This window comes from Streptomyces fumanus (assembly GCF_014655295.1).
In the GTDB taxonomy this organism is placed as follows: domain Bacteria; phylum Actinomycetota; class Actinomycetes; order Streptomycetales; family Streptomycetaceae; genus Streptomyces; species Streptomyces fumanus.
Genome location: NZ_BNBI01000002.1, coordinates 341,030 through 456,372 on the forward strand (window position 1 = coordinate 341,030; position 115,343 = coordinate 456,372).

General features: G+C 72.0%; 97 protein-coding genes, 3 tRNA genes and 2 pseudogenes (2 of these 102 running past the window's edge). 40 read left to right on the forward strand and 62 right to left on the reverse strand.

Annotated features, from left to right (window positions below; all coding sequences use genetic code 11):
- Positions 1-1,291, reverse strand: the 5' portion of a protein-coding gene (gene aspS / locus IE316_RS05765; protein ID WP_190203025.1) for an aspartate--tRNA ligase. It extends 473 nt beyond the left edge of the window; the window shows 1,291 of its 1,764 coding nt (coding positions 1-1,291); its start codon is at positions 1,289-1,291; the stop codon falls past the left edge of the window.
- A 204-nt stretch (positions 1,292-1,495) separates the two neighbouring features.
- Between aspS and IE316_RS05770 the strand changes: the two genes are divergently transcribed.
- Entirely contained in the window at positions 1,496-3,643 is a 2,148-nt protein-coding gene (locus IE316_RS05770) for a SpoIIE family protein phosphatase (protein ID WP_190203026.1), read from the forward strand.
- Here the strand turns inward: IE316_RS05770 and IE316_RS05775 are convergent.
- The 3 genes from IE316_RS05775 to IE316_RS05785 all read right to left on the reverse strand — a co-directional run bounded on the left by IE316_RS05775 (position 3,601) and on the right by IE316_RS05785 (position 6,025).
- The gene (locus IE316_RS05775; protein ID WP_190203027.1) at positions 3,601-4,659 is read right to left on the reverse strand and encodes an AI-2E family transporter; all 1,059 of its coding nucleotides are present in this window, start codon (positions 4,657-4,659) and stop codon (positions 3,601-3,603) included. The two genes, IE316_RS05770 and IE316_RS05775, sit on opposite strands and share 43 nt — an antisense overlap.
- 65 nt (positions 4,660-4,724) lie before the next feature.
- Complete coding sequence (locus tag IE316_RS05780; RefSeq protein ID WP_229910231.1) at positions 4,725-5,486, reverse strand: pirin family protein; 762 nt, start codon at positions 5,484-5,486, stop codon at positions 4,725-4,727.
- 74 nt (positions 5,487-5,560) lie between these two features.
- Positions 5,561-6,025, reverse strand: a complete 465-nt coding sequence (locus IE316_RS05785; RefSeq protein WP_190203028.1) for an SseB family protein — start codon at positions 6,023-6,025, stop codon at positions 5,561-5,563.
- Between the two features lie 150 nt (positions 6,026-6,175).
- Here IE316_RS05785 and IE316_RS05790 point away from each other — a divergent pair, with 150 nt between their 5' ends.
- From IE316_RS05790 to IE316_RS05800, 3 genes are all read left to right on the forward strand, one after another.
- Positions 6,176-8,002, forward strand: coding sequence for an acyl-CoA dehydrogenase (locus tag IE316_RS05790; RefSeq protein WP_190203029.1), 1,827 nt, complete (start codon positions 6,176-6,178; stop codon positions 8,000-8,002).
- Positions 8,003-8,413: 411 nt separating this feature from the next.
- Complete coding sequence (locus IE316_RS05795) at positions 8,414-9,715, forward strand: M18 family aminopeptidase (protein ID WP_190203030.1); 1,302 nt, start codon at positions 8,414-8,416, stop codon at positions 9,713-9,715.
- A 125-nt stretch (positions 9,716-9,840) separates the two neighbouring features.
- Positions 9,841-10,089, forward strand: coding sequence for a DUF6458 family protein (locus IE316_RS05800; RefSeq protein ID WP_190203031.1), 249 nt, complete (start codon positions 9,841-9,843; stop codon positions 10,087-10,089).
- Between the two features lie 12 nt (positions 10,090-10,101).
- Here IE316_RS05800 and IE316_RS05805 read toward each other — a convergent pair whose 3' ends face one another.
- The gene (locus tag IE316_RS05805; RefSeq protein WP_190203032.1) at positions 10,102-11,931 is read right to left on the reverse strand and encodes an NHL domain-containing thioredoxin family protein; all 1,830 of its coding nucleotides are present in this window, start codon (positions 11,929-11,931) and stop codon (positions 10,102-10,104) included.
- Positions 11,932-12,154: 223 nt separating this feature from the next.
- Between IE316_RS05805 and IE316_RS05810 the strand changes: the two genes are divergently transcribed.
- Both IE316_RS05810 and IE316_RS05815 read left to right on the forward strand, forming a co-directional pair.
- The gene (locus IE316_RS05810) at positions 12,155-12,979 is read left to right on the forward strand and encodes a helix-turn-helix domain-containing protein (RefSeq protein ID WP_373311081.1); all 825 of its coding nucleotides are present in this window, start codon (positions 12,155-12,157) and stop codon (positions 12,977-12,979) included.
- Positions 12,976-13,476 (forward strand): LURP-one-related/scramblase family protein, encoded by a 501-nt coding sequence (locus IE316_RS05815; protein ID WP_190203034.1) that lies wholly within the window; start codon positions 12,976-12,978, stop codon positions 13,474-13,476. Before IE316_RS05810 ends, IE316_RS05815 begins: the two co-directional genes overlap by 4 nt.
- 75 nt (positions 13,477-13,551) lie before the next feature.
- On the opposite strand, the gene IE316_RS05820 is transcribed toward IE316_RS05815, so the two are convergent.
- Positions 13,552-14,355: a carbon-nitrogen family hydrolase gene (locus IE316_RS05820; RefSeq protein WP_190203035.1), complete on the reverse strand. Its 804-nt coding sequence runs from the start codon at positions 14,353-14,355 to the stop codon at positions 13,552-13,554.
- 229 nt (positions 14,356-14,584) lie between these two features.
- Here IE316_RS05820 and IE316_RS05825 point away from each other — a divergent pair, with 229 nt between their 5' ends.
- Positions 14,585-15,409: a maleylpyruvate isomerase family mycothiol-dependent enzyme gene (locus IE316_RS05825; RefSeq protein ID WP_190203036.1), complete on the forward strand. Its 825-nt coding sequence runs from the start codon at positions 14,585-14,587 to the stop codon at positions 15,407-15,409.
- A 128-nt stretch (positions 15,410-15,537) separates the two neighbouring features.
- On the opposite strand, the gene IE316_RS05830 is transcribed toward IE316_RS05825, so the two are convergent.
- Both IE316_RS05830 and IE316_RS05835 read right to left on the reverse strand, forming a co-directional pair.
- The gene (locus IE316_RS05830) at positions 15,538-16,836 is read right to left on the reverse strand and encodes an MFS transporter (RefSeq protein ID WP_190203037.1); all 1,299 of its coding nucleotides are present in this window, start codon (positions 16,834-16,836) and stop codon (positions 15,538-15,540) included.
- Positions 16,833-17,483 (reverse strand): GntR family transcriptional regulator, encoded by a 651-nt coding sequence (locus IE316_RS05835; protein ID WP_190203038.1) that lies wholly within the window; start codon positions 17,481-17,483, stop codon positions 16,833-16,835. Before IE316_RS05835 ends, IE316_RS05830 begins: the two co-directional genes overlap by 4 nt.
- A 188-nt stretch (positions 17,484-17,671) precedes the next feature.
- Here IE316_RS05835 and IE316_RS05840 point away from each other — a divergent pair, with 188 nt between their 5' ends.
- Positions 17,672-18,571, forward strand: a complete 900-nt coding sequence (locus tag IE316_RS05840) for a D-alanyl-D-alanine carboxypeptidase family protein (protein ID WP_373311095.1) — start codon at positions 17,672-17,674, stop codon at positions 18,569-18,571.
- 180 nt (positions 18,572-18,751) lie between these two features.
- On the opposite strand, the gene IE316_RS05845 is transcribed toward IE316_RS05840, so the two are convergent.
- From IE316_RS05845 to pdhA (IE316_RS05855), 3 genes are read right to left on the reverse strand one after another with little or no spacing between them, the layout of a single operon-like run.
- Positions 18,752-20,212, reverse strand: coding sequence for a dihydrolipoamide acetyltransferase family protein (locus IE316_RS05845; protein ID WP_190203040.1), 1,461 nt, complete (start codon positions 20,210-20,212; stop codon positions 18,752-18,754).
- A gap of 10 nt (positions 20,213-20,222) precedes the next feature.
- Positions 20,223-21,200 carry an alpha-ketoacid dehydrogenase subunit beta gene (locus IE316_RS05850; protein WP_190203041.1) on the reverse strand — a complete coding sequence of 326 codons (978 nt, stop codon included), beginning with the start codon at positions 21,198-21,200 and terminating at the stop codon, positions 20,223-20,225.
- A gap of 1 nt (position 21,201) precedes the next feature.
- Positions 21,202-22,413 (reverse strand): pyruvate dehydrogenase (acetyl-transferring) E1 component subunit alpha, encoded by a 1,212-nt coding sequence (gene pdhA, locus IE316_RS05855; RefSeq protein ID WP_190203042.1) that lies wholly within the window; start codon positions 22,411-22,413, stop codon positions 21,202-21,204.
- Positions 22,414-22,737: 324 nt separating this feature from the next.
- Between pdhA (IE316_RS05855) and IE316_RS05860 the strand changes: the two genes are divergently transcribed.
- The 3 genes from IE316_RS05860 to IE316_RS05870 all read left to right on the forward strand — a co-directional run bounded on the left by IE316_RS05860 (position 22,738) and on the right by IE316_RS05870 (position 25,159).
- Complete coding sequence (locus tag IE316_RS05860; protein ID WP_190203043.1) at positions 22,738-23,400, forward strand: response regulator; 663 nt, start codon at positions 22,738-22,740, stop codon at positions 23,398-23,400.
- An 82-nt stretch (positions 23,401-23,482) separates the two neighbouring features.
- Positions 23,483-23,884 (forward strand): pyridoxamine 5'-phosphate oxidase family protein, encoded by a 402-nt coding sequence (locus tag IE316_RS05865; RefSeq protein ID WP_190203044.1) that lies wholly within the window; start codon positions 23,483-23,485, stop codon positions 23,882-23,884.
- 243 nt (positions 23,885-24,127) lie between these two features.
- Entirely contained in the window at positions 24,128-25,159 is a 1,032-nt protein-coding gene (locus IE316_RS05870) for a phosphotransferase (RefSeq protein WP_190203045.1), read from the forward strand.
- Positions 25,160-25,289: 130 nt separating this feature from the next.
- Here IE316_RS05870 and IE316_RS05875 read toward each other — a convergent pair whose 3' ends face one another.
- Positions 25,290-26,906 (reverse strand): protein kinase domain-containing protein, encoded by a 1,617-nt coding sequence (locus tag IE316_RS05875; protein ID WP_190203046.1) that lies wholly within the window; start codon positions 26,904-26,906, stop codon positions 25,290-25,292.
- Positions 26,907-27,267: 361 nt separating this feature from the next.
- Here IE316_RS05875 and IE316_RS05880 point away from each other — a divergent pair, with 361 nt between their 5' ends.
- A complete protein-coding gene (locus tag IE316_RS05880; protein WP_190203047.1) occupies positions 27,268-28,890 on the forward strand; it encodes a protein kinase domain-containing protein in 1,623 nt (540 codons plus the stop codon).
- Positions 28,891-29,013: 123 nt separating this feature from the next.
- Here the strand turns inward: IE316_RS05880 and IE316_RS05885 are convergent, their stop codons facing one another.
- Entirely contained in the window at positions 29,014-29,559 is a 546-nt protein-coding gene (locus IE316_RS05885; RefSeq protein ID WP_190203048.1) for a bacterial proteasome activator family protein, read from the reverse strand.
- Positions 29,560-29,679: 120 nt separating this feature from the next.
- Here IE316_RS05885 and IE316_RS05890 point away from each other — a divergent pair, with 120 nt between their 5' ends.
- The gene (locus IE316_RS05890) at positions 29,680-30,324 is read left to right on the forward strand and encodes a hypothetical protein (protein ID WP_229910212.1); all 645 of its coding nucleotides are present in this window, start codon (positions 29,680-29,682) and stop codon (positions 30,322-30,324) included.
- A 23-nt stretch (positions 30,325-30,347) separates the two neighbouring features.
- On the opposite strand, the gene IE316_RS05895 is transcribed toward IE316_RS05890, so the two are convergent.
- The 7 genes from IE316_RS05895 to pdhA (IE316_RS05925) form a co-directional block, all read right to left on the reverse strand.
- On the reverse strand, positions 30,348-31,328 hold the full coding sequence (locus IE316_RS05895) for an NAD(P)H-quinone oxidoreductase (RefSeq protein WP_190203049.1): 981 nt from the start codon (positions 31,326-31,328) through the stop codon (positions 30,348-30,350).
- 70 nt (positions 31,329-31,398) lie between these two features.
- Entirely contained in the window at positions 31,399-32,496 is a 1,098-nt protein-coding gene (locus tag IE316_RS05900) for a potassium channel family protein (RefSeq protein ID WP_190203050.1), read from the reverse strand.
- Complete coding sequence (locus IE316_RS05905; RefSeq protein WP_190203051.1) at positions 32,493-33,839, reverse strand: molybdopterin molybdotransferase MoeA; 1,347 nt, start codon at positions 33,837-33,839, stop codon at positions 32,493-32,495. Before IE316_RS05905 ends, IE316_RS05900 begins: the two co-directional genes overlap by 4 nt.
- Entirely contained in the window at positions 33,836-34,822 is a 987-nt protein-coding gene (locus tag IE316_RS05910; protein ID WP_190203052.1) for an NTP transferase domain-containing protein, read from the reverse strand. The genes IE316_RS05905 and IE316_RS05910 overlap by 4 nt, the downstream gene beginning before the upstream one ends.
- Positions 34,823-34,985: 163 nt before the next feature.
- The gene (locus IE316_RS05915) at positions 34,986-36,533 is read right to left on the reverse strand and encodes a dihydrolipoamide acetyltransferase family protein (protein ID WP_190203053.1); all 1,548 of its coding nucleotides are present in this window, start codon (positions 36,531-36,533) and stop codon (positions 34,986-34,988) included.
- Positions 36,533-37,537 (reverse strand): alpha-ketoacid dehydrogenase subunit beta, encoded by a 1,005-nt coding sequence (locus tag IE316_RS05920; RefSeq protein ID WP_190203054.1) that lies wholly within the window; start codon positions 37,535-37,537, stop codon positions 36,533-36,535. Before IE316_RS05920 ends, IE316_RS05915 begins: the two co-directional genes overlap by 1 nt.
- Positions 37,534-38,670, reverse strand: a complete 1,137-nt coding sequence (gene pdhA, locus IE316_RS05925) for a pyruvate dehydrogenase (acetyl-transferring) E1 component subunit alpha (RefSeq protein ID WP_190203055.1) — start codon at positions 38,668-38,670, stop codon at positions 37,534-37,536. Before pdhA (IE316_RS05925) ends, IE316_RS05920 begins: the two co-directional genes overlap by 4 nt.
- A gap of 174 nt (positions 38,671-38,844) precedes the next feature.
- Here pdhA (IE316_RS05925) and IE316_RS05930 point away from each other — a divergent pair, with 174 nt between their 5' ends.
- Positions 38,845-39,417, forward strand: a complete 573-nt coding sequence (locus IE316_RS05930) for an Lrp/AsnC family transcriptional regulator (RefSeq protein ID WP_229910213.1) — start codon at positions 38,845-38,847, stop codon at positions 39,415-39,417.
- Positions 39,418-39,508: 91 nt separating this feature from the next.
- On the opposite strand, the gene IE316_RS05935 is transcribed toward IE316_RS05930, so the two are convergent.
- Positions 39,509-40,099 carry a TetR/AcrR family transcriptional regulator gene (locus IE316_RS05935; RefSeq protein ID WP_190203056.1) on the reverse strand — a complete coding sequence of 197 codons (591 nt, stop codon included), beginning with the start codon at positions 40,097-40,099 and terminating at the stop codon, positions 39,509-39,511.
- On the reverse strand, positions 40,096-41,613 hold the full coding sequence (locus IE316_RS05940; RefSeq protein ID WP_190203057.1) for a 3-hydroxyacyl-CoA dehydrogenase: 1,518 nt from the start codon (positions 41,611-41,613) through the stop codon (positions 40,096-40,098). Before IE316_RS05940 ends, IE316_RS05935 begins: the two co-directional genes overlap by 4 nt.
- Before the next feature lie 160 nt (positions 41,614-41,773).
- On the opposite strand from IE316_RS05940, the gene paaN reads away from it, so the two are divergent.
- Positions 41,774-43,468 (forward strand): phenylacetic acid degradation protein PaaN, encoded by a 1,695-nt coding sequence (paaN, locus tag IE316_RS05945; RefSeq protein ID WP_190203058.1) that lies wholly within the window; start codon positions 41,774-41,776, stop codon positions 43,466-43,468.
- A 29-nt stretch (positions 43,469-43,497) separates the two neighbouring features.
- Here paaN and IE316_RS05950 read toward each other — a convergent pair whose 3' ends face one another.
- The 7 genes from IE316_RS05950 to IE316_RS05980 all read right to left on the reverse strand — a co-directional run bounded on the left by IE316_RS05950 (position 43,498) and on the right by IE316_RS05980 (position 49,454).
- Positions 43,498-44,247: a TrmH family RNA methyltransferase gene (locus IE316_RS05950; protein WP_190203059.1), complete on the reverse strand. Its 750-nt coding sequence runs from the start codon at positions 44,245-44,247 to the stop codon at positions 43,498-43,500.
- The gene (locus tag IE316_RS05955; RefSeq protein ID WP_190203060.1) at positions 44,244-45,557 is read right to left on the reverse strand and encodes an HTTM domain-containing protein; all 1,314 of its coding nucleotides are present in this window, start codon (positions 45,555-45,557) and stop codon (positions 44,244-44,246) included. The genes IE316_RS05950 and IE316_RS05955 overlap by 4 nt, the downstream gene beginning before the upstream one ends.
- On the reverse strand, positions 45,554-46,267 hold the full coding sequence (locus tag IE316_RS05960) for a DUF5819 family protein (protein WP_190203061.1): 714 nt from the start codon (positions 46,265-46,267) through the stop codon (positions 45,554-45,556). The genes IE316_RS05955 and IE316_RS05960 overlap by 4 nt, the downstream gene beginning before the upstream one ends.
- A gap of 143 nt (positions 46,268-46,410) precedes the next feature.
- Positions 46,411-46,740: a rhodanese-like domain-containing protein gene (locus tag IE316_RS05965; protein ID WP_190203293.1), complete on the reverse strand. Its 330-nt coding sequence runs from the start codon at positions 46,738-46,740 to the stop codon at positions 46,411-46,413.
- A 107-nt stretch (positions 46,741-46,847) separates the two neighbouring features.
- Positions 46,848-47,651, reverse strand: a complete 804-nt coding sequence (locus IE316_RS05970; protein ID WP_190203062.1) for a hypothetical protein — start codon at positions 47,649-47,651, stop codon at positions 46,848-46,850.
- A 126-nt stretch (positions 47,652-47,777) separates the two neighbouring features.
- Complete coding sequence (locus tag IE316_RS05975; protein ID WP_190203063.1) at positions 47,778-49,196, reverse strand: DUF2252 domain-containing protein; 1,419 nt, start codon at positions 49,194-49,196, stop codon at positions 47,778-47,780.
- A gap of 174 nt (positions 49,197-49,370) precedes the next feature.
- Positions 49,371-49,454: transfer RNA gene (locus IE316_RS05980), tRNA-Leu, on the reverse strand.
- A 397-nt stretch (positions 49,455-49,851) separates the two neighbouring features.
- On the opposite strand from IE316_RS05980, the gene IE316_RS05985 reads away from it, so the two are divergent.
- From IE316_RS05985 to pknB, 6 genes are all read left to right on the forward strand, one after another.
- Complete coding sequence (locus IE316_RS05985) at positions 49,852-50,724, forward strand: FHA domain-containing protein (RefSeq protein ID WP_190203064.1); 873 nt, start codon at positions 49,852-49,854, stop codon at positions 50,722-50,724.
- Positions 50,725-50,734: 10 nt separating this feature from the next.
- The gene (locus IE316_RS05990; protein ID WP_190203065.1) at positions 50,735-51,250 is read left to right on the forward strand and encodes an FHA domain-containing protein FhaB/FipA; all 516 of its coding nucleotides are present in this window, start codon (positions 50,735-50,737) and stop codon (positions 51,248-51,250) included.
- Positions 51,251-51,393: 143 nt separating this feature from the next.
- Positions 51,394-52,935, forward strand: a complete 1,542-nt coding sequence (locus IE316_RS05995; protein WP_190203294.1) for a Stp1/IreP family PP2C-type Ser/Thr phosphatase — start codon at positions 51,394-51,396, stop codon at positions 52,933-52,935.
- A 27-nt stretch (positions 52,936-52,962) separates the two neighbouring features.
- A complete protein-coding gene (locus tag IE316_RS06000; RefSeq protein WP_190203066.1) occupies positions 52,963-54,396 on the forward strand; it encodes an FtsW/RodA/SpoVE family cell cycle protein in 1,434 nt (477 codons plus the stop codon).
- Positions 54,393-55,865, forward strand: a complete 1,473-nt coding sequence (locus tag IE316_RS06005; RefSeq protein WP_190203067.1) for a peptidoglycan D,D-transpeptidase FtsI family protein — start codon at positions 54,393-54,395, stop codon at positions 55,863-55,865. Before IE316_RS06000 ends, IE316_RS06005 begins: the two co-directional genes overlap by 4 nt.
- Positions 55,866-56,055: 190 nt before the next feature.
- A complete protein-coding gene (pknB, locus tag IE316_RS06010; RefSeq protein WP_190203068.1) occupies positions 56,056-58,077 on the forward strand; it encodes a Stk1 family PASTA domain-containing Ser/Thr kinase in 2,022 nt (673 codons plus the stop codon).
- A gap of 95 nt (positions 58,078-58,172) precedes the next feature.
- Here pknB and IE316_RS06015 read toward each other — a convergent pair whose 3' ends face one another.
- The 5 genes from IE316_RS06015 to IE316_RS06035 all read right to left on the reverse strand — a co-directional run bounded on the left by IE316_RS06015 (position 58,173) and on the right by IE316_RS06035 (position 61,860).
- Positions 58,173-58,934 carry a class E sortase gene (locus IE316_RS06015; protein ID WP_190203069.1) on the reverse strand — a complete coding sequence of 254 codons (762 nt, stop codon included), beginning with the start codon at positions 58,932-58,934 and terminating at the stop codon, positions 58,173-58,175.
- A 13-nt stretch (positions 58,935-58,947) separates the two neighbouring features.
- Positions 58,948-60,018, reverse strand: a complete 1,071-nt coding sequence (locus IE316_RS06020) for a class E sortase (protein ID WP_190203070.1) — start codon at positions 60,016-60,018, stop codon at positions 58,948-58,950.
- Complete coding sequence (locus tag IE316_RS06025; RefSeq protein ID WP_190203071.1) at positions 60,015-60,653, reverse strand: aminodeoxychorismate/anthranilate synthase component II; 639 nt, start codon at positions 60,651-60,653, stop codon at positions 60,015-60,017. The genes IE316_RS06020 and IE316_RS06025 overlap by 4 nt, the downstream gene beginning before the upstream one ends.
- Positions 60,650-60,811 carry a hypothetical protein gene (locus IE316_RS06030; protein WP_190203072.1) on the reverse strand — a complete coding sequence of 54 codons (162 nt, stop codon included), beginning with the start codon at positions 60,809-60,811 and terminating at the stop codon, positions 60,650-60,652. Before IE316_RS06030 ends, IE316_RS06025 begins: the two co-directional genes overlap by 4 nt.
- Before the next feature lie 269 nt (positions 60,812-61,080).
- Positions 61,081-61,860: a DUF881 domain-containing protein gene (locus tag IE316_RS06035; protein WP_190203073.1), complete on the reverse strand. Its 780-nt coding sequence runs from the start codon at positions 61,858-61,860 to the stop codon at positions 61,081-61,083.
- Between the two features lie 141 nt (positions 61,861-62,001).
- Here IE316_RS06035 and crgA point away from each other — a divergent pair, with 141 nt between their 5' ends.
- Entirely contained in the window at positions 62,002-62,256 is a 255-nt protein-coding gene (gene crgA, locus IE316_RS06040; protein ID WP_190203074.1) for a cell division protein CrgA, read from the forward strand.
- A gap of 259 nt (positions 62,257-62,515) precedes the next feature.
- Here crgA and IE316_RS06045 read toward each other — a convergent pair whose 3' ends face one another.
- A complete protein-coding gene (locus IE316_RS06045) occupies positions 62,516-63,406 on the reverse strand; it encodes a rhomboid family intramembrane serine protease (protein WP_190203075.1) in 891 nt (296 codons plus the stop codon).
- A gap of 118 nt (positions 63,407-63,524) precedes the next feature.
- A complete protein-coding gene (locus tag IE316_RS06050) occupies positions 63,525-64,058 on the reverse strand; it encodes a peptidylprolyl isomerase (RefSeq protein ID WP_190203076.1) in 534 nt (177 codons plus the stop codon).
- 338 nt (positions 64,059-64,396) lie between these two features.
- Between IE316_RS06050 and IE316_RS06055 the strand changes: the two genes are divergently transcribed.
- Entirely contained in the window at positions 64,397-65,098 is a 702-nt protein-coding gene (locus IE316_RS06055) for a DUF5324 family protein (RefSeq protein ID WP_190203077.1), read from the forward strand.
- A 98-nt stretch (positions 65,099-65,196) separates the two neighbouring features.
- Here IE316_RS06055 and IE316_RS06060 read toward each other — a convergent pair whose 3' ends face one another.
- Both IE316_RS06060 and IE316_RS06065 read right to left on the reverse strand, forming a co-directional pair.
- Positions 65,197-65,973 (reverse strand): isoprenyl transferase, encoded by a 777-nt coding sequence (locus tag IE316_RS06060; RefSeq protein WP_190203078.1) that lies wholly within the window; start codon positions 65,971-65,973, stop codon positions 65,197-65,199.
- Positions 65,974-66,210: 237 nt separating this feature from the next.
- Positions 66,211-66,283 (reverse strand) — tRNA-Ala (locus IE316_RS06065).
- Positions 66,284-66,465: 182 nt separating this feature from the next.
- Here IE316_RS06065 and IE316_RS06070 point away from each other — a divergent pair.
- Positions 66,466-67,014, forward strand: coding sequence for a helix-turn-helix domain-containing protein (locus IE316_RS06070; RefSeq protein ID WP_190203079.1), 549 nt, complete (start codon positions 66,466-66,468; stop codon positions 67,012-67,014).
- Positions 67,015-67,132: 118 nt separating this feature from the next.
- Positions 67,133-68,689 carry a serine/threonine-protein kinase gene (locus tag IE316_RS06075; RefSeq protein WP_190203080.1) on the forward strand — a complete coding sequence of 519 codons (1,557 nt, stop codon included), beginning with the start codon at positions 67,133-67,135 and terminating at the stop codon, positions 68,687-68,689.
- A 7-nt stretch (positions 68,690-68,696) separates the two neighbouring features.
- Here the strand turns inward: IE316_RS06075 and IE316_RS06080 are convergent, their stop codons facing one another.
- Both IE316_RS06080 and IE316_RS35340 read right to left on the reverse strand, forming a co-directional pair.
- Positions 68,697-70,112 (reverse strand): hypothetical protein, encoded by a 1,416-nt coding sequence (locus tag IE316_RS06080; RefSeq protein ID WP_229910214.1) that lies wholly within the window; start codon positions 70,110-70,112, stop codon positions 68,697-68,699.
- 289 nt (positions 70,113-70,401) lie between these two features.
- Positions 70,402-70,530 carry a DLW-39 family protein gene (locus IE316_RS35340; RefSeq protein WP_003999697.1) on the reverse strand — a complete coding sequence of 43 codons (129 nt, stop codon included), beginning with the start codon at positions 70,528-70,530 and terminating at the stop codon, positions 70,402-70,404.
- 339 nt (positions 70,531-70,869) lie between these two features.
- Between IE316_RS35340 and IE316_RS06090 the strand changes: the two genes are divergently transcribed.
- Both IE316_RS06090 and IE316_RS06095 read left to right on the forward strand, forming a co-directional pair.
- Positions 70,870-71,256: a DUF6344 domain-containing protein gene (locus IE316_RS06090; RefSeq protein ID WP_190203081.1), complete on the forward strand. Its 387-nt coding sequence runs from the start codon at positions 70,870-70,872 to the stop codon at positions 71,254-71,256.
- 310 nt (positions 71,257-71,566) lie between these two features.
- Positions 71,567-72,370: a glycosyltransferase family 2 protein gene (locus IE316_RS06095; RefSeq protein WP_229910215.1), complete on the forward strand. Its 804-nt coding sequence runs from the start codon at positions 71,567-71,569 to the stop codon at positions 72,368-72,370.
- On the opposite strand, the gene IE316_RS06100 is transcribed toward IE316_RS06095, so the two are convergent.
- Positions 72,360-72,548 (reverse strand): ferredoxin, encoded by a 189-nt coding sequence (locus tag IE316_RS06100; protein WP_190203082.1) that lies wholly within the window; start codon positions 72,546-72,548, stop codon positions 72,360-72,362. The two genes, IE316_RS06095 and IE316_RS06100, sit on opposite strands and share 11 nt — an antisense overlap.
- Positions 72,549-72,700: 152 nt before the next feature.
- On the opposite strand from IE316_RS06100, the gene IE316_RS06105 reads away from it, so the two are divergent.
- Complete coding sequence (locus IE316_RS06105) at positions 72,701-73,264, forward strand: hypothetical protein (RefSeq protein ID WP_229910216.1); 564 nt, start codon at positions 72,701-72,703, stop codon at positions 73,262-73,264.
- 302 nt (positions 73,265-73,566) lie between these two features.
- Positions 73,567-77,517 carry an nSTAND1 domain-containing NTPase gene (locus IE316_RS06110; protein WP_190203083.1) on the forward strand — a complete coding sequence of 1,317 codons (3,951 nt, stop codon included), beginning with the start codon at positions 73,567-73,569 and terminating at the stop codon, positions 77,515-77,517.
- A gap of 181 nt (positions 77,518-77,698) precedes the next feature.
- Here IE316_RS06110 and IE316_RS06115 read toward each other — a convergent pair.
- The 10 genes and pseudogenes from IE316_RS06115 to dnaA (IE316_RS36430) all read right to left on the reverse strand — a co-directional run.
- Positions 77,699-77,775: transfer RNA gene (locus tag IE316_RS06115), tRNA-Ile, on the reverse strand.
- An 88-nt stretch (positions 77,776-77,863) separates the two neighbouring features.
- Positions 77,864-78,640 carry a DUF3566 domain-containing protein gene (locus tag IE316_RS06120; RefSeq protein WP_190203084.1) on the reverse strand — a complete coding sequence of 259 codons (777 nt, stop codon included), beginning with the start codon at positions 78,638-78,640 and terminating at the stop codon, positions 77,864-77,866.
- Positions 78,641-78,658: 18 nt separating this feature from the next.
- Entirely contained in the window at positions 78,659-81,253 is a 2,595-nt protein-coding gene (gene gyrA / locus IE316_RS06125) for a DNA gyrase subunit A (protein WP_190203085.1), read from the reverse strand.
- 42 nt (positions 81,254-81,295) lie between these two features.
- Positions 81,296-83,356: a DNA topoisomerase (ATP-hydrolyzing) subunit B gene (gene gyrB / locus IE316_RS06130; RefSeq protein ID WP_190203086.1), complete on the reverse strand. Its 2,061-nt coding sequence runs from the start codon at positions 83,354-83,356 to the stop codon at positions 81,296-81,298.
- Between the two features lie 435 nt (positions 83,357-83,791).
- Positions 83,792-84,394, reverse strand: a complete 603-nt coding sequence (locus IE316_RS06135) for a DciA family protein (RefSeq protein ID WP_190203087.1) — start codon at positions 84,392-84,394, stop codon at positions 83,792-83,794.
- The gene (gene recF / locus IE316_RS06140; protein ID WP_190203088.1) at positions 84,391-85,512 is read right to left on the reverse strand and encodes a DNA replication/repair protein RecF; all 1,122 of its coding nucleotides are present in this window, start codon (positions 85,510-85,512) and stop codon (positions 84,391-84,393) included. The genes IE316_RS06135 and recF overlap by 4 nt, the downstream gene beginning before the upstream one ends.
- Before the next feature lie 32 nt (positions 85,513-85,544).
- Positions 85,545-86,420, reverse strand: coding sequence for a phosphogluconate dehydrogenase (NAD(+)-dependent, decarboxylating) (gene gnd, locus IE316_RS06145; protein ID WP_190203089.1), 876 nt, complete (start codon positions 86,418-86,420; stop codon positions 85,545-85,547).
- Between the two features lie 161 nt (positions 86,421-86,581).
- Positions 86,582-87,712, reverse strand: a complete 1,131-nt coding sequence (gene dnaN, locus IE316_RS06150) for a DNA polymerase III subunit beta (RefSeq protein WP_190203090.1) — start codon at positions 87,710-87,712, stop codon at positions 86,582-86,584.
- Between the two features lie 918 nt (positions 87,713-88,630).
- Positions 88,631-90,274, reverse strand: a pseudogene (gene dnaA, locus IE316_RS06155) (chromosomal replication initiator protein DnaA); the annotation flags it as partial.
- Positions 90,275-90,289: 15 nt separating this feature from the next.
- Positions 90,290-90,640 (reverse strand): annotated as a pseudogene (gene dnaA, locus IE316_RS36430) (chromosomal replication initiator protein DnaA); the annotation flags it as partial.
- Between the two features lie 375 nt (positions 90,641-91,015).
- Between dnaA (IE316_RS36430) and rpmH the strand changes: the two are divergent.
- The 9 genes from rpmH to IE316_RS06200 all read left to right on the forward strand — a co-directional run bounded on the left by rpmH (position 91,016) and on the right by IE316_RS06200 (position 98,030).
- The gene (gene rpmH / locus IE316_RS06160; RefSeq protein ID WP_003956500.1) at positions 91,016-91,153 is read left to right on the forward strand and encodes a 50S ribosomal protein L34; all 138 of its coding nucleotides are present in this window, start codon (positions 91,016-91,018) and stop codon (positions 91,151-91,153) included.
- Positions 91,154-91,174: 21 nt separating this feature from the next.
- A complete protein-coding gene (gene rnpA / locus IE316_RS06165; protein ID WP_190203092.1) occupies positions 91,175-91,546 on the forward strand; it encodes a ribonuclease P protein component in 372 nt (123 codons plus the stop codon).
- A complete protein-coding gene (yidD, locus tag IE316_RS06170) occupies positions 91,543-91,917 on the forward strand; it encodes a membrane protein insertion efficiency factor YidD (RefSeq protein WP_190203093.1) in 375 nt (124 codons plus the stop codon). The genes rnpA and yidD overlap by 4 nt, the downstream gene beginning before the upstream one ends.
- Before the next feature lie 3 nt (positions 91,918-91,920).
- Positions 91,921-93,222: a membrane protein insertase YidC gene (gene yidC, locus IE316_RS06175; protein ID WP_190203094.1), complete on the forward strand. Its 1,302-nt coding sequence runs from the start codon at positions 91,921-91,923 to the stop codon at positions 93,220-93,222.
- 15 nt (positions 93,223-93,237) lie between these two features.
- On the forward strand, positions 93,238-93,750 hold the full coding sequence (locus IE316_RS06180) for a Jag family protein (protein WP_190203095.1): 513 nt from the start codon (positions 93,238-93,240) through the stop codon (positions 93,748-93,750).
- A gap of 123 nt (positions 93,751-93,873) precedes the next feature.
- Positions 93,874-94,593, forward strand: coding sequence for a 16S rRNA (guanine(527)-N(7))-methyltransferase RsmG (rsmG, locus tag IE316_RS06185; RefSeq protein WP_190203096.1), 720 nt, complete (start codon positions 93,874-93,876; stop codon positions 94,591-94,593).
- Positions 94,594-94,911: 318 nt separating this feature from the next.
- Complete coding sequence (locus tag IE316_RS06190) at positions 94,912-95,985, forward strand: ParA family protein (protein ID WP_190203097.1); 1,074 nt, start codon at positions 94,912-94,914, stop codon at positions 95,983-95,985.
- Positions 95,982-97,079: a ParB/RepB/Spo0J family partition protein gene (locus IE316_RS06195; protein WP_190203098.1), complete on the forward strand. Its 1,098-nt coding sequence runs from the start codon at positions 95,982-95,984 to the stop codon at positions 97,077-97,079. Before IE316_RS06190 ends, IE316_RS06195 begins: the two co-directional genes overlap by 4 nt.
- Before the next feature lie 333 nt (positions 97,080-97,412).
- The gene (locus IE316_RS06200) at positions 97,413-98,030 is read left to right on the forward strand and encodes a GNAT family N-acetyltransferase (protein ID WP_190203099.1); all 618 of its coding nucleotides are present in this window, start codon (positions 97,413-97,415) and stop codon (positions 98,028-98,030) included.
- Between the two features lie 78 nt (positions 98,031-98,108).
- Here the strand turns inward: IE316_RS06200 and trxA are convergent, their stop codons facing one another.
- The 7 genes from trxA to IE316_RS06235 all read right to left on the reverse strand — a co-directional run bounded on the left by trxA (position 98,109) and on the right by IE316_RS06235 (position 108,030).
- Complete coding sequence (gene trxA, locus IE316_RS06205) at positions 98,109-98,441, reverse strand: thioredoxin (protein ID WP_190203100.1); 333 nt, start codon at positions 98,439-98,441, stop codon at positions 98,109-98,111.
- A 42-nt stretch (positions 98,442-98,483) separates the two neighbouring features.
- On the reverse strand, positions 98,484-99,452 hold the full coding sequence (gene trxB / locus IE316_RS06210; protein ID WP_190203101.1) for a thioredoxin-disulfide reductase: 969 nt from the start codon (positions 99,450-99,452) through the stop codon (positions 98,484-98,486).
- A gap of 140 nt (positions 99,453-99,592) precedes the next feature.
- A complete protein-coding gene (locus IE316_RS06215; RefSeq protein WP_190203299.1) occupies positions 99,593-100,471 on the reverse strand; it encodes an anti-sigma factor family protein in 879 nt (292 codons plus the stop codon).
- Positions 100,472-100,488: 17 nt separating this feature from the next.
- Positions 100,489-101,316, reverse strand: coding sequence for an RNA polymerase sigma factor SigM (gene sigM / locus IE316_RS06220; RefSeq protein ID WP_190203102.1), 828 nt, complete (start codon positions 101,314-101,316; stop codon positions 100,489-100,491).
- A 29-nt stretch (positions 101,317-101,345) separates the two neighbouring features.
- Complete coding sequence (locus IE316_RS06225; protein WP_190203103.1) at positions 101,346-103,040, reverse strand: protein kinase family protein; 1,695 nt, start codon at positions 103,038-103,040, stop codon at positions 101,346-101,348.
- Positions 103,041-103,180: 140 nt separating this feature from the next.
- Positions 103,181-105,592: a murein biosynthesis integral membrane protein MurJ gene (murJ, locus tag IE316_RS06230; RefSeq protein ID WP_190203104.1), complete on the reverse strand. Its 2,412-nt coding sequence runs from the start codon at positions 105,590-105,592 to the stop codon at positions 103,181-103,183.
- A gap of 44 nt (positions 105,593-105,636) precedes the next feature.
- Entirely contained in the window at positions 105,637-108,030 is a 2,394-nt protein-coding gene (locus IE316_RS06235; RefSeq protein ID WP_190203105.1) for a DUF6049 family protein, read from the reverse strand.
- Positions 108,031-108,233: 203 nt separating this feature from the next.
- Between IE316_RS06235 and IE316_RS06240 the strand changes: the two genes are divergently transcribed.
- Positions 108,234-109,679: a CCA tRNA nucleotidyltransferase gene (locus IE316_RS06240; RefSeq protein ID WP_190203106.1), complete on the forward strand. Its 1,446-nt coding sequence runs from the start codon at positions 108,234-108,236 to the stop codon at positions 109,677-109,679.
- 91 nt (positions 109,680-109,770) lie between these two features.
- Here the strand turns inward: IE316_RS06240 and IE316_RS06245 are convergent, their stop codons facing one another.
- The 4 genes from IE316_RS06245 to IE316_RS06260 all read right to left on the reverse strand — a co-directional run bounded on the left by IE316_RS06245 (position 109,771) and on the right by IE316_RS06260 (position 113,611).
- Complete coding sequence (locus tag IE316_RS06245; RefSeq protein WP_190203107.1) at positions 109,771-110,313, reverse strand: LppU/SCO3897 family protein; 543 nt, start codon at positions 110,311-110,313, stop codon at positions 109,771-109,773.
- Positions 110,314-110,421: 108 nt separating this feature from the next.
- The gene (locus tag IE316_RS06250; protein ID WP_190203108.1) at positions 110,422-111,699 is read right to left on the reverse strand and encodes an MFS transporter; all 1,278 of its coding nucleotides are present in this window, start codon (positions 111,697-111,699) and stop codon (positions 110,422-110,424) included.
- A 107-nt stretch (positions 111,700-111,806) separates the two neighbouring features.
- On the reverse strand, positions 111,807-112,889 hold the full coding sequence (locus tag IE316_RS06255) for an inositol-3-phosphate synthase (protein ID WP_190203109.1): 1,083 nt from the start codon (positions 112,887-112,889) through the stop codon (positions 111,807-111,809).
- 44 nt (positions 112,890-112,933) lie between these two features.
- Positions 112,934-113,611, reverse strand: a complete 678-nt coding sequence (locus IE316_RS06260; RefSeq protein ID WP_190203110.1) for a PadR family transcriptional regulator — start codon at positions 113,609-113,611, stop codon at positions 112,934-112,936.
- A gap of 362 nt (positions 113,612-113,973) precedes the next feature.
- Between IE316_RS06260 and IE316_RS06265 the strand changes: the two genes are divergently transcribed.
- On the forward strand, positions 113,974-115,343 hold the 5' portion of the coding sequence (locus tag IE316_RS06265) for a transglycosylase domain-containing protein (protein ID WP_190203111.1). It continues 1,309 nt past the right edge of the window; the window shows 1,370 of its 2,679 coding nt (coding positions 1-1,370); it begins with the start codon at positions 113,974-113,976; the stop codon falls past the right edge of the window.

The following is a 115,343-nucleotide window of genomic DNA, read 5'->3' on the forward strand; positions in this document are numbered from 1 at the left end:
GGAAGTCGACGATCCAGCAGAACCGGAAGACGTTCTCCTCGAAGTGCCGGGCGCGCTTGGCGGCCTCGACCCGCACCGCGCCCATGATCTTGGAGACCTCGTCGAACTCGCCCGCGCCGAAGAACACCGCGTGGCCGGCGGCCAGACCGAGCCGCTTGGTCAGCTCGGCGACGTTCTCCTCGGTGAGGAACTTGGCGATCGGGCCGGTCAGCGAGCCGTCCTCGCCGACCCGGACCCAGGCCAGGCCCTTGGCGCCCTGGGAGACGGCGTAGTCGCCGAGCTGGTCGAAGAACTTGCGGGGCTGGCCGGAGACGTCCGGCACCGGCAGCGCGCGCACGTGCCGGCCGGCGAACGCCTTGAACTCCGAGCCCGCGAAGACATCGGTGATGTCCACCAGCTCCAGCTTGGCGCGCAGGTCCGGCTTGTCGGAGCCGTACTTCAGCATCGCCTCGCGGAACGGGATCCGCGGGAACGGGGAGGTGACCTCGCGGCCGCCGCCGAACTCGGTGAACAGCTCGGTCATCAGCTTCTCGATCGGCTGGAAGACGTCCTCCTGCTCGACGAAGCTCATCTCGACGTCGAGCTGGTAGAACTCGCCCGGCGAGCGGTCGGCGCGGGCGTCCTCGTCCCGGAAGCAGGGCGCGATCTGGAAGTACCGGTCGAAGCCGGAGATCATCAGGAGCTGCTTGAACTGCTGCGGGGCCTGCGGCAGCGCGTAGAACCGGCCCGCGTGCAGCCGGGAGGGGACGACGAAGTCACGCGCGCCCTCGGGGGAGGTCGCGGTGAGGATCGGCGTCGCCATCTCGTTGAAGCCGAGCGCGACCATCTTGCTGCGGATCGCCGAGATGACCTGGGTGCGCAGCATGATGTTGCGGTGCATCCGCTCGCGGCGCAGGTCCAGGAAGCGGTACTCCAGGCGCCGCTCCTCGTTCACCCCGTCCTCGGCGTTGATGGTGAACGGCAGCGGCTGGGCGGCGCCCAGCAGCTCCACCTCGCTCACCTCGACCTCGACCTCGCCGGTGGGCAGGTCGGGGTTGACGTTCTCGGCGCCACGGGAGACGACCTTGCCGTCGACCCGGACCGTCGACTCCTTGGACAGCTTGTCCAGCGCCTCGTACGCCTCCGTACCCGGACGGGCGACGAGCTGGGTGATGCCGTAGTGATCGCGCAGATCGATGAAGAGGATGCCGCCCAGGTCGCGCCGATTGTGCAGCCAGCCACTCAGCCGGACGTCGGTGCCGACGTCAGAGGCGCGGAGCTCGCCGCAGGTGTGGGACCTGTACCGATGCATCGTCGTTCATCCAGTCTTCGCGGATCGGGGGCGGTGTCTCACGGTGGGTGTTTCACGTGAAACAACCCCAGCGTACCGGGCACCCGCGTCCGGCTTCCTCCCCATTGGCTCCCCGTCGGCTCACCGTCGGTCCACCGTTGACTCCCCGCCGGCGCCGCCGGTGACCGGTGGCAGTCCCCGATCACCTCTTCTTACAGTGGGGCAATGCGCACTGGTGAGCCCCTGCCCGCCGTGGGGGACGTCCTGGCCGCCCTCGCGACCGGTCTGTGGCACTGGAACACGGCCACCGGACTGGTCACGGTCGACGCCGAGGCGGCACGGCTGCTCGGGCTGCCCGCCCGGCGGGCGAGCCTCACCGAGGCCCAGGTCCGGGCCCGGCTGCACCCGGTCGACTGGAACGAGATCACCGGCGTGATCCGCCTCGCCTCCGCCGAGGGCACCCTCGCCGAGGTACGCGTCCGGATCATGGACCCCGAGACCGAGGGCCGGGTGATCCGCGTGGTGCGCAGCCGCTCCAAGCCCTCCTTCGACGCGGCCCGCAAGAGCTACGAGCTGATCGGCACCCTCCAGGAGGTCACCGAACCGGCCCCGGGCACCCCGGCCGGGCGCAGCGCGGTCACCGGCGACTGGCGTCGCTCGCGGGAGGCGTTCCTGCTGGACGCGGGCCGGGCGCTGGCCGAGGCCCGGTCGACGGAGGAGGTGCTCCGGGTCGCGGCCGGACTGTCGATGCCGGGGTTCTCCCCGGACGGCCTGGCGGTGTTCGGGGTGAGCGGCGACCGGTTGACGATCATCGGTCACCACGGGCAGCAGCAGGGCACCGAGCACCCGTTCATGGACATGTCCCTGGACACCGACTACCCGGCCGCCGAGGTGATCCGCACCGGCCGCGCCGTCTACCTCTCCTCCCCGGAGGAGTACCGCTCCCGCTACCCGCTCGCCTGGCCGCTGGCCGAGCGCTTCCACCGGCACTCCTGGGCCTATCTCCCGCTGACCGTGGCGGGCCGCACGATGGGTGCCTGGCTGGCCGCCTTCGCCTACCCGGTCGCGTTCACCCCGGACGAGCGCTCGGTGCTGACCACGGTGGCCCGGATGCTGGCGCAGGCCCTGTCCCGGGCGGGCGCCGCCGAGACCCAGCGGGAGCTGACCGACGGGCTCCAGCGCTCGATGCTGCCCATGCTGGGCCCCGAGATCCCCGGCGTCAGCCTCGCCGCCCGCTATGTCCCCACCGGCGGCGGGCTCCAGGTCGGCGGCGACTGGTACGACATGATCCCGCTGCCCCGGGGCCGCTTCGCGCTGGTCATCGGCGACGTCCAGGGGCACGACGTACGGGCGGCCGGGCTGATGGGCCAGTTGCGCATCGCCCTGCGCGCCTACGCCTCCGAGGGCCACCGCCCCGACGCGGTGCTCTCCCGCGCCTCCCGCTTCCTCTCCGGGCTCGCCCACTCCGACCAGGACCCGGGCGACCTGCGCTTCGCGACCTGCCTGTACGTGGAGGTCGACCCCGCCACCGGGACGGCGGAATGCGCGCGGGCCGGGCATCTGGACCCGGCGGTGCGCTTGGCGGACGGGACGGTGCTGTTCCGGGACACGGCGGGCGGGTTGCCGCTGGGTATCGACCCGGACTGCGACTACCCGATCACCCGGCTCACCCTGGAGCCCGGCGAGACGCTGCTGATGTGCACGGACGGCCTGGTGGAGACCGGCGGGCACGACCTGGACTCGGGCTGGCGGCGGCTGCGCCGGGTGCTGGAGGAGCACGACGGCGGCATGGAGGAGCTGGCCGACGCGCTGGTCCGGGCGGTGCACGGGCCCTCCTCGCACCACGACACGGGGCCGCTCGCCGACCGGCGGGAGGACGACATCGCCCTGGTGCTGCTCTGCCGGGAGGGGCCCGGCAGTACGTGCGGCGAGGGCGGCGCCGCCCCGCTGCCGCCGGTGCGCCGCACCGCGCTGTCGGTGGCGCAGGCCGAGCCCGAGCGGATCGCCATCGCCCGCCGGCATCTGCGGGAGCTGCTGCACGACTGGGCCAGCGAGGACCAGAAGGAGTCGGCGGTCCTGCTGCTCTCCGAGATGCTGACCAACGTGCTGGTGCACACCGACGCCGACGCCCTGCTGGTCGCCGAGGTCACCGGTGCCCCGGGCGAGCGGCGGATCCGGGTCGAGGTCAGCGACACCGGCGACGACCTGCCGCACCGGCGCCGGCCGGGCGAGATGGCGTCCTCCGGGCGCGGTCTGATGCTGATCGAGCTGCTCGCGGACGAGTGGGGGGTCGCCCCGCGCGGCGAGGGCAAGAGCATCTGGTTCGACCTCTACGAGTCCCCGGCGGAAGCACCGGCGCCCGTGTCGGCGTAGCGCCCCTGGAGTTCGTGGACGATCCCGAACGCGGCGGCGGTGAGCGGCACGGCGAGCAGCATGCCGAGGATGCCGGCGACCGAGGCGCCCGCGGTGAGCGCCAGCAGCACCACCGCCGGGTGCATCTGCACGGTCCGGCTCTGGATCATCGGCTGGAGCACATGGCCCTCCAGCAGTTGGACGGCGACCACCACGCCGAGCGCCCACAGCGCGATGACGAACCCCCGGTCGGCGAGCGCCACCAGCACGGCCACCGCCCCGGAGATGAAGGCGCCGAGGTAGGGGATGTAGGCGCCGACGAAGACCAGCGCGCCCAGCCCGAGGGCGCCGGGCACCCGCAGGATCAGCAGTCCGACGGTGATGCACACGGCGTCGATGAGGGCGATGATCGTGGTGCCCCGCATGAAGCCCTCGACGGCCCCGAAGGCCCGCCGGGCCATCGCCTCGGCCATGTCGCCGCCGCTGTGCGGGACGAGCGCGCGGACGGTGGCGACGGCGCGGTCGGAGTCGCGCAGGAAGAAGAAGACCAGCAGCAGGGCGAGTACGGCCATGGCGGCGGTCTCGCCGACCACGCTGACCCCGCTGATCACCCCGGAGGCGGCGGTCCCGCCGAACTTGCCGAGCAGTTCGCGGGCGTTGGAGGCCATGTCGTCCAGGGAGGTGCCGGCCGCGCCGAAGTGGTCGGCGAGGTCCTGCGCGGAGGTGCGCAGGGAGGCGACGATCTGGTCGCCGCTGTCGACGAGCGCGGCGACCACGATGTAGACCGCGCCGCCGACCACCGCGACCACGGCGACGCAGGTCAGCCCGGCCGCCAGCGACCGCTGCACATGGGCCGCGAGCAGCCGCCGGTACAGCGGGCGCAGCAGGGCGGTGCCGAGCAGCGCCAGCAGTGCGGGGATCACCGCGGTGCGCAGTTCCCCGCAGAGCCGGATGCCGACGTAGACCACGCCGGCGGCGAGCAGGACGACGGCGCACCAGGCGGCGAACCGCAGGACCGGGACGGGAAGGAGTCGCACCCCGCCAGCCGATCACGTGCCGGGCGGGCCGTCCCGTCGAGGCGGCCCGCCCGGGTGACGCGCTGTCAGTCCTGCGGTCCGGCGGCCGACATGCCGTGCACCGCCGGGACCGAGCCGAGCCGGCCCTTCTGGAAGTCCTCGAACGCCTGCTGGAGTTCGTCACGGGTGTTCATGACGAACGGCCCGTAGTGGACCATGGGCTCCCGGATCGGCCGGCCGCCGAGCAGGACGACCTCCAGGTCGGGGGTGTGGGAGTCCTGCTTCTCGTCCGCGCGGACGGTCAGCGAGGAACCGGCGCCGAAGACGGCGGTCTGCCCCAGCCGGATCGGGCGCCGCTCGGCACCGACGCTGCCGCGCCCGGCCATCACGTACGCCAGGCCGTTGAACTCCTCCCGCCAGGGCAGGGTGATCTCGGCGCCGGGCGCGAGGGTGGCGTGGACCATGGTGATCGGCGTGTGGGTGATGCCCGGTCCCTCGTGGCCGTCCAGCTCACCGGCGATGACCCGCAGCAGCGCGCCGCCGTCGGGGGAGGTGAGCAGTTGCACGCTGCCGCTGCGGATGTCCTGGTAGCGGGGGGCCATCATCTTGTCCTTGGCCGGCAGGTTCACCCAGAGCTGGAGCCCGTGGAACAGGCCGCCGGACATGACCAGGGACTCCGGCGGCGCCTCGATGTGCAGCAGGCCGGAGCCGGCCGTCATCCACTGGGTGTCGCCGTTGGTGATGGTGCCGCCGCCGCCGTGGCTGTCCTGGTGGTCGAAGACGCCGTCGATCCTCCTAGGGCGGCGTACGACCCACTTTAGTTGAGCGTTGAACTTCTTGCTACCCAGAACCACGTGAGCCCGGAGGGCATTCCCCCCGGGCTCGGCTCCGCTCCACGACCGCTCGGCCGCCTCGGCACGTCTCAGCCGTACATGCGGCGCATCGCGAAATCGACCATTTGTTCGACGGCGGTGGCGTCGAAGACCATCCGGTGCTCACCCTCCATGTCGAGGACGAAGCCGTACCCCGTCGGCAGCAGATCGAGCACCTCGGCGCCGGTGATCACGAAGTACTTGGACTCCTTGCCCGCGTACCGGCGCAGCTCCTTGAGCGTGGTGAACATAGGGATCACCGGCTGCTGGGTGTTGTGCAGGGCGAGGAACCCGGGGTTGTCGCCGCGCGGGCAGTAGACCTTGGAGGTCGCGAAGATCTGCTGGAAGTCCTCGGCGGCCATCTGCCCGGTGGTGAACGCGCGCACCGCGTCCGCGAGCGAGGGCGGTGACGGCTCCGGGTACAGCGGCGGCTGCTGCCCGTATCCGCCGGACATCGGCTGCTGGGGCGGGGCGTACTGCTGCTGCGGTCCCGCGGTCTGGTCGTAGCCGTACATGCCGCAAAGACTAGCGAGTGAAGAGTCACAGATGGAGCGGTCGGGGTTGCGGCTTATTACCGACGGGTAGCATCATCGTAGCTACTTGCTGGTACGTGACACAGGTGCGAGGAGTCAGTGCCTCGCCGATCTCTCAACGGAGCCGTCGCCATGGGGCACTACAAGCCGAATCTCCGGGACATCGAGTTCAACCTCTTCGAGGTGCTCGGCCGCGACAAGCTGTACGGCACCGGCCCGTTCGCGGAGATGGACGTCGACACCGCCCGGAGCATCCTCGAGGAGATGACCCGCCTGGCCGAGAACGACCTGGCGGAGTCCTTCGCGGACGCCGACCGCAACCCGCCGGTCTTCGACCCCGAGACGAACACCGCGCCGGTCCCGGCCTCCTTCAAGAAGAGCTACCAGGCGTTCATGGACTCCGAGTACTGGCGGCTCGGCCTGCCCGAGGAGATCGGCGGCACCACCTCGCCCCGCTCCCTGATCTGGGCCTACGCGGAGCTGATCCTGGGCGCCAACCCGGCCGTGTGGATGTACTCCTCCGGCCCGGCCTTCGCGGGCATCCTCTTCGACGAGGGCAACGACGTACAGAAGCACATCGCGAAGATCGCCGTGGAGAAGCAGTGGGGCTCCACCATGGTCCTCACCGAGCCGGACGCCGGCTCGGACGTGGGCGCCGGCCGCACCAAGGCCGTGCAGCAGGAGGACGGCTCCTGGCACATCGAGGGCGTGAAGCGCTTCATCACCTCCGGTGAGCACGACATGTCGGAGAACATCCTCCACTACGTGCTGGCCCGCCCGGAGGGCGCCGGCCCCGGCACCAAGGGGCTCTCCCTCTTCCTCGTCCCCAAGTACCTCTTCGACTTCGAGACCGGCGAGCTGGGCGAGCGCAACGGCGTCTACGCCACCAACGTCGAGCACAAGATGGGCCTGAAGGTCTCCAACACCTGCGAGATGACCTTCGGCGACCGCCACCCCGCCAAGGGCTGGCTGATCGGCGACAAGCACGACGGCATCCGCCAGATGTTCCGCATCATCGAGTTCGCCCGCATGATGGTCGGCACGAAGGCGATCTCCACCCTGTCGACGGGTTACCTCAACGCGCTGGAGTACGCCAAGGAGCGCGTCCAGGGCCCCGACCTGGCCAACTTCATGGACAAGACCGCGCCCAAGGTCACCATCACCCACCACCCCGACGTGCGCCGCTCGCTGATGACGCAGAAGGCGTACGCCGAGGGCATGCGCGCCCTGGTGATGTACACCGCCGCCGTCCAGGACGACATCCAGGTCAAGGAGGCCAACGGCGAGGACGCCTCCGCCGAGCACGCCCTCAACGACCTGCTGCTGCCCATCGTCAAGGGCTACGGCTCGGAGAAGGCGTACGAGCAGCTCGCCCAGTCCCTTCAGACCTTCGGCGGTTCCGGCTTCCTCCAGGAGTACCCGGTCGAGCAGTACATCCGGGACTCCAAGATCGACACCCTGTACGAGGGCACCACGGCCATCCAGGGCCAGGACTTCTTCTTCCGCAAGATCGTCCGCAACCAGGGCGCCGCGCTGAACTCGCTCGCCGAGGACATCAAGAAGTTCCTCGCCCTGGGCACCGGCGGCCAGGACCTGGCCCCCGCCCGCGAGCACCTGGCCAAGGCCGCCGTCGAGCTGGAGGCCATCGTCGGCCACATGCTCACCGACCTGGCCGCCACCGAGCAGGACGTCAAGAACATCTACAAGGTCGGGCTCAACACCACCCGCCTGCTGCTCGCCTCCGGTGACGTGATCGTCGGCTACCTGCTGCTCAAGGGCGCCGCGGTGGCCGCCGAGAAGCTGCCGACGGCCTCCGCGAAGGACCAGGCGTTCTACACCGGCAAGATCGCCGCGGCGAAGTTCTTCGCCGCCAACGTCCTGCCCGGCGTCACCCTGGCCCGCAAGGTCGCCCAGGGCGTCGAGCTGGACCTGATGGAGCTGGACGAGGCGGCGTTCTAGGTCTGCGGTCGACGGACGCCTGGGACAGCGGGCCGCGGGCCTTCTGTCGTAGGCGTCCGCGTCTTGGGCCGTCCGTCCTGGGCGTCCGCGTCCTGGGCCGTCCGTCACGGGCGTCGGCGTCTTGGGCCGTCCGCCCTGGGCGTCCGCGTCCTGGGCCGTCCGTCACGGGCGTCCGTGTCCTGGGCCGTCCGTCCTGGACGTCCGCGTCTTGGGCCGTCCGCCCTGGGCGCCCGTGTCCTGGGCCGTCCGCCCTGGGCGTCCGCGTCCTGGGCCGTCCGTCCTGGGCGTCCGCAGGGCGGACCGGCCGGTGCGGGCGCCGCGCCGGCCGTCCGCCCTGCCCGGGTGGCGGTGCCGCGGACCTTCACCGAACCCCGACCCGCCACCGAGGCGGGGCGCCTTATGGTGGCTGGCATGAGCAGCAGCCCCTCCCGCTTCGACCGCGGGCACACCGACGACCTGATGTCCTTCCTGGCGGCGAGCCCCACGCCGTACCACGCCGTGGCGAACGCCGCCGCCCGCCTGGAGAAGGCCGGATTCCGGCAGGTCGCGGAGACGGACGCCTGGGACGGCGGCACCGGCGGCAAGTACGTGCTGCGCGGCGGCGCGATCATCGCCTGGTACGTCCCCGAGGGCGCCGCGCCGCACACCCCGTACCGGATCGTCGGGGCGCACACCGACTCCCCCAACCTGCGGGTCAAGCCCCGCCCGGACAGCGGGGCGCACGGCTGGCGCCAGGTCGCCGTGGAGCTGTACGGCGGCCCGCTGCTCAACTCCTGGCTCGACCGCGACCTCGGCCTGGCCGGCCGGCTCACCCTGCGCGACGGCTCCACCCGGCTGGTCGACGTGGACCGCCCCCTGCTGCGCGTCCCCCAGCTCGCCATCCACCTGGACCGGAACGTCACCGGGGACGGCCTCAAGCTCGACAAGCAGCGCCACCTCCAGCCCGTCTGGGGCCTCGCCGAGACCGTCCGCGACGGCGACCTGATCGCCTTCCTGGAGGAGGAGGCCGGCCTGGACGCCGGTTCGGTGGCCGGCTGGGACCTGATGACCCACTCCGTGGAACCGCCGGCCTACCTCGGCCGGGACCGGGAGCTGGTCGCCGGTCCCCGGATGGACAACCTGCTCTCCGTGCACGCCGGGGTGGCCGCGCTGGCCGCCGTCGCCACCGCCGGGGACCCGCTGCCGTACGTCCCCGTGCTCGCCGCCTTCGACCACGAGGAGACCGGCTCCCAGTCGGACACCGGCGCGGACGGCCCGCTGCTCGGCACCGTGCTGGAACGCTCGGTGTTCGCCCGCGGCGGCGGCTACGAGGACCGGGCCCGCTCCTTCGCCGACACCGTCTGCCTCTCCTCCGACACCGGCCACGCGGTGCACCCCAACTACGCCGAGCGGCACGACCCGACGCACCACCCGCGCCTGAACGGCGGCCCGTTGCTGAAGGTCAACGTCAACAACCGGTACGCCACGGACGGTTCGGGCCGCGCGGTGTTCGCCGCCGCCTGCGAGAAGGCGGGCGTGCCCTTCCAGTCGTTCGTCTCCAACAACTCCATGCCGTGCGGTACGACGATCGGCCCGATCACCGCCGCCCGGCACGGCATCGCCACGGTGGACATCGGCGCGGCCATCCTGTCGATGCACAGCGCCCGCGAACTGTGCGGCGCCGACGACCCGTACCTGCTGGCCAACGCGCTGGTGGCGTTCCTCCAGGGCTGAGCCGAGGGCGGTCGGCGCGGCCGGAAGTGCCCGGCGCCGCATGGGTGTTGGCACCCGGGGTACCCGAACGGAGCCGGATCGACCGGAACGACCGGACAGACCGGACCGACAGGGAGGCGACACTCATGGGCCTCGGCGGATGCATCATCCTCATCGCCGTGGGAGCCATCCTCACGTTCGCGACCGACTGGGACATGCAGGGGGTCAACCTCGACCTGGTCGGCGTCATCTTCATGATCGTCGGCCTGATCGGCGTCGCGACCTTCAGCAGCATCGCCCGCCGCCGGCGCGTGATGGTGCCGCCGACGACCCCGGTCGTCGACGAGACGGCTCCCCACCACCGCGACGGCTACGGCAACGGCTACGGCGTCTGACCCCGGCGCGGGTCAGGCGTCCAGCCCGGCCAGCACCAGCGGCAGCCGGTCCGGCGCGCCCTCGGCCAGCCGGACGGGCACGCCCCAGTCCTGCTGGTGCACATGGCACGCCGGATACTCGTTGGCCGGGTCGTCGTCGCAGGACGCGGCCATCGCGGAGACGTGCAGGACGCCCTCCGGCACGGCGGGGTCGAGTTCGAGGGCGCGGGACAGCTCGGTCCCCGCGCCCTCGCCGCGCAGCAGCAGCTCGGGCGGCGTGGCCGACACCAGCAGCCGGGTCGACGGGCCGTACCGCGTGTCCAGCTTCTGACCGGCGGGCGGCTGGAAGACCACCTCCAGCCTCAGCGTGCCGGGGGCCACGTCGGTCGCCGCGCGCTGGGTGCGGTGGGCGACGCCCGCCACCCGGACCGCCTCCTCGGGCAGCCGCAGCCGGGTCAGCCGGTGCCGGGCCGACTCCACCACCACGATGTCCTCGCCGACCAGCACGGCGTCGCTGGGCTCGCGCAGGTCCGTGGCGAGCGTGGTCACCTCGCCGCTCGCCGGGTCGTAGCGGCGCAGCGCGTGGTTGTACGTGTCGCTGACCGCGACCGAGCCGTCCGGCAGCGCGGTGACGCCCAGCGGGTGCTGGAGCAGCGCCTGCCCCGCGTCGCCGTCCCGGTGCCCGAAGTCGAACAGCCCGGTGCCCACGGCCGTGTGCACGCTTCCGTCCGGCTCGACCCAGCGCAGCGCGGAGGTCTCGGAGTCGGCGAGCCAGAGCCGCTCGGGCGTCGCCGCGAGCCCCGACGGCTGCGCGAACCACGCCTCGCCGCCCGGCCCGTCCACCAGCCCCTCGTTGGTCGTCCCGGCGGTGACGGCGACCGTGCCGTCGGCCGGGTCGTACGCCCACAACTGGTGGACGCCGGCCATGGCGATCCACACCCGGCCCTCCCACCAGGCCACGTCCCACGGCGAGGAGAGGCTGACCTCACGGGCCGGGCCCGCCGTGGCGTCGCCCTGCATCCACTGCCGGCCGGTGCCGGCCAGGGTCGTCACCTCGCCGGTGCCGGGGTCGAGCCGGCGCAGCGCGTGATTGACGGTGTCGGCGACCACCACCGAGCCGTCCGGCAGCAGGGCCAGCCCTTGCGGCTCGTTGAACGCCGCCGCCTCGGCGGAGCCGTCCGCGAACCCGCGCGCCCCCGACCCGATGCGCCGCAGCACGCTCTCCCCGTCCGCGGCCAGCTCCACCACCTGGTGCCGGGTGGTGTCACTGACCAGGAAGCTCCCGGAGGGCAGCAGCAGCGCCTTGCCGGGGAAGCGCAGCACGGTCGGCTCCGGCTCCGGCGGCACGTACGGCCCGTCGCCGCGGCGCAGTGTGCCCTTCGCCTCGTGCTCCGCCTCCAGCTCCGTCACCAGCCGCTCGATCGCGTGCGCGTGCCCCTCGCCCGCGTGCTGGGCGACCACGTAACCCTCCGGGTCGATGACGACCAGCGTCGGCCACGCCCGCACCGCGTACTGCTTCCAGGTGGCCAGCTCCGGGTCGTCCAGCACCGGGTGCTCCACCCCGTACCGCTCGACCGCGTCGACCACCGCCGCGTGCTCCGCCTCATGCACGAACTTCGGCGAGTGCACCCCGACGATCACCACCGTGTCCCGGTGCTTCTCCTCCAGCTCCCGCAGCTCGTCGAGGACGTGCAGGCAGTTGATGCAGCAGAAGGTCCAGAAGTCGAGCACGACGATGCGTCCGCGCAGGTCGGCGAGGCTGTACTGGGTGCCGCCCGTGTTCAGCCAGCCGCCCTTGCCGATCAGCTCGGGGGCACGGACGCGGGCACGGCGGGCGGTCGGCGCCGGGGAGGAATCGCTCATGGCACAAGGGTGCCACCCGCCACCGACAGTCAGCCGAGCGCGTGTCCCGAGGTGGCGTCCACGTGGTCCGGCACCTCGTCGTGGCGGTCGCCGACTGGACGAGGGCATCAACCCGTTCGAGGTCGGCTGCGCCACCGAGCTGTTCGGGCTGCCCCGGCCGGAGCTGGGACGGGCGGTGCCCTGGTACGAGGTGACGGTGTGCGGGCCGCGGCCCGGGATCCGGATGAACCACGGCTTCCTCACCCTCGCCGGCCTGCCCGGTCTGGACGCCGTGGACACCGCGGACACCCTCGTCGTTCCCGGCCGGCCGGACAACGTCGTCCCGCGCGGGCCGGACGTCCTGGACGCCATCCGGCGCGCACACGCGCGTGGCGCCCGGATCGTCAGCCTGTGCACCGGCAGCTTCGCGCTCGCCGAGGCCGGGCTGCTGGACAGGCGGCGGGCCGCGACCCACTGGATGTGGGCCGACGCCTTCCGGCAACTGCACCCGCGTGTGCTGCTGGAACCGGACGTCCTGTTCGTGGACGAGGGCGACGTGCTCACCGCGGCGGGCAGCGCGGCGGCGCTGGACCTCGGGCTGCACATCTGGCGCCGGGACCACGGCGCCGAGGTCGCCAACGCCGTCTCCCGGCGGCTGGTCTTCGCCGCCCACCGGGACGGCGGCCAGCGGCAGTTCGTGGAGCGGCCGGTACCGGACGTGCCGGACGAGTCGCTGGCCCCGCTGCTGGCGTGGGCGCGGGAGCACCTCGGCGAGCCCATGACGGTGACGGACCTGGCGGCCCGCGCGGCGGTGTCCCCGGCCACCCTGCACCGGCGGTTCCGGGCGCAACTGGGGACGACGCCGCTCGCCTGGCTGACGGCCGAGCGCGTCACCCTCGCGCGGCGTCTGATCGAACGCGGTGAGCAGCGGCTCGACGTGGTGGCCACCCGCAGCGGCCTGGGCACCGCGGCCAATCTGCGGGCGCGGCTGCGGCGTGAGACGGGGCTCAGCCCCTCGGCCTACCGCCGGCGTTTCGGCCGGGGTGCCGGGGAAGCGATCACCGCATGAGATTCCTCGTGTACGACCGGCTCCTCGGGTTCGGCGACGACTACTGGATCGAGGACGACCAGGGCGCCAAGGTGTTCCTCGTCGACGGCAAGGCGCTGCGGCTGCGGGACACCTGGGAGCTGAAGGACACCCAGGGGCGGGTCCTGATCGGCATCCACCAGAAGATGTTCGCGCTGCGCGACACCATGGTGATCGAGCGGGCCGGCGAGCCCCTGGCCACCGTCCGGCGCAAGCGGCTCTCCCTGCTGCGCAACCACTACCGGGTCGACCTCGCCGACGGCAACGAGCTGGACATCAGCGGCAAGATCCTCGACCGGGAGTTCGCCATCGAGTTCGACGGCGAGCTGCTGGCCGTGGTCTCCCGGCGGTGGCTGACCGTCCGGGACACCTACGGCCTGGACGTCGTACGGGACGACGCGGACCCGGCGCTGCTGCTGGCGCTGACGGTGTGCGTGATCCACCTGGCGGAGAAGGAGCGGGAGGGGGAGGAGGAGTAGGAGGGGTAGGGGTAGGGGCCGCACGGCCTACGCCTTGCGGGGCCCGCGGAGGCCGTACGGACGCCCTACGGCCGCCTACGGCCGCGGGGTCCGCGGCGCCGGCAGGCCCAGGACCCGGTCCTTCAGGGCCGGGAAGCGGTCCCGGGTGGCCGCGACCGTCGCCGGGTCGAACTCGACCGTCAGGACCTCCTCGTCCGCGCCGGCCTCCGCGAGCACCTCGCCCCAGGGATCGACCACGATCGAGTGACCGGCCTGCGGAACTCCCGCGTGCGTCCCGGCCGTTCCACACGCGAGGACGAACGCCTGGTTCTCCACCGCCCGTGCCTGTGCCAGGAGCGTCCAGTGGGACCGGCGGCGCTCCGGCCAGCCCGCCGGGATCACGAGGGTCTCGGCGCCGGCGTCGACGAGACCGCGGAAGAGTTCGGGGAAACGGAGGTCGTAGCAGGTCGCCACACCGAGGGTGGTGCCGGGCAGCGGCACGGTCACCAGGTCGGTCCCGGCGCCCATCAGCACGGCCTCGCCCTGGTCGAAGCCGAACCGGTGGATCTTGCGGTAGGCGGCGGCCAGGTCGCCGGAGGGGGAGAGGACGAGGGAGGTGTTGAAGAGGGTGCCGTCCTCGGCGCGCTCGGGGATCGAGCCCGCGTGCAGCCACACGCCCGCGTCGCTCGCCGCCTTCGCCATGGCCTCGTACGTCGGCCCGTGCAGCGGCTCCGCCCCGGCGTCGAACGCCCCGAAGGCGAACGCGCCGGTGGTCCACAGCTCCGGCAGCACCACCAGGTCGGCGCCCGCCTGCGCGATCACCAGGGACGCCGCCCTGCGACGGCGTTCTTCGGCTGTTTCGTCCTCGTTCACGGCGATTTGGATCAAAGCGGCGCGCACACTACCACCGTCCTGGCATTCGAGTCGTCAACACGGGCCTACGATCGTCACACGAAAGCACTGCCGGGGTGCCGCACAGCAGCGTAACTTTGTGGGCCACCCCGTTTCGAGCGCAGCCGAGGGATGGGGGAGTTCGAGACGCCCGCCGAACCGCCGCCGATCGCAGCCACCTCCCACTGGCAACGCCGCCACAACCGCCCGTGTACCGACCGCCGAGGGGTCCCGTTCCGTGAGTCTGCATCCCACCCTCCAGCCCTACGCCGACGCCTGGACTCACTCCATCGAGGCGATATCCGAGCTGGTCCAGCCGCTTGTGGAGGCAGAGTGGAACCGCCGGACGCCGTGCCCGGGATGGTCGGTGCGGGACATCGTCTCGCACGTCATCGGCCTCGACTCGGAGATGCTCGGCGACCCCCGGCCCATCCACACCCTCCCGCGCGACCTGTTCCACGTCACCAACGACCACCAGCGCTACATGGAGATGCAGGTCGACGTCCGCCGCCACCACACGGCGCCCGAGATGACCGCCGAGCTGGAGTACATGATCATCCGGCGCAACCGGCAACTGCGCAACGACTCCCGTGACCCCGGCACCAAGGTCCGCGGCCCGCTCGGCACCGAGCTGACCCTGGAGGAGTCCATGCGCCGGCACGCCTTCGACGTGTGGGTGCACGAGCAGGACCTGCGCACCGCCCTCGGCCACCCCGGCAACCTGGACTCCCCCGGCGCCTACGTCGCCCGTGACGTGCTGCTCGCCGAGCTGCCGCGCATCGTCGCCGACAAGGCGGACGCGCCCCGCAGCTCGGCCATCGTCTTCGACGTGCACGGCCCGGTCGAGTTCCTGCGCACCATCCGCGTCGACATCCAGGGCCGCGGCACCCTGGAGACGGCCCCGGCGCTCGGCCCGGCCGCCACCCTCACCCTGGACTGGGAGACGTACGTCCGGCTGGCCTGCGGCCGGGTGACGCCGGAGGCGGTCTCCGACCGGGTCAAGGCGGAGGGCGACCCGGACCTGGCGGCGGCGATCCTGCGGCACTTCACGGTGACGCCCTAGCCGCGGGCGGGGCGGTGCCTCCCGTGCCTCCCGTGCCTCCCCCAGTGCCGTGAGAGCGGCCTGGGGGCGCGCCCGTGCCCGGCCGCGCCGGACCGCCCGGCCTCCGCGCCGACCCGGGGCCGGGCCGTCTACACCGGCACGTGCACCGTCTCCACCCGGCTCGCGACCAGCCGCTCGCGCTCCCGGCGGGCCGCCCGCCGCCGCAGCCTCAGGATCTGGCTGATCCCCACCGCCTGGAGCACGAACACGGAGGAGAACGCCACGGCGTAGTCGTCCCCGGTCGCGTCCAGCAGCACCCCGACCGCCAGCAGCGTGGTCATGGACGCCACGAACCCGCCCATGTTGGTGATCCCGGACGCCGTGCCCTGCCGCTCCGGCGGATTGGCCGGCCGCGAGAAGTCGAACCCGATCATCGACGCCGGCCCGCACGCCCCCAGCACCGCGCAGAGCACGATCAGCAGCCACATCGGCGCGTGCTCGCCGGGGTACGCCAGCGTCGCCGCCCACAGCAGCGCCGACGCCGCCACCGTCCCGAGCGCCAGCGGCAGCCGCGCCCCGTGGTGCCGGGCGACCACCTGGCCGTACACCAGGCCGACCAGCATGTTGGAGAGCACCACCAGGGTGAGCAGGTCACCGGCGGTGGCGCGGGACAGCCCCTGCGCCTCGACCAGGAACGGCAGGCCCCACAGCAGCAGGAAGACCATCGCCGGGAACTGGGTGGTGAAGTGCACCCACATCCCCAGCCGCGTCCCCGGCTCCCGCCAGGACGCGGCGATCTGCCGCCGTACGTAGGCCGCGCCCTGGTGCCGCGGCGCCGGCGGCGCGTGCCCCTCGGGGTGGTCCTTCAGGAAGAGCAGCAGCAGGACGAGGACGACCACCCCGGCGAGCGCGCTGCCCGCGAACGCCGCCGTCCAGCCGATGCCGTGCAGCAGCCGGGCGATGACCAGGGTGGAGACCAGGTTGCCGGCCATGCCGGCCAGCCCGGCCAACTGCGCGACCAGCGGCCCGCGCCGGGCCGGGAACCAGCGGGTGCCCAGCCGCAGCACGCTGATGAAGGTCATCGCGTCGCCGCAGCCCAGCAGCGCCCGGGAGAGGAGCGCCGTGCCGTACGAGGGGGAGAACGCGAAGCCGAGCTGGCCCAGGGTGAACAGCACCACGCCGATGCCCAGCACCTTCTTGGTGCCGAGCCGGTCGACGAGCAGGCCGACGGGTATCTGCATCCCCGCGTAGACCAGCAACTGCAGGATGGAGAAGGTCGACAGCGCGGAGGCGCCCACGTGGAAGCGGTCGGCGGCGTCCAGGCCGGCGACGCCGAGGGAGGTACGGAAGATGACGGCGACGAAGTAGACGGCGACGCCGATGCCCCAGACGGCGACGGCGCGCCGGCCGCCCGGGGGATCGCCGGGCAGGCCGACGGGGGCGCTCATCGGACCTCCCCCCGGGCCAGGTGCGAGAACCAGCCGACGTGCCGGCGGACGACGGCGACGGCGGCCTCCGCGTCCCCGGCGCGCAGCGCGTCGAGGATCTCCCCGTGCTCGGCGAGGGTCTTGGCGATCCGGTCGGGGTGGGAGTGCATCACGGCGACGCCCATGCGCAACTGCCGGTCGCGGAGCTGGTCGTAGAGCCGGGAGAGGATCTCGTTGCCGCCGCTGCGGACGATCTCGGCGTGGAAGCAGCGGTCGGTGACGGCGGCGGCCGCGAAGTCGCCGGCGGCGGCCTGCTCCCGCTGCCGGGCCAGCAGCCCCGTCAGCCGTTCGATCAGTCCGGGCGGGGCGGGTACGGCCTTGCGGGCGGCGTGCTCCTCGACCAGCAGCCGGGTCTCCACCACGTCCGCGATCTCCTGCGCGGAGACCGGCAGCACCAGGGCGCCCTTCTTCGGGTAGAGCCGGATCAGGCCCTCCACCTCCAGCCTCAGCAGCGCCTCGCGCACCGGTGTGCGGGAGACGCCCACGGCCTCGGCGAGTTCGCCCTCCGTGAGCAGGGTGCCGCCTTCGTAGCGGCGCTCCAGGACGCCTTGTTTGACGTGGGTGTAGACGCGGTCGGCGGCGGGTGGTTGCTTCACGGCCAGGCTCATGACCACAGGATAGATACAACAGGGACGCATGAGGTGCCCCGTCCACGATGCGGACCGCCACGTAAAGCTTCGTCCGCCTCAGTACAACCATCCGTCCCCTTGACGAGTCGCACTGACGCGGCCCCATGCTGTCCAGAGCTCAACTGGGCCGTACCGCAGGGGCATTCGACACAATCGGGGTAATGAACTTGAACATCGGCATTCAGGGCGTCCGCGTCCGCAGGGCCACCGCCGTCGCCATGACCACCGGTGCCGTGCTGGCGACCGGTGCCCTCTCGACGGCGCCCGCGCAGGCCGCCAGCGCGCCCAGCATCGTGGCCAAGGGCGGCTACGTGATGAACAACGCGAACGGCAAGTCGCTCTTCACCAAGGCGGCGGACACCCGGCGTTCCACCGGCTCCACCACCAAGATCATGACGGCGAAGGTGGTGCTCTCGCAGTCGAATCTGAACCTGAACAGCAAGGTGACGATCCAGAAGGCGTACAGCGACTACATCGTCTCCAAGAACGCCTCGTCCGCCCGGCTGATCGTGGGCGACAAGGTCACCGTCAAGCAGTTGCTGTACGCGCTGATGCTGCCGTCCGGCTGCGACGCCGCGTACGCGCTCGCCGACAAGTTCGGCAAGGGCTCGACGCGGTCGGCGCGGGTGAAGTCGTTCATCGGCAAGATGAACGCCGCCGCCAAGAGCCTGAAGCTGAAGAACACCCACTTCGACTCGTTCGACGGGATCGGCAACGGCAGCAACTACTCCACGCCGCGCGACCTGACGAAGATCGCCAGCAGCGCGATGAAGAACTCCACGTTCCGCTCGATCGTCAAGACCAAGAAGTACACGGCCAAGACGGTCACCAAGAGCGGCGGCACCCGCACCATGGCGCCCTGGACCAACACCAACACGCTGCTCGGCAGCTACAGCGGCACCATCGGCGTGAAGACGGGCTCCGGCCCGGAGGCCAAGTACTGCCTGGTCTTCGCCGCCACCCGGAACGGCAAGACGGTCATCGGCACCGTGCTCGCCTCCTCGTCGTCCACGCAGCGCAGCACGGACGCGAAGAAGCTGATGAACTACGGCTTCGGCAAGATCTGACGCACGGTACGACGCACGGCACGACGACGGTACGCGGCGCGACGCGACGCTCGGTTCGATACGCGGGTCGCAACGTGATCCGGTACGCGGTACCGCGCGCGGCACGGCGCGCGCGGTCCGGCGGCTCGCGCTCGTGCGCTGAGGCGGTCCACCCCGGCCGGGGTGGACCGCCTCCGTCGTTCACGCCCAGGTGATGAGCCGCTTGGGCTGCTCCAGGATCGCCGCGACATCGGCGAGCACCTTCGAGCCCAGCTCCCCGTCGACCAGCCGGTGGTCGAAGCTCAGCGCCAGGGTGGTGACCTGACGGGGCTTCACCTTGCCCTTGTGCACCCACGGCTGGGGCTTGATCGCGCCGACCGCGAGGATCGCGGACTCGCCGGGGTTGAGGATCGGCGTGCCGGTGTCGACGCCGAAGACGCCTACGTTGGTGATGGTCACCGTGCCGCCCTGCATCGCCGCCGGGGAGGTACGGCCCTCCCGCGCGGTGGACACCAGCTCGCCGAGCGCCTCGGCCAGCTCCGGCAGCGTCTTGGCGTGCGCGTCCTTGATGTTGGGCACCAGCAGGCCCCGGGGGGTGGCGGCGGCGATGCCCAGGTTGACGTAGTGCTTGACCACGATCTCCTGGGCGGCCTCGTCCCAGGAGGCGTTGATCTCCGGGTGCCGGCGGATCGCCACCAGCAGGGCCTTGGCGATCAGCAGCAGCGGGTTGACCCGCAGGCCCGCGAACTCCTTGTCCTGCCGCAGCTCCTCGACCAGCTTCATGGTGCGGGTCACGTCGACCGTCACGAACTCTGTGACGTGCGGCGCGGTGAACGCCGAGGAGACCATCGCCGCGGCCGTCGCCTTGCGGACGCCCTTGACCGGGATCCGGGTCTCCCGGGCGGTGTCGTACGACACCGGCGCGGGCGCGGACACCGGGCGGGCCGGGGCCCCGGCCGCCGGCTCGGCCGCGGGCCCGGTCACCGGCTCGGTCACCGGCTCCGCGGTCCGCTGCCGGGGCGCGGCGGCGGCGTGCACGTCCTCGCGGGTGACGATCCCGTCCGGGCCGGTCGGGGTGACCGTGGCCAGGTCGACGCCCAGGTCCTTGGCGAGCTTGCGCACCGGCGGCTTGGCCAGCGGGCGCTCCCGGGTGGCCGGGGCGGGCCCGTGCCCGTTCAGCTCGGACTGGACCGCGGCGGCGGCCTGCTGCGCGGCGGCGGCCTCGGGGGTCTTGCGGGGGCGGCGGCGGGTGGAGGAGGTCGCCACCCCGTAACCGACCAGCACCGGCTGGCGGCCCGCCGGCTTGGCCTCCTCGTCGGCCCCGGAACCGGATCCGGCCCCGTCCTGGGGCGCGGCCTCGGCGGGAGCCTCCGGTGCGGCGGGGGCCTCGGGGGCGGTGCCGCCCCCCACGTCCACCGTGATGATGGGCGTGCCCACGTCGACCGTGGTGCCCTCGGGGAAGCGCAGCTCGCGGACCACGCCGTCGTAGGGGATGGGCAGTTCGACGGCGGCCTTCGCCGTCTCGACCTCGCACACCACCTGGCCGTCGGCGACCCGGTCACCGACCTGCACGTACCACTTGAGGATCTCCGCCTCGGTGAGTCCCTCGCCCACGTCGGGCATCTTGAACTCGCGTACGGACCCTTCCGTCATCGTCGTCACGGCCCTCTCCTCAGTACGCCAGCGAGCGGTCGACGGCATCCAGCACCCGGTCCAGGTCGGGCAGGTACTCCTCCTCCAGGCGGGCCGGCGGGTACGGGGCGTGGTAGCCGCCGACCCGGAGCACCGGGGCCTCCAGGTGGTAGAAGCTGCGCTCGGTGATCCGCGCGGCGATCTCCGCGCCCGAGCCGAAGAAGACCGGCGCCTCGTGCACCACGACCAGGCGGCGGGTCTTCTCCACCGACGCCTGAAGGGTGTCGAAGTCGATCGGCGAGATCGACCGCAGGTCCACGATCTCCAGGGACCGGCCCTCCTCGGCGGCCGCGTCCGCGACCTCCCGGCAGAGCTTCACCATCGGGCCGTACGCGGCCAGGGTGAGGTCGGTGCCCTCGCGCACCACGCGCGCGGCGTGCAGCGGGCCGGGAATCGCCTCGGGGTCGACCTCGCCCTTGTCCCAGTACCGCCGCTTGGGCTCGAAGAAGATCACCGGGTCGTCGCTCTGGATGGCCTGCTGCATCATCCAGTACGCGTCGGAGGCGTCCGAGGGGCTGACCACCTTCAGGCCGGCCACGTGCGCGAACAAAGCCTCGGGGGACTCGGAGTGGTGCTCCACCGCGCCGATGCCGCCGCCGTAGGGGATGCGCACGACGACGGGCATCTTGACCTTGCCGAGCGCGCGGGCGTGCATCTTCGCCAACTGCGTGACGATCTGGTCGTAGGCCGGGAAGACGAAGCCGTCGAACTGGATCTCCACCACCGGGCGGTAGCCGCGCAGGGCGAGGCCGATCGCCGTGCCGACGATGCCGGACTCGGCGAGCGGGGTGTCGATGACGCGGTTCTCCCCGAAGTCCTTCTGGAGGCCGTCGGTGACGCGGAAGACGCCGCCGAGCTTGCCGACGTCCTCGCCCATGACCAGGACCTTGGGGTCGGTCTCCAGGGCGTGCCGCAGCGACTCGTTGATCGCCTTGGCCAGAGCCATCTTCTCCGCCATCTCACTGACCCCCTTCAGCGTCCGCGAACGACGCCTGGTAGGCGGCGAACCGGGCCCGCTCCTCGTCGACGAGCGCGTGCCCGTCCGCGTACGCGTGCTCGAAGAGAGCGAACCGGTCGGGGTCCGGCATGGCCCGGACCGCTTCGCGCACTCGTCTGCCCAACGCCTCGCTCTCGGCCTCCAGTTCCCCGAAGAATCCCTCGTCCGCGTGGTTTGCGGCCTCCAGGTGGCGGCGCAGCCGCAGGATCGGGTCCTTCGCCTCCCAGGCGATCCGCTCGTCGTCGTGGCGGTAGCGGGAGGGGTCGTCGGAGGTGGTGTGGGCGCCCATGCGGTAGGTGAACGCCTCGATCAGCGCGGGGCCCTCGCCGCGGCGGGCCCGGTCCAGGGCCCAGCGGGTGACGGCGAGGGAGGCCAGCACGTCGTTGCCGTCGACCCGGACGCCGGGGAAGCCGAAGCCCTGGGCGCGCTGGTAGAGCGGCACCCGGGTCTGCTTCTCGTTGGACTCCGAGATCGCCCACTGGTTGTTCTGGCAGAAGAACACCACGGGCGCGTTGTAGACCGCGGCGAAGTTGAACGCCTCGTTGACGTCGCCCTGGCTGGAGGCGCCGTCGCCGAAGTAGGCGATCACGGCCGAGTCGGCGCCGTCCATGGTGATGCCCATGGCGTAGCCGGTGGCGTGCAGGGCCTGCGAGCCGATGACGATCGTGTAGAGATGGAAGTTGTTGCCGTTCGGGTCCCAGCCACCGTTGTTGACGCCGCGGAACATGCCGAGCAGGTTGGTCGGGTCGACCCCGCGGCACCAGGCGACGCCGTGCTCGCGGTAGGTGGGGAAGACGTAGTCGTCCTCGCGGGTGGCCCGGCCGGAGCCGATCTGGGCGGCCTCCTGGCCGAGCAGCGAGGCCCACAGGCCCAGCTCGCCCTGGCGCTGGAGCGACGTGGCCTCGGCGTCGAAGCGCCGGGTGAGCACCATGTCGCGGTACAGGCCGCGCAGGTCCTCGGGGGTGATGCCGGCGACGTACGGGTCGTACTCGGGGTTTGCGACGCGCTCGCCCTCGGGCGTCAGCAACTGCACGAGCTGCGGGTCGGTGCTCTTCTTGGCGGCGCGGGTGGTGCGTTTGGTGCCGGTGGTGCCGGTCGCCTTGGTACCGGTGCCCCCGGTTTTGCCTCCGGCGCTGCGTCGCGGCTTGTGCGCGGCAGTGCTCTCCACGGTCACGTGTGCTCCTCCGTCGGTCCGGCCCCCGGGTTCGCCGGGAGCCAGTGCGGCTCACCTGCTGCCCGCCGGGGTGCACGGGGTGGGTGCGTCCCGACCGGGAGACAGGCGTGACAGGCGCCCCGGCGAGCGTCCTGCAAAAAGCACGTTACCCAGTGCTCCACATTTCTGTGAAACCCCTCCTGACCTGCGTTTTTACTTGGGTTTCCAAGTAAATCGCGAAAGTCGGGAACAGTTACTGGTCACAGCCTCGCAGGGGGCCGGAACAACGGCACGTTATCCCGCCCGGGCCGGGCGCGGGAAGAGTCGGTATGTGAGACTGGCTCCGTGCGCGATGACGGAAATATCAGGGTTTTTCTTCTCGATGACCATGAGGTGGTCCGTCGGGGTGTGCACGATCTGCTGGCCGGTGAGGACGGCATCGAGGTGGTCGGCGAGGCCGGTACGGCGGCCGACGCGCTGGCCCGGGTCCCGGCCGCCCGCCCGGACGTGGCGGTGCTGGACGTGCGGCTGCCGGACGGCAGCGGGGTCGAGGTCTGCCGGGAGATCCGCTCCCGGGACGAGTCGGTGCGCTGTCTGATGCTGACCTCCTACGCCGACGACGAGGCCCTCTTCGACGCGATCATGGCCGGTGCCTCGGGGTACGTCCTGAAGGACATCCGGGGCGGCGAGCTGCTGGCCGCCGTGCGGGACGTGGCCGCGGGCCGGTCGCTGCTGGACCCGGTGGCCACCGCGCGGGTGCTGCAGAGGCTGCGCGACGGCGCCGCCGGCCCCGGCCCGGACGAGCGGCTCGCGCGCCTGACCGAGCAGGAGCGCCGCATCCTGGACCTGATCGGCGAGGGACTGACCAACCGCGCGATCGGCGAGCGGCTCCACCTCGCCGAAAAGACGATCAAGAATTACGTGTCGAGTCTGCTGTCCAAACTCGGTATGCAGCGCCGTTCCCAGGCCGCCGCCTATGTGGCGCGGTTGCAGGCCCGGGACGGCTGACGCGCCCCTTCGGGACTTACGTCCCCGGCGGCCGGGGCGGGCGGCCCTGTTCCGGTCCCCCTCCCTCCCGCACAGTGAGGGCATGTCCTGCGACCCCCAGCTCGCCGTCGGCCTGCTCGGCCGCGCCCCGCACGGCCGGGCAGCCACCACGCTGCGGGCCCTGCCCCTCCTCGCGCCCGCGCGGCACATCGTGGCGGACGGCCGGGTGCTGCTGCGGATGCCCAGGAGCTGGGGCCACCACCTGGCGTGCGCGGGCGGCGTCGTCGCGTACGGCGCCGACAACCTCGCCGCCGCCGGGCCCGGCGAACGCCGGTGGAGCGCGCAGGTCGTCGGCCACTGCACGGCGTACGAGCCGACCGCCGCCGAGCTGGAACGGTTCGGCCCGGTCCCGCGGCCGGTGGACGGCGTCCCGTACGAGCCGGTCTACCTGTGCGTCGAGCCGCGGTTCGGGACCGTGCACCTCGCCGACGGCGACCCGCTCTGACGCCCCGAGAATCTTCTGGCGACCTCCGGCGACTCCACGGTGATCTCTCGACGACGCCACGGTGATCCCCCGGCCACCCCACGGTGATCCCCCGTCGACCCAACGGTGATCCTCCGGCGATCCCCCTGCGTTCCCCTGCTGACCGGAAGCGACCAAGGGCGACTGTCTGTGACAAAGCCCAGCTCACGGCCGCTTGCCGTGCCTACCATCTGCGGCGTGCCGCCCTTACGTGTACCACCCCCCGTGCCCCACGCGCCCCCGCTGAACGTCCTGCTGAGCCGCTACCGCGCCGGTTCCGCGCTCTCCTGCGAACCCGTCGACCAGGGGCTGCTCAACCGGGGCTACCGCCTGCGCACCACGCACGGCCGCTACTTCCTCAAGCACCACTTCGACCCCGAGACCGCCGACCCGGCGGCCATCGCCCGCCAGCACCGGGCCACCCGGCGGCTGGCCGGACTCGGCGTCCCCGTCGCCCCGCCGCTGCCGGACCGCTATGGGCGCACCGTCGCCGTGATCGGCGGCCACAGCTACGCCCTGCACCCCTGGATCGACGGCCGGCACCGCCACGGCGGCCAGCTCACCGTGCGCCAGTGCGCCCGCCTGGGCGCCCTGCTGGGGCTCGTGCACGCCGGTCTGGAGCAGGTGATGCCGGCACACCGGCGGAACCGGCCCGCACGCGCGGTGGACGCCCCGGACGCCGACCCGGCCGGCAGCGCCGACCCCGCCGCCACCCGCGCCCTCATCGACGACCTGCTCGCCCGGGTGCACCGGCACCGGCCCGCCGACTCCTTCGACGAACTCGCCCGCCACCGGCTCCTGGAGCGCCGCGCGCTGCTGGAACGCCACGCCGACCGGCGTCCCCCGCGCGGTGGCGCGGTCGGCTGGGTGCACGGGGACTTCCACCCGTTCAACCTGCTCTACAAGGACGACGCCCCGGCGGCCATCGTGGACTGGGACAAGCTGGGCGTGCGCCCCCGCGCGGAGGAGGCGGTACGCGCCGCCGCGATCTTCTTCGTCCGGCCCGACGGCGCCCTGGACCTGCCGCGGGTACGCGCCTACGCGCGCGCGTACCGGCGGGCCGCCGGGGCGACGGCGGCGCAGCTCGCGGCGGCCGTGCACCGGGTGTGGTGGGAGCGGCTCAACGACTTCTGGATGCTGCGCTGGCACTACGAGCGCGGTGACCGCCGCGCGGACCCGCAGTTCCCGGCGGCGTCCGCGCTGGCCGTGTGGTGGACCCGCGCGTACGAGGCGGTGGGCGGGGCGTTCACGGACTGAACCCCCGCGGCGGACGCAGGCGCGGGACGGTCACGCCCCCCGGGACGGCCGCGTCCGCTCAGCCGCCCAGGCCGGCGGAACGGGGCCGCGTCCGCTCAGCCGCCGAGACCGACGGGACGGCCGGGTCCGCTCAGCCGCCGAGGCCGGCGCTGTCGCCGCCGACGACGGTGCCGCCGTCCTCCTCGCCACCGCTGCCGCTGTCACCGCCGGTCGCCGGGGGCGTGGTCTGGCCGCCGCCACCGGAGGTCTCCTCGCCCGTCGGCTCGTTGGACGGCGGCTCCACCGGCGTCTCCTCGCCGGTCGGGTCCGGGGACGCCTCCTGCGTGGTCTCCTGGGTCTGCCGGTACGACGGGGTGTACTCCGGCGTCCAGTCGCCGCCCGAGCCGCCGTCGCCGCTGCCCTGCTCGGTCTCCGGGTCGGTGGCCTCGTCCGTCTCCTTGTCGGAGGACGAGGCACTCGGCTCGTCGTCCTTGGTGCTGTGCGTCGCGGACGGCGACTTGGTGGTCTTGGTGTCGCCCCCGTCACCGCCGCCGCCGTTGTTCAGCGCCAGCGCGACGCCCGCCGCGACGGCGATCACCGCCAGCACCGCGAGGATCCACAGCTTGCCCCGGCCGCTGCCCCGGTTGCCGTGGCCCTCGAAGCCGCCGTCGTCACCGCCGCCGTACCCGGCGGGCAGCACCTGCTGGGGGATCTGCGTGGTGCCCGCGCCCTGGTCGGGGTGGGGCAGCACGGCGGTGCCCGCCAGCCCGGCCGCCGGGGTGTGCCGGCCATCGTGCGTGTCCACCGGGCCGGTGTTCCAGGTGCCGGTGTGGCCGCCCTGCTCGTACAGCATCTGGAGGGCGTACTGGACCAGGCCGCGCATCTCCTCGGCGGTCTGGAAGCGGTCGTCGGGCTCCTTGGCGAGCGAGCGCATGACCAGGCCGTCCAGCTCCGGCGGGACCGCGTCGGAGACCTCGGACGGGGGCGTGGGGATGTCCTGGACGTGCTGGTAGACCACCGACAGCGGGGTCTCGCCGGTGAACGGCGGGCGCAGCGCGAGGAGTTCGTAGAGCAGGCAGCCGGTGGCGTACAGGTCGGAGCGGTGGTCGACGGCCTTGCCGAGGGCCTGCTCCGGGGAGAGGTACTGCGGGGTGCCCATGACCATGCCGGTCTGCGTCATCGTGGTGGACGCGCCGTGCAGGGCGCGGGCGATGCCGAAGTCCATCACCTTCACCGCGCCGCTGTTGGTGATGATGACGTTGGCCGGCTTGATGTCGCGGTGCACGATGCCGTGCTGGTGGGAGTAGGCCAGCGCTTCCAGGACACCCGAGACGATGATCAGCGCCTGCTCGGGGCCGGGCGCCTCGGCGTTCAGCAGGAGGTCGCGGATGGTCCGGCCCTCGACGATCTCCATCACGATGTACGGCACGGACTGGCCGCCGACGACGTCCTCGCCGGAGTCGTACACGGCGACGATCGCGTGGTGGTTCAGGCCCGCCACGGACTGCGCCTCGCGCGTGAAGCGCGCCTTGGAGACCGGGTCCTCGGCGAGGTCCGCGCGCAGCAGTTTGACCGCCACGGTGCGCCCGAGGCGGACGTCCTCGGCGGCGAACACCTCGGCCATGCCGCCCCGCCCGAGTCTGCGGGTCAGCCGGTACCGGCCGTCGCCGACCAGCCCACCGTTCCCCCAGGTGTCCGGCGCGTCCGACATACCGCCGCCAGTCGCCTCGGGGTCGGACGGGCCCTGAGCGCGCTGCTGCTGTGCCATCAGTCCTCGCCGTCGTTTCTGCCCGCGGTGCGCGCGGTGTTGTTACGGTCTCCGTCGGCCACGCTACAGCCTCCGCGCAAGCCTCCGGTCCGAGATGGGCGCCGGGACCGGCACGAGACGGACCGGTCATGAAACCCTGGTTCCGCACTGTCGTGCAAATTCTGTGTACCGGCCGTACGCCCGCGGTAACGCTTCCGCGACGCTTCTTTCGCGTACGGTCACGGAACGGGCACCGCGCTTGACGTGTCAGTGCCCTGGGGCAGACTTGGCCGGGAATAGCAGGTTGGATCAAGACATTCGACCGGCGCCCGGCCAGGCACGGGGGCCGGCTCCGGTGAAGCCGGGCGGGGGAGCGGACATCATGGGCCAGGACGGCGCGCGCAACCGGTACGCGGGACGAGCGCTGGCCGGCGGCCGCTATCAGCTCCGCGACCTGCTCGGCGAGGGCGGCATGGCCTCGGTGCACCTGGCCCACGACACCGTGCTCGACCGCCAGGTCGCCGTCAAGACCCTGCACACCGAGCTGGGTCGCGAGCAGGCGTTCCGCGAGCGGTTCCGGCGCGAGGCGCAGGCGGTCGCGCGGCTGACCCACACCAACATCGTCTCGGTCTTCGACACCGGCGAGGACGAGGTCGACTCCACGACGACGCCGTACATCGTCATGGAGTACATCGACGGCCGCCCGCTCGGCTCGGTCCTCGACGAGGACGTGCGGCAGTACGGCGCGATGCCCGCCGACAAGGCGCTGCGGATCACCGCGGACGTCCTCGCCGCGCTGGAGATCAGCCATGAGATGGGCCTGGTCCACCGGGACATCAAGCCGGGCAACGTGATGATGACCAAGCGCGGTGTGATCAAGGTCATGGACTTCGGCATCGCGCGCGCGATGCAGTCCGGGGTCACCTCGATGACGCAGACCGGCATGGTCGTCGGCACCCCCCAGTACCTCTCGCCCGAGCAGGCGCTGGGCCGGGGCGTGGACGCCCGCTCCGACCTGTACTCGGTCGGGATCATGCTCTTCCAGTTGGTCACCGGGCGGCTGCCCTTCGACGCCGACTCGCCGCTGGCCATCGCGTACGCGCATGTGCAGGAGGAGCCGCCGGTGCCGTCCTCGATCAACCGGTCGCTGCCGCCGGCCGTGGACGCGCTGCTCGCCCGCGCCCTGAAGAAGAATCCGAACGAGCGTTTCCCGAGCGCGGTCGCCATGCGCGACGAGTGCCTGCGGGTCGCCCGGTCGCTCCAGCCCGCCGCGCCGAACATCGTGCCGGACGCGCCCACGCCCAGCGGCGCGGGCGTCGGCTCCGCCGTCTTCCCGCCGGTCGACCAGGCCGGCCCGCCCGCCCAGGGCGGCGTCCGGACGCCGTACTCCCCGAATCCGTACGGCACCCCGGCACCGGCCGCGCCCGCCCCGGCGTACGGCTATCCGCAGCAGGGCGGCTACCCGGCCCCGAGCCCGGCGCCGGGGTACGCGACGCCGGCCGCCCCGCCGCCGTACGACCTCGCGCCGCCCGCGCGGACGTCCGGTCCGTCCGGCGGGGGCCGGGGCGGCAGGCCCGTCGTCATCGGCTCGGTCGCGGTCGCCCTGCTGGCCGTGGGCGGCCTGGTCACCGCGCTGATGATGAACGGCGGCGACAAGGACCCCGAGGGCGGCGGCACGGCCGGTGCCTCCGCGTCGCCCTCCCGGGTGGCGGGCTACCGCGGCCCGGACACCACCAGGGTGATCGAGAAGGAGGAGTGCACGGAGCCGGAGGAGTCGTCCAACGACCCCGACAAGATCCGGGTCCCGGACTTCGGCTTCAAGTACATCGGCTCGGTCAAGGCGTGCTTCCAGTCGGCCGGCTGGACGATGAAGATCGTCGACGTCGACGAGAACACCTACGGCGAGGGCACGGTCATGGACCAGTTCCCGGCCGCCGGCACCGATGTCGATCCCAAGGACATGCCGGAGATCCAGCTCAAGGTGTCCACCGGCAACCCTGCCTGACCGCCCGCGGCGGACATCGGGGCCCGGCGGCCTGAGCCGCCGGGCCCTCGGGTGCGGTGGGACGCCCGCCGGGCCGGTCCCCGGCGGGAGGCGCCGGGCGGGGTCCCCTTGGGGGACGGGCCGCTAGAGGTACGGGCCGCCCGAGCGGCCGCCCAGGTGCTGGCCCTCGTCGCCGTCCCCGGTCATGCCGGTCGGCAGGGCGCGGCGCATCTGCTCCAACTGGGCGCGGGCGGCCATCTGCTGGGCGAACAGCGTGGTCTGGATGCCGTGGAAGAGGCCCTCCAGCCAGCCCACCAACTGGGCCTGCGCGATCCGCAGCTCCGCGTCGCTCGGCGTCGCCTCCTCCGTGAACGGCAGGGAGAGCCGCTCCAGCTCCGCGACCAGCTCCGGCGCGAGACCGTCCTCCAGCTCCTTCACCGAGCTGGCGTGGATCTCCTTCAGCCGGGCCCGGCTCGCGTCGTCCAGGGGAGCGGCGCGCACCTCCTCCAGAAGCTGCTTGATCATGCTGCCGATCCGCATGACCTTCGCCGGCTGCTCGACCTGCTCCGTCACCGGGGTCTCGCGGGAGTCCTCGTCTCCGTCACCGCCGCCGCTCAGGGCCATACCGTCCTGGCCGACGACCAGGATCTGGGGGTTCTCCGACGACCTGTCGTTCCTCGGCATCTCCATACCGCCCATTGTCTCGTACGGGTGCGCAAGCCCTGGGGGGCGCCCCCGGGACGAGCCCGGCCGGCCGCGTACGGCGGCGCCCGGAATGCCGGAACGGTCCGGGGGCGTAAGGCTTGTTCCGTGACTCGATGGCTACGCACGCTGCGCGCGACCGGACCCGTGGGTGTCCTGGGGGCGGTCGCGCTGCTGTCGCCGTCCGCGTACGGCGCCTCCGCGCCGCCGCCGGTGGCGGCCTCGTCCGCCGCTCCGGCCCCGAGGCCGCCGGCCCCGTCCGCCGCTCCGGCCGCCTCGCGCGCCCCGTCGCCCGCCGCGTCCGCCTCGGCAGCCGGGCCCCGGGCGGCTCCCGCGCCCCCGTCGGTGGCCGCCGGTGAGCCGTCCCGGGCGGGGAGCCGGGCCGGGGAGGGGCGGCAGCGGCCCGGACGGCGGGAGACACCGGCGGCGGAGGCCGGACGCCCGGACGAGCGGGGCCGTGCGGACGTACCGCCGAAGGACGTACCGGCCAGGGACGTACGTGCCTCCGCGGAGGCCGGGCGGGATCCGGCCGGGGCCGGGCGGCCCTCGGCGGGGGCCGGGCGGCTCGGGTCGGTGCCGCCCGCGCCGCCGGTGGAGCCCGGAGCGCGGACCGTGCCCCGGGCGGGGACCGGGACCGGGACCGCGGCCGAGCCGGTGCTGCGGGTGCTGCCGCTCGGCACCGGGCTGGTGCTCATGGGCCTCGGGCTCGCCCTCGCCTTCGTCGGGCTCCGGCTCCGCCGCGGCCGGGCGTGACCGCGGCGGACCCGGTCCCCGTCCTACGCGGTGACCAGCAGGACCTTGCCGATGTGCCCGCTCTCCTCCACCACCCGGTGGGCGGCGGCCGCCTCGCGCATCGGCATCTCCCGGTCGACGACCGGCCGGAGGTGGCCGTCCGCGAACAGCGGCCAGACGTGCTCCCGTACGGCCGCCACGATGGCCGCCTTCTCCTGCGCCGGGCGGGCCCGCAGCGAGGTGGCGCTGACCGCGCCCCGCTTGGCCAGCAGGGCGCCGATGTTCAGCTCGCCCTTGGTGCCGCCCTGCATCCCGATGATCGCCAGCCGGCCGTTGACGGCCAGCGCCTGGACGTTGCGGTCCAGGTACTTGGCGCCCATGTTGTCGAGGATCACGTCGGCGCCCGCGCCGCCGGTCGCCTCCTTGATCTCGGCGACGAAGTCCTGCTCCCGGTAGTTGATCAGGATGTCGGCGCCCAGTTCGGCGCAGCGCTCCAGCTTCTCCTTGGTGCCCGCGGTCACCGCGACCCTCGCGCCCAGCGCCTTGGCCAACTGGATCGCCATGGTGCCGATGCCGCTGGAACCGCCGTGCACCAGCAGGGTCTCGCCGGGACGGAGGTGGGCGACCATGAACACGTTCGACCAGACCGTGCAGACCACCTCGGGCAGCGCCGCCGCCTCCTTGACGCCGATGCCCCCGGGCAGCGGCAGGAGCTGACCGGCCGGGACGGCGACCTTCTCGGCGTACCCGCCGCCGCCGAGCAGCGCGCACACCTCGTCGCCGACGTTCCAGTCGGAGACGCCGGGGCCGAGCGCGGCGATCCGGCCCGCGCACTCCAGGCCGGGGTAGGCGGGGGCGCCGGGCGGCGGGTCGTAGTAGCCCTGGCGCTGCATGATGTCGGCCCGGTTGACGGCACTGGCCGTCACCTCGACCAGGACCTCGCCCTCGCCGGGCACCGGATCGGGGACCTCGGCCCAGACCAGTGCCTCGGGGCCTCCGGGTTCGGGAATCGTGATCGCATGCATGAGGGGGACGCTACTCCCCCCGCCGGCCCGGAGCCCGCGGACGCCACCGCGGCCCCGCGAGGCCAGGGGTTCAGTCCATCGGCAGCGGGCGGGCGTCGGGCGCCACCTGGGTGCCCGGCGTCGCCCGCACGATGGTGATCAGCCGGTCCGTCAGCTCCAGCCTCCCGACGGCCGGGTCGTCGTACCCGAGCACCCGGTGTCCGCGCAGGACGCTCACCACCAGGTCGTCGACCTCGCGCGGGGTCTTGCCCACCTCGGCCTTTATGACCGGCCGTTCCACGATGTCGAGCCCGCTGCCCTGGCTGATCAGGTCCTCCATCACCATGCCGGCGGCCGGGCTGAGCACGGAGAGGCCGAGCAGCCGGCCCGCGGCGCTGGCGCTGGTGATCACGGCGTCGGCGCCGGACTGCTTGAGCAGCGGCGCGTTCTCCTCCTCGCGGACCGCCGCCACGATCTTGGCGCCCCGGTTGAGCTGCCGGGCCGTCAGCGTCACCAGCACCGCCGTGTCGTCGCGCTGGGTGGCGATGATGATCTGCCGGGCCTTGTGCACCTCGGCCCGCTTCAGCACCTCGCTGCGTGTGGCGTCGCCGACCACACCCGCGAAGCCGTCGGCCGTCGCCGCGTCGATCACCTTGCCGCTCGGGTCGACCACGACGACCTGGTCCTTCTTCAGCCCTGTCGCGCAGACGGTCTTCAGCGCCGACCTTCCCTTCGTGCCGAAGCCGACGACGACGGTGTGATCGCGCAAGGTGGACCTCCAGCGGGTCAGCCGCCATTCCTCCCGGGTGCGCTCGGTGAGCGCCTCCAGGGTGGTGCCGACCAGGATGATCAGGAACAGCACGCGCAGCGGTGTGATGACGAAGATGTTGGTCAGCCGGGCGGCGTCACCGACGGGCGTGATGTCGCCGTATCCGGTGGTGGAGAGGGTGACGGTCGCGTAGTAGAACGCGTCGAGGAGATCGACGGAACCGTCGGAGTTGTCGTTGTAGCCGTCGTGGTCGGCATAGACGATCAGCGCGGTCGCCACGAGGACGAACAGCGCCATGGAGAGCCGCTTGCCGACCTGGCGGATCGGGTGCTCCACCATTTTCCTGGGGAGTTTCACCTTGTGGGTCACGAGGTGCTCGTCCGCTTGGCGGGCGATCGCGTCCTGGCCCGGAAGTTTCACGTGAAACACCCTCCGATTGCGCCGGTGGCCCAGGGCAGGGCGAGCAGTTCGGCCTCCTGGCCCGCCCGTGCCCCGCCCGGGGGGACCACGGCCAGGGCATCGGCCGCCGCGATGCCGCGCAGCATGGCCGGTCCGTTGTACCGCAGCGGTACGGGCCCGCCGCCGCGCAGCACCACGGGGACCAGCCGGGTGTCGTGCGGGTGCCCCTGCACCGCCTCCCGCAGCGGTCTGCCGGACGGCTCCGGGGCCGGCCGGGCGGCGAGGCCGCGCAGCAGCGGTTCGGCGAGCGTGAGCAGGGCGGAGACGGCGGCGAGGGGGTTGCCGGGCAGGCCGACGAGGTGCTGGCCGTCCTGGATGCGGGCCAGCAGCATCGGGTGGCCGGGGCGCACCTGGACGCCGTCCACGAGGAGTTCGGCGCCGATGCGGCCCAAGGTGGGGTGGACGTGGTCGACGGGGCCCGCGGCGGTGCCGCCGGTGGTGAGGAGCACGTCGGCGCCGGAGTCCGTGACCGCCCGGTGCAGGGCCTCGGCGTCGTCGCCGAGGCGGCGGACGGCGATGACCTCGGCGCCGAGCGCCCGGAGCCAGGAGGGCAGCATCGGGCCGAGCGCGTCCCGGATGAGGCCGCCGTGGGGCAGCCCCTCGGTCAGCAGCTCGTCGCCCAGCACGAGGATCTCGGCGCGCGGGCGGGGAGCGACGGTGAGCGTGTCGTACCCGGCCGCCGCCGCGAGCCCCAGCACGGCCGGGGTCACCGCCGTCCCGGCCGGCAGGAGCTGGTCGCCGCTGCGGCACTCCTGGCCCCGGGGGCGGATGTCCTGCCCGGGGACGACGTCCCGCAGGGCGTGCAGGCGGCCCGCCTCCGTGCGCCCGTGTTCCGTGCGGAGCACGGCCGTGGTGTCGGCGGGGACCCGGGCGCCGGTCGCGATACGGGCGGCCTCGCCGTCGGTGAGGGGCGCGGGCGTGGCGTGTCCGGCCAGCACGCCCTTGTCGCGCACGGCCCAGGGGCCGGGTCCGGCGACCACCCAGCCGTCCATCGCCGAGGTGTCGAAGGAGGGCAGGTCGGTGAGGGCGGTGAGCGGGGCGGCCAGGGTCAGCCCGAGCGCGGCCTGAAGCGGCACGGAGACGGGGGCGCGGCGGGTGCCGCCCCTGGCGGCCCGGGCGGCGATGGCGCGGGCCTCACGCCAGGGGGTGGCGCGGCGCCGGTCCGGCCGGCCGCCGGTGGGTGCCGGGGACGCCGGGGCGCCGGGGACCGAGGGGGGAACGGGCGCGTCCTGCACGAGGGCGAGCGCCTCCTCGACGTAGAGGTCGTCGGCGTCCGTGCCGGTCCCGGCGGCGCGGGGGGTCATCCGGCGTCCGGGCGGGTGTCGGGCGTGGCGTCGGGGGCCACGTCCGCCCGTCCCCCGGCGGAACCGTCCGCGTCGGCGCCCTCGGCCTCCTCCGCCCAGCGCCGGGCGAGCGCCGCGGCCTTGCGGGCGGCCTCGGCGACCGCCTGGGGACCGCCCTGGGCCCGGCCGGCGGCGTAACCGACGAGGAAGGTGGTCAGCGGGGCCGCGGGCCGGGCCACGCCGTGCGCGGCGTCACGGGCGAGGTCGAGCAGGACCTTGGTGTCGACGTCGAGTTCGATGCCGAGTTCGTCCTTGGCGGCGGAGATCCATTCGTTCAACACGTGCTCATGCTCCCTGATCCGTGCCCTGGCGGTGGCGACGTCGTCCCAGGTGTCGCAGTCGAAGGACGAGACGGCGTCGGGTACCCGGACGAGCGAGAGACCGGCGGTCAGCTCGCGCAGCGGCAGCCCGGTGAGCCCGGCCTCCCCGCCGGACAGCGCGGCGAGCCCGCGGCGCACGGCGGCCGCCCGGTAGGCGGCCACCAGCGGCTGGTCGCGGCCGTCGGCGTCGGTGAGGACCACGCCGTCGGCGGGGCTCGCCGCGAGGGACGACAGCAGGCGGCCGACGGTCCGCGCGCGCAGGAACGGCAGGTCGGCCGAGAGGGCGACGACGTACTCCGCCGTCGTGTGCCGCAGCCCGGCGGCGAACGCGGCGAGCGGTCCGGCGCCCGGCGGTTCCTCGCGGGCCCAGACGACGGGCCGTGCGGTCGGCCGGGGATCGGCGACGACGACGGTGACCGAGGCGCCGGCGCAGGCGGTCAGCACCCGGTCCAGCAGTGCCCGACCGCCCACGCGGACGCCGGGCTTGTCGGCCCCGCCGAGCCGCCGGGCGGCCCCGCCGGCCAGCACGACGGCGTCGTACGCGACGGGCGGCGGCCCCGGGTCGGGGCCGGCGCCGGGAGTGCCTGAGGTGCCGGGGAGGCCGGGGGGCTCGTAGGCGGTCACCCCCCGAGTATGCGTGTCCGGGCGATCACAGGGAACGCGGGGGACGCGATCAGGACATGCGGGTCAGAGGGCGCACGTCCCGGCTGTGCCGGGTGACGGCGTACGGGTCACGGCGTACGGGTCACGGCGTACGGGTCACGGCGTACGGGTCACGGCGTACGGGTCACAACGTGCGCAGCAGGATCGCCGGTTGCTCCACGCAGTCCGCCACGTACCGCAGGAAGCCGCCCGCGGTGCCGCCGTCGCAGACCCGGTGGTCGAAGGTGAGCGACAACTGGACGACCTGGCGCACCGCCAACTCCCCCTCGTGCACCCAGGGCTTGGCGGCGATCCGGCCGACGCCGAGCATGGCCGCCTCGGGGTGGTTGATGATCGGGGTGGAGCCGTCGACGCCGAACACGCCGTAGTTGTTGAGCGTGAAGGTGGAGCCGGTGACCTCCGCGGGCGCCAGCCTGCCGGTGCGGGCCGCCTCGGTGAGCCGGGCGAACTCCGCGCCGAGGGACTCGGCGTCCCGTGTGTGCGCGTCCCGGACGACCGGAACCACCAGGCCCCGGTCGGTCTGCGCGGCGAACCCGAGGTGGACCCGGTCCAGCCGCACCACCTCCCTGGCCTCCAGGTCGACCGTGGAGTTCAGCTCGGGGAAGCGGGCGAGGGCGGCGGTGCAGATTCGGGCCAGCAGGGCGAGCAGGGAGATCTTCGGCCCGCCCGCCGCGTTCATCGCGGTCCGCGCCCGCAGCAGCTCCGTCGCGTCGGCGTCCACCCAGGTGGTCGCGTCCGGTATCTCCCGCCGGCTCCGGGAGAGCTTGTCGGCGATGGCGCCACGGACGCCCTTGAGGGGGACACGAACGGCACCGGGGGTTTCGGTGGTGCCGGGGGCTCCGGGGGTCCCGGTGGTTCCTGCCGTCCGGACCGGCCCGGCGGCCCCGGCGACCTCCGGTGCGGCGGCGGTCTCCGGTGCGAGGGCCGTGCCGGCGTGTGTCCGGTTCCGGGCGGCGGCGGCGCGCAGCGCGTACTCCACGTCCGCGCGCAGGATCAGCCCGTCCGGCCCGGAACCGGTCAGCTCCCGCAGATCGAGCCCGTTCTCCCGCGCCAGCCTGCGCACCAGCGGCGAGATGACGGGCACGGGCCCGTCGCCCCGCTCGGCGGCGGCGGAGTCGCGTTCACCGGCATCGCGCGACCGCCCGTTCACCCGCGCCGCGGACGCCGCAGGGACCGGCGATCCCGGGGCCGGCGTGGGCATCCCGGCCGGCGCCGGCTCCCCCGGCCGCACCCTGCGCCGCCGGGCGGGCGCCCGCGAGGTGCCGTACCCGACGAGCACGTTCCCCGAGCCCTCGGCCGCGTCGGCCCGCGCCCCTTCAGGTGCCGCGCCCGTCACCGCGGCCCCGGCCCCCGCCGAGCCGTCGACACCCGCCGCGGCCCTGGCGTCCGTACCCGCGCTCCCGCCCGCCGGGCCCTCGCTCCCCGGCTCGCCCACCGCCACCGTCAGCAGCGGGGCGCCGACCGGGAGTTCCGTGCCCTCCTCGCCGAAGCGGGCGGTGACCACGCCGCCGTAGGGGCAGGGCACCTCGACCATCGCCTTGGCCGTCTCCACCTCGACGACCGGCTGGTCGACCGCGACGACGTCACCGACCTCGACCATCCAGCGCACGATCTCCGCCTCGGTGAGCCCCTCACCGAGATCGGGGAGCTTGAACTCCAGCACCTGTGCCATCAGCTTCCGGCCTCCCATTGCAGACGCCCCACCGCGTCAAGGATGCGGTCCACACCGGGCAGGTGGTAGCGCTCCAGCATCGGCGGCGGATACGGCACGTCGAACCCGGCCACCCGCAGCACCGGCGCCTCCAGGTGGTGGAAGCAGCGCTCGGTGACCCGGGCCGCGATCTCGCCGCCCGGACCCCCGAAGGAGCCCGACTCGTGGACGACGATCGCGCGTCCGGTCCGCCGCACCGAGGCACAGACCGTCTCGTCGTCGAACGGCACCAGCGAGCGCAGATCGACCACCTCCAGGTCCCAGCCCTCGGCCCGGGCCGCCTCGGCCGCCTCCAGGCAGACGGGTACGGACGGCCCGTACGTGATGAGCGTGGCGCTCCGCCCCGAGCGCCGCACCACCGCGCGGCCCAAGGGTTCAACGGGCGCGGGCTCCTCAGGGTTCCAGGCGTCCTTCGACCAGTACAGCCGCTTGGGTTCCAGGAAGACCACCGGGTCGTCGGAGGCGATCGCCGCCCGCAGCAGCCCGTAGGCGTCGGCGACCGTCGCCGGGGTGACGACGTGCAGGCCGGGGGTGGCCAGGTAGTACGCCTCGGAGGAGTCGCTGTGGTGTTCGACGCCGCCGATGCCGCCGCCGTAGGGGACGCGGATCGTCAGCGGCAGGGACATCGCCCCGCGCGTGCGGTTGCGGGTCTTGGCCACGTGCGAGACCAACTGCTCGAACGCCGGGTAGGCGAAGGCGTCGAACTGCATCTCCACGACCGGCCGCAGCCCGTACATCGCCATGCCGACGGCGGTGCCGAGGATGCCGGCCTCGGCCAGCGGCGTGTCCGTGCAGCGGTCCTCGCCGAACTCCTTCGCCAGGCCGTCGGTGATCCGGAAGACCCCGCCGAGCGTGCCCACGTCCTCGCCCAGCACGTGCACGGCCGGGTCGGCGGCCATGGCGTCGCGCAGCGCGCGGGTGAGGGCTCCCGCCATGGTGGCCGGGCGGGTGGCGACGGTCGTCATCGCTGCGCCCCTTCCGCCTCGGCCGCCAGCTCGGCCCGCAACTGCGCGCGCTGCTCCAGCAGTTGCGGGGTGGGCTCGGCATACACATGGGCGAACAGGTCCATGGGGTCCAGCTCGGGGTCCTGGTTCATGCGGGCCCGCAGGTCGGCGGCCATGGTCTCGGCGTCCTCGCGGGCCGCGCGCACGCCCTCCTCGTCGAGCAGCCCCCGGGCGGTCAGCTCGCGCTCCAGCAGATCGATCGGGTCGTGCCGCCGCCAGGCCGCCACCTCCTCGTCGCCCCGGTAGCGGGTGGCGTCGTCGGCGTTGGTGTGCGCCTCGATCCGGTAGGTGATCGCCTCCACCAGGGTGGGGCCGCCGCCCGCGCGGGCGTGCCGTACGGCGTCGGAGAGGACCTGGTGGACGGCGACCGCGTCGTTGCCGTCGACCAGGCGGCCGGGCATGCCGTAGCCGACGGCCTTGTGGGCCAGCGACGGGGCCGCGGTCTGCTTGGCGAGCGGGACGGAGATCGCGAAGCCGTTGTTCTGCACCAGGAAGACGACCGGGGCCCGCTGGACGGCCGCGAAGTTCAGCGCCTCGTGGAAGTCGCCCTCGCTGGTGCCGCCGTCGCCGACCATGGCCAGCGCCACCACGTCGTCGCCCGTGAGCCGGGCGGCGTGCGCCAGGCCGACGGCGTGCGGCAACTGGGTGGCCAGCGGCGTGGACAGCGGCGCGACCCGGTGCTCGTACGGGTCGTAGCCGGTGTGCCAGTCGCCGCGCAGCAGGGTGAGCGCCTGGACGGGGTCGACGCCGCGGGCGACGACGGCGAGGGTGTCCCGGTAGCTGGGGAAGAGCCAGTCGCGGTCCTCCAGGGCCAGCGCGGCGGCGATCTCGCAGGCTTCCTGGCCGGTGCTGGACGGGTAGACGGCGAGGCGCCCCTGCTTGGTGAGGGCCGTGGCCTGCGCGTTGTACCGCCGGCCGGTCACCAGGCGGGCGTACAGGGTGCGCAGCAGCCCGGGGTCGGCGTCGGCGGCGGCCCCGGTGCCGAGGACGCGGTACGGCTCGGGGTCGGGCAGCAGCGGCGCGGGGTCCGTGCGGGGCCGCCAGGCGGGCGGCGGGGCTGGCCGGTACGCGCCCCGCTGCTCCATGACCGTCATGACGCACCTCCTCGTGGGAGTGGCTTCGCGACCCCTCACGGGTGTGACGGGTCTCACCTACCGATTGTTCGGTCGTCGGCACATTTTGGCTACGGGCACCCTCAGCCTGTGGACAAACGGTTCTCCACAGCCTGAGATGGACGCAGGACGTCCATGACGGGAAGGCCGGGGCAGATGGCATCTGAACAAATGGCCGAGCGGCCGGAACGACCCGGCCCCGACGGCCGCGCGGGCGCCGGCCCCGACAAAGGCTCCCCGACCCCCGCCGACCCGCCCCGGGACCCCGCCGCCCTGCCGCCGCCGCGCCCCCTGGACGCCATCGACCAGGACATCCTGCGCATGCTCCAGGCCGACGGCCGCGCCTCGATACGGTCGGTCGCCGAGCGGGTCCACGTCTCCCGCGCCAACGCCTACGCCCGCATCAACCGGCTCGTCGAGGACGGCGTCATCCGGGGCTTCAGCGCCCGCGTCGACCATGAGCGCGCCGGGCAGGGCACCTCGGCGTACATCACGCTGAAGATCGTGCAGAACACCTGGCGCGCGGTGCGCGAACAGCTCCGGGAGCTGCCCGGCGCCTCCCACATCGCCCTGGTGGGCGGCGACTTCGACGTCCTGCTGCTGGTGCACACGCCGGACAACCGGGCCCTGCGCGAGCTGGTCCTCACCCGCATCCAGGCGATCCCGGAGGTGCTCAGCACCCGCACCCTGCTGGTCTTCGAGGAACAGGACCTCGAACCCCGCGGCTGACGGCCCCGCGCACCGGCCACCCCACGCCGCCGCTCCACCGCGCAGCGCCCGGCAGTGTCAGGGCCCGCCCCCGCCGGCGGCCCCCGCCGCGTCACCCGCCGGTCCGCAGCCCCCCGAACACCAGCCGCACCACCGCGTCCACCACCTCGCGCTCGGCCGAGCCCCGGCCGTCGGGCCGGTACCACTCGACGATCGAGTTGACCATCCCGAAGACCAGCCGGGTCGCGAGCCGCACCTCCACGTCCCCGCGCACGTCCCCCTCGGCCGCCGCCGCCCGCAGCAGCTCGGCCACCCGGTGGTCGAACTCGCGCCGCCGCTCCAGCGCCCACCGCTCGGTCCCGGTGTTCCCGCGCACCCGCAGCAGCAGCGTCACGTACGGCAGCTCGGCCATGAGCACCTCGACCGTGCGCCGTACGACGTGCTCCAGTTGCTCGGCGGCGGTCCCCACGCGCGCGTGCTCCTCGTCGAGGATGCCGAACAGCCCGTCCAGGGCCCGGCTCACGGCCCGGCGCAGCAGCTCCTCCTTGCCGGAGACGTGGTGGTAGATCGAGGACTTGGAGATGCCGGCCGCCTTGGACAGGTGCTCCATGGAGGTGCCGTCGTAGCCGCGTTCGTTGAAGACCCGCACGGCGACGGTCAGCAGCGTGTCGGGGGTGTACGTGTCGCGCTTGGCGGTGGTCATGAGGGACTGTCCTCCCGCTTGTCGGAGGCGTGGGCGTGGCGGTAGAGCGCCAGGGACGGCGCGTAGCGGCCACAAGGGTCCCGCAGGTGCAACTCGTCCAAGAGGTCGTAGGCCCATTCCCGGCCGAGCGCCCGGCTCCAAGCGAAGGGACCGAGGGGGTAGTTGACGCCCAGACGCATCGCGGTGTCCACGTCCTCCTCGGTGGCGACGCCCTTGGCGACGGCGTCGTGCGCCAGGTCGATGATCCGGGCCACCGTGCGGGCGACGATCATGCCGGGGACGTCGCCGATGACGCTGACCTTCTTGCCGAGCGCCTGGAAGAGGCCGATGGCCTCGGCGAGCGTGCGGGGCGCGGTGTCCTGGGAGGCGGCCAGGGCGATCCGGGTGGCCTTGCGGTAGTCCAGGGCGAGGTCGAAGTAGACGACGTCGCGGAACTCGGCGGAGGTCTGGCCGTCGGCGAGGACGAGCTGCCCGCCGCCGGGCAGCACCAGCCGGGTGCCGTGGTCCTCGGGTTCCTCGCGGACCTCGATGCCCGCCTCGCGGATCAGCGCGAGCAGCTCGCCGGCCGGTCCGAGGCCGCCCTCGGCGACGACGTGGGCGGGCGGGTCGGCCGGTTCGGCGGTGTGCGGCTCGGGGCGGTCGGCGCCGTCCCGGTAGTCGTACCAGCCCTGTCCGCTCTTGCGGCCGAGGCGGCCGGACTCGACCAGGCGGCGCTGGGCGAGCGAGGGGGTGAACCGCGCGTCCTGGAAGAAGGACTGCCACACGGAGTGGGTGACGGCCTCGTTGACGTCCTGGCCGATGAGGTCGGTCAGTTTGAACGCGCCCATCCGGAAGCCGCCCGACTCGCGCAGCACGGCGTCGATGGTGGCCGGGTCGGCGGCCTGGGCCTCGTACACCGCGAGGGCCTCGGCGTAGAAGGGCCGGGCGATGCGGTTGACGATGAAGCCGGGGGTGTCGGCGCAGGCGACCGGCGTCTTGCCCCAGGCGCGGGCCGTCTCGTACGCGCGCGTGGCCGACGACACGTCGGTGGCGAACCCGGAGACCACCTCCACCAGCGGCAGCAGCGGCGCGGGGTTGAAGAAGTGCAGGCCGACGAGGCGGCCGGGCCGGGCGAGGGCGCCGGCGACGGCCGTGACGGACAGGGAGGAGGTGTTGGTGGCGAGCAGGCAGTCCGCGGCGACGACGTCCTCCAGCGCGCGGAACAGCTCCCGCTTGACGTCCAGCTTCTCCACGACGGCCTCCACCACCAGCGCGCAGTCGGCCAGTTCGGCGAGGTCCTCGGCGGGCCGGAGCCGGGCGCGGGCCGCGTCCCGGTCGGCGGCGGCGAGACGGTCCTTGCGCACGAGCCGGTCGAGCCGGGCGCCGATCGCGTCGGCGGCCTCCCGCGCCCGACCGGGGGCCGCGTCGTACAACCGCACGGGATGACCGGCGACCAGGGCGACCTGGGCGATGCCCTGGCCCATGGTGCCGGTGCCGACGACGGCCACGGGGCTGCTGAGGTCGAGTGCTGTCATGTGCGCGATCCTCCCGCACGGGGTTTTCCACAGATGCGGCGGTCCCCCTTGTCCCGACCGATCGTTCGGTTACTCTAGCCCTGTCCGGCCGTTCCCGCCCGGGTTCCGCCCAGGCCGTGGACTCGACGAAGAGTTCCGTCAGACGAGGAGTTGGTCCCGCATGGCCGCCGCACTGACCGCGTCCACCCTGCTCGCCGAGCACCGGCCCACCCTCGACCAGGCGCTGGAAGCGATCCGCACGCGCGCGTACTGGTCCCCGCACCCCGAGCACCCCAAGGCGTACGGCGAGGAGCACGGCAGCCTGGACGCGGCGGCGGGCCGGGCCGCCTTCGACGCCCTGCTCGGCACCCGCCTCGACCTCGGCCAGCCCGGCACCGACGACTGGGTGGGCGGCGAGGTCTCCCCGTACGGCATCGGGCTGGGCGTGAGCTATCCGCACCCGGACCTCGACGTGCTGCTCCCCGCCATGCGGGCCGGCCAGCGGGCCTGGCGGGACGCCGGGCCCGAGCAGCGCGCGCTGGTCTGCCTGGAGATCCTGAAGCGAATCAGCGCCCGGACGCACGAGTTCGCGCTCGCGGTGATGCACACCTCCGGCCAGGCGTTCCTGATGGCGTTCCAGGCGGGCGGCCCGCACGCGCAGGACCGCGGCCTGGAGGCGGTGGCGTACGCGTACGCGGAACAGGTCCGCACCCCCGAGGCCGCGGAGTGGACCAAGCCGCAGGGCAAGCGCGACCCGCTGCGGCTGACCAAGCGGTTCACGCCGGTCCCGAGGGGCATCGGCCTGGTGATCGGCTGCAACACCTTCCCCACGTGGAACGGCTACCCGGGCCTGTTCGCCTCCCTGGCCACGGGCAACGCGGTGCTGGTCAAGCCGCACCCGCGCGCGGTGCTGCCGCTGGCCCTCACCGTGCGGACCGCCCGCGAGGTGCTCACGGAGGCCGGTTTCGACCCCAACCTGGTGGCGCTGGCCGCCGAGCGCCCCGGCGAGGGCATCGCCAAAACCCTCGCCACCCGCCCGGAGATCCGGATCATCGACTACACCGGCTCGACCGGCTTCGGCGACTGGCTGGAGACGCACGCCCGCCAGGCCCAGGTCTTCACCGAGAAGGCCGGGGTCAACACGGTGGTCGTGGAGTCCACCGACGACTACCGGGGGATGCTCGCCAACCTGGCCTTCTCGCTCTCCCTCTACAGCGGCCAGATGTGCACCACCCCGCAGAACCTGCTGATCCCCCGCGACGGCATCCGCACCGACCAGGGCCCGAAGTCCTACGACGAGGTGGTCGCCGACCTCGCCCGCGCGGTCGACGCCCTGCTCGGCGACGACGCCCGGGCCAACGCCCTGCTGGGCGCGATCGTCAATCCGGACGTCAAGGCCCGGCTGGAGGCCGCCGCCGGTCTCGGCGAGGTCGCCCTCGCCTCCCGCGCGGTGACCCACCCGGACTTCCCCGGCGCGACCGTGCGCACCCCGGTGATCGTCAAGCTGGACGGCACCAAGCCGGACGACCGGGCCGCCTGTCTGAGCGAGTGCTTCGGCCCCGTCTCCTTCGCCGTCGCGGTCGACTCGGCGGCGGACGCGCTGGAGCTGCTGCGCCGGAGCGTCCGGGAGAAGGGCGCGATGACGGTCGGCGCGTACACCACCGACGCGGAGGTCGAGCGGGCCGTGGAGGAGGTCTGCCTGGAGGAGGCCGCCCAGCTCTCCCTCAACCTCACCGGCGGGGTGTACGTCAACCAGACGGCCGCCTTCTCCGACTTCCACGGCTCCGGCGGCAACCCGGCGGCCAACGCGACCCTCACGGACGCCGCGTTCGTGGCGAGCCGCTTCCGGATGATCGAGGTCCGCCGCGAGGCATAGCCCCACGGGGACCACGGCACCCCGGACGCTCAGACGGCGTGCGGCGCCCCCAGGCTCCAGTGGTACAGCGTCATCGCCACACTGGTCGCGAGGTTGTAGCTGGAGACCTGGGGCCGCATCGGCAGCGCCACCAAGTGGTCGGCCCGCGCGCGCAGTTCGGGCGAGAGCCCGCTGCGCTCGGAGCCGAAGGCGAGCAGCGCCCCGTCCGGCAGCTTCGTCCCCCGGATGTCCTCGCCCTCCGGGTCGAGGGCGTACAGGGGCCCGGCGGGCAGGTCCCCCACGGCCAGCCGCTCCACGGCGGTGGCGAAGTGCAGCCCCGCCCCGCCGCGCACCACCGCCGGGTGCCAGGGGTCGAGGGTGCCGGTGGTGACCACCCCGGTCGCGCCGAACCCGGCGGCCAGCCGGATCACCGCGCCCGCGTTGCCGAGGTTGCGCGGGTTGTCCAGGACCACGACGGGCGCGGTGCGCGGCGTCCGCGCCAGGCGCGCCAGCCCGGCCTCCCGGGCGGGCCGTACGGCGAGGGCGGCGACCTCGGTGGGATGCGGACGCGGCACCAGGGAGGCGTACGCCGCCCGCCCCACCTCGGTCAGCAGGGCGTCCAGGGTGTCCCGGACGTCCGGGGCGAGGGCGTCGGCGAGGGCGAGCGCCGCCGCCCGGTCGGCGGTCACCGCGACCGGCACCTCGGCCCCGAAGCGCAGCGCGTGCTTGAGCGCGTGGAAGCCGTCGAGCAGCACACAGGTGCCGGCCAGGCCGTGCCAGGCGCGCAGGGGGTCGCTCATGCCCCCGACCCTACGTGCGCCTGCCCGGCACCCCTTCCGTCACCGTCCCCGGAACCGGACCCGGCCTCGGCCTCGGACCCGGCCTCGGAGCCGGCCTCGGAGCCGGCCTCGGACCCGGCCTCGGCCTGGGCGTCAGCATCGACGTCCGCGTCGCCTCCCGCCACCCGGTCCCCACGCCGCACCGACCGCCCCCACCGCCGCGCCGCCCCGTCACCGACCCGGCGCAGGAAGGACGTGGGCAGGAACACCGCGTCGGCCGCGATCATCGCCAGCGAGAAGAACGGCAGCCCCAGCACCACGGCGATCACGGCATGCTCGGTCATCATGGCCGCCAGCAGCACGTTCTTCACCCGCCGGTTGAACAGCGTGAACGGGAAGGCGACCTGCACCGCGACCGTCCCGTAGGTGATCAGCATGACCATGGTGCCGCTGAACGACAGCAGGTCGCCGAGGGCCGGCCAGGGCGAGAAGTAGTCCAGGTGCAGCGGGTAGTAGACCGCGGTGCCGTCCTGCCAGCGCGAGCCCTGCACCTTGTACCAGCCGGCCGTCGCGTAGATCAGACACGCCTCGGCCATGATCACCAGCAGGGCGCCGTTGTGCGCGGTGTTGGCGATCACGTCCAGCAGGATGCGCGGCTCACCGCCCTTCGCCCGGCGCTCCACGACCCACCACAGGGCCTGCGCCAGCCACAGCGTCCACAGCAGCATCGGCACGAACCACTCGCTGCCCAGCCTCCCGGGCAACGTCACGACGGCCAGCGCGATCCCCAGGACGACCCACAGCACCGGGCCGAGCCGGTCCGGTACCCGTTCGCCACGCGCGCGTGCCGCCTCCGTGCGCCGGGCCCGGCGGGCGTCCAGCGACCAGACCCGGGCGCAGCGGGTGAAGACCAGGTAGACGCTCATCAGGTGCAGGACGTTGTCACCGCCGTCGCCCATGAAGACGCTGCGGTTCTGCAGCGACAGCACCCCGGTCATGAACAGCGCCGACGCGGCCCGGGTGCGCCAGCCCAGCAGCAGCGCCGCCGCGGACAGCACGGCGAGCGCGTACACCGCCTCGAACCAGAGCCGGCCGTCGGTCAGCATCAGCAGCGAGAACGCGCCGTTGCCGTCGATCAGCCGTTCGGCCAGCGACCAGCTCCAGGGCCCGTCGGGGCCGTACAGCTCGTGGCGGTGGGGGAGTTCGCGCAGCAGGAACAGCAGCCAGGTCGCGGCGAAGCCGATCCGGACCACGGCGGTCTGGTACGGGCCGAGGGCAGCGCCGGTGACGCGGGCGATCCCGCGGGAGACCGACAGGGCGACGTCGTTCACGCGACGCCTCCTTCCGCCTCGTCGGCGGGCACCCGCCACCAGGGCAGCTCGCGGGTCTCCGACCGGTCCGTGAGGCGCTCACCGCTCCACCGGGGCGGCGTCACCGCCGTGGCCCGGGAGCGGAACTGGACCCGGTCCAGGACGTCGCCCGGCCGGGACGCGCCCGCCCGGTCCAGCCGCATCACCGCGATCCGGCGCAGATACGCCTCGGAGAGCGAACCGCGCACGCCCACCGGCCGGTTGCCGGAGTCGTGGGTGGCGACGTAGAAGTCCCAGGCGCGGCGCAGCTCGTTCTGCTGGGTGTGGCTCGGTACCGGGTTGCCGTCGATGGCCCGGCCGTCCTGCGCGGACAGGCCGTACCAGCCGGTGGTGCGTATCCCGCCGTCGGCGGTGCGCAGCTCGGCGCGGACCTCGACGGCCACGTTCTGCTGGAGCGGGTTGGGCGCGAACAGCTTCCAGTTCTGCTCGAACTCCGGGTAGATCCACTCCTCGATCGCCCGGCCGTGCCGCTTGGTGACCGTGTTGGCGGGGGCGACGTGCAGGAACGTCATGCCGATGTGGACGCAGACCGTGACGGCCACCACGGCCAGCGCGAGCGCGGCGCCGACCTGGTAGCGCGGCGAGAGCGCGGCGACGCCGGTACGGGTGTCGGCGTCGGCCGGTCCGTCCGGTCCGTGCCGGGCGTCCGGCCCCGTGTCGTACCCGTCCATTGCGCCCCGTTCCCCGATCCCGGTCTCCGTCTCCCCGCCCGCCCCGTGCGCCACCGGACGCACCGCGGGACTCGAACGGGGGACACCTTACGGCCCTCGCCGGGGGCGGGCACGGGCTGTGGAAAACCTGACCGGGGGCGCGGCTAGAGCACGTGTCCCGGCTCGCCGGAGTCGGTGACGACGGGCTTGCCGGCGGCGGCCCACACCTGCATCCCGCCGTCCACGTTGACCGCGTCGACGCCCTGCTGGACCAGGTACATGGTGACCTGCGCCGAGCGTCCGCCGGAGCGGCAGATGACGTGCACCCGCCCGTCCTGCGGCGCGGCCTCGGTCAGCTCGCCGTACCGGGCCACGAACTCGCTGATCGGGATGTGCAGGGCGCCCTCGGCGTGCCCCGCCGCCCACTCGTCGTCCTCCCGGACGTCCAGCAGGAAGTCGTCGTCCTTGAGGTCCGTGACCTCGACCGTGGGCACACCAGCTCCGAAACTCATGCCCCCGACGCTACCGGAACCCCGCCCGGTGCCGCCCGCCCCAGCGGTTCCGCCAATCCCGCCGCACACGCACACGCCGGCTCGCCGGCCTACCCCAGCAGTTCCGCCAGCTCCGCCTCGCGCTCGCCGACCTGCGCCGCCAGCCGCTCGGCGATCTCGTCGAGCAGCCGGTCGGGGTCGTCCGGGGCGAGCCGCAGCATCCCGCCGATCGCGCTCTCCTCCAGCTCCCGGGCGACCTCGGTGAGCAGGTCCTTGCGCGCGGCCAGCCACTCCAGGCGGGCGTACAGCTCCTCGGCGCGGCTCGGGCCGGTCCGAGCGCGGGGTCCCGCGGCCCACTCCTCGGCCAGTTCGCGCAGCTCACCGGCGTCGCCGCGGGCGTAGGCGGCGTTGACCCGGGTGAGGAACTCCTCGCGGCGCACCCGCTCGTCCTCCTCCCGCGCGAGGTCGGGGTGGGCCTCGCGGACCAGCTCGCGGTAGAGCTTGCGGGCCTCCTCGCCGGGCCGTACCCGCTGCGGGGGCCGGACCGCCTGCCCGGTGAGCATCGCCGACGCCTCCGGGAACAGGCCGTCCCCGTCCATCCAGCCGTGCAGGAGTTCCTCCACGCCGGGCAGCGGCAGCAGCCGGGCCCGCGCCTCCTCGGCCCGCCGGCGGTCCTCGGGGTCGCCGCTGCGCGCGGCCTTCGCCTCCAGGATCCGGGCGTCCAGCTCCTCCAGGCGGGCGTAGACCGGGCCGAGCCGCTGGTGGTGCAGCCGGGAGAAGTTCTCGACCTCCACACGGAAGGTCTCCACCGCGATCTCGAACTCGATCAGCGCCTGCTCGGCGGTGCGCACGGCCCGCTCCAGCCGGTCCTCCGGCCGCGCGGCACCGTCCGTCTCAGCTTCCGGGGTCGTCACACGCCCAGCCTAGGGCCTGCCGGACCGTCCCCGGCCGGCTCCCCGGCACCGCGCACGCCCGCTCACCGCACGACCGCCCTTCCGACGACGACGGGACGTGTCAGACGACCCCTCAGGGCCTTCCCTTCACCCGATCTCGGCCGGTACCCGTCCCGCCCGCACCGCCGCCACCAGCTCCGCGTGGTCCGCCTCGGTCCGGTCGGCGTACGCGACGGCGAACGCGGCCACCGCCTCGTCCAGTTCCTCGCTCTTGCCGCAGTACCCGGCCACCCGCCGCGGGTCGGCGCTGTGCGCGTGGGCGCGGGCCAGCAGGGCGCCGGTCATCCGGGCGTAGTCGTCGATCTGGTCGGCGGCCAGCGCGGTCGGGTCGACGCTGCCCTTGCGGTTGCGGAACTGCCGTACCTGGTAGGGCCGTCCGTCGACGGTGGTCCAGCCCAGCAAGATGTCGCTGACCACCTGCATCCGCTTCTGCCCCAGCACCACCCGGCGCCCCTCGTGCATCGCGCCGGGCGTCTCGAAACCGGCGGTGGCCAGATGCGGCAGCAGCGCCGAGGGCCGGGCCTCCTTCACCTGGAGCACCAGCGGCTCGCCCCGGTGGTCGAGGAGCAGCACCACGTAGGACCGGGTGCCGACGCTGCCGGTGCCGACGACCCGGAACGCCACGTCCTGCACCGCGTACCGGGCCAGCAGCGGCAACCGGTCCTCGGGGAGCGTGGTCAGGTACTCCGCGAGCGACGCCGCCACCGCCGTGGCCTCCGCGTCCGGCACCCGGCGCAGCACCGGCGGGGCGTCCGTGAACCGCCGCCCGCCGTCCTCGGCCGGCTCGGTCGACCGGGCCGCGAACCGCCCGCTGGTGTTGGCCCGCGCCTTCGCCGCCACCCGCTCCAGGGTGCCCAGCAGGTCGTGGGCGTCGGTGTGGGAGACCAGTTCCTCGTCGGCGATGGCGTTCCACGCGTCCAGCACCGGGAGTCTGGCCAGCAGCCGCATGGTGCGCCGGTACGCGCCGGCCGCGTCGTGCGCCGCCGCGCGGCACACATCCTCGTCGGCGCCGGCCTCCCGGCCCGCGAGCACCAGGGAGGCGGCGAGCCGCTTGACGTCCCACTCCCAGGGGCCGTACGCCGTCTCGTCGAAGTCGTTCAGGTCGATGACCAGGCCGCCGCGGGCGTCCCCGTACAGGCCGAAGTTGGCCGCGTGAGCGTCGCCGCAGAGCTGCGCCCCGATCCGGGTCACCGGGGTGCGCGCCAGGTCGTACGCCATGAGCCCGGCCGTGCCGCGCAGGAAGGCGAACGGGCTCGCGGTCATCCGGCCGACCCGCAGCGGGGCCAGCTCGGGGATCCGGCCGCGTCCGGACTCCTCGACCGCGCGGACCGCGCCGGGCCGGCCGGCGTCCAGGTCGAGGACGGCGTGCGCGGAGCGCGGGACGCCCCGGCGCAGGGCCTTGCCCTCGGCCTTGGCCGAGCCGTCCGTCGGCCACCGCGCGAATCCCGGTACGACGGGTATCCGCCCCTCGCCCGCGTCCGCCGCCCGTCCGCCCGCTCCGGCCATCCCCGTCGCCCTCCCCCGTCCGTACGCCCACGTCGACGCGCCCCGACGGTACCTCCCGCGCCACCGCCGGCCACCCTGAGACCTTCCTCACAGCACGGCACGACACGGCCCCGGGAGCGGGCACGCGAAAAGCGGAAGCCCCGTAGGTCCGAGACCTACGGGGCTTCCGTACTGTGCGCGAGGGGGGAGTTGAACCCCCACGCCCTTTCGGGCACTGGAACCTGAATCCAGCGCGTCTGCCTATTCCGCCACCCGCGCATTGGGTGTGTCCTCCGGCTCCGTTCCTTTCGGCCCGGCGCCTTCCGACATGCAGAACATTAGCACGCGGAAGCGGGTGCGTTCACATCCGTTGCCGGGCCCCCGGCCGGAGCCCGGCCGACGTGTCGCCGACGTGTCGACGGCGGCCCGACCAGGTATCAACCTCGTACCGGTCCGGGCCGTCTCACCCGGAGCCGGGCGGGCCGCACAGCCCGGTGCGGGACACTGGTCTGCGAGCGCCTCTACGATCCTGGGCAGAAGTACGGGTAAGAGGGGCGTCGACACCCGTCGACCGGGCCGACAGGGGGAACCAGCCGATCGACCGGCGCGTGGATACGATCAGTAAGCAGTACCAGGTAAGCGGTGGACAGGACGGCAGCGACGGAGGAGGTGCCCCATGGGAGTCCTGAAGAAGTTCGAGCAGCGTCTCGAAGGTCTGGTCAACGGCACCTTCGCGAAGGTCTTCAAGTCCGAGGTACAGCCCGTGGAGATCGCGGGCGCGCTTCAGCGCGAGTGCGACAACAACGCGACCATCTGGAACCGCGACCGGACCGTCGTCCCCAATGACTTCATCGTGGAGCTGAGCGCCCCGGACTTCGAGCGGCTCAGCCCCTACTCCGGGCAGCTCGGCGACGAGCTGGCCGGCATGGTGCGCGACTACGCCAAGCAGCAGCGCTACACCTTCATGGGACCGATCAAGGTCAACCTGGAGAAGGCGGACGACTTGGACACCGGTCTGTACCGGGTCCGCAGCCGCACCCTCGCCTCCTCCAGCTCGCAGCAGCCCGGCGGGCCCGCGCCCGCCGCCCCGCCGGCGGCCGGCCGCCCCGGCGGCTACGGCTACCCGCCCGCCGCCGAACCGGCCACCGTGCCGCCGATGCCGGCCGCGCCGCCGCCCGGCGCCCGGCCCGGCGGGTACGGCTATCCGCCCGCCGCGGGCGGACACCGGCCGCCGGCCGCGCCCGCCCCGACGGCGGCGCCCGGCGGACGCACCCGCCACTGGATCGAGATCAACGGCACCCGCCATCAGATCTCCCGCCCGACGCTGGTGCTGGGCCGCAGCACCGAAGCCGACGTGCGGATCGACGACCCCGGCGTGAGCCGACGGCACTGCGAGATCCGGACCGGAACGCCCTCGACGATCCAGGATCTCGGGTCCACCAACGGCATCGTGGTGGACGGGCAGCACACCACCCGCGCTACGCTCCGCGACGGCTCGCGGATCGTCGTGGGCAGCACCACCGTTATCTATAGGCAAGCCGAAGGGTGATCCGGGGGCAATGTCAGAGCTGACCCTCACGGTCATGCGGCTGGGTTTCCTGGCCGTACTGTGGCTGTTCGTGATCGTGGCCGTGCAGGTCATCCGCAGCGACCTGTTCGGTACGCGGGTCACCCAGCGCGGGTCGCGCCGGGCCGACGGCCGGGCCCAGCAGCAGGCCGCCGCACGACAGGCGCCGCCACCGCAGCGCCAGCAGTCCAGCGGCGGCCGCGGCCGCCGCAACGCCCCCACCAAGCTGGTGGTGACCGAGGGCACCCTCACGGGCACCACCGTGGCCCTCCAGGGCCAGACCATCACGCTCGGCCGGGCACACGACTCGACGATCGTGCTGGACGACGACTACGCCTCCAGCCGCCATGCCAGGATCTATCCGGACCAGGGCGGCCAGTGGATCGTCGAGGACCTGGGCTCCACCAACGGCACGTATCTGGACCGGTCCCGGTTGACGACTCCCACACCGATTCCGCTGGGTGCGCCGATCCGCATCGGCAAGACCGTCATCGAGCTGCGGAAGTAGTGCTACGTCATGAATGAGCGCGAGCGGAGCGAGCACGCAGCGGCGGCCGGCACCCCGTCCACCGGCGCGCTCCCGACCGGAGGGTGGGCAGTGTGGCTCGACACGACCGGCTGTACCCGGAGCAGCCGACGGGCGAGGTGCGCATGAGTCTGTCACTGCGCTTCGCCGCCGGATCGCACAAGGGCATGATCCGGGAGGGCAACGAGGACTCCGGTTACGCCGGCCCCCGGCTGCTCGCCATCGCCGACGGCATGGGCGGCCAGGCGGCCGGCGAGGTCGCCTCCTCGGAGGTCATCTCCACCATCGTCGCCCTCGACGACGACGTGCCCGGCTCCGACATCCTCACCTCGCTCGGCACCGCCGTGCAGCGGGCCAACGACCAGTTGCGGCAGATGGTCGAGGAGGACCCCAGCCTGGAGGGCATGGGGACCACCCTGACCGCGCTGCTCTGGACCGGCCAGCGGCTCGGCATGGTGCACGTCGGCGACTCCCGCGCGTATCTGCTGCGGGACGGTGTGCTGACGCAGATCACCCAGGACCACACCTGGGTGCAGCGCCTGGTCGACGAGGGCCGGATCACCGAGGAGGAGGCCGGCACCCACCCCCAGCGCTCCCTGCTGATGCGGGCGCTGGGCAGCGGCGACCATGTCGAGCCCGACCTGTCGATCCGTGAGGTCCGGGCCGGCGACCGCTACTTGATCTGCTCCGACGGGCTCTCCGGCGTGGTCTCCCACCAGACGCTGGAGGACACCCTCGCCAGCTACCAGGGCCCCCAGGAGACCGTGCAGGAGCTGATCCAGCTCGCCCTGCGCGGCGGCGGCCCCGACAACATCACCGTCATCGTCGCCGACGTCCTCGACCTGGACACCGGCGACACCCTGGCCGGCCAGTTGTCCGACACCCCGGTCGTGGTCGGCGCCGTCGCCGAGAACCAGTCCCAGATCGGCGACAACGGCATCATGCAGACCCCCGCCGGACGCGCCTCCGGGCTCGGCCGGCAGGGCGGCGGGGGCGGCGAGTTCGGCCCGCCCGGCAGCGGCGACACCACCGGCTACATCCCGGCCGGCGGCTTCGGCGACTACGACGACGGCGACTTCACCAAGCCCCGCAAGGGCCGCCGGTGGGTGAAGCGGTCCCTCTACACGGTGCTGGCCCTCGCCGTCGTCGGCGGGGGCCTGTACGGCGGCTGGCGCTGGACCCAGACCCAGTACTACGTCGGCACCAAGGACGACCACGTCGCCCTCTACCGGGGCATCAGCCAGGACCTGGCCTGGGTGTCGCTCTCGAAGGTGGAGAAGGACCACCCGGAGATCGAACTCAAGTACCTGCCGCCCTACCAGCAGGACCAGGTGGAGGCGACGATCGCCGAGGGCGACCTGAGCGACGCCCGCTCGAAGATCGACGAGCTGGCGGTGCAGGCGTCCGCCTGCAAGAAGCAGGCCGAGCGGCGCGCCGCGCAGAAGCAGAACGAGAGCAACGCCAAGACCGGCGAGGGCGAGGCCCGCAGGACCACGGGAACCACTCCCGCCTCCTTCCCGTCCAAGGTGACACCGACGCCGACCGCGTCGGACGCGCCCAAGGCGTCCGAGTCCCCGTCCCCGTCCACGACCGCACCCACCTCCAGCCCCGGCCCCACCCTCTCGGAGGAAGAGCAGAAGGTCGTCTCGCTGTGCGGTAAGCAGTAGGCAAGCCGTGAGAGGCCCCGTCACACGATGAGCAGTACTTCCCCGACGCACCACACGTCCACGATCGGCGCCATCGGAGCGCCCAGCCGGCGCAACACCGAGCTGGCGCTGCTGGTGTTCGCCGTCGTCATCCCGGTCTTCGCCTACGCCAACGTCGGCCTGGCCATCAACGACTCGGTGCCGCCCGGCCTGCTGAGCTACGGTCTCGGACTCGGCCTCATCGCGGGCGTCGGCCATCTCGTCGTCCGCAAGTTCGCGCCCTACGCGGACCCGCTGATGCTGCCGCTGGCCACGCTGCTCAACGGCATCGGGCTGGTCGTCATCTGGCGCCTGGACCAGTCCAAGCGGCTCCAGGCGAGCCGCTTGTTCGTCGAGGCCGCCCCCCGCCAGTTGATGTACTCCGCGCTGGGCGTGGCGCTGTTCGTGGCCGTGCTGATCTTCCTCAAGGACCACCGCGTCCTGCAGCGCTACACGTACATCTCCATGGCGGGCGCGCTGGTGCTGCTGATCCTGCCGCTGGTCCCGGGCCTCGGGCAGAACGTCTTCGGCGCCCGGATCTGGATCAAGATCCCCGGTCTGGGCACCATCCAGCCCGGTGAGTTCGCCAAGATCGTGCTCGCGGTGTTCTTCGCGGGCTACCTGATGGTGAAGCGGGACGCGCTGGCGCTGGCCAGCCGCCGGTTCATGGGCCTGTATCTCCCGCGCGGCCGGGACCTGGGCCCGATCCTGGTGGTCTGGGTGATGTCCATCCTGATCCTGGTCTTCGAGACCGACCTCGGCACCTCGCTGCTGTTCTTCGGCATGTTCGTGATCATGCTGTACGTGGCCACCGAGCGGACCAGTTGGATCGTGTTCGGCCTGCTGATGTCCGCGGCCGGCGCGGTCGGTGTCGCCTCCTTCGAGACGCACGTGCAGCAGCGCGTCCAGGCGTGGCTCGACCCGGCCAACGAGTTCAAGCTCTCCCGGCAGGGCGTCGTCGGCCACACCGAGCAGTCGATGCAGGCCCTGTGGGCGTTCGGCTCCGGCGGCACCCTGGGCACCGGACTCGGCCAGGGCAACTCCGACCTGATCGGCTTCGCCGCCAACTCCGACTTCATCCTCGCCACCTTCGGCGAGGAGCTGGGCCTGGCCGGCGTGATGGCGATCCTGCTGCTGTACGCGTTGATCGTGGAGCGCGGCGTGCGCACCGCCCTCGCCGCCCGCGACCCGTTCGGCAAGCTGCTCGCCATCGGCCTGTCCGGCGCCTTCGCCCTCCAGGTGTTCGTCGTGGCCGGCGGTGTGATGGGCCTGATCCCGCTGACCGGTATGACGATGCCGTTCCTGGCGTACGGCGGTTCCTCCGTCATCGCCAACTGGGCGCTGATCGGCATCCTGCTGCGGATCAGCGACACCGCCCGCCGGCCCGCGCCCGCGCCCGCGGCCAATCCCGACGCCGAGATGACCCAGGTGGTCCGACCGTGAACAAGCCCCTGCGCCGTATCGCGATCTTCTGCGGCCTGCTGGTGCTCACCCTGCTCATCCGTGACAACTGGCTGCAGTACGTCAAGGCCGACAGCCTCAAGGACGACGAGAACAACCGCCGGGTGGCCATCGAGCGGTACGCCACCCCGCGCGGCGACATCATCGTCGACGGCAAGGCGATCACCGGCCACGCCACCACCGACGGCGACTTCAAGTACAAGCGCACCTACAAGGACGGCCCCATGTGGGCGCCGGTGACCGGATACGTCTCCCAGGCGTACGGCGCCACGCAACTGGAGGCCATCGACGACGGCATCCTCACCGGCAACGACGACCGGCTCTTCTTCCGCAACACGCTCGACATGATCACGGGCAAGAAGAAGGAGGGCGGCAACGTCGTCACCACCCTCAACGCCGCCGCGCAGAAGGCCGCGTACGACGGTCTGAAGGCGCAGGGCGGCAAGGGCGCGGTCGCCGCGATCGAGCCGTCCACCGGCAAGATCCTGGCGCTGGCCTCCTTCCCGTCGTACGACCCCTCCTCGATCGCGGGCAGCGGGGACTCCGACGCGAAGGCGTGGAAGGGCCTGCTGAAGGAGAACAACAAGAACGACCCGACGCTCAACCGGGCGCTGCGCGAGGTCTACCCGCCCGGTTCGACGTTCAAGGTGCTCACCGCCGCCGCGGCGCTGGAGAACGGCCTGTACGACAGCGCGGACGAGAAGACCGACTCCCCGCTGCCCTGGACCATGCCGGAGACCAGCACCGTACTGAAGAACGAGGGCGACCTGCCCTGCAAGAACGCCACCCTGCGCGAGGCGCTGCGGGTCTCCTGCAACACCGTCTTCGGCAAGATCGGCGCCGACCTGGGCAACGACAAGATGCTGGACATGGCGAAGAAGTTCGGCTTCACCGAGGAGCAGTTCGTCCCGGTCCGCTCCGCCGCCTCGGTCTTCTCCGACGACATGGAGCCCTCGCAGGTCGCGCTCTCCTCCATCGGCCAGTTCAACACCGCCGCGACCCCGCTGCAGATGGCCATGGTCACCTCGGCGATCGCCAACAACGGCACCCTGATGAAGCCGTACATGGTGGACGAGCTGCAGGCCCCGAACCTGGACACCATCGAGAAGACCGACCCCGAGGAGATGAGCAAGCCGCTGTCCGCGGACAACGCCCAGATCCTCCAGTCGATGATGGAGACGGTCGTCAAGGAGGGCACGGGAACCAGGGCACAGATCAACGGCGTCACCGTGGGCGGCAAGACCGGTACCGCCCAGCACGGTGTCGACAACAGCGAGAACCCGTACGCCTGGTTCATCTCCTACGCCAAGCAGAGCGACGGCAGCTCGCCGGTGGCCGTCGCCGTGGTGATCGAGGACGAGAACGCCAACCGGGGCGACATCTCCGGTGGCGGTCTGGCCGCGCCGATCGCGAAGAACGTGATGCAGGCCGTCCTGGACAGCAAGAAGTGACCACGGGCTGAACGGCAAGTGACTCCGCTCACGTCCGTTTCCCGTCCGCGCACGTCGCGATACCGGTCCGGTATCGGGTGACGGGCTTGGCCAAGTCACACAAAGCGAGCCGGGTACGGTAGGCCGGACGGCAGCCTCCGACCGTACAAGCAGGCCGGTCGGGACCGACGGAGAGGGCTGGTAGGTAGCTATGGAAGAGCCGCGTCGCCTCGGCGGCCGGTACGAGCTGGGCCCGGTGCTCGGCCGTGGTGGCATGGCGGAGGTTTACCACGCGCATGACTCCCGGCTCGGGCGCCAGGTGGCGGTGAAGACGCTCCGCGCGGACCTCGCGCGCGACCCGTCCTTCCAGGCCCGGTTCCGCCGGGAGGCCCAGTCGGCCGCCTCGCTCAACCATCCCGCGATCGTGGCGGTCTACGACACGGGCGAGGACTACATCGACGGGGTCTCCATCCCGTACATCGTGATGGAGTACGTCGACGGCTCCACCCTGCGTGAGCTGCTGCACAGCGGCCGCAAGCTGCTGCCCGAGCGGGCCATGGAGATGACCATCGGCATCCTCCAGGGCCTGGAGTACGCCCACCGCAACGGCATCGTGCACCGCGACATCAAGCCGGCCAACGTCATGCTGACGCGCAACGGCCAGGTCAAGGTGATGGACTTCGGCATCGCCCGGGCCATGGGCGACTCCGGCATGACGATGACGCAGACGGCGGCCGTGATCGGCACCGCCCAGTACCTCTCCCCGGAGCAGGCCAAGGGCGAGCAGGTCGACGCCCGCTCCGACCTGTACTCCACCGGTTGCCTGCTGTACGAGCTGCTGACCGTCCGGCCGCCGTTCGTCGGCGACTCCCCGGTCGCGGTCGCCTACCAGCACGTCCGCGAGGAGCCGCAGGCGCCCAGCGTCTTCGACCCCGAGATCACGCCCGAGATGGACGCGATCGTGCTGAAGGCGCTGGTCAAGGACCCCGACTACCGCTACCAGTCGGCCGACGAGATGCGCGCCGACATCGAGGCGTGCCTGGACGGCCAGCCGGTCGCTGCGACCGCCGCGATGGGCGCGGTCGGCTACGGCGGGTACGGCGGCTACCCCGACGAGCAGCCGACGACGGCCCTGCGCTCGGACTCCGGCGCGGGCGCCACCACGATGCTGCCGCCGATGAACCCGGACGACGGCGGCTACGACGAGCGGCCCGACCGGCGCCGCCAGCCGCAGCGCAAGTCCAGCACCTCCACGGTGCTGCTGGTGCTCGCCGGCATCCTGGTTCTGGTCGGCGCCATCCTGATCGGCAAGTGGGTGTTCAGCGGGGACGGCGGCACCGGCAACGGCACCATCGCCGCGCCGAACTTCGTCGGCCTGACCAAGGCGGACGCCGAGAAGCAGGCGGTCAACTCGGACCTGAAGGTCACCTTCTCCGAGGACACCTGCGAGGACCAGCCCAAGGGCAAGATCTGCGATCAGACGCCCGAGCAGGGCACCGAGGTCGACAAGCAGTCCACCGTCGAGCTGGTGGTGTCCACCGGGGCGCCCAAGGTGGAGGTCCCGGACGTCGAGGGCCTGACCTACGAGGAGGCCGAGAAGACCCTGAAGGACAAGGGCTTCGAGGTCGAGAAGAAGACCCAGGAGTCCACCGACACCCCGGACACGGTCCTGTCGCAGGACCCCGAGGGCGGCACCTCCAAGGAGAAGGGCTCCACCGTCACCGTCACCGTGGCCCGGCAGACCGCCCAGGTGACCGTGCCCGACGTGACCGGCAAGACCCCGGACGAGGCCAAGCAGATCCTGCAGGCCAAGGGCCTGGTGCTCGGCTCGCAGTCGACGGAGGAGTCCACCGCCCAGGAAGAGGGCAAGATCTTCGAGCAGAGCTTCGCCCCGGGCACGGACGTCGACCGCGGCAGCACCGTCGACGTGAAGATCGCCAAGAAGCCGGCCGAGGAGGAGCAGAAGTTCGCGATGCCGAAGGTGACCGACATGACGGTCGCCCAGGCCAAGCAGGTCCTCGGCCAGGCCGGGCTCCAGTTGGAGCGCATCCAGGGCGCCCAGGACGACAACGCCAAGGTGGTCGCGAGCAGCCCGTCCGAGGGCCAGGAGGTCAAGAAGGGCGACAAGGTCACCCTGATCGCCATCGCCCAGGGCGGCGGCAACGGCAACAACGGCGGGAACCGCAACATCGGCGGCATCTTCGGCGGCCTGACCGGCGGCGACGAGGACTGACCCGTCTCGCACGCGACACGGGAGAGCCCCGGACCCCTCGGCGTAAGGGTCCGGGGCTCTCCCGTGTGCCGTGCCGCGCGGTCCCCGGCGGGCCGCTAGCGGATCTCCTTCGGCGGTGTCCGCTCGGCGTCGACCTTCTCGGTGCGGACCAGCTCGCCCCAGACGATGTACCGGTAGCGGCTGGTGTAGACGGGCGTGCAGGTCGTCAGCGTGATGTAGTGGCCGGGCTTCTTCCGCCCCGACTCCTCGGGGATGTCGCCGAGGACCTCCACGTTGTATTTCGAGGTCTCCGGGAGGATGCCGTAGACCTTGTAGACGTACCAGGTGTCCTTCGTCTCGAAGACGATCGGGTCACCCTTCTTCAGCTTGTCGATGCGGTGGAACTTGGCGCCGTGCCCGTCGCGGTGCGCGGCCAGCGAGAAGTTGCCCTTCTTGCCGGTCATCGGCAGCTCCGCCTTGACCGGGTCGGTGTAGTAGCCGGCGACGCCGTCGTTGAGGACCTTCATCGAGGTGCCCTTCTCGACGAGGATCTCGCCCTTGGACAGGGCGGGCACGTGCAGGAAGCCGATGCCGTCCTTGGTGTTCAGCGCCCCCGGCCCGGCCCGGCCGGGCGGGTCCTGCGCCCAGGTGTCGCGCACCTCGTCCCCCCGCCGGTCCGCGTGGCGGTCCGCGACGACGTTCGTCCACCACAGCGAGTAGACGACGAAGAGGCCCAGCACCAGGCCGGCGGTGATGAGGAGCTCACCGAGGACGCTGACGGCCGCGGCGATCCGGCCCCGGCGGCGCGGGCGGTCCGGCGGCGCGGAGCCGGGCGCGGCGGTGTGCTCTTCGTGATCGGTGTCGGTGGTCGCTGCCACTGGTCATCTGCCCTTAACTGATCAGCGCATCCGGCTTGCCCTTGCTGCGCGGCCGTTCCTCGACCATCCTGCCCCAAACGATCATCCGGTACTTGCTGGTGAACTCGGGGGTGCAGGTGGTGAGCGTGATGTAGCGGCCGGGCCCGGTGAAGCCCGCCTGCCGCGGGACGGGGTCGAGGACGCTCGTGTTGCTGGGCGAGGTCACCGGCAGGATGGACGCCATCTTGTAGACGAAGTACGTGTCCTGCGTCTCCACGACGATCGGGTCGCCCGGCGCCAGCTTGTTGATGTACCGGAACGGCTCGCCGTGGGTGTTGCGGTGCCCCGCGAGCCCGAAGTTGCCGGTCTTCGCGTCGGGCATCGCCGTCTTCAGGACCCCCTCGGCGTAGTGCCCGACCATGCCGCGGTCCAGCACCTTCTTGCTGCTGACGCCCTCGGCGATGGGCACCACGACGTCCAGCTTGGGGATGTGCAGGATGGCGAAGCCCTGGCCCGGCTCGAAGGCGCCCGGACTGCGCTTGCCGTCCGCCCAGTCGTCCTGGAGGCTGCTGGCCGCCTTGTCGGCCTGCGCGTGCGCCCGCACGTTCGTCCACCACAACTGGTAGGTGACGAACAGCAGCATCAGTACGCCGGTGGTGATGAACACCTCGCCGATGACCCGGCTGGCGATGACGGCCGGGCCCGGTCTGCTGGCCCTGGCCAGGCGGCGGGCCTCGACGCGGCTACGGGGCGCCTCGGGGGCGTCCTGGGCCTCGGGGGAGGCGGCGGAGGGCCCGGGGCCCCGGCGGGCGCCCCGACGGCCGCCATGGCGCCCTTTGGCGGCCTTCCTGCGGGCCGCCCGGCCGCCGGCGGGGGCAGGGGCGGGCCGCTCGTCCGCCGGGCGGGCCGGCGGTTCGGGGATGCGCAGCGCCACGGTCTCCTCGTCCACCGGCGCCAGGTACGGCCGCGCGGGGGTCCGGTCGGCCGCGTACCCGCCGTCCCCGACCGCACCGGAACCGCCGTACCGCCGTTGCCCGTACGAGGACCCCGGGGCGCCGGCGCCGCCGCTCGCGCCGGACTCGCGCTCGGGGCGCAGCGCGGTCACGCCGTGGCCCTGCCCACCACCGGGGCGAGCCCCGCAGACCTCGCCACCGCGCCCTGGTCGCCGCACTCCGCCAGCCAGTTGGCCAGCATCCGGTGGCCGTGCTCGGTCAGCACCGACTCCGGGTGGAACTGCACGCCCTCGACGGGCAGTTCGCGGTGGCGCAGGCCCATCACGATGCCGTCGGGGGTACGGGCGGTGACCTCCAGCTCGGCCGGCACGGTGGCCGGTTCGGCGGCCAGCGAGTGGTACCGCGTCGCCGTGAAGGGCGAGGGCAGGCCGGCGAAGACGCCCCGGCCCTCGTGCTCGACCGGCGAGGTCTTGCCGTGCAGCAGCTCGGGCGCCCGGTCCACCACACCGCCGTACGCCACCTGCATCGACTGCATGCCGAGGCAGACGCCGAAGACGGGGACGCCGGTCGCCGCGCAGTGCCGGACCATGTCGACGCAGACGCCCGCCTGCTCGGGGGCGCCCGGGCCGGGCGAGAGCAGCACGCCGTCGAAGCTGTCCTGGGCGTGCGCGGTGGAGACCTCGTCGTTGCGCAGCACCTCGCACTCGGCGCCCAACTGGTACAGGTACTGGACCAGGTTGAAGACGAAGCTGTCGTAGTTGTCGACGACGAGAATGCGTGCGCTCACTGGTTGTCCACCGTCACATCGTTGAAGGGAAGCAGCGGCTCGGCCCACGGGAAGACGTACTGGAAGAGGACGTAGACCACGGCCAGGGCGAGCACGAGCGAGATCAGTGCCTTCACCCATGCGTTTCCCGGCAGATGCCGCCAGATCCAGCCGTACATGCCGTCCCTTCCCTCGCACCACGGCACCGGACTCACGCCGTACGGCAACAGACTAACGGCGCTACGCCCGAGGTTTCCCGGCCTCCACGGGCCCGGGCGTCCGGGGAGCCCGGCCGTCCCGGAGACAGGATCGATCACGCCGGGGCCCGGCGGCACGGATTTGTCCGGCCCTTTGTCGATCCGATACGCGGACCGTCCGCCGGCCGGAGTCCTCCCGCACCGGGATGTTCCACGTGAAACCGAGCCACCGGACGGGCGCGGCCGGGGGATCACTCCACGGGCTGGGCGTAGTGCAGGTCCACGGTGCCCGAGTAGCCGGGCAGCGTCACCGTCCCGTCGTCCTCGACCTGCCAGCCGAGCCCGTAGACATTGACGTACACCATGTAGTTCTGGATCGCCGGGGAGGCGGCCAGCGCCTGCTTCAGCTTCTCCGGGTCGCCGACCGCGGTGATCTTGTACGGCGGTGAGTAGACCCGGCCCTGGAGGATCAGGGTGTTGCCCACGCAGCGCACGGCGCTGGTGGAGATCAGCCGCTGGTCCATGACCTTGATGCCCTCGGCGCCGCCCTGCCAGAGCGCGTTCACCACGGCTTGGAGGTCCTGCTGGTGGATGACCAGGTAGTCGGGCTGGGGCTCGGGGTAGCCGGGGAGCTTGGCGGTGGCGTCCGGCGGGGCGTCGTCGAGCGTGACGGTGACGGCCCTGCCCTTCAGCTTCTGGGTGCCCGCGCGCCGCTCCAGGGCGGCGAGCTTGTCGTCCTCGGCCTGGGTGCTGTCGTCGTCGCGCTCGGCCAGGGACTCGATGTCGTGGCGGAGGGCCGCGTTGGACTCCTCCATCTCGCCGTTCTTGCGGCTGCGCTCCTGGATCAGGTCGGAGAGCTTCAGCAGGGAGGCGTCCGTGCGGATGTTGGTGCCCTTGGCCGTGTTGAAGCTGGTGAAGAAGATCAGTCCGGCGAGGGCGAAGACCAGGGCCGTGAGCACGCGCACGGGCCGGAAGCGTCGGCCGCGGGCGGCACTGGAACCCGTCCCGGGGGAGTCGGCAGAATTGCTCAACGTACCCTTATCTCCTTCGGCGCCACGGAAGCACTACGCTAACGGACGCCCGGGGGAGCGCTCAGAGTCCCCTTGTACGTTGCCCCGAGCCCGACCCAGTTCCCTGCGCGGCCACGCAGCGCATCGACAGGAGAGACCCTCGTGCCGAAGTCACGTATCCGCAAGAAGGCCGATTTCACGCCGCCGCCGGCGAAGCAGACGACGAGCATCAAGCTCAACAGCCGTGCCTGGGTCGCCCCTGTCATGCTGGCCATGTTCCTGATCGGGCTGGCCTGGATCGTCGTCTTCTACGTGACCGACGGGTCGCTGCCCATCGAGCAGTTGGGCAACTGGAACATCGTGGTGGGCTTCGGCTTCATCGCCGCCGGGTTCGGCGTCTCCACCCAGTGGAAGTGACGTCCGCCGACCGCTGAGCACGGCTCTGCCCACGGCTCTCCACCGAGTTATCCACAGCGATTTCCACAGCATGAGGAAAAGAAACGACGATCTGTGGATAACTCACCGGAGGTTGACGCCGGTGTGACAGAACCACCGGCAACCGAAAGCATGTGCGCCCCCTGTCTGACCTGCGGAAACACGGTCCGGTGACAGGGGGCACAGATGTTCTCGCACAGTGTGCACAAGATCCGCCACACGCTGTGGACAAACGGTGTGCTCAGGTGAGCTGCGAGGTTCTCACCAGGGTCAGCACGACGACTGCGACCAGCACCAGCGCACAGATGCCGTACTGGATCAGCGCCCGCCGCCGGCGCGGGGCGTGGACCATGCCGTAGCCGACCACCACGCCCGCCACCAGGCCGCCGATGTGGGCCTGCCAGGCGATGTTGAAGCCCGGGCTGAAGGTGAAGATCAGGTTGATCACCAGCAGCGCGACCACCGGCCGCATGTCCTGGTTGAGCCGGCGCATCAGGACCGCGGTGGCGCCGAACAGCCCGAAGATCGCGCCCGAGGCACCGAGCGAGGGCTGGTTGGGCTCGGCGAGCAGATAGGTGAGCGCGCTGCCGGCCAGCCCGGAGACGAGGTACAGGGCCAGGTAGCGGGCCCGGCCGAGAGCCGCTTCCAGGGGACCGCCGATCCACCACAGGCTGAGCATGTTGAACAGGATGTGGATATAGCTGCCGTGCAGGAACATCGGGGTCAGCAGCCGGTAGTACTGCCCCTCCGCGATGCCCTCGACCCCGCCGAGCAGCGGCACATAGGCCCGGCCGATCAGCTCGAAGCGGCTGGTGAAGGAGTCCCCGGCGGACAACTGGGCGAAGAAGGCGGCCAGGCACAGGCCGATCAGCACCTTGGTGACCAGCCGGGGGTCGGCCGTGATCCCGCCGCCGGCGAGGGTGCGGGGCCGGGCGGCGGCGGGGGCGGGCCCGGCGCCGGAGGTGCCGCGGACGCAGTCGGGGCACTGGAAACCGACCGAGGCGTTCACCATGCACTCGGGACAGATCGGCCGCTCGCAGCGGGTGCAGCGGATGCCGGTCCCGCGGTCCGGATGGCGGTAGCAGACCGGCAGGCTCCCGGCGTCCTGTGGGCTGCCCGCTGCCTGGTCCATGAGGTCCCCTCGAAGTCGTCGTGACAAAGCACCGCCCCGCCCATCCTTACGGACGGGCGGGGCGTTTGGTTCCCCCGGTGACCGGTCGCTCCCGGATCGGGCCCGGTCACGGCGGGGCTCAGCCCTCGCGGGTCTCCACGACGACCGACTCGATCACCACGTCGCTGAGCGGACGGTCGGTGCGCGGGTTGGTCTGCGTGGTGGCGATGGAGTCCACGACCTTCTGGCTGGCCGCGTCGACGACCTCGCCGAAGATGGTGTGCTTGCGGTTCAGCCACGTCGCCGGGGCGACGGTGACGAAGAACTGCGACCCGTTGGTGCCCGGACCGGCGTTGGCCATGGCCAGCAGGTAGGGCTTGTCGAAGGCGAGGTCCGGGTGGAACTCGTCCTCGAACTGGTAGCCGGGGCCGCCGGTGCCGTTGCCCAGCGGGTCGCCGCCCTGGATCATGAAGCCGCTGATCACCCGGTGGAAGACCGTGCCGTCGTAGAGCTTGTCCGTGGTCTTCTGGCCCGTGGCCGGATGCGTCCACTCCCGCTCGCCCTTGGCGAGCTCGACGAAGTTCTTGACCGTCTTGGGAGCATGGTTCGGCAGGAGCCGGACGTCGATGTCGCCGTGATTGGTCTTCAGGGTGGCGTAAAGCTGCTCAGCCACGATCTGCCTTCCGTTGTCTTCCTGTGACTCCCTGATCCTCGCACGGCCCGCGCCCCCCGTCGCCCAGCGGTCCGCCGCCACCACTCCCAGGTGAACCTCGGGTGCGGAAATCCGGCCGAGTGCCGCGGAGCGAGGACAGCGGGCGACGATCCGTGGCATTGTCGACGACAAGCTCCCGTTGTTCCGTATTCACCCGCTATCGAGATCGGTCCGCGCTCCGCCGAGGTCGTCCCGTGACCCGGATGCCTGTCTTCGCATGCCTGACAGGGCGTCGGCAGGCATGATCCGTAAAAGGGTGGAAAGTCGAATTACCGTACGCCACCGAGGAGGAGGAACCCGTGACCCGCATCGACAGCGTGCGCGCCGCGACCGGTTCGGCGAAGGACAGCGTGCTGCACGCCGCGGAAGTGGTGGCGCCCTACGCCGACACGGCCAAGGAAAGGGCCGCGCACTACGCACACGAGGCGCGCGTACGGCTGGCGCCCAAGGTGTCCCAGGCCGCCGACCAGGCTCGCCTCCAGTACGGCGCCCATCTCGCGCCGAAGCTGGAGCAGGCCCGGTCGCATGTGCCGCCGAAGGTCGACCAGGCCGCCCAGGAGGCGGCGGTCCGGGCCCGGCTGGCCGCCCGCCAGGCGGCCGAGTTCTCCCGTCCCCGGATCGAGCAGGCGGTGGCGGCGGCCGGTCCCGTCCGGGACGAGGCCGCGCTGCGCGGTGCCGCGGCACTGGCGGCGCTGCGCGGTCAGGTCTCCGCCGCGGAGATCCAGAAGCTGGCGCGCAAGCACCAGCGGCGCGCGAAGGCCGGCCGGGCCGCCCGGATGCTGCTGGTCCTGGGTGCGGTCGCGGGCGGCGCCTTCGCCGCCTGGAAGTGGTGGGACAAGCAGGCCAACCCGGACTGGCTGGTCGAGCCGCCGGCCGCGACGGAGGTCCCCGAGGCGGGCCACCTGACGTCGGTGGACGGCAGCGGCCCGGCCGAACTGGACCCCGAGGTGCAGGCCAAGCAGGCCGAGAACGAGGGCTCCCACACCGACGACCAGCGCTGACGGAGATCGACCCTACGGACAACGCCGCGGGGCGGGAGAGTGGGTCTCCCGCCCCGCGGCGATGTTTCACGTGGAACGTCCCTCGGACGCCCTACCCGTCACCGTCCGTAACGACGTTCCCGCAGCGAGTAGGAGCGCAGGGCGCGCAGGAAGTCGATCTCCCGGAAGTCCGGCCAGTAGGTCTCGCAGAAGTACATCTCCGCGTACGCGGACTGCCAGAGCAGAAAGCCGGAGAGACGCTGCTCGCCGGAGGTCCGGATGATCAGGTCGGACTCCGAACGCGTCTTGGAGTACAGGTGCTTGGAGATGTGCTCCATGGTGAAGGTGTCGATGAACTCGTCGATGTCCCCACCCTTGGCGCTGTGCTCGATGAGCGCCGAACGGACGGCGTCGACGATCTCGCGCCGGCCGCCGTAGCCGACGGCGACGTCCACCTTCGTCCCGCCCTGGCGGCCCTGGGTCGCCGCGGTGGCGGCCTTCAGCCGGCTCGCCGACTCGGCGGGCAGCAGGTCCAGAGCGCCGACGACCTCGACGGGCCAGGGGTTGCCCGGCACGGCCAGCCGCTCCACCACCTCGGCGATGATGTCGATCAGCGGGTTCAGCTCTTCCTCGGGCCGGTGCAGATTGTCGTCGGAGAGCATGTAGAGGGTGACGTGCTCGATCTCCGCCGAGTCGCACCAGCGGAGGAAGTCCAGCACCTTGGCGCCGCCCGCCCGGTAGCCCTCGCGGGGGTCGTCTATCCCGGACATCTTGGCCCACCGGCGGTTGCCGTCCAGCATGATGCCGATGTGCTGGGGGCGTGGGCGGCCCTCCAACTCCCTGACGAGGCGCTTCATGTACAGCGCGTCGAGAGCGGCCCGTACCTTCGCCCGCATGGTCAACCCCTTCCACCTCGTCGGCAGCGACCGAACGGCTCCGACGGCGTGAGCCACGTGACACCGCCCCGCGGCGGTGGGGGTCCTGGTGCCTTGTGGAGTGACGATATCAAGAGCGGACCGGCCGCCCCCGGCCCCGAACTCGGCCTTCAGGACCGCCTGTTCCGTCTTCCCGGAACATCCGGAACGAAAAGCCCCTCCATCTGCTTTTCCGCAGGTGAAGGGGCTCTTTCCGGGTGGAGCCTAGGGGAGTCGAACCCCTGACATCTGCCATGCAAAGACAGCGCTCTACCAACTGAGCTAAGGCCCCGGAAGTGGCGTGACCGACCGGGCGGGCGTCGCCGCGGTGGGCGCCGCGACCAAGAGTACCGGGTCGCCCCCGGTATCTCGCAAAAAGATGGGGGGTCCCGGTGCACGACCACTCTCCGTAAGATGCTCGGCGTGGTTCGCTGGAGCGAACTGCGGTTTTCGGGGCAGCGATGGGGAGACGCAATGGACGCCGCACAGCAGGAAGCCACCGCAAGAGCGCGGGAACTGCAGCGGAACTGGTACGGAGAGCCGTTGGGGGCGCTCTTCCGTAGGCTCATCGACGATCTTGGTCTCAATCAGGCTCGTCTGGCGGGGGTACTGGGACTGTCCGCCCCGATGCTGTCGCAGCTCATGAGCGGTCAGCGGGCGAAGATCGGCAATCCCGCGGTGGTCCAGCGGGTGCAGTTGCTCCAGGACCTGGCGGGGCAGGTCGCCGACGGCAGTGTGAGCGCCGCCGAGGCCACGGAGCGCATGGAAGAGATCAAGAAGTCTCAGGGGGGCTCGGTGCTCAGCAACACCACGCAGTCGACCGGCAGTTCGGGGGCGCCGACGGTGAAGCGGGTGGTCCGGGAGATCCAGTCGCTGCTGCGCTCGGTGGCCGCCGCGGGCGACATCATAGAAGCGGCGGACACTCTCGCCCCGAGCCACCCGGAGCTGGCAGAGTTCCTCCGGGTGTACGGCGCCGGCCGCACCTCCGACGCGGTCGCGCACTACCAGTCCCACCAGAGCTGACCTCCCTCCGGGCCCGACCGTCCCCGAGGGGGCGCGGCGGCTGGGCCCGGGAGCGGCGTCCGACGGGGGCGCGCGGCGGACGACGGGGAGCCTCAGGGGGAGGAGCGACGCGGAAGCCATGGGTGAGGTCTTCGCCGGCCGGTACGAACTGGTCGACCCGATCGGACGCGGAGGGGTGGGCGCGGTCTGGCGGGCCTGGGACCACCGCCGCAAACGCTATGTGGCCGCCAAGGTGCTCCAGCAACGCGACGCGCACTCCCTGCTGCGCTTCGTCCGCGAACAGGCGCTGCGCATCGACCACCCCCATGTGCTGGCGCCCGCGAGCTGGGCCGCCGACGACGACAAGGTCCTGTTCACCATGGACCTGGTCACCGGGGGCTCCCTCGTTCACCTGGTCGGCGACTACGGCCCGCTGCCGCCGGCCTTCGTCTGCACCCTCCTCGACCAGCTTCTGTCCGGGCTGGCCGCGGTCCACGCGGAGGACGTCGTGCACCGCGACATCAAGCCCGCCAACGTCCTGCTGGAGGCCACCGGCACCGGCCGGCCCCGGCTGCGGCTGGGCGACTTCGGCATCGCCATGCGGCTGGGCGAGCCCCGGCTGACCGAGGCCGACCTGGTGGTGGGGACGCCCGGTTATCTGGCGCCCGAACAGGTGATGGGCGCCGAACCGGACTTCCCGGCCGACCTGTTCGCCGTAGGACTGGTCGCCCTCTACCTCCTCCAGGGCGCCAAGCCGGACACCAAGTCCCTGGTGCGGCACTTCGCCGAGCACGGCACCCCGGGTGCGCCACGGGGGATCCCCGAGCCGCTGTGGCAGGTGGTGGCCACGCTGGTGCAGCCCGATCCCCTCGCCCGCTTCCGCACGGCGACGGGGGCGCGCAAGGCCCTGGCCGAGGCGGCGGAGCTGCTGCCGGAGCCCGGCCCCGACGACGAGAAGATCGAGATCTTCGACCAAGTCGGGCCGCTGCCACCGGGGTTCGGCCCCGACGGGCCGATCGGCCCCCGGCGAGCGGTCAGGCCGCGAACGCCGCGCGGTGCGTCGGAGTCTCAGGTGGCACGGGGACCGGGAGACCTGGACCCGGGCGCGGACACCGGCAGTTCCGGGCAGGAGCCTGTCTCCGCCTCCGACGACCCCCGTAGTGTCCCGTCCTTCCCCCAGTCGGACACCGGCAGTTTCCACCTGCCGCCCCCACAGGCCACGACCGCGACCACCGCCCTGCCGCCGCGCGACCCACGAAGGGGGCCCGAGCAGGCGGAGCAGCGACCTCAGCAGCAGCGGCCAGAATCCCCCTCGGGCTCCTCGGACTCCTCGGGCTTTCCGGACTCCCCGTACTCCCCGGACTCCTCGGGCTTCCCGGACTCCTCGTCCGCCCCGAGCTTCCCGTACTCGGCGTCCTCGCCGTTCTCGCCATTCTCGTCGTCTCCTCATGCCTCGCCCTCGTCGTCCCTCGGCACCGCACCGGCGTATCCGGAGCCCGGTCGCGTCGATGCCCCTACTGCTTCGTACACCGCTCGGGCCGCTCAGGTTCCCCCTTCCACCCCCGCCCCTTCGGGCGCACGGCGCCGCGCGCACCGGCTGCGCCGCCCCGGCCCCCCGGCGAAGGTGGCGGTCCCGGTCCTGCTGCTCGCGCTGCTCTGCTACGCGGTCGGCCTCTGGGCCCTGACCCGGCTGTGAGCGCCGATCACGCGCCCCTGCGCCGCGCCACGACCGTCCACACCCCGAGCCCGGCCAGCAGCAGGCTCCCCGTGCCGATCCCGCCGACCGCGACCGCCTTCATCGCCAGGTTCCCGGTGCCGTCCTCGCCCTCACCCTGCGGGGCCGTCGCCACCCGGTCGGTCCCGGTGACCGTGAAGAGGTCCCGCGGCACCGGCTCCCCTGCGTATCCGGGCCCCGCCCCGGCCGTGCCGAGCAGCCGGACCCGCAGGGTGAGGGTGAACGGCCCGTCCCCGAAGTCGTCCGCGACCTGCTCGGCGAGGTGCGCCACCAGGTAGTAGGAACCGGCGAACCGCATCGCGCTCACCCGTCCGGCGACGGCGTACCGGTTGTCGTACGCCACCGGCGGCACGGGGTCCAGGCCGACGGTGGCACGCCGGCCGCTGTACCCGGCGCCGGCGCTGTCGACCCGGCCGCGTACCGGATTGTGCAGGGCCAGTTGCAGCGCGGCGGTGGCGTAGCCGCTGCCCTCCGCGGTGGCGTCGAGGTCGGCGGTGGCGTACACCTGCCGTCCCCAGTCGAGGGGCACCTTGTAGAAGAGGGTCTGCCCGGGCCGGATGTCGTCGCGCCAGGCGCCCTCGCCGATGGGCGTGGCCCCGGCGAAGCCGTCCCCGCCCCGGCGGCGTACCGGCGTCCCCGCCGGGGGTTCGGGCGTCGCCGAGTCCCAGGTCTCCGGCGTGTTCCTGGTGGGCGTCCGCGTCAGGCCCGGTTCGGCGGCGGTGGTCAGTTCCAGGTCCCAGGCGTCCGGCGGGGAGTCCTGCGGCCGGGACCGCTCGACCACCAGGTAGTAGGCGCCCGCCTCCTGGCACCGGGTCGCGCCGGGGGAGACCTCGCGCTTCGCCCAGGCGGTGACCGGGCGGGGGCTGCGGGCGGCGCCGAAGTTCGCGGTGCCGGAGTCGCAGGCGCCGCCGTCGGCGTCCCGCAGGGAGACCCGGATGCCGTCGACGGCGGTGACCTCGCCACCGGACCGGGGGACGGCGGTGACGGAGACATAGGTGGTCGAGACGGCGTCGAGGTCCAGGCGGTAGTAGAGCGTGCCGTCCCGGGGAAGCGAACTGCGGTACGTGGCCCCGGCCTTCAGCCACGCGGCGTCCGCGGCGCCGTCCGCCCCGTCGATCCGCCGGGCGTCACCGGCGAAGGCGTACCCCGGGGGTGCGTCGGCGAGGGCGGCGGACCCCGCCAGTACGTCAGTGAAGGCGGACCCGGCGGGCCCAGCGGACCCCGCGGACCCAGCGGGCCCCGCGGACCCAGCGGGCCCGGCAGCTCCGGCAGATCCGGCAGATCCGGCGGACCCAGCCGACGCACCGACCGCCCCGGCCACGCCCGTCCACTGCGGACCGGCGGTCAGGCACAGCACCGCACCGACGGCGGCCAGGCCCCGCACCCCCGGCCTCGACGCCCGCCTCCACCCCCGTTTCCGCCTCCGCCCCCACGCCAACGCCCGCCACCCCTCCCGTGCACCCAACGGCTCCCGGGCCGTCCCGCAACCGGACCGTGGCCCGTCCTTGGCCCGTCCGTGGCCCGTCCGTGGCCCATCCTGCCCCGCGGCCCCGCCCGCCATCCGCCCAACGCCTACGCGCGTCCGAAACCCCACCCGGACCGGCTCCCGGGCAACACAAAACCCCGACCGTGATGACGGCCGGGGTCTGCTCAGAATCGTATGCCGGTCGGACTCACGAACCCGTGGGCACGGAGTCGGTCGCCTCCGTCCACAGATCCTGCTCGGCGCGATCCGCCTGGATCTGGCGGTACACGAGGAGCCCGCCGATGGCGGCCAGTGCGACCAGGAGAAGCTTCTTCACCGCGCGACCTCGTCTTTCGTTGACGTAGGGGACCTCTGGCGCCCGACTATACACACCGACCGATATCGATCGGTGACCTGCGTCGGGCGTCAACTCGGCGCCGCACAAGCCCCATAGAGAAGGGTGACGCCGTTCTGATCGGAGGGTGATCACACCCCCACGGACGGTCAGCTTTTGACCGCCCTCCTCCCGCCTTCGCACCTTTTGCCCTCCCGTGCACCCATCCGTGTGGTGTTCATCTGAACATCGACGCGCCACGGGCGTCGGTCCACCACTTCGCGGCGCTCATACACATCATGAGGAAAGTACGCAAATCGCCCAACCCGAAAGTGAGGGGCCATGGCCCGGAACAAGGTCATGACGCTGTGGACCACCGTCGTCACCGCCTTCCTGGCGCTGTTCACGGCGCTCGGACTGATCACCACGAGCGCCGCCGCGGCGGTACCGCGGACCGAGACCGCGCGCAACAGCGAGAGCACTCCGCAGCGGACGGCCGCCCCGGCGCCGGCTCCCTGGTCCTGGTCACGGACCGGGTCCCTGCCCCCCACGATGAAGCAGCGCATCCACGCCGAGGCGCACGGCAAGTCCCCCAGTTGCCGGCACCGCCCGCTGACGGACGCGACCGCCGCCGACCCGGCCGGCGCCGCCACCTCCGACCACTGCCGCACCGGCAACGGCTCCACCACCGGACACCGCACCCCGGCCGACCCCCCGCTCCAGCGCTGACCGGCCCACCGCGCCGGCCCTGACCGATCCGCCGCTCCAGCGCCGACCGGCCCACCGCGCCGACGCCGACCGACCCGCCGCTCCAGCGCCGACCGCCCCGGCACGCGCGCGTGCCCACCGCTCACCGCTCACCGATCCCGACGTCACGGCGATCCGCGTACCGCACCGCCCACGGACCACGAAGGCCCGGCCGCTCACAGGAGCCGCCGGGCCTTCGTCATGTCCTCCCGCGAGGAGTTGTTACGCTCCCCTGCGTGCCCAGCGCCACGGAGCCCCGCCTCGTCGTCCCGTCCAGCCAGCGGGAACGGCGGTGAGTGCCGCCGTGAGCCGGCGCGTCGTCGTCGTCACCGCGGTCCACGCCCCGTCGGCCCGCTTCCTGCCCGAGGCGTACGACTCGCTGTGCGCGCAGCGGCTCCCCGAGGGCTGGGAGTGGCACTGGGTGATCCAGGAGGACGGCGGCACGGACGCCGTCCTCCCGTACGTCCCCGACGACGCGCGCGTGACCTTCCGTCAGGGCCGGCCCGGCGGCCCCGGAGTGGCCCGCACCATCGCCCTGGCCCACGCCGAGGGCGCGTACGTGAAGATCCTGGACGCCGACGACCTGCTGCCGCCCGGCACCCTCGCCCGTGACCTGGCCGTCCTGGAGGCCGATCCCGGCATCGGCTGGACCACCTCCCGGGTGCTGGACCTGCTGCCCGACGGGACGACGGCCGGGTTCCCCGGCGACCCCGAGGCGGGCCCGATCGAACGCGGCGCGGTGCTGGACTTCTGGACGGCGAACGACTTCCGCGCCCAGGTCCACCCCGCCACCCTCTGCGTCCGCCGCGAACTGCTGCTGGCCCTCGGCGGCTGGATGGCGCTGCCCGCCTCGGAGGACACCGGGCTGCTGCTGGCGCTCGGCGCGGTGAGCCGTGGCTGGTTCTCGTCGGAGGTGGGCCTCTACTACCGCAAGTGGGAGGGCCAGGCGACCCGGCAGCCCACCCACGTGGACCCCGCCGAACGCGCGGCCCGGATGGCCGTGGTGGAGGCCAGGGCCCGGGCCCTGGCGGAGTTCGGCTGGCGGTACCCCCCGGCCGGCCCGGCGGGGGAGCCGTCCGCGCGCGCTACTCGGTGAGGGTGATCGCCTGCGACGGGCACCACTGGGCCGCGTCCCGCACCCGCTGGTCGTCACCGGCGTCCTCGCGGCCCGGCAGGACGGCGCCGAACCCGTCGACGGTGGTGAAGACGGACGGGATCCGGTGCACGCAGTCGTACGAGCCGTAGCAGAGGTCGGGGTCCACGGAGATCCTCATACGCGCTCCCGTCACGGCCGGCCGGAGACCTTCACGCCCTCCCTGCCCCGCGCGCGGACCGCCGAACCCACCGAACCGGCCCCCCGACCCGCCCGGCACTCGTAAGATCATCCGCAACACCTTCGGGGCACGTCCTGGGCGGGGGAGACGCGGTGGGGTCCGGCGAGCAGCTCATCACCATCGCCGCCGTGCTGCTCGGCGCGCTGAGCACGCACGTCACCAACCACCTGATGGAGCGGAGCCGCAACCGCCATCAGAAGCTGACCCGCTGGGACGACCGCAAGATCGACACGTACGCGGAGTACGTGGACGCGGCCAAGATGCGGATCGCGCTGGCCGCCCGGCTGTACGAGGCCCGGGAGGGCCGGCGCGACGACCACCGGCCGGAGCAGGACCTCCGGGAGGACCTGGCGGAGGGCGGCCGGCGCTGGGGATCGGCGTTCGAGCGGGTCATGCTGCTCGGCGGCGACGACGTGATCGAGGCCGGGCACGAGCTGAACACGGTGCTCGCCGAGATCGACTGGCAGGCCACGGGCGCGCTCTCCGGCAGCCTCGCCGAGTGGCGCGAGCGGCACCGCGCCGCGTTCCGGCTGATCAACGACTTCCACGAGGCGGCCCGTGCCGACCTCGGCATCCGCGGCAGCGTCACCGGTGAGAAACATCCCGAGCGTGATCTCCTGCTGCCGCCGGCCCGCGAGGCGCGAGCCGGGGACTGACCCCCGTGGTGCCCCATCGTCCGGTACCGGTCCCTCCCCTCGCGGGGACCGGTACCGGACGGTGGGCGGATCTCCCGGTCCGGCCGGCGGCCGATCCGGAGTTCGCGGCGTCATGAGGGGTGTTTCGGGGCACTGACCTGGTGGCATGTCCGGCGGTCAGGTGGCGGGCGCGCTGGGTGATGATCCTGCCCGCTGGGGCCTCGACCGTGGAGGTTCCGGTTCCCGGCTCCCTACATCGCCGCAGGTCAGACGTATAGAGTGAGTTTTCCGGTCCGGATGTCCGGTGCGAGCGAAGTGAAGGGGTGGAGACCTTGGGCTCCGACTCGGGAGCGCGCACGGCCTTCGCGGAACGTCTCGCGCTGCTCTACAAGGAGGCGGGCGATCCGCCCCTGAAGCGCGTGGCCGAGGCGGTCGTCCGGCTCCAGCGGATCGACGAACGGGGCCGTCCGGTACGGGTGTCCGCGCAGCGGATCAGCGACTGGCGCCGGGCCCGGAACGTGCCCGCCCAGTTCGCCGCGCTGGCGGCGGTGCTCCAGGTGCTGGTCCCCGAAGCGCGCCGGATCCGGCCGGTACCCGTCTCGCCCGGTCTGTACGACCTCGCGCAGTGGCAGCGCCTGTGGGAGAGCGCGGTGGCCGGCGCGCCCGCCGCCGAGGAGGCCCGGCCGCCGGAGGAGGCGGTGCCCGGCGGGGTGTGCCCGTACCGGGGGCTGGCCTCCTACCGGCAGCAGGACGCCCGCTGGTTCTTCGGCCGGGAGCGGAGCACCGACGCCCTCGTCGCCCAGTTGCGCGCGGCGGAGCGGACGGGGGGCCTGGTCATGCTCGTGGGCGCCTCGGGCGCCGGGAAGTCCTCCCTGCTGCACGCCGGTCTGGTGCCCGCCCTGGAGGACGGCGACCCCCCGGCGCGGACCGTCCTCCAGCTCGTACCGGGCGCCGCCCCGCTCACCGGACTGGCCCGGATCCTCCCCCCGCTCGTCCCGGTCGTCACCAGCCGCACCGACATCTCCCCGCAAGTCGCCCGGCGCTTACGGCGGTCCGTCGCCGAGTGGGCCCGGAAGCGGTCGTCGTCCGCGGGCCGCCCGGTTCTGATCGTCGATCAGTTCGAGGAGACCTTCACGCTCTGCCGCGACGAGGAGGAGCGGCGGACGTTCGTCCGGGCGCTGCACGCCCTGTGCACGCCGGCCGGGCCCGGGGACCCGGCCCCCGCGCAGGTGGTCCTCGGCATCCGCGCCGACTTCTACGAGCAGTGCCTCGGCTATCCCGAACTGGCCGACGCCCTCCAGCACCGCCACATGGTGCTCGGCCCGCTCACCACCGCCGAGCTGCGCGAGGCGGTGACCCGGCCGGCCAAGGCGGTGGGCCTGGAGATCGAACCGGGGCTGGCGGAGCTGATCGTCCGCGAGGTGAGCGCCGACGGCCCGCGCGGGGCGCACGACGCGGGTGTGCTGCCCCTTCTCTCCCACGCCCTGCTCGCCACCTGGCAGCGGCGCAAGGGCGGCCGGCTCACGCTGGCCGGCTACCGCGCGGCGGGCGGCATCCAGGGCGCGGTCGCGGCGAGCGCCGAGCGGGCCTGGTCGGGACTGGACCCGGCGGCGCGCACGGCCGCGCGGCTGCTGCTGCTGCGGCTGGTCCGGCTCGGCGAGGACACCCAGGCGACCCGGCGGCGCGGCACCCGGCGGCAGTTGGCGGAGGAGTCCACGGACCCCGGCAAGACGGAGGAGTCCCTGGAGGCGCTGGTACGCGCCCGGCTGGTGACGCTGGACGCGGACACCGTCGAGATCACCCACGAGGCGCTGCTGCACGCCTGGCCCCGGCTGCGCGACTGGATCGACGAGGACCGCGGCGGCAACCTGCTGCGGCAGAAGCTGGAGGAGGACGGCCGGGCCTGGGAGGAGTCGGGCCGGGACTCGTCCCTGCTCTACCGGGGGTCCCGGCTGGCGCAGGCGCACAGTTGGGCGGAGTCCGCGGGCGACACTTTCCTGACCCGCAGCGCGGTGGAGTTCCTGGCCGCCTCGGTGAAGCTGCGCCGGCGCTCGGTGCGGATCGGCCGGGCCGCGGTCGCGGCGCTGGTCGTGCTGGCGCTGCTGGCCGCCGGGTCGGCGGTGATCGCCTGGCAGCAGCGCAACGACGCGGTGTTCGAGCAGGTCCTCGCCGAGGCGGACCGCGTCCAGTACACCGACCCCTCGCTCTCCGCCCGGCTCGCCCTGGTCGCGCACAAGCTGCGCCCCGACGACGAGGGCACCGGCAACCGCCTGATCTCCATAGTCAACGCGCCGCTGGCCACGCCCCTCACCGGCCACACCGGCGCCGTGTACCTGACCTCGTTCAGCCCGGACGGGCATCTGCTGGCCACCGCGAGCTACGACCGGACCGTACGGCTGTGGAACGTCGCCGACCCGTCCCGCCCCGAGCCGCTGGGCAAGCCGCTCACCGGCCACCGGAGCTGGGTGAGCACCGCCCTGTTCACCCCGGACGGCCACACCCTCGCCAGCGCCTCCGACGACGGCACGATCCGGCTCTACGACGTGGCCGACCCCGCCCGCCCCCGCCTCGTCCGGGCGCCCCTGACCGGCCACGACGGCCCGGTCTACCTGCTGGCGTTCAGCCCGGACGGCCGCACCATGGCCTCCGCCGGCGAGGACGGCACCGTCCGCCTGTGGGACATGACCGACCTGCGCCGCCCCGAGCCGCTCGACACCCTCACCGGCCACACCGCCGCCGTGCGCTCGGTGGCGTTCAGCCCCGACGGCCGCACCCTCGCCAGCGGCAGCGACGACGCCACGATCCGCCTGTGGGACGTCACCGACCCCCGGCACACCGACCCGCTCAGGACCCTCACCGGCCATACGGCCACCGTGCACTCGGTGGCGTTCGCCCCCGACGGCCGCACCCTCGCCAGCGGCGGCTCGGACGACACCATACGGCTGTGGCGGACGGCCGACCCCGCCCACGCGGCCCCGGTCGGCCCCTCGCTCAGCGGCCACACCGGGCCCGTCTGGTCGGTGGACTTCAGCCCCGACGGCACCATGCTCGCCGCCGCCAGCGCGGACAGCACGGCCACGCTGTGGAAGGTCAGCGACCCCTCCTCCCCCTCCCAGGTCGGCGAGCCGCTCGCCGGGGCCAGCGGCGAGATGTACGCCCTGGGGTTCAGCCCCGACGGCCGTACGCTCGCCACCGGCAACGGCGACGGCAAGGTCCGCCTGTGGTCGATCCCGACCTCCGACATGCTCGGCCGGATCGGCAGGTTCCGGCCGGACGGCCGGGTGCTCGCCACCGCCGCCCGCGACGGCCGGGTCCGGCTGTGGAACGTCACCTCGCCCCGCCGCCCGGTGCGCCTCGGCGCCCCGTTCCGGCCGGGCAAGGGCGACGTACGGTCCCTGGTGTTCTCGCCCGACGGCCGCACCCTCGCCGTGCTGACCGGCAGCCGCGCGGTCCAGCTCTGGAACGTCACCGACCCCGCCCGGCCGGTCGCGTACGGTCCGCCGGTCGCCCTGCGCACCCGGTTCGCCGGGCCCGACGCGCTCGCCTACAGCCCTGACGGACGCACCCTCGCGACCGCGTTCGACGACCGCACGATCCGCCTGTGGGACGTCACCGACCCGACCGCCCCCCGCCCCCTCGGCGCCCTGCTCACCGGCCACACCGGGTACGTCAACGCCCTCGTCTTCAGCCCCGACGGGCGGACCCTGGCCAGCGGCAGCGCGGACAACACCATCCGCCTGTGGCACGTCACCGACCCACGGCACGCCACGGTCGCGGGCCGCCCCCTCGCCCGGCACATGGGCCCCGTCAACACCCTCGCCTACAGCCCCGACGGCCAGGTCCTCGCCAGCGGCGGCGACGACAACACCGTCCGCCTGTGGCACGTCGCCGACCCCGCCCACGCCGGTGAACTGGCCGCCCTGACCGGCCACACCGAGGCGGTGGCCTCCCTCACCTTCCGGCGCGACGGCAGCGCCCTGGCCAGCAGCGGCAACGACAACACCGTCCGCCTGTGGGACGTCTCCCGCCCCGCCCACGCCACCGCCATCGGCCAGGCGATGAGCCCCAACGCCAAGACCGGTACGTTCCTGTCCTTCAGCCCCAACAGCCAGATGCTCGGCGTCTCCAGCGGCACCGACACCGTCCGCCTGTGGAATCTGGACGTCGACGACGCGATCGACCGCATCTGCTCCACCACCCGGGGCGTCCTCACGGCGGAGAACTGGCACGACTACCTGCCCCGACTCGATTACGAGTCCCCCTGCGACCGATGACTCCACGCCATCCCCGCCGACTCGCCCTCCCACCACCCCGCCCTTCTTGTACCCTTGGCCACAGCCCGGCCGCTGACGTATCCCCCGTCGCCAGCGGCCGGGCGTTTCCATGCCCCGGCCGCCCGCCCCCTCCCCCGAACACGCGAAAGACCCCCAACCGATCGGTTGGGGGTCTTCTCGCTGGTGGGGCTAACAGGATTTGAACCTGTGGCCTCATCCTTATCAGGGATGCGCTCTAACCAACTGAGCTATAGCCCCGCCGCGCTCTGCGGTGTGTGTCCCGCGCGCTGACCCCTGAAGATTAGCGCACGAGGGGGGCAGTCCCAAAATCGGTTCCCGGCGTCCGTCACTCGTCCTCGGCGAGCGTCAGCTCCACGCCGCCGACGAAGCCGGCGGAGAGGTTGTAGATGAAGGCGCCGAGGGTGGCCAGGGCCGTCGCGAGGACGACGTCGATGACCGCGATGATCGTGGTGAACAGCAGGACGTTGGGCAGCGACAGGAACGACTGGAGGTCGAAGCCGTTCGACTCGTTGGAGCCGGTCGCCTCGGCGATCGTGCCGCCGACCGTCGAGAAGACGCCCATGGCGTCCATGAGCATCCACAGCACGGCCGCCGCGACGATCGTGCAGATGCCCAGCGCGATGGAGAGCAGGAAGCTCACCTTCATGACCGACCACGGGTCGGCCTTGGCCACCCGCAGACGGGCCTTGCGCACCCGCGGCGTGGTCCGCGCGCCGGTGCGCGGCCGGCGGACGGCGCCCCCGTCGGCCGGGGTCTGGTACGCCTGCGGCGGCTGGTAGGGCCCGCCGGGCGGCTGCTGCTGCCGTTCGCCCGGCAGCGGGGAGGCCGACTGCTGGGCGGCCTCCTGCTGCGCCTGGGCGCCGGAGGCGGCCGGGCCCGTGCCAGCTCCGTACTGGGTCCCCGGGCCTCGGGTGTCCGTCACAGTTCCCCCCTGGGATCCATGAGTCTCTTTCGAGAGTGAGGACGAGCGGGTGGTGGCGTCCGTTCCACGTGAAACAGAACCGTGATCGCCGGTCCCGTACGCGGCGGAGCCACGGCCGCCGCCGTCCGTCTCCGTACCTGTGGAGGTACCGGCCGAACCGGCGCCCGTGGCTCCGCTCACGATGACTCTCTCCTCGTGCTACTCGGCGGAGGGCGCCTCGCCCTCGTCCGTACCGGCGGTGGCGGCGTCCTCGGCGGTCTCGTCGACGACCACGTCGCCGTCGACTTCCTCCGCCTCGCGCCCCGCTTCGGCGTTGCGTGCGATGCCGACCACGGCATCGCGCTTGCCAAGATTGATCAGTTGGACGCCCATGGTGTCACGGCCCGTCTCCCTGACCTCGTTGACGCGCGTGCGGATCACACCGCCGGAGAGGGTGATGGCGAGGATCTCGTCGGTCTCCTCGACCACCAGCGCTCCGACGAGTTCCCCGCGGTCCTCGACGATCTTGGCGGCCTTGATGCCGAGACCGCCGCGACCCTGGACGCGGTACTCGTCGACGGGGGTCCGCTTGGCGTACCCGCCGTCAGTGGCAGTGAACACGAACGTACCGGGACGGACAACATTCATCGACAGCAGTTCGTCCCCGTCACGGAAACTCATGCCCTTCACACCCGAGGTGGCGCGGCCCATCGGACGCAGCGCGTCGTCCGATGCGGTGAACCTGATCGACTGCGCCTTCTTGCTGATCAGCAGCAGATCGTCCTCGGCGGAGATCAGCTCGGCCCCGATCAGTTCGTCGTCGGAACCGTCCTCCCGCTCCCGCAGGTTGATGGCGATGACACCGCCCGAGCGCGGGGAGTCGTAATCCTTCAGCGAGGTCTTCTTGACCAGGCCGCCCTTGGTGGCCAGCACCAGGTACGGCGCCGCCTCGTAGTCCCGGATCGCGAAGATCTCGGCGATCGACTCGTCCGGCTGGAAGGCCAGCAGGTTGGCCACGTGCTGACCGCGCGCGTCCCGGCCGGCGTCGGGCAGCTCGTACCCCTTGACGCGGTAGACGCGGCCCTTGTTGGTGAAGAACAGCAGCCAGTGGTGCGTGGTGGAGACGAAGAAGTGGTCGACGATGTCGTCTTCCTTCAGCTTCGTACCGCGTACGCCCTTTCCGCCGCGCTTCTGCGCCCGGTAGTCGTCGGTCTTGGTGCGCTTGATGTAGCCACCGCGGGTGACCGTGACGACGATGTCCTCCTCGGCGATCAGGTCCTCGATGGACATGTCGCCCTCATAGGGGATCAGCTTCGTCTTGCGGTCGTCGCCGTACTTCTCGACGATCGCGGCCAGCTCCGCGCTGACGATGCCGCGCTGGCGGACCGGGGAGCCGAGGATCTCGTTGTACTCGTTGATCTTCGCCTGGAGCTCGTCGTGCTCCTGGACGATCTTCTGGCGCTCCAGGGCGGCCAGCCGGCGGAGCTGCATCTCCAGGATCGCGTTGGCCTGGATCTCGTCGATCGCGAGCAGGTCCATCAGGCCGCCGCGGGCGATCTCGACGGTGTCGCTGCGCCGGATCAGCGCGATGACCTCGTCGATGGCGTCCAGGGCCTTGAGCAGGCCGCGCAGGATGTGGGCGCGCTCCTCGGCCTTGCGCAGCCGGAAGCGGGTCCGGCGGACGATGACCTCGATCTGGTGGTTCACCCAGTGGCGGATGAACGCGTCCAGGGAGAGGGTGCGCGGCACGCCGTCCACCAGCGCCAGCATGTTGGCGCCGAAGTTGGTCTGCAGATCGGTGTGCTTGTAGAGGTTGTTCAGCACCACCTTGGCGACCGCGTCCCGCTTGAGGACGATGACCAGGCGCTGGCCGGTGCGCGAGGAGGTCTCGTCGCGGACGTCGGCGATGCCGCCGATCTTGCCGTCCTTCACCAGGTCGGCGATCTTCTGCGCGAGGTTGTCCGGGTTGGTCTGGTACGGCAGCTCCGTGACCACCAGGCACTGGCGGTTCTGGATCTCCTCGACCTCTACGACCGCGCGCATGGTGATCGAGCCGCGGCCGGTGCGGTACGCCTCCTCGATCCCCTTGCGGCCGACCACCAGGGCGCCGGTCGGGAAGTCCGGGCCCTTGATCCGCTCGATGAGCGCGTCCAGCAGCTCCTCGTGCGACGCCTCGTAGTTCTCCAGGTACCACTGGGCGCCGGCCGCGACCTCGCGCAGGTTGTGCGGCGGGATGTTGGTCGCCATGCCGACCGCGATGCCGGCCGAGCCGTTGATCAGCAGGTTCGGGAAGCGGGCGGGCAGGACGGTCGGCTCCTGGGAGCGGCCGTCGTAGTTGTCCGTGAAGTCGACGGTCTCCTCGTCGATGTCGCGGACCATCTCCATCGACAGCGGCGCCATCTTGCACTCGGTGTACCGCATGGCCGCCGCCGGGTCGTTGCCCGGCGAGCCGAAGTTGCCGTTGGAGTCGACGAGCGGCATCCGCATCGCCCAGGGCTGGGCGAGGCGCACCAGGGCGTCGTAGATGGAGCTGTCGCCGTGCGGGTGGTAGTTGCCCATGACGTCGCCGACGACGCGGGCGCACTTGTAGAAGCCGCGCTCGGGGCGGTAGCCGCCGTCGTACATGGCGTACAGCACGCGCCGGTGGACGGGCTTGAGGCCGTCCCGGACGTCGGGCAGCGCGCGCGAGACGATGACGGACATCGCGTAGTCGAGGTACGAGCGCTGCATCTCCGTCTCGAGCCCGACGGGCTCGACACGCATCGCCAGGGCGTCACCCGCGGGCGTCGTCACAGGGGTGTTCTCGTCGGTCATTGCTGGGATAGGTCCTTCCTGGTGCGGTCAGCGGCGACCGACTCAGATGTCGAGGAAGCGGACGTCCTTGGCGTTGCGCTGGATGAAGGCGCGCCGGGCCTCGACGTCCTCGCCCATGAGGACCGAGAACAGGTCGTCGGCCTGGGCGGCGTCGTCGAGCGTGACCTGGCCGAGGACGCGGTGCTCCTGGTCCATCGTGGTGATGCGCAGCTCCTCGGCGTTCATCTCGCCGAGGCCCTTGAAGCGCTGCACGGAGTCCTCGCGGATGCGCTTGCCGGCGTTACGGCCCATTTCGATCAGCGCGTCGCGCTCGCGGTCGGAGTACGCGTACTCGAAGTCGTCCCGGCCCCACTTGATCTTGTAGAGCGGGGGGCGGGAGAGGTACACGTGCCCGGCCTCGACCAGCGGCCGCATGAAGCGGAACAGGAAGGTCAGCAGCAGGGTGTTGATGTGCTGGCCGTCGACGTCGGCGTCCGCCATCAGGATGATCTTGTGATAGCGGAGCTTCTCGATGTCGAAGTCCTCGTGCACGCCCGTGCCGAACGCGGAGATCATCGCCTGGATCTCCTGGTTCTGCAGGATGCGGTCGATGCGCGCCTTCTCGACGTTGAGGATCTTGCCGCGGATCGGGAGGATCGCCTGGTACTGCGGGTTGCGGCCGGACTTGGCCGAGCCGCCGGCGGAGTCGCCCTCGACGATGAAGATCTCGCACTTGGTCGGGTCGTTGGACTGGCAGTCGGACAGCTTGCCCGGCAGGGAGGCCGACTCCAGCAGGCCCTTGCGGCGGGTCAGGTCGCGCGCCTTGCGGGCCGCCACCCGCGCGGTGGCCGCCGCGATGCCCTTGCGGATGATGTCCGCGGCCTCGTTGGGGTTGCGGTCCAGCCAATCGTTGAGGTGCTCGTAGACGACCTTCTGGACGAAGGTCTTGACCTCGGTGTTGCCCAGCTTGGTCTTGGTCTGGCCCTCGAACTGCGGCTCGCTCAGCTTCACCGAGATGATCGCCGTCAGACCCTCGCGGATGTCGTCGCCCGTGAGGTTGTCGTCCTTCTCGCGCAGCAGCTTCTTGTCCCGCGCGTACTTGTTGATCAGCGAGGTGAGCGCCGCGCGGAAGCCCTCCTCGTGGGTGCCGCCCTCGTGGGTGTGGATGATGTTGGCGAAGGAGTACACGCCCTCGGTGTAGCCGCCGTTCCACTGCATGGCGACCTCGAGGGACAGGTGCTTGTCCCTGTCCTCGGCCTCCAGGTCGATCACCGTGGGGTGGATGACCTCTCCCTTGCGGGAGTTGAGGTACTTCACGAAGTCGACGATGCCGCCCTCGTAGTGGTACGAGACGTGCTTGACCTCGTGCTTCTCGTCCTCGCCGGCCTCGTCCGCACCGGCCGTGGCCTTCGCCGACTCGCGCTCGTCGGTGAGGTTGATCCGCAGGCCCTTGTTGAGGAACGCCATCTCCTGGAAGCGCCGGGACAGCGTCTCGAAGGAGTAGTCGGTCGTCTCGAAGATGTCGCCGTCCGCCCAGAAGGTGACCGAGGTGCCGGTCTCCTCGGTGGCCTCGTGCCGGGCGAGCGGGGCGGTGGGCACGCCCAGCTTGTAGTCCTGCGTCCACCGGTAGCCGTCGGTCTTGACCTCGACGGCGACCTTCGTGGACAGCGCGTTCACCACGGAGACGCCCACGCCGTGCAGACCGCCGGAGACCGCGTAGCCGCCACCGCCGAACTTGCCGCCCGCGTGCAGCACGGTCAGCACGACCTCGACGGCCGGCTTGCCCTCGGAGGGGACGATGCCGACCGGGATGCCGCGGCCGTTGTCGACGACGCGGACGCCACCGTCCGCGAGGATGGTGACGTCGATGGTGTCCGCGTGGCCGGCCAGCGCCTCGTCGACCGAGTTGTCGACGACCTCCTGCACCAGGTGGTGCAGTCCTCGCTCACCGGTCGAACCGATGTACATACCGGGTCGCTTGCGGACCGCGTCCAGACCCTCGAGGACGGTGATGGCACTTGCGTCGTACGAGGCGGTGACCTCGTCGTTCGAGGTGCTCGCCGCGTCGTTCACGCCGGTGTCGGTGGACGGAATGTTCTCGTTGGGGTTGCCGGAATCGGCCACGAAGCGCCCTTTCTGGCACAGCACGAGCCGGGCTCGTCGGCAGGTTGCCGGAGCGGCTGCGGCATGTTGCGTTGGTAAGCCTTGATCAGCGTTGCTCAGCGTTTCCCGGGCGGTCCCCACGATGGGGGCGGGATTGCCTTCCAGTCTACCGGTAGCACTGACACTGATGGGGGTTTGCCGGTACCTGAGTCCGCATGTGCCGCCCTGAACCGTCCTCGGCCGACTCCCGATATGCGGATGGGGGCCCCAGGGGGCTCACAGAGGCACTCAGCGCTTTGGGCCGTCAACCCTTGGCTACCGAGGACGGAGACCCCGATTCGCATCCGCGTGCGGTTGTACGACAAGGGGGCCGCAGACCGGGCGGGAGAGGGGTTGACGCGCATAGATGTGATGTCGGTCACCCCCTGTGAAAAAGGGGTCCGGAGGGGCCCCGGATCACCCGTAGGTGTCGCCGGGGCCCGTGCTGCCGGGGGCGCGCAGCGGGCCGTAGCGCCGGGGGGAGCCGCCGGGGCCGTGCACCTTGATCAGGCGGACCGAGCCGTGCCCGAGGTCCTCGTTGATCCGGGCGACCAGGGTCGGCGCGAGCAGCCGCAGGTTCGTCGCCCAGGCCGTGGAGTCGCAGCGCACGGAGAGCACCCGCTCGTCCTCGTCGTACCGCTCCGGTACGCAGTGCTTGGCCACGTCCTCGCCGACGATCCGCGGCCAGCGGCCCATCACGCCGCCCACCGCGGCCGGGGTCTCCCAGCCGCGCTCGGTGATCAGCCGGTTGATCGCCGAGCCGAGCGCCATGGGGTCGCGGCCGTCGGCGTGCGCGCCGGAGCGCAGGCCCCCGCGCCGCGCCTGCTTCTGCTGCCGCGCGGCCTCGCCACGCGCGCGTGCCGCCTCCTTGGCCGCCCGCAGCGCCACGCGCGCGAGGTCGACGCCGGAGGGCTCGGGGACCGTGCCGGGGGTCTTCTCCGGTGCCGTCCCGGAGGACTTCCCGGAGACCTTTCCGGGGGCCTGCCCCGGGTTCTTCTCGGGGGGCTCGCCGCCGTTCACGCGCGCTCCACCGTGCCCCCGGTCACCGCGTACCGCGCCCCCGCCAGGACGTGCGGTACGTCGTCGTCGACGGCGGCGGTCACCAGGACCTGCTCGCCGGGGGCCACCAGCTCGGCGAGGCGCTCGCGGCGCCGGGTGTCCAGCTCGGCGAAGACGTCGTCCAGGACCAGCACCGGTTCGTTGCCCTCCGCCCTGAGCAGGTCGTACGAGGCCAGGCGGAGCGCCAGCGCGTAGGACCAGGACTCGCCGTGGGAGGCGTACCCCTTGGCGGGCAGCTCACCGAGTTTGAGCAGCAGATCGTCGCGGTGCGGGCCGACCAGGGTGACGCCCCGCTCGATCTCCTGCTTGCGGGCCTCCGCGAGCGCGGCCATGAGCTGCTCGAACAGCTCCTCGCGCGCGTGCGCCTCGCCGGGCGCCGACGGCCGGTACTCCAGGGTGACGGGACCGCCGGCGGGGGCGAGCTGGTCGTACGCCTTGTCGGCCAGCGGCTGGAGGGCGGCGATCAGGTCCAGGCGCTGGGCGAGCAGTTCGGCGCCCGCGCGGGCCAGGTGCTGGTCCCAGACGTCCAGGGTGGACAGGTCCAGAGTGCGGCCGCCGTGCCGGCGGGCCAGCGCGGCCGACTTCAGCAGGGTGTTGCGCTGCTTGAGGACGCGGTCGTAGTCGGAGCGCACCCCGGCCATGCGCGGCGAGCGGGCGGTGATCAGCTCGTCGAGGAACCGGCGCCGCTCCCCGGGGTCGCCCTTGACCAGAGCGAGGTCCTCGGGCGCGAACAGGACGGTCCGTACGATGCCGAGCACGTCACGGGGCCTGACCTGCGAGGACCGGTTGATGCGGGCGCGGTTGGCGCGGCCCGGGTTCAGCTCCAGCTCGATGAGCTGCTGACGTTCGCCCTGCTTGACCGCCGCGCGGATCACCGCGCGGTCGGCGCCCATGCGGACCAGGGGGGCGTCGGAGGAGACGCGGTGGCTGCCGAGGGTGGCGAGGTAGCCGACGGCCTCGACGAGGTTGGTCTTGCCCTGGCCGTTGGGGCCGACGAAGGCGGTGACGCCCGGGTCCAGCGGGACCTCGACCCGGGCGTAGGAGCGGAAGTCGGCCAGCGACAGATGCGTGACGTGCATGGTCGTTCGCCGACCTCCCTCGGACCTTCTGGTTACTTCTTCTCGACCGCGTGGCCGCCGAACTGGTTGCGCAGCGCCGCGATCATCTTCATCTGCGGGGAGTCCTCCTGGCGGGAGGCGAACCGCGCGAACAGCGAGGCGGTGATCGCCGGCAGCGGCACCGCGTTGTCGATCGCGGCCTCCACCGTCCAGCGTCCCTCACCGGAGTCCTGTGCATAACCCCGGAGCTTGTCCAGGTGCTCGTCCTCGTCCAGGGCGTTGACCGCGAGGTCGAGCAGCCAGGAGCGGATGACGGTGCCCTCCTGCCAGGAGCGGAAGACCTCCCGGACGTCGGTCACGGAGTCGACCTTCTCCAGCAGCTCCCAGCCCTCGGCGTACGCCTGCATCATGGCGTACTCGATGCCGTTGTGGACCATCTTGGCGAAGTGCCCGGCGCCGACCCTGCCGGCGTGCACCGAGCCGAAATCGCCCTCCGGCTTGAGCGCGTCGAAGACCGGCTGCACCTTCGCGACGTGCTCGGGGTCGCCGCCGTACATCAGCGCGTAGCCGTTCTCCAGGCCCCAGACGCCGCCGGAGACGCCGCAGTCGACGAAGCCGATGCCCTTGGCGGCCAGTTCCCCGGCGTGCTTCTCGTCGTCCGTCCAGCGGGAGTTCCCGCCGTCCACGACGACGTCGCCGGGCTGGAGCAGCTCGGCGAGCCGGTCGATGGTCGACTGGGTGGCCGCACCCGCCGGGACCATCACCCAGACCACCCGCGGGCCGGTGAGCTTGTCCACCAGCTCTTCCAGGCTGTGCACATCGGCGAGGTCCGGGTTGCGGTCGTATCCGACGACGGTGTGGCCCGCGCGGCGGATCCGCTCGCGCATGTTGCCGCCCATCTTGCCGAGGCCGACGAGACCGAGCTCCATCAGTTGCGTTCCTTAGGGTCGCTGTGGCGTGAGAGGCACTTTCGCACCGGTGTCCGAGCCTAAACCCGGACGGTCACGCACAGTTGTGGGCGTACGCGCTCATCCGTACGCCCACCTCGCCCACAGTCTGTGGATACGCCGACGCCGGGCCCCGGAGCCGCTCAGCCGCTCAGCCGCACCGGCATGATCAGGTACTTGTACGCCTCGTCCGCCTCCGCGTCCAGCGCCGGCTTGCCGCTGAGCAGCGCCGGCTTGGTGGACGTGGTGAAGGAGAGCTGGGCCACCGGGGAGTCGATGGCGCTCAGGCCGTCCAGCAGGAAGGTCGGGTTGAAGGCGATCGAGATGTCGTCGCCCTCCAACTGGGCGTCGACCCTTTCCACAGCCTGTGCGTCGTCGCTGGAGCCGGCCTCCAGGATGAGCACGCCCTGCTCGAAGCTGAGCCGCACCGGGGTGTTCCGCTCGGCGACCAGGGCGACGCGCTTGACGGCCTCCACGAAGGGGGCGGTCTCGATCACGGCGACGCTGTTGAACTCCGTCGGGAACAGCGTGCGGTACTTCGGGAGGTCGCCCTCCAGCAGGCGGGTGGTGGTCCGCCGGCCCGCGCCCTCGAAACCGATCAGGCCCTCGCCCGCGCCCGAGCCGGACAGCGCCAGGATCACCTGGTCGCCGCTGGTCAGCGCCTTGGCGGTGTCCAGGAGCGTCTTGGCGGGCACCAGGGCGACCGCGGACGCCTCCGGGTTCTCCGGCTTCCACAGGAACTCGCGGACCGCGAAGCGGTAGCGGTCGGTGGAGGCCAGCGTCACCGTGTCGCCCTCGATCTCGATGCGTACACCGGTGAGGACGGGCAGCGTGTCGTCGCGGCCCGCGGCGATGGCGACCTGCTGGACGGCCGAGGCGAAGACCTCGCCAGGGACCGTGCCCGTGGCGTTCGGCATCTGCGGCAGGGCCGGGTACTCCTCCACCGGCAGGGTGTGGAGGGTGAAGCGCGAGGAGCCGCAGACCACCGTCGCCCGTACACCGTCTGTGGAAATCTCCACCGGCCGGTTGGGCAGCGCGCGGGAGATGTCGGCGAGCAGCCGGCCGGAGACCAGGACCGTGCCCTCCTCCTCGATCTCCGCGTCGACCGAGACCCGCGCGGAGACCTCGTAGTCGAAGCTGGAGAGGCTGAGCTGCCCCTCCTCGGCCTTCAGCAGCAGGCCCGCGAGGACCGGCGCCGGCGGACGGGCCGGGAGGCTGCGCGCCGCCCAGGCCACTGCCTCCGCGAGTACGTCGCGTTCCACCCGGATCTTCACCGTTGCCGCCTCCTGCTGTTGCCGGCGCTGCTCGCCCTGCTTCGCCTTCGTCGTCTGACCCGGTGTCGCCGGCCCCTCGCAGGGGCAGGACACCGGGGACCAGTCTGACGCACCCCACTGACAGTAGGTGCCCTTCGGGGTCAAGTCGTGACGAGGGGCGGGCGGGCACCGAGGGGCGAGTTGTGCACAGGTCCCGCTTCGATGCGAGTTCCGGGCTCTCTCTGGTCGTCGGTAGTAGTAGGGCCTGTGGATACCGTGGATAACCTCGTTTGCCCAGCTCAGACCGGAGATTTTGTCCACGGGGCCTGTGGGCGGAGCCGGTGGACAACTCGGGCCCGCTGTGGAGAACGGAAAGTTCTGCACACTCCGTGCACAGGGAGAGGCGACTTCTCCCCAGCGCCGTCCCCAGGTTTACCCGTCTTTCCCACAGCCCAATCCGGCACCTTGGTGTGACGCCTTTCACTCGACGCGGTGAGGAGGCGCGTCAGGTTGCCGAACAGTGGACAGCCCTGTGGAGAAGCGGCCGATCACTGGGGACAACCGCCCCCAGCCTGTGGGCCGCCCGTGGACAACTCCGTGCACAGCTTGTGGACCGTCCCGTTGTCCACACCCTGTGGAGATCCTTCGTCCACGAATCCACAGGGGGCTGAGCTGGAGTGATGGGTTTTCACCAGGTCTGCCTGTGGACAGGATCGGGACAACTTCCGGGTCCCCAAGGTGTGGACGGAAGAAAGTCACCGAATCTGTGGACGGTGACCGTAACCCGGCCAGAAATCGAACACGGGCTGACCCGGGGACGACGAAGGGCGCCGCCCGGATCTTCTCCGGACGACGCCCTGGGCGTCCCGCGGCGGCCTCTGAGCCGCCCACCGACCGCCCTCCGCGGCGCCCTCCAGGAGACCGCTGTCGGTCGCTCTGTCAGCCGTTCTTGATGCGGTTGGTCAGCTCGGTGACCTGGTTGTAGATGGAGCGCCGCTCGGCCATCAGATTGCGGATCTTGCGGTCGGCGTGCATCACGGTGGTGTGGTCCCGGCCGCCGAACAGCGCGCCGATCTTCGGCAGCGAGAGGTCCGTCAGCTCCCGGCAGAGGTACATGGCGATCTGCCGGGCGGTCACCAACTGGCGGCCGCGCGAGCTGCCGCACAGGTCCTCGACCGTGAGGCCGAAGTAGTCGGCGGTCGCGCTCATGATGGCCGTCGAGGTGATCTCCGGAGTGGAGTCCTCGCCGCCGGGGATGAGGTCCTTCAGCACGATCTCGGTGAGGCCCAGGTCCACCGGCTGCCGGTTGAGCGACGCGAACGCCGTCACCCGGATCAGCGCGCCCTCCAGCTCACGGATGTTCCGCGAGATCCGGGAGGCGATGAACTCCAGCACCTCCGGCGGGGCGTTGAGCTGCTCCTGCACCGCCTTCTTGCGCAGGATCGCGATCCGCGTCTCCAGCTCGGGCGGCTGGACGTCGGTGATCAGCCCCCACTCGAAGCGGTTGCGCAGCCGGTCCTCCAGCGTCACCAACTGCTTGGGCGGCCGGTCGCTGGAGAGCACGATCTGCTTGTTGGCGTTGTGCAGCGTATTGAAGGTGTGGAAGAACTCCTCCTGCGTCGACTCCTTGTCCGCCAGGAACTGGATGTCGTCGACGAGCAGGATGTCCATCTCCCGGTACCGCTTGCGGAAGCTGTCGCCCTTGCCGTCGCGGATGGAGTTGATGAACTCGTTGGTGAACTCCTCCGAGCTGACGTACCGCACGCGCGTGCCGGGGTACAGGCTCCGCGCGTAGTGCCCGATGGCGTGCAGCAGGTGCGTCTTGCCGAGCCCGGACTCCCCGTAGATGAACAGGGGGTTGTACGCCTTCGCCGGTGCCTCGGCGACGGCCACCGCCGCCGCGTGCGCGAACCGGTTGGAGGCGCCGATCACGAAGGTGTCGAAGAGGTACTTCGGGTTCAGCCGCGCGGTCGGCTCACCGGGGCCGGTGGCCGGCGCGGGCTGCGCGGCCAGCGGACCGGGGGCGCCGGTGGCCGGCCCGGGGCCGACGGGCCCGCCGCGGTGGACGTGCCCGGACCCGGCCGGCGGCTCGGGCAGCTCCCGCCGCCCGCCGCGCTGCTCGTAGTCGCCGCGCGCCTGCTCGTAGTCGGAGCGCCGCGCCTCGTACCCCGACCGGTCGGCTTCGTACGCCTGCCGGTCCGTGTCGTACGAGGGCCGGTCCGAGTCGTACGACGGCCGGTCGTTCTCGTACGACGACCGCTCGTTCTCGTACGGGGAGCGGTCGGGGTCGTACGGCGGGCGCTCGGGCTCGTAGGGCGGGCGGTCCGGCGACTGCGGGCGGTAGTCCTGCTGCGGATAGCCGCCGTCCTGCGGATACGCGTCCTGGCCGTACGAGTCCTGCTGCGGTGAGGCGTACGGGTCCCGCTCGGGGAAGCCGAGGCGCTGCTGCTGCCAGCCGTACTCGTCCTGCTGCCCGGGGCGCGGCCAGGAGCCGGGCTCGGGGCGCTGGTACTCCGACGGATAGGCGGGGCGGGCGGTGGGGAGCTGGTCCGCGCGGTGACGGCCGTAGCCCTCGTACTCGTCGCGGCCCTGCTGCCCGCCGGCCGGAAGCTCGGGTTCCTCGTAGCGCTGCTGGGGGCGCGGGGCGGGCGCCGGCGGGGCCTGGGGCTCGCCCGCGGAGTCGTCGACGGTGATCGCGATCCGGATCGGCCGGCCGCACTCGCGGCTCAGCGTCTCGCTGACGATCGGCGCGAGACGGCCCTCCAGCACGCCCTTCGCGAATTCGTTCGGTACGGCGAGCAGAGCGGTGTCGGCGACCAGCGCCAGCGGCTGGCAGCGCCGGATCCAGCGCTCGTCCTTGGACTCGACGCCCTGGCCGCGGCCCTCCCCGAGGAGCTTCTCCACCACGCGTGGCCACACTGCGGCAAGATCGGCAGGTACGTCAGCCACAGGGCACGCTCTCTCACGGGGTCCCCCGAAGGTGTGATCCGGGGACGGGTCGGGATGAAAATCGGGTCTGGCGGGGATAAGGGAACGAATCGGAGTTCAGTCACGGTAGTCAGCGTGGCCCGTGCGGTTCAAGTTGTTGTCCCCAGCCTGTGGACAAGTGTCTCCCGGCAGCCGCTGGTTTGACCGAATGGCGCAGTCCCGCGTACCGTAACCAGGTCGAGTTGTCGATGGCTGCTGCCGCCTGCCTCCGATGGGCACAGATCGCTTCAGGTGATCGGAAAGCGGTGCACACGGGCGTGACGCGAGCTACTCGTGGGCGCACGGTGACAGCCAGGACGGCACCCCGCCACCACCGATTCTTTCTGGAGCCCCCGAGTGAGCAAGCGCACCTTCCAGCCGAACAACCGTCGTCGCGCGAAGACCCACGGCTTCCGGCTGCGTATGCGCACCCGTGCCGGCCGCGCGATTCTCGCGTCCCGCCGCAGCAAGGGTCGCGCCCGCCTGTCCGCCTGATCCCGGTCAGGTCATGACGTCGTGCTGCCCACCGAGAACCGGCTGAGGCGGCGCGAGGACTTCGCGACCGCGGTGCGACGGGGTCGCCGGGCAGGCCGCCCGTTCCTCGTCGTCCACTTTCGTAGCGGTGCCACGGACCCGCACGCGCCTGGGGAGAGCGCTCCCCCGACGCGTGCGGGTTTCGTCGTGAGCAAAGCCGTGGGCGGAGCGGTCGTCCGCAACAAGGTGAAGCGCAGACTTCGCCATCTGATGCGCGACCGAGTGGACCTGTTCCCCCCCGGTAGCCTGGTAGTCGTACGAGCGCTGCCCGGAGCGGGTGACGCCGACCATGCACAACTGGCCCAAGACCTGGACGCCGCCCTACAGCGGCTGCTGGGAGGGGGCGCGCGATGAAGTACCCGCTGCTGGCTCTGATCAAGCTGTACCAGTGGACGATCAGTCCGCTGCTGGGGCCGGTCTGCAAGTACTACCCGTCGTGTTCCCACTACGGCTACACGGCCATCGACCGGCACGGCGCCGTCAAGGGGACCGTGCTCACCGCCTGGCGCATCCTGCGGTGCAACCCGTGGTCGCTGGGCGGGGTGGACCATGTTCCGCCGCGCAAGCGTCCGCGGTGGCACGAAATGCTGCGTGACGCATGGCGCGCACGCAAGGGCGGGCCCTCCGCCGCCGAACCGGCCACCGAGGGACCGACTGCTCCGACGAGTCGGTCCGGTCCCCCGAGCCCGGCCGCAGAGACCCAGTCCCATGCCCAAGGAGCATGATTAGTGGACACGATTGCCAGCCTCTTCAGCTTCATCACGACACCTGTCTCCTGGGTCATCGTCCAGTTCCACAGCGTGTACGGCGCCCTCTTCGGCCCTGACACCGGATGGGCCTGGGGCCTGTCCATCGTGTCCCTCGTGGTGCTGATCCGGATCTGCCTGATCCCGCTCTTCGTAAAGCAGATCAAGTCGACCCGGGCCATGCAGACGCTGCAGCCCGAGATGAAGAAGATCCAGGAGCGCTACAAGAACGACAAGCAGCGCCAGTCCGAAGAGATGATGAAGCTGTACAAGGAGACGGGTACCAACCCGCTCTCCTCGTGCCTTCCCATCCTGGCGCAGTCCCCGTTCTTCTTCGCCCTGTACCACGTGCTCAACGGCATCGCGACCGGTGACACCATCGGCGTGATCAACGAGCGGCTGCTGGAGAGCGCCCAGAAGGCCCACATCTTCGGTGCGCCGCTCGCGGCCAAGTTCACCGACGGCGCGTCGAAGGTGGACGCCCTCGGTTCCTCCATCACGGACGTCCGGGTCGTCACCGCGATCATGATCGTCCTGATGTCGGCGTCGCAGTTCTTCACCCAGCGCCAGTTGATGACGAAGAACGTCGACACCACGGTGAAGACGCCGTTCATGCAGCAGCAGAAGATGCTGATGTACGTCTTCCCGGTCATGTTCGCCGTCTTCGGCATCAACTTCCCGGTCGGTGTCCTCGTCTACTGGCTGACCACCAACGTGTGGACCATGGGCCAGCAGATGTACGTCATCCGCAACAACCCGACGCCGGGTTCCAAGGCCCAGGCTGCCTACCTGGAGCGCCTGCACAAGCACGTCACGCAGCACGGCAGGATCCGCCGCCGCAGCGAGCGCGCCATCGTCAAGGCCATCGTCGCCAAGGGCCGCGACCGCAACGAGTTCGAGCGCAAGTTCATCAACGGTCTGTCCAAGGCGGGCCTCGCCGCCCAGCCCGACGGCACCGTGGTGAAGAGCGAGACCGCGACCGTCACCGAGACCGCGGACGGCACGCCGACCCCGGCCGCGCCCAGGCGGCAGCAGCCCAAGCGGCAGCCCAAGGCCAAGCGCCAGGCCGGCCCGCCCAAGGCGGCCGGTGAGAGCGGAGCGTCCGCCGCGGGCTCCTCGACGACCGCGGAGCCGACGTCGCTGCGCAAGTCCGACCAGCCCGAGGACGCCAAGCCCGCCGCGCCCAAGAAGGCCGGTCAGAAGCCCGCCTCCGGTACCCGCAGCAAGGCCCAGTCCGGGCAGCGCAAGGGTCCGCAGCGGCCCAAGTCCCCGTCGAAGAAGTAAGAAGGAGTCCATCCCGTGACGGAAGGCACCATCTCCGCCGCTGCCGAGGGCGCAGACACCCTGACCCGCCTGGAGCAGGAGGGTGAGATCGCGGCGGACTACCTGGAGGGTCTGCTCGACATCGCCGACCTCGACGGCGACATCGACATGGACGTCGAGGCCGACCGTGCCTCCGTCTCGATCATCAGCGACACGGGCAGCCGTGACCTGCAGAAGCTGGTCGGCCGGGACGGTGAGGTGCTGGAGGCGCTCCAGGAGCTCACCCGCCTGGCCGTGCACCGGGAGACCGGTGACCGCAGCCGTCTGATGCTCGACATCGCCGGCTACCGCGCCCGTAAGCGCACCGAGCTGTCCGAGCTGGGCGCCAAGGCCGCCGCCGACGCCCGGAGCAGCGGCGCGCCCGTGCGCCTGCAGCCCATGACGCCGTTCGAGCGCAAGGTCGTGCACGACGCGGTCAAGGCCGCCGGCCTGCGCAGCGAGTCCGAGGGCGAGGAGCCGGGGCGCTTCGTCGTCGTACTGCCCGCCTGATCGGACCCCGCGTCCCCCGGCCCCGTCTGTTGCGCAGGCGGGGCCGAATTTTGTCAGCCTGATAGTTCTGGTGGTCTGGTGCCGGCGCCCGAGGCGCCGGCGCGGTACGGAAGGACGGTCCCCGTGACGGAGGCAGCGGAGCTTCCCCCTGCGCCCGAGCAGGCACGCGAGGTGTTCGGCGATCGCTTTGCGGACGCGGTCCGCTACGCGGAGCTGCTGGCCGAGGCCGGTGTGCAGCGCGGGCTGATCGGCCCGCGCGAAGTGCCCCGCCTGTGGGAGCGGCACCTGCTGAACTGCGCGGTGCTGTCGGAGGTCGTGCCCTCGGGGGTGACGGTCTGCGATGTCGGCTCGGGAGCCGGACTGCCCGGCATCCCGCTGGCACTGGTGCGGGACGACATCAAGATCACTCTGCTGGAGCCGCTTCTTCGGCGCACCACCTTCCTCACCGAGGTCGTGGAGCTGCTGGGGCTGGACCATGTGACCGTGGTCCGCGGCCGGGCCGAGGAGGTCATGGGCAAGCTGACGCCGGTGCACGTGGTGACCGCCCGCGCCGTGGCCCCACTGGACCGGCTGGCCACCTGGGGCATCCCGCTGCTGCGGCCGTACGGCGAAATGCTCGCCCTCAAGGGCGACACCGCCGAGGAGGAACTCAAGAGCGCGGCGACGGCACTGAGCAAGCTGGGTGCCGTGGAGACGTCCATCCTGCATGTCGGCGAGGGCATCGTGGACCCGAGGTCCACGGTCGTCCGCGTGGAGGTGGGGGAGAGTCCGGGCGGTGTGCGCTTCGCGGCCAAACGGGCGAAGGCGGCCCGGACCGGGCGGGCTCGGCGCCGCCGGGGCTAGTTACTCCACACCAGCCTCCCCCGCCCGGGGCGCCGGAGTGTCGCGGTAGTTCGGCCTCGGCGGCTGTGCATCGTGTTTCACGTGAAACGTCGCTCACTGCTGCACGGCATCATCAGTCGCGGCCGCGCTGCGGCCGAACCCCGCGACCGCAAGCCCCTCGGCTCTCTCGGCTCCCCCGGCTCCCTCGGAGACGATGCTTCCGCCGAGGGTGAGCCCCTCGCCGAGGAGGCGTCGCTCCCCGTAAGAGGTACGGAGTTGTCCACAGAGGTGGATTTCTCCACAGAACCCCTGGCCTCACTGGTTCGCGACCCCGAAGGCATGGGAGGCTCTGTTCATCGCGAGCCTGAAGTCGAGGAGAGTGAATCCTTGCGGTCCGACGCCAACATCGCGGGACCGATGACCGATCCGGTCCCCGGTCCCCGTACCGAGTCGATGGGGGCGGATGTTTCACGTGAAACACCGCCTCCGATGGACGACACTCCGATCGGTCGTGCGGCCCAACTGGCGGTGGAGGCACTGGGCCGAGCCGGCGAGGGCCTGCCACGTCCGGAGCAGACCCGTGTCATCGTGGTCGCCAACCAGAAGGGCGGGGTCGGCAAGACGACGACGACCGTCAACCTTGCCGCGTCGCTGGCCCTGCACGGCGGCCGGGTCCTGGTGGTCGACCTCGACCCCCAGGGCAATGCCTCGACCGCCCTGGGCATCGACCACCACGCCGATGTCCCCTCCATCTACGACGTCCTGGTCGAGAGCAAGCCTCTCTCGGACGTCGTCCAGCCCGTCCCCGACGTCGAGGGCCTCTTCTGCGCCCCCGCCACCATCGATCTCGCCGGTGCGGAGATCGAGCTGGTGTCCCTGGTGGCCCGCGAGAGCCGGCTGGAACGAGCGATCAAGGCGTACGAGCAGCCGCTGGACTACATTCTCATCGACTGCCCGCCGTCCCTCGGCCTGCTCACGGTGAACGCCCTGGTCGCGGGCCAGGAGGTACTGATCCCGATCCAGTGCGAGTACTACGCGCTGGAGGGGCTGGGCCAGTTGCTGCGCAACGTCGACCTGGTGCGGGGGCACCTCAACCCCGCTCTCCATGTGTCGACCATCCTGCTCACCATGTACGACGGCCGGACGCGACTCGCGTCCCAGGTCGCGGACGAGGTGCGCAACCACTTCGGCGACGAGGTGCTGCGGACGAGCATTCCCCGCTCCGTCCGTATCTCCGAGGCGCCGAGCTACGGGCAGACGGTGCTGACCTACGATCCAGGATCGAGCGGTGCCCTCTCCTACCTTGAGGCGGCCCGAGAGATCGCGCTGAGGGGGGTGGGCGTCAGCTATGACGCGACGCACGCCCACACCGGCGCCCAGAACGACCCGAGTATGGCGGAGGGGATGCAGTGAACGAGCGACGGAGGGGGCTGGGTCGCGGACTGGCTGCACTGATCCCCCCTGCCTCAACGGAGAAGTCGGTGGCCTCGGCCGCCCTGGGAGCGGCGCCGTCCGCCTCTCCCACGGCCGTACCGGGGCTGTCCACTGATCGCGGAGTGGCAGCGGCGAAGGTGGCGACCCTGCCGCCTGTTTCACGTGAAACAGAGGAACCGGCGCCGGGGTCGGCGGAGCTGCCCATGGCTCCCATGGGCGCGCACTTCGCCGAAATCCCGCTGGACTCCATCACGCCCAACCCGCGGCAGCCGCGTGAGATCTTCGACGAGGACGCGCTCGCGGAACTGATCACCTCCATCAAGGAGGTCGGTCTTCTTCAGCCGGTCGTCGTCCGGCAGACGGGCCCGGAGAGCTATGAGCTCATCATGGGCGAGCGGCGCTGGCGGGCCTGCCGCGAGGCCGGCCTGGAGGCGATCCCGGCGATCGTCCGGGCCACGGAGGACGACAAGCTCCTCCTGGACGCCCTGCTGGAGAACCTGCACCGCGCCCAACTGAACCCGCTGGAAGAGGCCGCCGCCTACGACCAGTTGCTGAAGGACTTCAACTGCACGCATGACCAGTTGGCGGACCGGATCGGCCGTTCCCGGCCCCAGGTCTCCAACACCCTGCGGCTGCTGAAGCTCTCGGCGTCGGTGCAGAAGCGGGTCGCGGCCGGAGTCCTCTCCGCGGGCCACGCCCGTGCGCTGCTCTCCGTGGAGGACTCCGAGGAGCAGGACCGGCTGGCTCACCGGATCGTGGCCGAGGGGCTCTCGGTGCGGGCCGTGGAAGAGATCGTGACCCTGATGGGGTCCCGGCCGGAGAAGGCCCAGCGCTCCAAGGGCCCCCGGGCCGGTGCCCGGGTCTCCCCGGCGCTCTCCGAGCTCGCGACCCGGCTCTCGGACCGCTTCGAGACCCGGGTGAAGGTCGACCTGGGACAGAAGAAGGGCAAGATCACCGTCGAGTTCGCCTCGATGGAGGACCTCGAGCGGATCCTCGGCACACTCGCCCCCGGCGAGGGGCCCGTGCTGCAGACGAGCCTGCTGGAGGGGGAGGCGGGGGACGCCGACTCCTGAGCCTCGGGCTGGCGGAGCAGCACGTCAGATGCTCCGCCGGTCGACGGAGCGGGCCATGTCCGGTGTGTGCCGGAACGTGGCCCGCTCTTTGCTTTCAGTCGGTTTCGAGGCAATCGCATCGTGGATACGATGCGATCAGGTATGGCGTATTCGGAGGAGCGGTACTCCTCGGAGTGGGGCAGAGGCCATGCGAACGATGAGCCGGACCGGGCTGGTGAGCGCGGGGCTCGGGCTGGGCGCGGTCGGTGGGTTCATCGGGAGCCTGCTCAGGGAACGGAGTGCACTGACAGCCGCTCGTGTCGCTGCGGGCGAAGGAAGCGAGGAACAGCCTTCATGGGGCGTCGGCTCGTACCGCTCACGCTGGACAACCTTGAGGACCTCCCCCAGCGCTGCCGCTCGTGTGTCTTCTGGGAGCTGGACCCCGTCAGCGGCGAAGCCGCGATCAAGGCGGGCACGTCCGCTCTGGAGAAGGAGTCCTGGATCTCCGCCGTCCTTCTCGACTGGGGCTCCTGCGGCCGGGTCGTCTACGTGGATGATGTCCCGGTCGGCTTCGTCCTCTACGCCCCTCCCGCCTATGTACCGCGGTCCACGGCGTTCCCCACGAGTCCTGTCTCGCCGGACGCGGTGCAATTGATGACCGCGTTCATCGTGCCGGGGTACCAGGGGCAGGGACTGGGCCGGGTGATGGTCCAGACGGTCGCCAAGGATCTGCTGCGCCGGGGGTTCAAGGCGATCGAGGCATTCGGCGACGCCCGCTGGAAGGAGCCCGCCTGCATGCTGCCGGCTGACCATCTGCTGGCGGTGGGCTTCAAGACGGTGCGCCCCCACCCCACCCATCCCCGGCTGCGGCTGGAGCTGCGGTCCACGCTGTCCTGGAAGGAAGACGTGGAGATGGCGCTCGACCGGCTGCTGGGAGCCGTGCAGAAGGAACCGGCACTCAGGCCGCTGTAAGGCGCCGGTCAGGACGAGCACGGCAAAGCGAATGGGCCAGCCCTTCCGGGTTGGCCCATTCGTGTTTCACGTGAAACATCACTCGGCGATGAAGTCCTCAAGGTCGCGGACGATCGCGGCCTTCGGCTTGGCGCCGACGATGGTCTTGGCGACTTCGCCACCCTGGTAGACGTTCAGGGTCGGGATGGACATGACGCCGTACTTGGCGGCCGTTCCCGGGTTCTCGTCGATGTTGAGCTTGACGATCTCGATCTTGTCGCCGTACTCGGCGGCGATCGCCTCCAGAGAGGGCGCGATCTGGCGGCACGGACCGCACCAGGCGGCCCAGAAGTCCACCAGTACGGGCTTGTCGCTCTTGAGCACGTCCTGCTCGAAGGAGTCGTCGGTCACATGCTTCAGGGTGCCGGCCACGGCGGGCTCCTTAACTGGTTGGTGCGTGGGGAAGAAAGGGGGTCAGACAGTGGTCTTCTCGGGCTCGGCCTTGTCCTCGTCGGACAGCGAGGCCAGGAAGCGCTCGGCGTCGAGAGCGGCGGAGCAGCCGGTGCCGGCCGCGGTGATCGCCTGGCGGTAGGTGTGGTCGACCACGTCACCGGCGGCGAAGACACCCCGCACATTGGTCCGGGTCGAGGGCGCGTCCACCTTCAGATAGCCCTCGGCGTCCAGGTCGAGCTGGCCCTTGAACAGCTCGGTGCGCGGGTCGTGGCCGATCGCGATGAACAGGCCGGTGACGGGCAGGTCCGACAGCTCGCCGGTCTTGAGGTTGCGCAGCTTCAGACCCGAGAGCTTGGGGTCGCCCTGGATCTCGGCGACCTCGCTGTCCCAGACGAAGCTGATCTTCGGGTCGGCGAAGGCGCGCTCCTGCATCGCCTTGGAGGCCCGGAGGGTGTCCCGGCGGTGGACGATCGTGACGGACTTGGCGAACCGGGAGAGGAAGGTCGCCTCCTCCATCGCGGTGTCACCACCACCGATCACGGCGATGTCCTGGTCCTTGAAGAAGAAGCCGTCGCAGGTGGCACACCAGGAGACGCCGCGGCCGGAGAGGGCGTCCTCGTTCGGCAGGCCGAGCTTGCGGTGCTGCGAGCCGGTGGCGACGATGACGGCCTTGGCCCGGTGGACCGTGCCCGCGGTGTCCGTGACGGTCTTGATCTCACCCGACAGGTCGACGGAGACGACATCGTCCGGCACCAGCTCCGCGCCGAAGCGCTCGGCCTGGGCGCGCATGTTGTCCATGAGCTCGGGGCCCATGATGCCGTCCTGGAAGCCGGGGAAGTTCTCCACCTCGGTGGTGTTCATCAGCGCACCACCGGCGGTGACGGCGCCCTCGAAGACCAGCGGCTTCAGCGACGCCCGCGCGGTGTAGAGCGCCGCCGTGTAGCCGGCGGGCCCGGAGCCGATGATGATCACGTTACGGACGTCGCTCACGGCTTGATTCCTCGTCTCTGGACTGCGTCTTGCAGGACCGGGCGAGCGCTTCTCAGTGCTCTCGCCCCACTCAACGGATCCTAAGGGGCGTGCATTCCCGCTGTGTCCGCCCACACGTCCGACGGTGCGGCAACCGGCGTTCAGGACCGTCGGAAGGAGTGCTTCAGCAGCACCTCGGCCTTGCCGGACGAGGGCTGCCCCACACAGGTGGACTCCACGATATAGACGGTGACCCGGCTGTCGTCGGAGGCGTCGGGCAGCACCACGAGCAGGGCTTCGCGTCCCCGGAAGACGCCCTCCTCGACGGCGAGCGCCGCGTCGTTGCGGCCGATCCCCTGCTGGACGCACTCGGGGACCGCGGCCCGCGTGAAGAGACGGTTCTCGGCGCCGCCCTCCGACTGCATCCCGAAGGTCTGGGGGGTCCGCCCGCCCTGCGCGGTCCGGTCGAAACTGAGCAGGTCGGAGACCTGCCGCTCCAGCCCGCCCTCGGAGAAGGTGTCCGTGCGGGTGGTCTGCTGTCCGGACTCGGGTGAGCCGTTGTCCTGGACGGAGGCCACGATGACCGAGCCCAGCCCCAGAGCGGCTGCCGCGAAGACGGCTCCCAGCGCGGCGATCCTCCGGCGCCCGGCCCGGGTGCGGTTCTTGCGCCCCGGTCCGGTGGTGGCGGCGCGTGGCCGTCCCGCCGGTGCCGATGTTTCACGTGAAACATGCGCACGACCGTCTCCGTCCGGCCCGGCACCGGGCGCACCCGGCGCCGCGGTGTCCGCCGGCTCCGGTGTCGTGGCGTTCAGCAGGGCCTCCGCGGCGAGCGCGGCGTCGATGCGGCCGGCCACGTCCTCCGGTATCCGCTGCGGTCCCGGGAGGGTGCCGAGCAGTCCTCGGATCTCCTCCAGCGAGGCGTGCACCTCCGCGCACACCTCACAGGCGTCCAGGTGGCGGCGTACGGCGGCGCTCCGGGACGGGGGCAGCAGGCCCTCGGTGAGGTCGGAGATCTCCGTGACGTCCGGGTGTCCGGCCATGTCTGTCGTCGACGACGTCACGTTCGTCCACCTCCGCCCTTCACTGCTGGGGAATCGCTCGGCCCCGCGTCGGGCGGGTCCGCCTGTCGTGGTGCCGCTGCGGGTGGGACGGATGCCCCCGGCGTCCGGTTCCGCTCCGCGCCCGGCGCGGTGACCTCTGTGCCCGGTGCCGTGACTTCCGTGTTCGATGCCGTGACTTCCGTGTTCGGTGCGGTGACCTCCGCGCCCGGTGCGGTGCCGGCGCCCGGTGCCGTGACCTCCGTGCCGGGGCCCGGACGGAGATGGGTCAGCAGCGGCAGCAATCGGGCTCTGCCGCGGGAGCAGCGGCTCTTGACCGTGCCGGTCGGCACGTCGAGGATGCGCGCGGCCTCGGCGACCGGGTAGCCCTGCATGTCGACCAGGACGAGGGCCGCCCGCTGGTCGGGCGGGAGGGTGCCGAGGGCCGCCACGAGCTGGCGCCGCAGGTCGTGGCGTTCGGCCGGCGCGGAGGCCGACTCGTGCGGCTCCAGCAACTGGTCCAGCCGCTCGGTGTCGTCCACGGGCGCGGTCTTGCGGGAGGCGGCCTTGCGGGCCCGGTCCAGGCAGGCGTTCACCGTGATCCGGTGCAGCCAGGTCGTGACGGCGGACTGGCCGCGGAAGGTGTGGGCGGCACGATAGGCGGAGACCAGCGCGTCCTGCACGGCGTCGGCGGCCTCCTCACGGTCCCCCAGTGTCCGCAGGGCCACGGCCCAGAGCCGGTCGCGGTGGCGGCGTACCAGCTCACCGAAGGCGTCGGGGTCGCCGCGCACATGGCGGGCGAGCAGGTCGTGATCGCTCGGGCCGTCCGCACCGGAGCCGTCCGCCATCTCGCCCCCTCCCTCGCGGCCGATGTGCCCTAGCTGGTCACCTTGATGTCCGCCAGCCTGCCGCGCCACTGCCCGTTCGCCTGCATCGGCAGATCGGTGAGCCATACGAGGAGGTAACGGCTCTTGAGCGTCTTGTCCGGCTTGAGCACCACGGTGGTCCCGGAGCCCTCGGCGACCTTGCCGTAGGAGTCCAGGGACGTCGGCTCCGACTGGGCGTCCGCGCTCGCGGCGCGCAGTTCGACGGAGGTCTCCCCGACGAAGGTGACGGTCACCTTGCCGACCCGCTGGGCCTTGCCCAGGTCGAGGATGACACCGACGCCCGACTTCAGGCGGCCGAAGTCGGAGCTGAGGTAGTAGTCCGTCTGCCAGTACGTGGCCGTGCTGTCGTCGTAGACGTTCCCTATCTCGGACGGCTTCTCGGACTGGTCGCCCAGGGGATCGAAGTCCCGGGCCCCGCTGATCGCGATCGGCTTGCCGGACACCGGCTTCTTCGGGCCCTTGTCGTCGCTGTCCGTCGTCTGCGTGCGGTTCTGGTCGTCGGCCTTGCCGCCCCGGTCCATCAGGGCGTCCGCCAACTGCCAACTGCCCAGCCCCAGAGCGGCGATGAGCAGCGCCGAGACCCCCCACTTCAGGGCCTTGCCGGTACGGCTCTGCAGCGGGGGCGGCGGGGCCGGCACCGCCTGGGTGACGCCGGGGTGCGGTGCCGGACGGCCGTAGGTGCCCTGCTGGTAGGTCGTGTGCTGGTACTCGGGCGGGGTGGTGAACGCCGGCTCCGGCGGGCGGATGCGGGGCATCTCGCCGATCGCCTTCACCAGCTCCTCCGGCGTGGTGCACGGGGACTCGTGGCGGGAGGCGGTGGCGCCGTCGTTGGCGAGCGCGCGCATCGTCAGCTCGGACAGGCCCCGGTGGACACCGGCCCGTACCTGGTCGGGCGGGATCAGACCGAGGTCCTTGGGCAGCCCGGACAGGCCGTGCGCGTCGTTCTCGTACGGCCAGCGCTGGGTCAGCGCGGCGTACAGCAGGGCGCCGATCGCCTCGGTGTCGGTGCGCTGCGGGGTGTCGGAGCTGATGCCGCGCAGCGCGGCGTTCACGGCGAGTCCGCGGATGCGCCACTGGCCGGTCGAGGTGCGCAGCACGGCGTTGGGGTTGAGGCGGAGGTGGGCCAGGCCCTCGCGGTGGGCGGCGGCCATGGCGGAGGCGACCTGGCTGACCATCTGGTAGGCGTCGTACACCTCCAGCGGGCCGGCGGCGAGCAGCGCGGTCAGCTCGGTGGCGTCGGGGAGCCATTCGTGGACCACGTAGACGAGGTCGTCGTCCTCGACGGCGTCCAGCACCTGGACGAAGCGGGGGTCGCCCAGCAGGGCCGAGGAGCGGGCGGCGGCCAGGACGGAACGGGCCCGGGTGTGTTCCGCGGGGAGGACATGGACGCCGACGGCCCGGCGGAGCTTCTCGTCGACCGCCCGCCAACTGCTGAATCCGTCCAGACGGGTGACGCACTCCTCCAGTCGGTAGCGTCCGGCGAGCTTGTGGCCGCTGTGCAGTTCGGGAGGCGAGACCTTCCCGGACACCTCTGTCCCGGCGCTCTCCTGTGCCTCGTCGCTGTCCGTGTCCCGCTCCCGGTTGTTGGCCACCCCGTCGGCCGTGGACTGGTCCGCCTCGGCGGCCAGCGACTGCTCGCCGCTGGTGTCTGCCACGTCGACGGCAGCCGTGCTCCGTTCCGCCACCGTCGTTCCTGCCTCCCCATTCGTTGCGCGCCGGTCGGCACCCGATGCGCGCCGTCCGACGCCGAGACCAATTGTGCCCACAGTCCGCCGCTAAGCACGACACGCGGCGGCGGACGATGGTTGTGCGCCTACCCCCCGTCTCAGCGTCCCAGGCGTCCGCGGACCATGCCGACCAGCGAGTTCAGCTCCTCGATCCGCATCCGCCGGGCGGCGACGAAGAAGACGCCGAGCAGCACCGCCCCGCCCGCCAGCAGCGCGGCGAAGGAGCCGAGGACGCCCTGGCCGAGGGAGTGGCCGATGCCGTAGCAGGCCGCGCCGCTGAGCAGGGCGGCCGGCACCGAGGCGATGGCCAGCCGGGCGTAGGTGCGCGTCACCCGGGAGCCGTCCAGGTCGCCGCCGAGCCGCTTGCGCAGCCGCCGCCAGGCGACGCCGACGCCGGTCGCGTAGGCCAGCCCGTAGGAGGCGGCCATGCCGACCACGGCCCAGCGCGACGGGATCAGGAAGTAGCAGAGCGCCGAGGCGCCCGCGTTGACGGCGGCCACGATGACCGTGTTGTAGAAGGGCGTCCGGGTGTCCTCGTAGGCGTAGAACGCGCGCAGGACGACGTACTGGACGGAGTACGGGATCAGGCCGAGGGCGAAGGCCATCAGCATGTAGCCCATGTTGGTGGCCTCGGTGGTGCCCGAGGAGCCGAAGATCAGCGTGCACATCGGGATGCCGAGCGAGACGAAGCCGAAGGCGATCGGCACGATCGCGACGGCCGTGGTGCGCAGGCCCTGCGAGATGTCGTCACGGACGGCACCGGCGTCGTCCTCGGCCGCCGAGCGGGAGATCCGGGGCAGCAGCGCCGCCATCAGGGAGACGGTGATGATGGCCTGCGGCAGGCCCCAGATGAGCTGGGCGTTGGCGTAGGCGGCGAAGCCGGTGCCGTCGACGTGCGAGGACTTGCCCGCGGCGGTGGACAACTGGGTGACGACGATCGCGCCGGCCTGGTTGGCGAGGACGAACAGGAAGGTCCATTTGGCCAGGGTGACGGCCTTGCCCAGGCCGTGCCCCCGCCAGTCGAAGCGCGGCCGCAGCCGGAAGCCGGTCTCGCGCAGGTACGGGATCATCGCCAGGGCCTGGACGACGAGGCCGAGCAGGACACCGACGCCGAGCAGCCGCTGCCCCTCCGGCGGGATGCTGGTGACCTTCATCCCGGAGTCGGCGGCGGTGCCGTAGACCCAGATGAACATGCCGAGCGTCACGATGATGACGATGTTGTTCAGGACCGGCGTCCACATCATGGCGCCGAACTTGCCGCGGGCGTTGAGGATCTGCCCCATCACCACGTGGACGCCCATGAAGAAGATCGAGGGCAGGAAGTACTGGACGAAGGTGATGCCGACCTGGTTGGCCGCCGGGACGCTGGCGACCGGGTCGGACAGCAGGCGGATCAGCAGCGGCGCCCCGAAGAACGACAGCACGGTGAGCGCGCCGAGCGCGACCATGACCAGGGTCAGCAGCCGGTTGGCGTACGCCTCGCCGCCGTCGTCGTCCTCCTTCATGGCCCGCACGAGCTGCGGCACGAAGACGGAGTTGAGCCCGCCGCCGACGGTGAGGATGTAGATCATCGTCGGCAACTGGTAGGCGACCTGGAAGGTGTCGCCGAGCAGGCCGACACCGAGGGCGGAGACGATCAGCGCGGAGCGGATGAAGCCGGTGAGGCGGGAGACCATGGTGCCCGCCGCCATCACGGCGCTCGACTTCAGCAGCCCGGCCGCGCGGCCGCCCTTCTTGGCCGTGGCGGCGGGGCTGGCCGCCACCGGCTCCTCGATCCCCTGGGCGGGGGTCTCGGCCGCCGCGGGCGGCGGCGCGGGCGCGTACTGAGCCGCGTACGGGCCCTGCGGCGCCGGGGCCGCCTGGTAGGGGCCGGGTGCCTGCGGCGTGCCGTACTGGCCCTGCTGCTGCGCGTACGGGGACTGCGGCTCGCCGTACGGGCCGGGCCCCTGGGCCTGTCCGTACCCGCCGGGGGCCGCGCCGTACGGGTTCGGTGCCGGTGAGGGGCCGGGCACCGACGGCTGGTCGTCGTAGGCGGGGTGGCCGCCGCCCTGCTGCTGGTCCCGGAAGAGGTGCGCGAAGGCGTCCGGCTCGTGCCGCTCCTCGCCGGCCTGGGTGACCAGGTCGTCCACGCCCACGTACTGCGTGGTCCGCGGGTCGTCGCCGTACGGCAGGTACTGCGTCGCGCCGTCGGGCTCGGGCGCCGGGGTCTGCGCCCACACCCGAGGGTCGGGGGCGTACGGCGACTGCGGCGGCTGCGAGTACAGCGGCTGCTGCGGGGGGTAGGTGCCCGGGGGCGGCGGCGGGTGCGCGGCGCGGTCGTAGAGCGCCTCGTCGACCGGGTCCTGGGCGGCGAGGTCCTGCGCCCGGTAGGGGTCCTGGTCGTAGGCGTCCTGGAGGTACATGTCCGCGGGCGGCTGCGGCGGTACCCGGCCGTCCTCGGGCGGCGGGCCCTCGGGGTGCCCCGAGCCGCCCGCGGCCTGGCCGCGGTCACCGTCGTACGGCGCGTTCATGGTTACCCCACCTCATCGTCCCGGGCCGACCGGCCACGACATCCTCAACGGTCCACTCTCTCACCCGTCCCGGACGGGTCGGCGCTTTCCGCTGCGGTGTCCGGTGTCGGGTCACTCGGCTGCACCGGGTCGCCTGCCCGGCCGTGCGCCCCGGACTCCTCCCGGAGACGTTCCTCGGGGCCCGCCGGGTTCTCGGGTCCGCCGGCCGTGCCGTCGCCGTCCTCGCCGGGGCCGTCCTCGTCCCCGGTGCGGGCGGCGGCGCGCTTGCGCTGCTGGTACATCCGGTAGCCGGCCAGGACGAGCAGGAGGACGCCGCCGCCGATGACCAGCATCACGGTGGCGGTGATCTCCGTGACCTTCACGTCGAAGGTGACCGCCTGCCCGTACGGCTGACCGTCCGCCGTGAAGAGCTGGGCGACCACCGTCGCCTGGCCGTTGGCGTTGGCGGACGTGGTGAACTTCACCGACTGGCTGTGGCCGCCGGAGACCGTGACCGGCCGCTCCTGGTAGGCGTCGCCGCCGATCTTCAGACGCGTCGGGTTGGTCGAGGTCAGCCGGAGCACCAGGTGGTCGACGCCCTGGACCAGGTTGTTCTGCACGGTCACCGGGATGGTGGCGCTGCGGCCGGAGAGCTTGGTCTCCGACTTGTCGATCAGTCTCACCTGGCCGGTCAGCCCGTCCAGGTAGGTCTCCACGCCGTCGCGGAACGCCTGGGCCTCGGCGGCCCGGCCGCGCCAGGCCGTGGACATCCCGCGGTTCAGCGCCCGCCCGAAGGGGGTCACCACCCGGGACTCGTCGGAAAGGACGACCTTGAAGTGGCCGAGCTTGTCCTGGGTCCGGGCGATCTGCTCGAACGCCGCGTGCGGCAGCTCCTGCTTGCGCAGCTTCGCGGGGTACGAGGAACGCGTCGGCACCTTCGTCGTGGCGCCCGGGTCCGGCTTGGCCGCGGCGGCGTCCGTCAGGTCCTGGGCCTGGGACCAGGTGCCGTCCGCCAGGGCCGTCAGCGCCTCGGCCATCGCCCGGGCCTGGCTGCCGGTCGGCATCCGCTGCGGGGCGACGACGACGCTGCGCTGCTTGCCGGTCTGCAGGCCGAGCTGCAGGCTCTGCGCGAGGAACCGCTGCACGGCCGCCGTCGAGGCGGACGCCTTCGTCAGGTCGCCCTCGAACGCCGTCGACAGCCGGGCGTCCGCGACGACCGCCGTGGTCCCGCCGCCGATCGGCCGGGCTGCCGACGGCGTGTAGGTCAGACCGCCGGTCTCCTGGAGGCTGTCGCTGCGGGCGATCACCTTGTCGGCGCCCGCGGAGGTGGCCACCTTCACGATCGACGGGTCGACGGCGCCCTCCGCGGGCCAGGCGAAGTCGGTGCTCGGTTTCACGTGGAGGATCGGCTCGACCGTGTTGGCGACGACGTCCGTGGCGTCCTTGAGCTGGCTGAGCGAGCCGGTGATGTCCGTGCCGTTGTGGGCGAGGGAGGCGAGGTCCGGGTCGGCGAAGGGCAGCGCGACGACCTCCTTGTCCTCCACCGCGTCCTGGAGGTCGGCCAGCCACTGCTTGGCGACCGCCTGGTGCTTGCCGGCGGTGGTGCGGCCGTCCGCGCCCCGCACCTCGTAGCTGTGGCTCATCGCGTCGACGGAGGCCAGCAGGTCGGGATCGACCACCCAGGTGACGTCGAGGTCCTTGCCGAGGGCCACCATCTGGGCGAGGCGGCCGCCGGGGGAGATCTCCTTGGCCAGGTCCTCGTCGAGGAAGACCGGGGTCTGACTCTCGTTGGACCCGGTCTCGGCGGCCATGTGGGCGTCGGAGATCAGCGGCCACAGGAACGTCGTCTTCGTCTTGGTGCCGGACCCGTCGGGCTTCCAGGGCAGGAAGGTCCGCTGCACGCCCAGGACCTGCTCCCAGGGCTGCGCGGAGGTCTGCCCGGAGAGCGTCACGGCGAACTCGTAGACGCCCTTCTCGCCGAGGTCCAGCTCGTCGACGGGGACGGAGAGGTTGAAGTGCTCGGCGACACCGGGGGTGAGCTTGGCGAACTTGGTGCCGTACTTGTCGTCGATCTCCGTACCGGTCGCGCCCGACAGGTCGCGGCTGTCCTCGGCGACCGAGTCGATGCCCGACCGGGTGGTGATCCGCTCGCCCACCCGCAGCCCCACGTGGGCGTCGGTGACGGTCCGCTTGCCGAGGTTGGTCACGGTGCCCGACACGGTGACCGTGTCGCCGTCCCGGGGGGCGGCGGGGCTGAGCGAGTCGACGGCCACGCTGACGCCGCCCGCGTCGGAGGCGGACCGCGCCCCCTCCCGCGCCTCGGCGTGCGCGGAACCGGCGGCGGGGATCTGCACCAGACCGGCCAGCAGGGGCGCCCCGGTCAGCAGCGCCAGTGTGCGCCGTACCCGGCGGCGGGCAGGTGAGGGACTGGTCCCCTGGATGTCTGCCGCCTCGGCCACGCGCTCGCCCGTCCCTCGTCGTCGTCAGTGGTCGTCGGAATGTGCGTCCACGCATGGTAACGATGCGCGCTGAGGGTAAGTGCCGCGGAGGGCACCACAAGATCGGTACCGGGCCGGACCGGTCCCGTATATGCGCCTATAAAGGGGAGCGGGGAAAAAGGGGGTGCGCCCGGGTCCGCGCGGGCCACGTACCCTTTTCTGTTGTGCCGAACGCCAATGAAGTCAGTCCCAGTGCCCTGAGCCAGGCGCAGCACCGCGCGGTGAACGAACTGCTGCGGGTCGCGCCGGTCGCCGACGACCTCGCCCGCCGCTTCCAGGAGGCCGGGTTCTCGCTGGCCCTGGTCGGCGGCTCGGTCCGGGACGCGCTGCTCGGGCGGCTCGGCAACGATCTGGACTTCACCACCGATGCCCGTCCGCAGGACGTCTTGAAGATCGTGCGGCCGTGGGCGGACGCCGTGTGGGAGGTCGGGATCGCCTTCGGCACCGTCGGGGCGCAGAAGGAGGGCTACCAGATCGAGGTGACGACCTACCGGTCGGAGGCGTACGACCGCACCTCGCGCAAGCCCGAGGTGTCCTACGGCGACTCCATCGAGGAGGACCTGGTCCGGCGGGACTTCACCGTCAACGCGATGGCCGTGGCGCTGCCCGAGAAGGAGTTCGTCGATCCGCACGGCGGGCTGGCCGACCTCGCCGCCCGGGTGCTGCGGACGCCGGGCACCCCGGAGGCGTCGTTCTCGGACGACCCGCTGCGGATGATGCGGGCCGCGCGGTTCGCCGCGCAGCTCGACTTCGAGGTGGCCCCCGAAGTCGTCACGGCGATGAGGGAGATGGCCGGGCGGATCGAGATCGTCTCGGCCGAGCGGGTCCGGGACGAGCTGAACAAGCTGATCCTCTCCGCGCACCCCCGCACGGGCCTGACGCTGCTGGTCGACACCGGCCTCGCCGACCGGGTGCTGCCCGAGCTGCCGGCCCTGAAGCTGGAGAGCGACGAGCACCACCGGCACAAGGACGTCTACGAGCACACGCTCATCGTCCTGGAGCAGGCGATGGCGCTGGAGGAGGACGGTCCCGATCTGACCCTGCGCCTGGCCGCGCTGCTGCACGACATCGGCAAGCCGCGCACCCGCCGCTTCGAGAAGGACGGCCGGGTCTCCTTCCACCACCACGAGGTGGTCGGGGCCAAGATGACCAAGAAGCGCATGACGGCCCTGAAGTACTCCAACGAGCTGGTGAAGGACGTCTCGCGCCTGGTCGAGCTGCATCTGCGGTTCCACGGCTACGGCACCGGGGAGTGGACGGACTCCGCCGTCCGCCGGTACGTCCGGGACGCGGGGCCGCTGCTGAGCCGGCTGCACAAGCTGACCCGCTCCGACTGCACGACCCGCAACAAGCGCAAGGCCGCCGCGCTCTCCCGGGCGTACGACGGGCTGGAGGAGCGGATCGCCCGGCTGCAGGAGCAGGAGGAGCTGGACGCGATCCGCCCGGACCTCGACGGCAACCAGATCATGGAGATACTGGGCATCCGTCCGGGACCGGCCGTCGGGCAGGCGTACCAGCACATGCTGGAGCTGCGGCTGGAGAACGGGCCGATGGAGCACGACGAGGCGGTGGCGGCGCTCAAGGAGTGGTGGGCCCGGCAGGAGGGCTGAGCGCCCGGACCCGGCGTCCGGACGTAGGGGAAACGGGGTCATGTTTCACGTGAAACATGACCCCGTGTCCGTCTCGGAACCTTGTGTCGGCTCAGACTTCCTTCAGGCAGAGGACGACATCGTGGCCGTCACCCTGCTGCCAGTACGAGATCTCCGCGTCCTTGACTGCCTCGCACTTGCCGCTGTCCGTGCTGTTGTCGAACTTCTCCACGACCTTGTACTGGGCGTCGCCGGAGGAGCAGTCGACCGTCTTCAGGTCGGGCGAGGTCTGCGTGCCGTCGTTGTGCATGCAGTTGCCGACCGCAGTGGTCTCGGCGTCGCTCTGGCTGAAGTACCACTTGCCGATGCCGATGGCCACCGCGACGAGGATGAGGGCGACGATCCGCAGGGCCTTCTTCTTGAAGCGGCCGGAGGGGGCGCTGGGCGGAACGGGGGCGCCCGGCGGAATCGGAGCGCCGGGGAACGGGGCGCCGCCCTGAGGGGGGAACCCGGGCTGCCCTGCCTGCTGCGGCGCGGCCGGCTGGCCCTGGGCGTAAGGGTTCTGCCCCTGGGGCTGCTGGGGAACCTGCGGCTGCTGCGGAGCCTGCGGCTGGCCCGGCGCGAAAGGATTGCCCTGGGGCGGCGGAGTGGTCACTTGGAGGTCCCCCTCAAACATGGGTGCGTGGCGCGAACATGTCGCGCATAAGACCCACGTAAGCTATCGGGCCCCACTGACATCCCCGATACCGTGAGCCACTCCGTGTCATGGATGTGACACTGGCCGCCGCTCGAACCGGGTCATTACCACCGCAACCGCCGCGTAGCCGAGGGCGACCGTGACGACGAGCGGCACCGAGCGCCCGTCCGGCGGCAGCATCAGCGCGGCCACCCCGGCGGCGCCGACGAAGGCGACGTTGAACAGCACGTCGTAGACCGAGAAGATCCGGCCACGGAAGGCGTCGTCGACCGAGGTCTGCACGATCGTGTCGGTCGCGATCTTCGATCCCTGGGTGGTCAGCCCCAGCACGAACGCGGCCGCGAGCAGCGGTGCCGTGGCGAACGGCAGACCGAGCGCGGGTTCCAGCACCGCGGCGGCCGCCGCGCACAGGGCCATCCAGCGGCCGGGGCCGAGCCGCCCCGCCGCCCAGGGCGTGAGCACCGCCGCCACGAAGAAGCCGGCGCCCGAGACGCCCAGCGCCAGCCCCAGCAGGGCGAGCCCCTCGTCGGTGCCGGAGGTCAGGGCGTACCGGCAGAGCATCAGCAGCATCACCAGCAGGGCGCCGTAGCAGAACCGCATCAGCGTCATCGCGGCGAGTGACCGGGCCGCCTCCCGCCGGGCCGGCGCGGCCAGGTGCCGTACCGCCGCCGTCAGGTCGCGGGCGGTGCCGGCGAGGGCGGTGGCCAGCCGGGGCCGTACCAGCGCCCGGTCGGGACCCAGCAGCTCCACCGCCAGGCGCAGCGAGGCCAGCGCGCCGCACAGGTACAGCCCCGCGCCCAGCACCACCACGGCGGCGTCGGAGTCCGCGACCACCAGGCGGACGAGGAAGGCGAGGCCGCCGCCCGCCGTCGCCGCCAGCGTCCCGGCGGTCGGGGAGAGGGAGTTGGCGATCACCAGGCGCTCGGCGTCGACCACCCGGGGCAGGGCGGCGGACAGGCCGGCCAGCACGAAGCGGTTGACGGCGGTGACGCACAGGGCGGAGACGTAGAACAGCCAGTCCGGGACGGCGGCGATCATCAAGGCGGCCGTCACGGTGGCCATCAGGGCGCGCAGCAGATTGCCGTAGAGAAAGACCTGGCGGCGCCGCCAGCGGTCGAGGAGGACGCCGGCGAACGGGCCCACCAGGGAGTACGGCAGCAGCAGGACCGCCATCGCGGAGGCGACCGCGGCGGCCGAGGTCTGCTCCTCCGGTGAGAAGACGACGTAAGTGGCGAGGCCCACCTGGTAGACGCCGTCGGCGCCCTGGGAGAGCAGGCGCACGGCGAGCAGACGCCGGAACCCCTTCAGGCGCAGCAGGACGCGCAGGTCACGGACGACGGCCATGGGGCACAGCCTCACATACGGGCGGGGCCCTCGGGGGCGGCCCCGCCACGGAAAGGTCCCCGGGACGCACCGCGCCCGGGGACCTCGCGCTCAGCGGCGGGAGCGGGTCAGCGCTCGACCTCGCCGGCGATGAACTTCTCGACGTTGGCGCGGGCCTCGTCGTCGAAGTACTGGACCGGCGGGGACTTCATGAAGTAGCTCGACGCGGAGAGCACCGGGCCGCCGATGCCGCGGTCCTTGGCGATCTTCGCGGCACGCAGGGCGTCGATGATGACACCGGCGGAGTTCGGGGAGTCCCAGACCTCCAGCTTGTACTCCAGGTTCAGCGGGACGTCACCGAAGGCGCGGCCCTCCAGACGGACGTAGGCCCACTTGCGGTCGTCGAGCCAGGCGACGTAGTCGGACGGGCCGATGTGGACGTTCTTTTCGCCCAGGTCCCGGTCGGGGATCTGGGAGGTGACGGCCTGGGTCTTGGAGATCTTCTTCGACTCCAGGCGGTCGCGCTCGAGCATGTTCTTGAAGTCCATGTTGCCGCCGACGTTGAGCTGCATCGTGCGGTCCAGGATGACGCCCCGGTCCTCGAACAGCTTCGCCATCACACGGTGCGTGATGGTGGCGCCGACCTGCGACTTGATGTCGTCACCGACGATCGGGACGCCCGCCTCGGTGAACTTGTCCGCCCACTCCTTGGTGCCGGCGATGAAGACCGGAAGGGCGTTGACGAAGGCCACGCGCGCGTCGATGGCGCACTGGGCGTAGAACTTCGCCGCGTCCTCGGAGCCCACGGGCAGGTAGCAGACCAGGACGTCGACCTGCTTGTCCTTCAGGACCTGGACGACGTCGACCGGCTCCTCGGCGGACTCCTCGATGGTCTCTCGGTAGTACTTGCCGAGGCCGTCGAGGGTGTGGCCGCGCTGGACCTGGACACCGGTGTTCGGCACGTCGCAGATCTTGATGGTGTTGTTCTCGGAGGCGCCGATGGCGTCCGCGAGGTCCAGGCCGACCTTCTTGGCGTCCACGTCGAAGGCGGCGACGAACTCGATGTCACTGACGTGGTAGTCGCCGAACTGGACGTGCATCAGGCCCGGCACCTTGGCCGCCGGGTCGGCGTCCTTGTAGTACTCGACGCCCTGCACCAGCGATGCGGCGCAGTTGCCCACACCGACGATGGCTACGCGAACCGAACCCATTCCGGTTGCTCCCTGTGTGTACGAGTGAGGCCCTGACTGGGCGCTCACGTGGCGGTGTCGTCGGGCGTATCCGGCCGGGTTCGGTCCCCGGGCCGGGGCAGGTCGCCCGTCGCTCCATGTGTGGTGTCCTGCTGAGCGGTCCCCTCGCCGGCGGAACCCCTCAGGTCCCGTCCCGCCCGCTCGCTCTCGATGAGCTCGTTCAGCCAGCGCACCTCGCGCTCCACGGACTCCATGCCGTGGCGCTGGAGCTCAAGCGTGTAGTCGTCCAGGCGCTCCCGGGTGCGCGCCAGCGAGACGCGCATCTTCTCCAGGCGCTCCTCCAGCCGGCTGCGGCGGCCCTCCAGGACACGCATGCGTACGTCACGCGAGGTCTGCCCGAAGAAGGCGAACCGGGCGGCGAAGGTCTCGTCCTCGTACGCGTCGGGACCCGTCTGCGACAGGAGCTGTTCGAAGTGCTCCTTACCTTCCGCCGTCAGCCGGTAGACGATCTTGGCCCGGCGGCCGGCCAGGGGGGCGGCGCTCTCCGCGGTGTTCCCCGGTTCCTCGATCAACCAGCCGTTCGCGACCAGCGTCTTGAGGCAGGGGTACAGCGTCCCGTAGCTGAACGCCCGGAAGACCCCCAGTGACGTGTTCAGCCGTTTGCGCAGCTCATAGCCGTGCATCGGGGATTCGCGGAGCAGGCCGAGGACGGCGAACTCGAGGATCCCGGAACGCCGGCTCATCGTCGCCTCCTCTCTGCCGCGTGGGCCCTTATGCCGAGCTGATGTATCGACTCGATACATCCAGACGATAGAACGGCCCGACTCCCGGGACAAGAGGGGGTGTCGTGAACGGGATCACATCGCTGATTCATGGGAAGCAAGTTGCCTGATTTGAGGTGAACTTCGGAACTCGGGGGTTTCGGCGGTGCGTAGTCTGTGCGCCATGCAGACCACCGGGAACCGAGTGACGCCCGGGGGCGTCCCTGTCCTCGGTGCAGTACGGGTGAATGCGGCAGCAGCCGCAGCCGTACTTCGGGGGGACCGGAAACCAGCCGCCGTTGCCAGGCGCGCAAAGGTGCGCCTGCCCGAGGAGTAGTCGTTCGATGAGCGAGCACCGTCGCAAACCGCCGCAGCCGCAGGGAGGCGGACGTGCCGCGGCCCGACGCGGCCAGTCCGGCTCGTCCTCCGGCCGCCGCGCGGCACCGCGGGGCGCCACAGAATCTCCGTCCGGCGCGTACGGCCCGGGGGGTGAGGAGCGTTCCTACGGCGGCCGTGCCGAAGCCCGCCGCGCGGCCCAGCGCGGCGGGCGCCGCAGAGCGGCCGAGCCCGGCCGTGCGGGCCGGCGCGCGGTACCGGCGGGACGCGGCCGGGCGGCGGCGCCCGGCAAGAAGCGTCTGGTCGACTACCCGCGCTTCGACCGCGACGGATGGCGCCGCTGGGTGCCGTCCTGGAAGCTCGTCTCGGGCCTGTGCATCGGCTTCTTCGGCGCGATGGTGGCGGCGGCGGGCCTCGCCTACTCCATGGTCGAGATCCCCATCGTGGCCAAGACCGCCAAGGCGCAGAACAACGTCTACTACTGGGCCGACGGCGAGCAGATGGTCGCCACGGGCGGTGAGCGCAACCGCCAGATCATCAACCTCTCGCAGATCCCCAAGGCGATGCAGAACGCCGTGATCTCGCAGGAGAACAAGACCTTCTACAAGGACAGCGGCGTCGACCCCAAGGGCATCGCCCGCGCCGTGTTCAACATGGCCAGGGGCGGCAACACCCAGGGCGGCTCCACCATCACCCAGCAGTACGTGAAGAACGCGATGCTGGACGACCAGTCGCAGACGATCTCCCGCAAGGTCAAGGAGATCTTCGTGTCGATCAAGGTGGGCGCCAACAAGGACAAGGACGAGATCCTCGAGGGTTACCTCAACACCGCCTACTACGGCCGCGGCGCGTACGGCATCCAGGCCGCGGCGCGGGCGTACTTCGAGAAGGACGCCGTCGACCTGAACCCGGGCGAGTGCGCCTTCCTGGCGGCGATGCTCAAGGGCGCGACCTACTACGACCCGCTGGGCTCCCAGTCCATCGACTCGGCCGCCACCCCCAAGGCGAACCAGAAGCGGGCCCTGCTCCAGATGCAGGACACCCTCGACAAGATGGTCGAGTACGGCCATCTGAGCCAGGCCGAGCGCGACAAGTACAAGACGTTGCCCAAGTGGCAGAACCCGCGGACGAACACCCAGCTCAGCGGCCAGATCGGTTACCTCGTCGACCTCGCCAAGGCGTCGCTGATCAAGAACGACGTGGTCACCGCGACCCAGCTCGACCAGGGCGGCTACTCGATCTACACCACCTTCGACAAGAAGAAGGTCGAGGAGCTGGAGACCGCCGTCACCAAGGTCTACAAGAAGAACATCGATCCGAAGAAGCGCCCGGACACGGACACCCACGTCCAGTTCGGCGGTGCCTCCGTGAACCCCAA

Excerpts from the sequence above, each read along its gene's own strand:
- IE316_RS05785 (WP_190203028.1), bottom strand. The coding sequence starts at position 6,025 with ATGTACGGCTACGACCAGACCGCGGGACCGCAGCAGCAGTACGCCCCG.
- IE316_RS05865 (WP_190203044.1), top strand. The coding sequence starts at position 23,483 with ATGTCCTGCGACCCCCAGCTCGCCGTCGGCCTGCTCGGCCGCGCCCCG.
- sigM (WP_190203102.1), bottom strand. The coding sequence starts at position 101,316 with ATGGCGGACGGCTCCGGTGCGGACGGCCCGAGCGATCACGACCTGCTC.
- IE316_RS05975 (WP_190203063.1), bottom strand. The coding sequence starts at position 49,196 with ATGGCCGGAGCGGGCGGACGGGCGGCGGACGCGGGCGAGGGGCGGATA.
- IE316_RS06255 (WP_190203109.1), bottom strand. The coding sequence starts at position 112,889 with ATGGGTTCGGTTCGCGTAGCCATCGTCGGTGTGGGCAACTGCGCCGCA.
- IE316_RS05880 (WP_190203047.1), top strand. The coding sequence starts at position 27,268 with ATGGGCCAGGACGGCGCGCGCAACCGGTACGCGGGACGAGCGCTGGCC.
- IE316_RS05810 (WP_373311081.1), top strand. The coding sequence starts at position 12,155 with ATGAACCACGGCTTCCTCACCCTCGCCGGCCTGCCCGGTCTGGACGCC.
- IE316_RS05915 (WP_190203053.1), bottom strand. The coding sequence starts at position 36,533 with ATGGCACAGGTGCTGGAGTTCAAGCTCCCCGATCTCGGTGAGGGGCTC.
- IE316_RS05850 (WP_190203041.1), bottom strand. The coding sequence starts at position 21,200 with ATGGCGGAGAAGATGGCTCTGGCCAAGGCGATCAACGAGTCGCTGCGG.
- paaN (WP_190203058.1), top strand. The coding sequence starts at position 41,774 with ATGGCCGCCGCACTGACCGCGTCCACCCTGCTCGCCGAGCACCGGCCC.
- IE316_RS06075 (WP_190203080.1), top strand. The coding sequence starts at position 67,133 with ATGGGTGAGGTCTTCGCCGGCCGGTACGAACTGGTCGACCCGATCGGA.
- IE316_RS05930 (WP_229910213.1), top strand. The coding sequence starts at position 38,845 with ATGGCATCTGAACAAATGGCCGAGCGGCCGGAACGACCCGGCCCCGAC.
- IE316_RS06030 (WP_190203072.1), bottom strand. The coding sequence starts at position 60,811 with ATGTACGGCTGGATCTGGCGGCATCTGCCGGGAAACGCATGGGTGAAG.
- IE316_RS06000 (WP_190203066.1), top strand. The coding sequence starts at position 52,963 with ATGAGCAGTACTTCCCCGACGCACCACACGTCCACGATCGGCGCCATC.
- IE316_RS05995 (WP_190203294.1), top strand. The coding sequence starts at position 51,394 with ATGAGTCTGTCACTGCGCTTCGCCGCCGGATCGCACAAGGGCATGATC.
- pknB (WP_190203068.1), top strand. The coding sequence starts at position 56,056 with ATGGAAGAGCCGCGTCGCCTCGGCGGCCGGTACGAGCTGGGCCCGGTG.
- IE316_RS06070 (WP_190203079.1), top strand. The coding sequence starts at position 66,466 with ATGGACGCCGCACAGCAGGAAGCCACCGCAAGAGCGCGGGAACTGCAG.
- IE316_RS06190 (WP_190203097.1), top strand. The coding sequence starts at position 94,912 with ATGGGAGGCTCTGTTCATCGCGAGCCTGAAGTCGAGGAGAGTGAATCC.
- IE316_RS05935 (WP_190203056.1), bottom strand. The coding sequence starts at position 40,099 with ATGACCACCGCCAAGCGCGACACGTACACCCCCGACACGCTGCTGACC.
- IE316_RS05960 (WP_190203061.1), bottom strand. The coding sequence starts at position 46,267 with ATGGACGGGTACGACACGGGGCCGGACGCCCGGCACGGACCGGACGGA.
- IE316_RS06200 (WP_190203099.1), top strand. The coding sequence starts at position 97,413 with ATGGGGCGTCGGCTCGTACCGCTCACGCTGGACAACCTTGAGGACCTC.
- IE316_RS06090 (WP_190203081.1), top strand. The coding sequence starts at position 70,870 with ATGGCCCGGAACAAGGTCATGACGCTGTGGACCACCGTCGTCACCGCC.
- IE316_RS06260 (WP_190203110.1), bottom strand. The coding sequence starts at position 113,611 with ATGAGCCGGCGTTCCGGGATCCTCGAGTTCGCCGTCCTCGGCCTGCTC.
- IE316_RS05885 (WP_190203048.1), bottom strand. The coding sequence starts at position 29,559 with ATGGAGATGCCGAGGAACGACAGGTCGTCGGAGAACCCCCAGATCCTG.
- IE316_RS05800 (WP_190203031.1), top strand. The coding sequence starts at position 9,841 with ATGGGCCTCGGCGGATGCATCATCCTCATCGCCGTGGGAGCCATCCTC.
- IE316_RS05950 (WP_190203059.1), bottom strand. The coding sequence starts at position 44,247 with ATGAGCGACCCCCTGCGCGCCTGGCACGGCCTGGCCGGCACCTGTGTG.
- gnd (WP_190203089.1), bottom strand. The coding sequence starts at position 86,420 with ATGGAGCTCGGTCTCGTCGGCCTCGGCAAGATGGGCGGCAACATGCGC.
- IE316_RS05815 (WP_190203034.1), top strand. The coding sequence starts at position 12,976 with ATGAGATTCCTCGTGTACGACCGGCTCCTCGGGTTCGGCGACGACTAC.
- recF (WP_190203088.1), bottom strand. The coding sequence starts at position 85,512 with ATGCACGTCACGCATCTGTCGCTGGCCGACTTCCGCTCCTACGCCCGG.
- pdhA (WP_190203055.1), bottom strand. The coding sequence starts at position 38,670 with ATGACGGTCATGGAGCAGCGGGGCGCGTACCGGCCAGCCCCGCCGCCC.
- yidD (WP_190203093.1), top strand. The coding sequence starts at position 91,543 with ATGAAGTACCCGCTGCTGGCTCTGATCAAGCTGTACCAGTGGACGATC.
- IE316_RS06250 (WP_190203108.1), bottom strand. The coding sequence starts at position 111,699 with ATGGCCGTCGTCCGTGACCTGCGCGTCCTGCTGCGCCTGAAGGGGTTC.
- IE316_RS05830 (WP_190203037.1), bottom strand. The coding sequence starts at position 16,836 with ATGAGCGCCCCCGTCGGCCTGCCCGGCGATCCCCCGGGCGGCCGGCGC.
- IE316_RS06100 (WP_190203082.1), bottom strand. The coding sequence starts at position 72,548 with ATGAGGATCTCCGTGGACCCCGACCTCTGCTACGGCTCGTACGACTGC.
- IE316_RS06215 (WP_190203299.1), bottom strand. The coding sequence starts at position 100,471 with ATGGCCGGACACCCGGACGTCACGGAGATCTCCGACCTCACCGAGGGC.
- murJ (WP_190203104.1), bottom strand. The coding sequence starts at position 105,592 with ATGAACGCGCCGTACGACGGTGACCGCGGCCAGGCCGCGGGCGGCTCG.
- IE316_RS05835 (WP_190203038.1), bottom strand. The coding sequence starts at position 17,483 with ATGAGCCTGGCCGTGAAGCAACCACCCGCCGCCGACCGCGTCTACACC.
- IE316_RS05770 (WP_190203026.1), top strand. The coding sequence starts at position 1,496 with ATGCGCACTGGTGAGCCCCTGCCCGCCGTGGGGGACGTCCTGGCCGCC.
- IE316_RS06045 (WP_190203075.1), bottom strand. The coding sequence starts at position 63,406 with ATGGACCAGGCAGCGGGCAGCCCACAGGACGCCGGGAGCCTGCCGGTC.
- IE316_RS05805 (WP_190203032.1), bottom strand. The coding sequence starts at position 11,931 with ATGAGCGATTCCTCCCCGGCGCCGACCGCCCGCCGTGCCCGCGTCCGT.
- IE316_RS05940 (WP_190203057.1), bottom strand. The coding sequence starts at position 41,613 with ATGACAGCACTCGACCTCAGCAGCCCCGTGGCCGTCGTCGGCACCGGC.
- IE316_RS05920 (WP_190203054.1), bottom strand. The coding sequence starts at position 37,537 with ATGACGACCGTCGCCACCCGCCCGGCCACCATGGCGGGAGCCCTCACC.
- IE316_RS06060 (WP_190203078.1), bottom strand. The coding sequence starts at position 65,973 with ATGCGGGCGAAGGTACGGGCCGCTCTCGACGCGCTGTACATGAAGCGC.
- gyrA (WP_190203085.1), bottom strand. The coding sequence starts at position 81,253 with ATGACCGACGAGAACACCCCTGTGACGACGCCCGCGGGTGACGCCCTG.
- IE316_RS05790 (WP_190203029.1), top strand. The coding sequence starts at position 6,176 with ATGGGGCACTACAAGCCGAATCTCCGGGACATCGAGTTCAACCTCTTC.
- IE316_RS05875 (WP_190203046.1), bottom strand. The coding sequence starts at position 26,906 with ATGGCACAGCAGCAGCGCGCTCAGGGCCCGTCCGACCCCGAGGCGACT.
- IE316_RS05895 (WP_190203049.1), bottom strand. The coding sequence starts at position 31,328 with ATGCATGCGATCACGATTCCCGAACCCGGAGGCCCCGAGGCACTGGTC.
- IE316_RS05905 (WP_190203051.1), bottom strand. The coding sequence starts at position 33,839 with ATGACCCCCCGCGCCGCCGGGACCGGCACGGACGCCGACGACCTCTAC.
- IE316_RS05795 (WP_190203030.1), top strand. The coding sequence starts at position 8,414 with ATGAGCAGCAGCCCCTCCCGCTTCGACCGCGGGCACACCGACGACCTG.
- IE316_RS05990 (WP_190203065.1), top strand. The coding sequence starts at position 50,735 with ATGTCAGAGCTGACCCTCACGGTCATGCGGCTGGGTTTCCTGGCCGTA.
- IE316_RS05985 (WP_190203064.1), top strand. The coding sequence starts at position 49,852 with ATGGGAGTCCTGAAGAAGTTCGAGCAGCGTCTCGAAGGTCTGGTCAAC.